The sequence below is a fragment of the Citrobacter freundii complex sp. 2024EL-00216 genome (assembly GCF_043945515.1).
Lineage (GTDB): Bacteria > Pseudomonadota > Gammaproteobacteria > Enterobacterales > Enterobacteriaceae > Citrobacter > Citrobacter portucalensis.
Genome location: NZ_JBIMRA010000017.1, coordinates 1 through 85,401, shown reverse-complemented (window position 1 = coordinate 85,401; position 85,401 = coordinate 1). Strand labels below are relative to the sequence as shown.

Sequence of the window (85,401 nt, the reverse complement as noted above, 5' to 3'; positions counted from 1 at the left end):
GTGATTGAATGCGATCATGGCAAACTGAAACGGATAATCGGCGCCACGCTGGGATTTAAATCCATGAAGACGGCTTACGCCACCATCAAAGGTATTGAGGTGATGCGTGCACTACGCAAAGGCCAGGCCTCAGCATTTTATTATGGTGATCCCCTGGGCGAAATGCGCCTGGTAAGCAGAGTTTTTGAAATGTAAGGCCTTTGAATAAGACAAAAGGCTGCCTCATCGCTAACTTTGCAACAGTGCCAAATGCCGGACGCCGGAAGGAATATGATTCATATCGGTGAGGAAGGTGCCCAGAAAACGGACACATCCAATTTGCAGGGCAATGCCCAGACGGTTGTGATCACCTCTGCTTTTTCCGATAAATTCCTTGTCTGCTTCATCAAGGTGAAAATATCGTGCCAGCTGAAGCTCATCCGGTTCACCGGTGAATCTGCCATAGCTTTCAGTCTGCTCAGTGGTCAGAAAGTCAACGGGCATATCGGCCTCCCTGCCTGACGGGCATTTAGTAACATTTTTCCAACCGTACGAAATGTTATAAATTATCGGACATCGTAAAACTGTTACATTAATATGTCTATTAAATCGTAAATTTGTAATAATAGACATGAGTTGTCCGATATTCGATTTAAGGTACATTTTTATGCGACTTTTTGGTTACGCTCGGGTCTCAACCAGTCAGCAGTCTCTTGATCTTCAGGTCAGAGCACTCAAAGACGCAGGTGTGAAAGCAAACCGTATATTTACCGATAAGGCATCCGGCAGTTCAACAGACCGGGAAGGGCTGGATTTGCTGAGGATGAAGGTGGAGGAAGGTGATGTCATTCTGGTTAAGAAGCTCGACCGTCTTGGCCGCGACACTGCCGATATGATCCAACTGATAAAGGAATTTGACGCTCAGGGCGTGGCAGTCCGGTTCATTGATGACGGGATCAGTACCGACGGTGATATGGGGCAAATGGTGGTCACCATCCTGTCGGCTGTGGCACAGGCTGAACGCCGGAGGATCCTAGAACGCACGAATGAGGGCCGACAGGAAGCAAAGCTGAAAGGAATCAAATTTGGCCGCAGGCGTACCGTGGACAGGAACGTCGTGCTGACGCTTCATCAGAAGGGCACTGGTGCAACGGAAATTGCTCATCAGCTCAGTATTGCCCGCTCCACGGTTTATAAAATTCTTGAAGACGAAAGGGCCTCGTGATACGCCTATTTTTATAGGTTAATGTCATGATAATAATGGTTTCTTAGACGTCAGGTGGCACTTTTCGGGGAAATGTGCGCGGAACCCCTATTTGTTTATTTTTCTAAATACATTCAAATATGTATCCGCTCATGAGACAATAACCCTGGTAAATGCTTCAATAATATTGAAAAAGGAAGAGTATGAGTATTCAACATTTTCGTGTCGCCCTTATTCCCTTTTTTGCGGCATTTTGCCTTCCTGTTTTTGCTCACCCAGAAACGCTGGTGAAAGTAAAAGATGCTGAAGATCAGTTGGGTGCACGAGTGGGTTACATCGAACTGGATCTCAACAGCGGTAAGATCCTTGAGAGTTTTCGCCCCGAAGAACGTTTTCCAATGATGAGCACTTTTAAAGTTCTGCTATGTGGTGCGGTATTATCCCGTGTTGACGCCGGGCAAGAGCAACTCGGTCGCCGCATACACTATTCTCAGAATGACTTGGTTGAGTACTCACCAGTCACAGAAAAGCATCTTACGGATGGCATGACAGTAAGAGAATTATGCAGTGCTGCCATAACCATGAGTGATAACACTGCTGCCAACTTACTTCTGACAACGATCGGAGGACCGAAGGAGCTAACCGCTTTTTTGCACAACATGGGGGATCATGTAACTCGCCTTGATCGTTGGGAACCGGAGCTGAATGAAGCCATACCAAACGACGAGCGTGACACCACGATGCCTGCAGCAATGGCAACAACGTTGCGCAAACTATTAACTGGCGAACTACTTACTCTAGCTTCCCGGCAACAATTAATAGACTGGATGGAGGCGGATAAAGTTGCAGGACCACTTCTGCGCTCGGCCCTTCCGGCTGGCTGGTTTATTGCTGATAAATCTGGAGCCGGTGAGCGTGGGTCTCGCGGTATCATTGCAGCACTGGGGCCAGATGGTAAGCCCTCCCGTATCGTAGTTATCTACACGACGGGGAGTCAGGCAACTATGGATGAACGAAATAGACAGATCGCTGAGATAGGTGCCTCACTGATTAAGCATTGGTAACTGTCAGACCAAGTTTACTCATATATACTTTAGATTGATTTAAAACTTCATTTTTAATTTAAAAGGATCTAGGTGAAGATCCTTTTTGATAATCTCATGACCAAAATCCCTTAACGTGAGTTTTCGTTCCACTGAGCGTCAGACCCCTGTACCTGGCCCGTCGCGACGTGAGCTTCTGCAGCAATGCGTCGAACAGTCATGGCGGAAAATCCTTCTTCAAGTGCGACACGCATTGCTGCTTGCAGAATCACTTCCCGACGTTCATCCCGATTTAGATAGCTCATCATTCCTCCTGTACCCGTATAGATCGCAGTCTAACAAAAAGTTGGACATATGTTCAATTTTCCGTAGGATCGCTAAAGCTGGACATGTGTCCAGTTTTGGTTTCGTTAGGGAGTTTTATGTTTCGTCAGTGGTTAACGTTAGTCATTATTGTGCTGGTCTACATCCCTGTTGCGATTGATGCAACGGTGCTGCACGTTGCCGCGCCCACGCTGAGTATGACGCTGGGTGCCAGTGGTAACGAGCTGCTGTGGATCATTGATATTTATTCCCTGGTAATGGCCGGAATGGTATTGCCAATGGGTGCGTTGGGGGATCGCATCGGCTTTAAACGTCTGCTGCTGTTAGGCGGTGGATTATTTGGTCTCGCATCGCTGGCGGCCGCTTTTGCTCATAGCGCAAGCTGGCTGATTGCCACCCGGGCGGTATTGGCGATTGGCGCGGCGATGATTGTTCCGGCAACGCTGGCGGGTATTCGCGCCACGTTCTCTGAGCAACGGCATCGAAATATGGCTCTCGGCGTCTGGGCGGCGGTCGGTTCCGGCGGTGCGGCGTTTGGCCCACTGGTTGGCGGGATGCTGCTGGAGCACTTCTACTGGGGGTCCGTATTCTTAATTAATGTGCCGATTGTCCTGGTGGTAATGGCTTTAACCGCACGCTTAGTGCCGCGCCAGGCTGGACGTCGCGATCAATCGTTAAATTTTGGTCATGCGATCATGCTGATTGTTGCCATTCTGCTGTTGGTTTACAGCGCTAAAACCGCGCTGAAAGGGCATACGGCGACCGTTGCCATCGCCCTTACGCTGTTAACCGGCGCTTTGCTGTTGTGGCAGTTTGTCCGCATCCAGCTTGCGGCAGCCCGCCCGATGATTGATATGCGGTTGTTCACGCATCGCATCATTTTAAGCGGCGTAGTGATGGCCATGACCGCGATGATAACGCTGGTGGGTTTTGAGTTGCTGATGGCGCAGGAGCTACAGTTTGTCCACGGCTTAACACCGTATCAGGCAGGGTTGTTCATGCTGCCTGTGATGCTGGCCAGTGGTTTCAGCGGACCGATTGCCGGTATGTTGGTTTCACGTCTGGGATTACGTTGTGTGGCAACGGCGGGCATGGCGCTGAGCGCTGTTAGCTTTTACGGCCTGGCGATGACGGATTTCAGTAGCCAACAGGTACAAGCCTGGATTTTGATGGCTTTGCTCGGCTTCAGCGCCGCCAGTGCGCTTCTGGCTTCAACGGCGGCTATCATGGCAGCAGCGCCGGCGGAAAAAGCCGCCGCCGCGGGTGCCATCGAGACAATGGCTTATGAACTGGGGGCAGGACTTGGGATCGCTATCTTTGGTTTACTGTTGAGCCGCAGCTTTTCTGCATCGATTCTGCCGCCAGCCGGACTGAATCCGCAGGAAGTAGAACGAGCCACATCGTCAATGGGGGAGGCGGTACAACTGGCGCACTCGCTCCCGTCGTCACTGAGTGAGGCATTGCTGACGGCTGCCAGAGAAGCGTTCACCTGGTCACATAGCGTGGCCTTAAGCAGCGCCGGCAGCATGCTTATCATATTAGCGAGAGGAATGTGGTTCAGTCTGGCAAAGGTACAACGTTAATAACTAGTGAGCTAAATGACAGGGGTAATCCATCTCTTCGACTTCTTTCCCACTCAGTCGAGCGTATTGCCCCGTCAATCTCCAGAACGCAGGCTGTGTTTCCGTATAGATTTCTGCCGCTAATATCAGGCGGCGGCGATCTACCTCATTAAGTTCCAGAAGTGTCCACGGAATAAAGTAGCGATCGCTGTCCGTCAACGTAAACCACAGTGGGCATCCGCAGCCGGAACAGAAGAACCGTTCACCACGATTTGAAGAAGGAAAGTGCGAAGGTTCTGCCGATTCTGGCGACATCAGCGGGTGAGTGCTGGCTTCCAGATACATGGCGATGCCGCCTGACCATTTCTGACACAGCGTACAGTGGCAGGCATAGACATCCAGCATTTCGACGTCAACGGTAAAATGACTCTGTCCGCAAAGACAACGACCAGTGAATGTCTGCACGGCATACTCCTTATGACCGAGTCTACATTAAGAGAAAAAGCCAGCCCTTGAAGGACTGGCTTTGTATTCAGACTACAACAAAATTAGAACTGGTAGTTCAGACCAACAGCCACGATGTTGTCAGTGCTGATCTGCGCAACATTTTTAGTGAAGTTAGTGTCATCCAGCAGGTTGATTTTGTAATCAACGAAGGTGGACATGTTTTTGTTGAAGTAGTAGGTAGCACCCAAGTCTACGTATTCAACCAGATCCTGGTCGCCGTATGCACCCAGATCTTTACCTTTGGATTTCAGGTAAGCGATGGACGGACGCAGGCCGAAGTCGAACTGGTACTGTGCAACAGCTTCAAAGTTCTGAGTTTTGTTAGCAATACCGTCGATTTTACCGAATGTGGTCATATTGCGGGTTTCGGAGTAGGTGGTCGCCAGGTAGATGTTGTTCGCATCATACTTCAAACCAGCAGCCCACACTTCCGCATTCTGACCTGAAGCGTAAAGACCGTTGGTGCCGTTGCGCACTTGACGATCGGTACGGTCAGATTTCGCATAGGTAGCACCAACGCCGAAACCTTCGTATTCATAGGTAGTAGACAGACCGAAACCATCACCGTTCGCTTCAACTTCATCGGTACGATCGTTTTTGCCCTGGTACTGAGCGGCAAAGTTCAGACCTTCAACCAGACCGAAGAAATCGGTGTTGCGGTAGGTAGCAACGCCGGTAGCACGCTGGGTCATGAATACGTCGGTCTGGGTCCAGGTATCACCACCGAACTCAGGCAGGACGTCGGTCCATGCGCCGATGTCGTAAGCTACGCCGTAGTTACGACCGTAGTCGAAAGAACCGTATTCAGCGAATTTCAGGCCAGCGAATGCCAGACGGGTTTTGTCTGCTTCGGAACCCTGGCTTTCGGAACGGTTGCCTTTGAATTCGTATTCCCACTGACCAAAACCAACCAGCTGGTCATTGATCTGAGTTTCGCCTTTGAAGCCCAGACGCGCGTAGGTTTTGTCGCCATCGCTGCTGGTGTCGTCAGAGAAGTAATGCTGAGCGTGAACTTTACCGTAGATATCCAGTTTGTTTGCGTCTTTGTTATATACCTCAGCTGCGTTTACCGCACCTGCCGCCAACAGGCTAGTCACTGCCACTGCAACTAATTTAAGTTTCATTCTAAATAATCCTTATAATTTTTTCTTGGTGTGTTTCCTAAACCATTGCTAAACGAAGGGGTTCGTCAATGGCAAACTATTTTTAAATGACGCAGTGGTATAAGTTCAATAATAAGTTTCATAATATTGCGAAATATTTGAAGTTGTGTGATCCAGATCTACATAATATAGCTGATTGTATTAATCTTTATATGTGACAAATCTGAATGGGTATATTTACGTAGGGGACTATTGTGCCGTCTATGGTTTAAATGGCGTTAGTCACGCAGGTATAATATATACATACTGAGGAATATAGATAAGAATGCAATATTTTCGGGAGTTGATTAACCACCAATTATTTAACATTAAATTAAACAAAAATAAACATAAACCACAAATGGAATGAACATTTATTATTCATTAATTTGATTACAGTGTAGCCGGGTTTTAGATTTGCGCGATAAAACCCGGATTTTTTTCAGGCGCGGCGTGTTGCCAACCAGCAAAGTAGCGAACCCGCACAAACCATCAATGCACCCTGCCAGAAAGATAGCGACAACGGGGCGCTGAGTAACACAGCAGCCAGGGCGGAGGAGAGCACTGGGGTAAAATAGGAACCTATGGCCATGATGGTCACGTTGCCATGCAAAATGCCAATATTCCACGCCGCATAGGCAAATCCTAACGTTAATGCCGCTGAGAACATTTTAATAGTCACCGAAGTGCTGAAATTCATTTCTGGTTGCGGAGTCATAAAATAGTAAACCCACAAACTTGCAGCCGTTAGTAACACGAATACGGTAATACCGTTAAAGCCTTTTGCGTATTTATTGGTCACCGTGCAATACGTTGCCCAGATAAATGCGCCAAGAAAGGCGAGGAAATAGCTCAGCGGGCTGCTGGCAACGTTGTTTATAATTTCACCAGGATTAAGGCCATTTTCGCCACCCAATACCCAACAAACCCCGGTCAATGCGATAATTAATCCTGGGATTACCAGCCAGGTTGTTTTTTGACCATTAAATAAAATAGCAAACAATATCGTCAGACTCGGCCAGAGATAATTAACCATACCGACTTCAATAGCCTGGTGACGAGTAGCCGCATAACCGAGAGCCAGCGCTAAACATATTTCATAAGTAACAAAAAGCACGCTACCCGCGATTAAATAACGCACAGGAATTTTTCTGATATTCGGAAAGCCGACGGTAAAAATCAGCAACAGGCCACTTAACGAAAAAATCATTGCTGCGCCACCTGCAGGACCCAGTCCTTCACTTACCCCACGCATTAGCCCGACCATCGTGCTCCAGAGCACGATGGCAATGAGCCCAATTAACGTCGCTTTATGTTTTGTCATTCTGATTATCTGTCCATGGTGCTGGTAAAAATTTAAGCTGAAATTTATAGCACTTTTACACCGTAGCGCGCTAACTAATTACCTTTTATCTACCCCCTTATAGGTACAAAAGTTAAACAAAGTGCACTATTTAGTAGCGGAACCGTTTCGTTATTGATTTGACGCAAAAAAAATATGGATATAGCTGATAGTTTCGTCGCGAAGTTGTACATGTCATCTTTCAATTATGCCGCGCTGGCGCGATCTGAGAGATGTCCTGTACGAATCCCTGCAAAAAAGAGGAAAGCAATGGACGTCAGCCGCAGACAATTTTTTAAAATCTGCGCGGGCGGTATGGCGGGAACAACAGTAGCTGCTCTGGGTTTTGCACCCAAAATGGCACTGGCTCAGGCGCGAAACTATAAACTGTTACGCGCCAAAGAGATCCGAAACACCTGCACATACTGTTCCGTAGGTTGCGGGCTATTAATGTATAGCCTGGGAGATGGAGCAAAAAACGCCAAAGAGTCGATTTACCATATTGAAGGGGATCCGGATCATCCGGTGAGCCGTGGGGCATTATGCCCTAAGGGCGCAGGATTACTGGATTACGTGCACAGTGAAAACCGTCTGCGTTACCCGGAATACCGTGCACCAGGTTCCGACAAATGGCAGCGTATCAGCTGGGATGAAGCATTCACCCGTATCGCGAAGCTGATGAAAACTGACCGTGACGCCAACTTTATTGAGAAGAATGAGCAGGGCGTAACGGTAAACCGCTGGCTTTCAACCGGGATGCTGTGTGCATCTGCGGCAAGTAATGAAACCGGCATGCTGACGCAAAAATTTGTGCGCTCACTCGGCATGCTGGCAGTAGACAACCAGGCGCGCGTCTGACACGGACCAACGGTAGCAAGTCTTGCTCCAACATTTGGTCGCGGTGCGATGACCAACCACTGGGTTGATATTAAAAACGCTAACGTCGTGATGGTGATGGGCGGTAACGCCGCTGAAGCACATCCAGTGGGATTCCGCTGGGCGATGGAAGCCAAAAACAACAATGATGCCACGCTGATTGTTGTTGACCCTCGTTTTACACGTACAGCTTCGGTGGCGGATATCTATGCGCCAATTCGTTCCGGCACGGACATTACGTTCCTGTCCGGCGTCTTGCTGTACCTGATTGAAAACAACAAAATTAACGCTGAATACGTTAAGCATTACACCAACGCCAGCCTGCTGGTGCGGGATGACTATGCTTTTGAAGACGGTCTGTTCAGCGGGTATGACGCGAAAAAACGCCAATACGATAAATCGTCCTGGAACTACCAGTTCGATGAAAACGGCTACGCGAAACGCGATGAAACGTTAAGCCATCCTCGCTGTGTCTGGAACCTGCTAAAACAGCACGTTTCCCGCTACACGCCGGATGTGGTGGAAAACATTTGCGGTACGCCGAAAGAAGACTTCCTGAAAGTCTGCGAAGTGCTGGCTTCCACCAGCGCAGCCGATCGCACCACCACGTTCCTGTACGCGCTGGGTTGGACTCAACATACCGTCGGGGCACAGAACATCCGCACCATGGCGATGATCCAGTTGCTGCTCGGCAACATGGGGATGGCAGGTGGCGGTGTCAACGCCTTGCGCGGCCACTCCAACATTCAAGGGTTAACCGACTTAGGTCTGCTCTCTACCAGCCTGCCGGGCTACCTGACGCTGCCGTCAGAGAAACAGACAGACCTGCAAACCTATCTGGCCGCAAACACGCCAAAAGCGACATTGGCAGATCAGGTTAACTACTGGGGCAACTATCCGAAGTTCTTCGTCAGCCTGATGAAATCTTTCTACGGCAATGCAGCGCAGAAAGAAAATGACTGGGGCTTTGAGTGGCTGCCGAAGTGGGATCAGTCCTACGACGTCATTAAATACTTCAACATGATGGATAGCGGGAAAGTCACCGGCTACATCTGTCAGGGCTTTAACCCTGTTGCGTCCTTCCCGGACAAAAACAAAGTGGTGCAGAGCCTCAGCAAACTGAAGTATCTGGTGGTTATCGATCCGCTGGTGACCGAAACCTCAACGTTCTGGCAGAACCACGGTGAATCAAACGACGTTGATCCGGCGTCGATTCAGACCGAAGTCTTCCGTTTGCCTTCTACCTGCTTTGCGGAAGAGGACGGCTCCATCGCCAACTCCGGCCGCTGGCTGCAGTGGCACTGGAAAGGTCAGGACGCACCGGGTGAAGCCCGCAACGACGGCGAGATCCTTGCCGGTATTTACCACCGCCTGCGCGACATGTATCGCACTGAAGGCGGTAAAGCTGTAGAACCCGTTCTGAAAATGAGCTGGAACTATAAGCAGCCGGACGAACCGCACTCCGAAGAAGTGGCGAAAGAGAACAACGGCTATGCGCTGGAAGATCTCTATGATGCCAACGGCGTGCTGGTTGCGAAAAAAGGTCAGTTGCTCAACAGCTTTGCGCTGCTGCGCGATGATGGTTCTACGTCATCATCCTGCTGGATTTATACCGGCAGCTGGACCGAGCAGGGCAACCAGATGGCCAATCGCGATAACGCCGACCCGTCAGGCCTCGGTAATACGTTGGGCTGGGCCTGGGCATGGCCGCTGAACCGTCGCGTGCTGTATAACCGCGCTTCGGCGGATCCGCAGGGTAAACCGTGGGATCCAAAACGCATGCTTATCCAGTGGAACGGTACGAAGTGGACGGGGAACGATATCCCTGACTTCAATACCGCAGCACCGGGCAGTGGCACCAATCCGTTTATCATGCAGCCGGAAGGGCTGGGGCGTCTGTTTGCTATCGATAAGATGGCGGAAGGTCCGTTCCCGGAACACTACGAGCCGATGGAAACGCCGCTTGGCACTAACCCGCTGCACCCGAATGTGATCTCCAACCCGGCAGCGCGTCTGTACGAGGCGGATAAACTCCGTATGGGCACGAAACAGGACTTCCCGTACGTCGGGACGACCTATCGTCTGACCGAACATTTCCATACCTGGACCAAGCACGCATTGTTGAATGCGATTGCCCAGCCGGAGCAGTTTGTGGAAATCAGCGAAACGCTGGCGGCAGCGAAGGGGATCAACAACGGCGATCACGTGAAAGTCAGCAGCAAACGTGGATTTATTCGCGCAGTTGCCGTGGTCACTCGTCGTCTGCGTACCCTGAACGTCAACGGTCAGCAGGTAGAAACGGTTGGGATCCCAATCCACTGGGGCTTTGAAGGAGTCGCGCGTAAAGGCTTTATCGCCAACACCCTGACGCCGAATGTCGGTGATGCAAACTCGCAAACGCCGGAATACAAAGCGTTTTTAGTTAACATCGAGAAGGCGTAAGGGAGGCGAACATATGTCTATGGAAACGCAGGACATCATCAAACGGTCCGCAACAAACTCCATCACGCCGCCACCTCAGGCTCGTGATTACAAAGCAGAGGTCGCGAAGCTGATCGACGTTTCCACCTGCATAGGCTGTAAGGCCTGTCAGGTGGCATGTTCAGAGTGGAACGATATCCGCGATGAAGTAGGCCACTGCGTCGGGGTTTATGACAACCCCGCCGATCTCAGCGCCAAGTCCTGGACGGTGATGCGATTTACCGAAACCGAACAGAACGGCAAGCTGGAGTGGTTGATTCGTAAAGACGGCTGTATGCACTGTGAAGATCCGGGCTGCCTGAAGGCGTGCCCGTCTGCCGGGGCCATCATCCAGTACGCCAACGGGATTGTCGATTTCCAGTCAGAGCACTGCATTGGCTGCGGCTACTGTATTGCCGGGTGTCCATTTAATATTCCGCGCCTCAATAAAGAGGATAACCGCGTGTATAAATGTACGCTGTGTGTGGACCGTGTCAGCGTCGGGCAGGAACCTGCCTGCGTGAAAACGTGTCCTACCGGGGCAATACATTTCGGCACCAAGCAGGAAATGCTGGAAATGGGTGAACAGCGTGTGGCCAAACTGAAGGCACGCGGTTTTGAACATGCCGGTCTTTACAACCCGGAAGGTGTGGGCGGCACGCACGTCATGTACGTTCTGCATCATGCCAACCAGCCTGAACTGTATCACGGCCTGCCAAAAGACCCGCAGATAGATACCTCTATCAATCTGTGGAAAGGGGCGCTGAAGCCGCTGGCCGCTGCCGGATTTATCGCCACCTTCGCCGGACTGATTTACCACTACATTGGTATTGGTCCGAATAAGGAAGTGGACGACGACGAGGAGGATCATCATGAGTAAATCGAAAATGATTGTGCGCACGAAATTTATCGACCGCGCCTGTCACTGGACGGTGGTGATCTGCTTCTTCCTGGTGGCTCTGTCGGGGATTTCATTTTTCTTCCCGACTCTGCAATGGCTGACGCAAACCTTCGGTACGCCGCAAATGGGCCGCATTTTGCACCCGTTCTTCGGCATACTGATCTTCGTGGCGCTGATGTTCATGTTTGTACGCTTTGTGCACCACAATATCCCGGATAAGAAAGATATTCCGTGGCTGAAAAACATTGTGGAAGTACTGAAAGGCAATGAACACAAAGTGGCGGATGTGGGCAAATACAACGCCGGGCAGAAAATGATGTTCTGGTCGATTATGAGCATGATTTTCGTGTTGCTGATTACCGGTATCATTATCTGGCGTCCGTACTTCGCGCAGTTCTTCCCGATGCAGGTCGTGCGCTATAGCCTGCTGATCCATGCGGCGGCGGGGATTATCCTGATGCACGCCATCCTCATCCATATGTATATGGCATTCTGGGTGAAAGGATCGATTAAAGGCATGGTTGAAGGGAAAGTGAGCCGTCGCTGGGCGAAGAAACATCACCCACGTTGGTATCGCGAAGTTGAAAGACAAGAAGCGAAAAAAGAGAGCGAGGAGGGGGTTAACTAATCCCTGATGTTCCCTCTACGCAATGGCGCTACATCGGTAGCGCCATTTTTTTGCCAAAAAAACGTCATGTTTATGTCATCTGCTGAACGTAAGGTGTTGTCTTTCCGATAATAGAAGAGTTAAAAGACAATGCATCTGGTGAAAAAATTACTCGCAGTCAGCGTGTTTCTTTGTGCTTCAGCTCAGGCGCAAAACATCCTCGAATTTCCTCAGCCGGAGAACAACCCGGAAGAGTTTTATGCCGTAACCGAAATTCCGGCAGGTGGAATGATTAAATATGAAACCGACGCCAAAACCGGTTTTATCGTTGCCGATCGCTTCCAGTCAATGCCGGTTGCCTATCCCGCCAACTACGGTTCACTCACCCAGTCTTTAGCCGGTGACGGTGACCCGCTGGACGTCATTTTTTATACCCGTGCGCCGCTTGCTCCGGGAACGTTGATTAAGCTGCGCGCTATTGGCGTCCTGAAGATGATCGACGGCGGTGAAAAGGACGACAAAATTGTCGCCGTTCCGGCCAGTAAAATTGACCCCACTTATGACGACATCAAAGAGTTGAGCGATCTGCCCAAGATTGAAGTTCAACGTCTGGAATCTTTCTTCCGCGTGTACAAAGATCTGCCGGAAGGGCGCAAGAAGGTCGAATTAAACGGTTTCAATGACGCCGCTACGGCAAAGCAAGAGATCAAACAGGCCTGGGATGCCTGGAAAGAGAGAAAACCGCAGCAATAAATGGTATGCCGGATGACAAAAGTATATCCGGCATTTATATCACTGTACCGCCAGCTTACGCAGACGTGAAATATCCACGCTTTTTTGGGCCTCTGCCAGACTCCAGGTATTTTGCAGGTTTAACCACATTTCGGGTGAACTGCCAATCACTACGGAGAGTTTAATCGCCATCTCAGGCGTCAGAGCCGCTTTCCCGGTTAATAGTCGACTTGCCGTTGACGGTGCAATCTCCATAGCTCTGGCAAACTCGCGCAGGCTGACATTGAGTTCTTCCAGCGCTTCCTGAATGATATCCCCAGGACGGGGATGATTTGCCATCTTCATCAATGATAGTCCTCGTAATCCAGTATGTACGCGTCGCCATTGACGAATTCAAACGTAATACGCCAGTTACCTGAAACAGAAATTGCCCATATGCCGTCGCGTTCACCCACCAGAGGATGTAGCTTATAACCGGGCATATTGATATCTGTAACCTTGCTTGCCGCATCAATAACGGCAAGTCTGTGTCGTAATCGTCGGACATGTTTCGCAATAACGCCTGATGTTCGTCCATGAAGAAACAAATCGCGCAATCCCTTGTGCCTGAAGTTCATGATCATCCGTATCATCCTTGTTCCTTCAAGAGGAACACTACCATCAATGTTCCGTTAAACGCAACACCAAGATTGCGATATTTAAAATTGTGCGGCGAATGTGCAAAAAGAAAAAGGGAGAAGGGGAATAACTGGAAAGCGTCACGCAAGAATTGCCGGATGCCTGGCCTACACGCGCATTTTGCTGATGTAGGCCGGATAAGCTTGCGCCATCCGGCAATAAAGATTACTCCAGTTGTGCGTTCAGACGTTCAATCTCTTTACGCCATTGCGCCTGTAACAACGGTTTTTGATGTTTCGGCTTGCGGGCGAGATCGTCGGCCAGACGCTGCTCAAGATCGAGAAGTTGTTCCAGCAATCTATCGCTGTCACCGCTTATTTCAGTTTTCGCTTCAGCCACCGTTTTGGGAACGGTTATCTCCGCGGACGTTTCCCGAATACGCGCATTGACCGCATCCAGATCGTGCCATTCACTGAGTTCGCCATTGTCGATTAACCAGAACCGGTTGCAGCTTTGGCTGATAAGCTGCCGGTCGTGACTGACCAGCAACACGCCGCCGTTATAGCTTTGTAGCGTTTCTGCCAGCGCCTCTTTGCCTTCCATATCCAGATGGTTGGTCGGTTCATCGAGCATCAGCAGACTGTAGCGCGCAAGCGTCAACCCAACAAACAGTAACCGGGAGCGCTCACCGCCGCTTAACGTGCTGACTCGCTGCGCATGGCGAACCCACGGAAATCCCGCGCTAATCAACGCCATCTTGCGAATCTCTGGCTGCGGGGCAAACGCTTCCAGCGCGTCAAACAATGAATCGTTATCGGCAAGCTGATGCAGCGTCTGGTCGTAATAACCCAGGGTAACGCGCGGGTGTAACACCAGTGAAGGTGATGCCAGCTGTGACTGAAACTGTTGCCAGATAAGCCTTAACAGCGATGATTTCCCGCAACCGTTACGCCCGACAATCGCCACGCGATCGCCGCTTTTTAACCGGATACCGGCAATGGAAAACAGTGTATCTGCACCGGGAGCAGGGGCTACAGACAGATTGGTCATCTCCAGCAAACGATCTGCACGCAGGGCATCACCCTGCAATGTTAGTGTCCACTGACTTCCTGACGTTACTTCTGTTTGCACCTCTTTCAGGCGCTGTACCTGTTTTTCCATCTGCTTTGCCTTGCGGGAGAGATCTTCGTTGTCGTAGACCCGCCCCCAGGTTGCCAGCCGTTTGGCGCTGGCAGTCACCCGGTCTATCTCTTTTTGCTCAGCCTTGTGGCGCAGAGCATCGCTGACATCTCTTTCTGCCAGAGCCTGACGCGCCGCGCTACAGGGTAGATCAAACGCATGGAGAGTGCGATCGCGCAAGATCCAGGTTCCATGAGTCACCGCGTCCAGCAGTTGCGGGTCGTGGGAGACCACCACAAAACTGCCAGACCAGTTCTGTAAGAACTGCTCAAGCCACAGTAATGTAGGCAAATCCAGGTGGTTACCCGGTTCATCCAGCAGCAGCAAGTCAGGATTACGCATCAGTGCCCGCGCTAATAGCAAGCGCGTGTGCTGGCCACCGCTCAATGTTTGCGCAGTCAGAGATAAATTCTCTGGTGTAAAACCCATTTCGGCAAGCAGTGCTTCAACCCGCCACTGCTGAGCTGCGCGTTCATGCTCGGGAAGTTGAGCGAGAACGGCTTCCTGCAGCGTAAGCGGCAGTATATCGTCAGGTAGATGTTGTTCTACACGCGCGAGATGGCAGTGATTCGCCTGCGCGATTGCCCCACTGGTGGGCGAGATCGTGCCATCGAGCAGTTTTAACAGTGTGCTTTTACCGCAGCCGTTGTAACCGATAAGCCCGATGCGGTCGCCTTTTTTCAGGGTAAAGGAAAGATCGTCGAATAGCGTGCCGAATGCCGTATCAACGTGTAAGGATTGTGCGGTTAGTAATGTGCTCATTGTTGCTTACTCAAGAGTTACAGGCGTGAAAACGCCTCGTCAAACATCGCTGACGATAACCCGGTAAGCCCGAGAGAAGGGGATTTAGAAGTTAGCTTCGCTCAAGCAGAAGTTATCGCAGCACGATACCGATAACGCTTGAGCACTGGCGATCGCCAAAAGCATGTGAAACGATAAAACGTTCACAGTACAGCATAAGTATCCTCCTTTTGTTTTTCAGAATGTTAATCGGTGGTGAAAGTGTAATCGTAAGTTACGCAAAAGCGCAAGTGTTGAACGCCCGGCAGCAGTGTGCCGCCGGGCAAACCGTCAAATAGAAGTACGACGGTAGTCGCGATATTCTGCCTGCCAGAAATTATCGTCAATCGCCTGTTGCAGCGCTTCGGCGGAGGTTTTCACTGCCACACCTTGCTGCTGAGCCATTTTACCGACGGCAAAGGCAATGGCGCGAGAAACGGTCTGAATATCTTTCAGTTCCGGTAGCACCAGACCTTCACCGTTGAGCACCAGCGGTGAATACTGCGCCAGCGTTTCACTCGCCGACATCAGCATTTCATCAGTGATGCGCGACGCGCCAGAAGCAATAACCCCCAGACCAATACCCGGGAAGATATAGGCGTTGTTACACTGGGCGATCGGATAAATTTTCTCTTTCCACAGTACCGGTGCGAACGGGCTACCGGTCGCAACCAGCGCGTTCCCTTCGGTCCAGGCAATAATATCCTGTGGTGTAGCTTCAACACGGGAAGTGGGGTTAGACAACGGCATGACGATCGGACGCGGACAATGCTTGTGCATTTCGCGGATGATCTCTTCGGTAAACAGGCCGGTTTGTCCGGAAACGCCGATTAGGATATCCGGCTTAACGTTGCGGACCACATCGAGCAACGACAGCACATCTTCTTGGGTATCCCAATGCTGGAGATTTTCGCGTTTTTGCACCAGTTTGGTCTGGAAGGAGAGCAGGTTCGGCATTTTGTCTGTTAACAGGCCGAAGCGATCGACCATGAATACGCGTTGACGCGCCGCTTCTTCACTTAAACCTTCACGCTGGATCTGCGCAATGATCTGCTCGGCGATCCCGCAACCGGCGGAACCTGCGCCGAGGAAGACGATGTTCTGTTCACTCAACTGGCTACCGGCCGCGCGGCTAGCCGCAATCAGCGTACCGACAGTAACCGCCGCGGTGCCCTGAATATCGTCGTTAAACGAGCAAATTTCATCACGATAACGGGTCAGCAGTGGCATAGCGTTTTTCTGGGCGAAATCTTCAAACTGCAACAGCACATCCGGCCAGCGATGCTTCACGGCCTGGATGAATTCATCAACGAATTCGTAGTATTCATCATCAGTGATACGCGGATTGCGCCAGCCCATATACAGCGGATCGTTCAGCAGTTGCTGATTGTTGGTCCCCACGTCCAGTACCACCGGAAGAGTATAGGCCGGGCTAATTCCGCCACATGCGGTATACAGCGACAGTTTACCGATTGGAATACCCATCCCGCCGATCCCCTGATCGCCAAGACCTAAAATACGTTCGCCATCGGTGACAACGATGACCTTGATATTGTGGTTAGGGACGTTTTGCAGGATATCGTCCATATTGTGGCGGTTCTGATATGAGATAAACACGCCGCGTGCGCGACGATAAATCTCAGAGAAACGCTCACAGGCCGCGCCGACCGTTGGGGTATAGATAACTGGCATCATCTCATCCAGGTGATTATGCACCAGTCGGTAAAACAGGGTTTCGTTGGTGTCCTGGATGTTGCGCAGGTAAATATGTTTGTCGATTTCGGTTTTGAATCCCTGATATTGGATCCAGGCGCGTTCAGCCTGTTCCTCAATCGTCTCGACCACTTCCGGCAGTAACCCCAGCAGGTTGAAGTTACGGCGTTCTTCCACACTGAAGGCGCTCCCTTTATTCAGTAAAGGGAATTCCAGCAGTACCGGGCCAGCGTAGGGGATGTAAAGGGAACGCAATTTTTTGGTTTCGTTTTCCATGTCACTCACTCTTTTTTGAATAACCGTCCCTGGCGCTCTTTATGATCGTATGTAGCCTGTCCGCCAGGGAAACGGGCGAAGTATAAAGCATTGTGAATGGGTTAAGGGGTTTTATAAGCAAAAACACCACTGCGGTTGCAATGGTGTTTATCTCGTTACTCAGTCAGACGTGCGAAAGGCTACTTGCCGTCAGTGCGGCGCTTTCTTCCAGTAGGATTATTGACCACGTTGGTTTTGTCACCTTCGGTCACGATTTTACGTTGATTTGAGATTTTGTGGTCCAGTCCGAGAATATGACGGGCCTGACGGTTCGATTTCATTCTAACTCCTTAATCCTGTTACTGGTTTCAAGGGCGAGCCCGTATGAGAACGGACGAAATACAACCTGATATAAAGCCGATGTTCAACATAACGGCTTTCTGGATGGTCGGTCATTTTATCTGAAAGGTCAATGCTTAAGCGGCAAATGAGAACTATCCCGTATGTAACATGCTTTTTCTCAGCCGTCCTATACTAGTAACTCCGACGACAACACAGGAGAGCGGTAATGACTATCCATAAGAAAGGTCAGGCACACTGGGAAGGCGACATTAAGCGCGGCAAAGGCACTGTGTCGACCGAAAGTGGCGTGTTGAATCAGCAACCGTATGGGTTTAATACACGATTTGAAGGTGAGAAAGGCACCAATCCTGAAGAGTTGATTGGCGCGGCCCATGCAGCCTGCTTCTCGATGGCACTTTCGCTGATGCTGGGTGAAGCGGGGTTTACCCCAGATGCCATTGATACCACTGCCGATGTTTCTCTGGATAAAGTAGATGCCGGGTTTGCGATCACTAAAGTCGCGTTGCATAGCCAGGTGAGCGTGCCGGGGATAGACGCCGCCACGTTTGACGGCATCATCCAGAAAGCAAAAGCCGGATGCCCGGTATCGCAGGTACTGAACGCGGAAATTACGCTGGATTATCAGCTGAAGTCTTAATCGTGGCGTGCCGGATGCGACTGCGTCTTATCCGGCCTACGACTGTGCCGGATGTAAGTCAGTCTTATCCGGCACCTGATGATGTTATTGCGCTACCCAACCGCCATCCATATTCCACGCCACGCCGCGCACCTGCGCCGCACCGTCTGAACACAGAAATAGTGCCAGCTCACCTAACTGTTCCGGCGTGACGAATTCGCGCGACGGCTGCTTTTCCGCCAGCAGGGCGTCACGCGCAGCCTCAGGCTCTGCGCCTTCGGCAATACGCTTATCGATCTGCTGCTGAACCAACGGCGTGAGCACCCAACCGGGACATAGCGCATTGCAGGTGACACCCGTCTGCGCGGTTTCCAGTGCGATGGTCTTGGTGAATCCCACCACGCCGTGCTTCGCCGCTACGTAGGCAGATTTCTCTTTTGAGGCCACCAGGCCGTGAACAGAAGCGATATTAATGATGCGCCCCCAGTTTCGCGCGCGCATACCAGGAAGTGCCAGACGCGTGGTGTGAAAAACGGAAGAGAGATTAATAGCGATAATCGCGTTCCATTTATCAACCGGGAAGGTTTCCACCGGGGATACATGCTGGATCCCCGCATTGTTGACCAGAATATCAACGCCACCGAATTCGCTCTCGGCATAGCGCATCATGTCGGCAATTTGCGCTTCGTCGCTCAGATCTGCGCCATGATAGCCTGGAGTTTTGCCATATTGGGCAACAGCGTCTTTGGCGGCATCCACATCACCAAACCCGTTGAGGATCAGGGTGGCGCCCGCTTGCGCCAGCACCTGTGCGATACCTAATCCGATACCGCTGGTCGAGCCGGTAACCAGGGCGGTTTTTCCCGTTAAGTTCATGATGATTCTCCTTAAACAATTCCGGTGGTGTAGAAGACGCCGATGACAAACAGTACGGCCAGACTTTTAATGACGGTAATAGCAAAAATTCCGCCATACGCCTGACGGTGGCTGAGACCGGTGATAGCTAATAAGGTAATGACTGCGCCGTTATGCGGCAGGGTGTCCATACCGCCGCTGGCCATAGACGCCACGCGGTGAAAGACTTCAAGTGGGATATTGGCAGCGTGAGCGGCCGCGATAAAGGTGTCAGACATGGCGGCAAGGGCAATACTCATCCCGCCAGACGCCGAACCGGTGATCCCGGCGAGCGTAGTGATACTGATAGCTTCATTGAGCAGCGGGTCAGGAATAGCCGCCAGTGCTTTTGACAGTACAAGGAAACCTGGCAGGGCGGCGATCACTGCGCCAAAACCGTACTCTGACGCGGTGTTCATCGCCGCGAGGATCGCGCCGCCAACCGCCGTTCTGCTGCCTTCCGCCAGGCGACCTTTAATGTTGCGATAGCCGAAGAGCACCACCAGCAGGATCCCAGAAATCAGCGCCGCTTCCACTGCCCAGATAGCGGTGATTTTACCGACTTCGGTGGTAATCGGCTTGGCGAGACCCGGAAGCTCCAGTTGATGCGTGGCGCCATACCATTGCGGGATCCAGCGGGTAAACAGCAGGTTAAATACCCCAACCAGGATCAGCGGAGAGATCGCGATGATCGGGTTCGGCAGATTAATGTTATCCGGCGTTTCCGGCTCGTTTAACAGTTCAGTCCCATAGCCTTCATTCTTTGCCTGCGCTTTACGACGCTGACGTTCGAGATAAACCAGACCAACAACGATGATAAACACGGAACCTATCAGACCCAGCCACGGCGCGGCCCAGGCGTTGGTACCGAAGAAACTGGTCGGAATAATGTTCTGGATCTGCGGTGTGCCTGGCAGGGCATCCATGGTGAAGGAGAACGCGCCCAGCGCAACGGTTGCCGGGATCAGGCGTTTAGGAATATTGCTCTGACGGAACAGTTCAGCCGCGAACGGATACACCGCAAAGGCCACGACGAACAGCGATACGCCGCCGTAGGTCAACAGCGCACATACCAGCACAATAACCGGAATGGCATGGCGACGGCCGAGAATGTTGATAGCGGCGGCAACAATGGAACGTGAAAACCCAGATAACTCGATTAACTTGCCAAACACTGCCCCCAGCAAGAACACCGGGAAGTAAAGCTTCACAAAACCGACCATTTTTTCCATAAACAGGCCGGTGAAAGCAGGGCCGACGGCGCTGGGTTCGGTAAGCAATACAGCACCTAATGCTGCGATGGGGGCAAACAGAATGACGCTGTATCCGCGATAGGCTGCCAGCATCAGCAGGCCCAGCGCTGCCAGGGCGATTAATACACTCATCATGACTCCTTATTATTATATTGGGGTACAGAAAGAGACGTTATGGCTTCAGGGCAAATCGCAGCTGATGCTCCCTGCGTTGCTGGATGTATTCCTTGCGCGAATCATCCCAGCGATAAAATCCCTGGCCGCTGCGCAACCCGGTATCACCGTTGGCAACCTTGTCAGCGACCAGCGACATCATGTCGCTGCCGGTTGCCAGTTCCGGAAGCAGATGCCGACAAATGTCCTGCACCGTAGAAAGTCCGGTCATATCAGCAGCCTCCAGCGGACCGACCATTGCATAGCGACGTCCGAGCGAGGCGCGCATCACCTGATCAACCACTTCTGCGCTGGCGATGCCGCTTTTAACGATATGTAGCGCTTCACGCAGCAGAGCAAACTGCAGTCGATTGCCAACAAACCCTGGGGCGGCGCGGTCGAGCACCACGGCCTCAAGTTGCATCGCGATCAGTTGTTGTTGCAATTCATGGAGATATTCCGGCTTCGTTGCGGTGCCAGGTACAATTTCGACCAGCGGAATAAAATGTGGCGGGTGCCAGAAATGGGCGATCAGCAACCGTTCGGGATGGGCGAGTTTTTCTGCCAGCGCATCCGGCGGCAGGCCGCTGGTATTACTGGCAATAACGGCCTCCGGCGCGATCAGCTCTTCCAGTTGCGCATACAGTGCGTGTTTGAGTTCGAGCCGCTCCGGGATCGCTTCAATCAGTAACCGGCATGCGGCAATATCCTGTAGCGAGGTTGTGCCGTGCAGGCGAGCCACGACCGTCGCTTTTTCACCAATTGCAAATTGATCAGTGACAATCAGCTCATCCAGGATACCGCCAGCAACTCCGCTTATTTCTGCAATTCGGCTGCTATCGGTATCGTATAACCAGACATCGTAACCAAAACGGGCGAAGTGGGTAGCAATGCCGACACCCATTAACCCCGCGCCCAGAATGCAGATAGGCTTACTTTGCATGAGCTACCCCCTGCGGACGTTCTACCGCCAGCGCCACACCTTGACCGCCACCTACGCACAGCGTAGCCAGCCCTTTAGCTGCATTGCTGCGAGCCATTTCGTGCAGCAGTGTTACCAAAATTCGGCAACCTGATGCGCCAATCGGGTGCCCCAGCGCAATCGCACCGCCGTTCACGTTTACCCGGTTGCTGTCCCAGTTCAGGGATTCGCCAACCGCCAGCGCTTGCGCAGCAAAGGCTTCGTTGGCTTCGATAAGATCCACGTCATTTAGCGTCCAGCCAGCACGCTTCAGGCACTGGAGTGACGCTTCTACCGGCCCAATGCCCATAATGGCGGGATCGACGCCAGAAACCGCGTAGCCCGCCACCTGGGCAAGCACTGGCAGATTGAGTTCCGCCGCTTTGGCGGCGCTCATCAACATCACCGCGGCGGCACCATCATTGATGGATGATGCATTTCCGGCGGTCACCGTGCCGTTACCCGGACGAAACGCCGGTTTAAGTTGCGCCAGCTTGTCGGCCTGAGTATCCGGGCGAGGTTGTTCGTCACGGTCCACCACACGTGGCGGCTTTTTGCCCTGTGGGACGCTGACCGGCGTGATTTCCGCGTTAAAACGACCCGCTTCAATGGCGGCGGCAGCTTTTTGCTGGGAGTGCAGGGCAAAAGCGTCCTGCTGCTCACGACTGATTACGAACTTATCCGCCAGATTTTCGGCAGTAATACCCATGTGATAGTCGTTGAACGCATCCCACAGGCCGTCATGCACCACGCTGTCTTTCATACTGGCATGACCCAACCGCAGACCGGCCCGCGCGCCGTCGAGATAATAGGGCGCATTGCTCATGCTCTCCTGGCCCCCGGCAATCACGATTTGCGCATCGCCACAGCGAATCGCCTGTACCGCCTGATGCACCGCCTTCAGACCCGAACCACACACCAAGTTGATGGTTAACGCGGGCGTGGTGACCGGCAGTCCTGCCCGTAACGCCGTTTGTCTGGCCGGATTCTGACCGCAGCCCGCAGTCAGAACCTGACCTAAAATCACCTCATCAATTTGCTCAGGCACCACAGCCGTTTTTTCCAGCAGCGAACGGATCACCACTGAACCAAGCTCAACCGCGGAAAGTGGTGCCAGCGCGCCATGAAAACTGCCAATCGGGGTGCGCGTTGCCGCGACAATGACAACATCCTGCATGGTCAGCTCCTCAGCTAAAGTGCATTTCGGGGACAGTTTCGGGAACGATCAGCTTGCCTGCTGTTCTGGCGACAATCTCATCCACGCTAATGCCCGGTGCGCGTTCACGCAGAATGAACGCACCGTCGGCAATTTCCAGCAGAGCCAGGTCGGTAAGCACACGTTTGATGCAGGCCACGCCGGTCAGCGGCAGGGTGCAGGCGGGAAGCAGTTTGGACTCACCGCTTTTGGAAGCATGGGTCATTACCACAATGATATTGTCGGCTCCGGCAACCAGATCCATCGCGCCGCCCATGCCTTTCACCATTTTTCCGGGGATCATCCATGAGGCGATATTGCCGTTAACATCGACTTCAAACGCACCGAGCACCGTCAGATCAACGTGGCCGCCGCGGATCATGGCGAAGGATTGCGCCGAGTCGAAAATCGCCGCGCCTTTGCGCGCCGTCACAGTCTGTTTCCCGGCGTTGATCATGTCGGCATCAATTTCGTCTTCTGTGGGAAACGGGCCCATACCCAGCAAACCGTTTTCTGATTGCAGCATCACATCCATGCCATCAGGGATGTAATTTGCCACCAGCGTGGGAATGCCGATCCCAAGGTTGACGTAATAACCGTCGCGCAGCTCGCGGGCGACGCGCATCGCCATTTGTTCACGCGTTAACATGTCAGGCTCCTTTCTGGCGCAGGGTGCGTTGTTCAATACGTTTTTCAAACTGCCCCTGAATAATGCGGTTAACGAAAATTCCGGGAGTGTGAATCGCAGCAGGGTCCAGTTCTCCGGGAGGGACAATTTCTTCGACTTCCACGACGGTAATGCGCCCGGCGGCGGCCATCAGCGGATTAAAATTCTGTGCGGTGTGGCGATAGATGACGTTGCCGTACCAGTCGGCTTTCCAGCCTTTAACCAACGCAAAATCACCGGTTATCGCCTGCTCAAGGATGTAAGGGCGTCCGGCAAACTCGCGAACCTCTTTCCCTTCCGCCACGGGGGTTCCATATCCGGTCGCGGTAAAAAATGCCGGGATCCCCGCGCCGCCCGCGCGCAACTGCTCTGCCAGCGTACCCTGTGGCGTCAGGATGGCTTCCAGTTCTCCGCTAAGCACCTGTTTCTCAAACAGGGCGTTTTCCCCCACATAGGACGCGACCACTTTGCGCACCTGACGCGTTTCCAGCAGCACGCCAAGGCCAAAGCCATCCACGCCACAGTTGTTTGATACAACGGTAAGTCCCTGAACCTCACGACGGCGTACTTCGGTAATCAGGTTTTCAGGGATCCCACATAAACCAAAACCGCCAGCCAGCAGCGTCATGTTGTCGGTCAGTCCTTCCAGCGCCTCTTGATAAGTGGCAACACGTTTATCCAGTCCAGCCATACACTTGCCTCCCCAGTTGTCCTTGCCGACATCATTGGGGGTGAAAAATGATTTGTTAATTTTAAATTTGTGACTCACTCATTGGGTTTTTTTATCAATTTAATGTTAATTAAAGGTATTCAACAAGTTAAAGGAATGCGAAATGGGAATGAGCATCAAACAGTTACGCGCGTTTTTAGCGGTAGCTCACACTCTGAATTTTGCTCATGCCAGCGAAAGACTGAATATGTCGCAACCCGCGTTAAGCCTGGCGATTAAAGGACTGGAAGATTCGCTGGGCGGGGCGTTACTGTTAAGAACAACTCGCAAAGTGACCCTGACGCAGGAGGGAGAAACGCTGCTGAATATGGGGCGACAGCTGCTGGCGGACTGGGAGAATACGGAAGAAGCCATGCGCCAGCGCTTTACGCTGCAGCGCGGTAAAATATCGATCGCCGCCATGCCCTCATTTGCCGCTAACGTCCTGCCATCGGTACTGAAAACATTTCGTGATTCTTATTCCGGTATCAACGTAACGGTTCACGATGTAATTAATGAACACGTGATTGAAATGGTCAGTGAAGGGCGGGTCGAGATGGGCATAGCCTTCGAGCCGGACTATTCGGGACATCTACATTTCACGCCGCTCGGCGTGGATCGTTTTATCGCGATTGTGCCGCCAACCTGTCGACTGGCAGACAGGGATCGTATTGCGTGGCGCGAACTGCTGACGCTGGATTTTATCACCCTGCAACGCCCGTCCGCCGTGAGGCTGATGCTGGAAGAACAACTGGTGCAAAGCGGACATACGCTGGAAGTAGCGCTGGAGAGCCATCAGCTGGTAACCGTTGGCCGTCTGGTGGCTAACGGTCTGGGCGGTAGCGCCGTACCTGCACTATGCCGCACGCAAATGACAGAGTTAGGCGCAACCTGTATCGATCTGGATACGCCGGTGATCCAGCGTCGGATCGGGGTTTTGCGTTCGGCGCATCATAAATTATCTACCGCTTCCGAGGTGCTGGTGGATTCACTGAAAAAGGCGTATCGCACCTGACTTTTCTCAACGGCTCAGGTCATGTAACCGCCCGCCAGCAGCGAACGTCACATCCGGTATCACTCTTCAGCAATGCCTGTTTCTTCTCACAACCTTGGGTTGCCAATGGACATCTGTCACGGAAAAAGCAGCCCTGGGGCAACGTTCGGTTTCCCGGTAGCTCGGTTTTACGTAACACCAAATCTTCCGCCAGCGGTACGCCCGTTTTAGGGACCGAGTCCAGTAATAATCGTGTGTACGGATGGGCGGGGTGAGTGAGAACCTGTTGGGCATCGCCCAGCTCAACAATTTGCCCGAGGTACATCACCGCCACACGGTCGCTCATATGGCGGACCACCGACACGTTATGCGATATCAATACGTAGGTCAGGTTTCTGCGCGCCTGTAGCGACACCAGCAGGTTGAGAATTTGCGCCTGCACGGAGATATCCAGCGCTGAAGTGGGCTCATCGAGGACGATAACATCCGGCTCTGACGATAGCGCCCGGGCAATAGCAATACGTTGGCGCTGTCCACCGGAAAACGCGTGCGGCAAGCGGTCGAGATATTCAGGACGAATCCCCACCTGTCGTGCCAAATCCTCGGCAAGCATGCGTCGTTCACGCTCCGGGCTCCGTTTTTGGATCCACACCGGTTCGGTAATTATCCGCCACACCGGTAAGCGCGGATCCAGTGATGAAAGCGGGTCCTGAAAGACCATTTGCATACCGTTATGCTGCTTATCACCACGGCGAGAATAGCTTCCCTGACTGGGTTTCAACATGCCCATCAACAGTTGCGCCAGCGTACTTTTTCCACAGCCGGATTCGCCAACAATCCCCAGCGTTTCACCCTGGCGAATCTGTAAATCCAGACCGTTGAGCGCATGCACCCGTTCCGTAACCTTGCCAAGCCAGTTTTTACGCGCAGGAAAGTTGACATGAACATCCTGCAGCGCCAGTAAAAAATCAGACATGTGTTGTCTCCAGTTGCGGATACCAGCAGGCAGATTGTTGATCTGCACCTCCCTGACTACTTAACACCGGCGTTTCTTCACAACGAGGACCAGCTGCAAAGCAGCGCTCGCGAAACGCGCATCCGGCAGGTAAGCAGGTTAGGTTCGGCACGGTGCCGGGAATGGCGGGCAGCAATGCGCGCGGTTCGCCGTGTTCCGGTGCACATTTCAGCAAGCCGATGGAATAGGGGTGAGTCGGGCGTTGAATAACGGTTTGCGTCGGGCCACTCTCAATCACACTCCCGGCATACATGACATACAACCGGTCACATAACTGTGAAACCACCGCCATATCATGGCTGATAAATAACACGGCTGTTCCGCTGGCGCGTGCTTTTAACTTCAGCAAACGCAGCACCTGCAGTTGCACCGTGACGTCCAGTGCAGTGGTCGGTTCATCGGCAATGATAAGCTCCGGCTCGCACGAAAAGGCTAGCGCAATCATCACGCGTTGGCGCATACCGCCGGAAAGCTCAAACGGAAAACGTTTCATGACCTCCGGCGCGTCCGGGATTTGCATCTCTTCGAGTAGAGCGACGGCTTTCTGGCGGGCATCCGTGCGGATTAACGCCTGATGATGGCGGATCACCTCCACCATTTGCTGGCCGATACGGCGGGTCGGATTCAGTGCTGTCATGGGCTCCTGAAAGATCATCGCGACACGTGCACCGCGCCATTGGCGCATTTGTTTCTCACTGGCGTTGAGCACATCTTCACCCAGCAGCGAAACGCGTCCCTGGTGAATACGATAGCTTCCCTCCGGTAGCAGACGCATGGTGAGCATGGCGGTCACGGACTTACCGGAACCGGATTCACCCACCACACCAACGATTTCTCCGCGGTTGATGTGCAGTGATACATGGTTCAGCGCATGCACGTCAGCTTTATAGCCGGGGAAACTCAGATGCAAATCTTCGATTTCCAGTACGGGTTGTGTCATGACTGTTTTCCTCCGGCTTTCGGATCCAGCAGATCGCGAATACCATCGCCAAAGAGATTAAAGCCCACGGCGGTAATCAGAATGGCGGCGCCGGGAAAAGCACAATACCACCACTGATCAAGCACGTAATTGCGGCCAATTGCGACCATCGCACCCCATTCAGCGCTGGGTTGCTGGGCGCCCAGACCGATAAACCCGAGCGTGGCGGCCATCAGGATCGCACTGCCGATATCCAGTGATGCCTGCACAATGAGCGGCGGCAGAGAATTGCGTAAAATGTGCCAGCTAATCAGATGCCAGCGTGAAGCGCCGTAGGTCCGGGCAGCCTGTACATAAGTAAACTGGCGTACCACTAACGTCTGACCGCGGGCGAGGCGTACATAGAAAGGGATACGGACGATTGCAATCGCCAGCATGGCGTTAAACAGGCTGGGGCCCAGCGCGGCGGCCAACGCCATCGTCAGCACCAGCGAAGGAATGGACAGCATAATGTCCATCATCCGCATAATTATCGCGTCGGCACGCCCACCCATGACACCCGACAAGCAACCCAGCAGTGAGCCCAATCCCCCGGCGATGCCCACTACCACCAGACCCGCAACGACAGATTGCTGACTTCCTACCAGAACGCGGCTGAACAGATCGCGACCGACTTCATCGGTTCCAAACCAGTGAGCGGCTGACGGGGGCAGCAGGCGCGCACTCAAATTGATGGCATTCGGATCGTGGGGTGTTATCCACGGCGACAGCACCATCAGCAGCAGTATCAATACGATGATGACCCCGCCAACCAGAGTCAGCGGGCTACTTTTCATCATCCAGAACAGTTTGGCCCAGTCCGTGCGGCGGCGTGCAGTCTGAGGGGCGGTCGGTGTTTCTTGTGTGAGCATCATTCAGCACCTCCACGTCCAATTCGAGGGTCTACCCACAGATAGAGTAAATCCACCACCAGGTTGACCAGCACATAGGCGAACGAGACCACCACCGCAAATCCCATTACCGCCGGGAAGTCGAGAGCCTGAATTGAGGTCACCACCCAGGCGCCCATGCCAGGCCAGGCAAAGACCGTTTCGGTCAATACCGCACCGTAGAGCAGATCGCCCAGCGCCAGGCCGAGGACGGTGATTGATGGGATAAGAGCGTTAGGCAATGCATAGCACAGCACGATGTACCAGCCCGGGAGCCCGCTGGCGCGGGCGGTACGTATGTAATCTTCACTCAGTTGCTCCAGCATAGCGGAACGAATCTGACGGGCAACGATCCCAAGATGTACAAAAGCCAATGTCAGCGATGGCAAAATCAGGTGCTGAAGCGCATTGAAAAAGACTTCGCCGTTGCCTTCCAGCAGTGCATCAATCAGGTAGAAACCGGTAACGTGAGCAGGTGGATCCAGCCAGTCGTCTAAACGCCCACCGCCGGGTAAAATTTGCAGATGACCGTAAAACAGCACGATAACCCCCAGCCCCAGCCAGAATGCAGGCGTGGAGATACCGGTAATTGCCATTAGCCGAACAAGGTGATCAAGCCAGCGGTTACGCCAGACCGCAGATAAAATACCCAGCGGGATACCTATCACCAGCGCCAACAACAAAGAGCAGAAAGCCAATTCAAGGGTCGCGGGGAAGAAAATGCGCAGCTCATCCAGTACCGGACGTCCGGTGCGAATGGATATGCCTAAATCGCCGTGAAAAATATCGCTGACATAGCGAAAAAACTGGACATACAGCGGTTGATTCAGCCCCAGCTGTTGGCGAATATTTTCGACGATTTCATCGCTGGCGCGATCGCCCGCCAGCAGCCGCGCGGGGTCGCCAGGTATCAGGTGTGAAATAATAAAGGTGATTACGCAAACACCGATAACCACCAGAATAAGTCCCCAGCATCGCTGGCGTAAAATACTCCAGAACGTCATTAGCTTCCCCTTGCGGAGCCAGAGCGGCTCCGCATAAACGTGGCTTATTTACTCATGGTGGAGATATTGAAGACCTGTTCCAGCATGGGGTTGAATACAAATCCTTTGACGTCTTTGTTCATCGCCAGCTGATAGTTTTTCTGGAATAAATAGACGTAGGCCGCTTCATCAATCACGATGGTTTGCGCCTGCTGGTAGTCATTGGTTCTGGCCACCTGATCGGTCGTGGCCAGCGCGCTGCGCAGCAGTTTATCGACCTCACCGTTTTCATAGAACGAACGGTTACCCGGCAAGCCTTTCTTATCTGACTCAAACCAGTAGTTCATAAACATGTACGGGTCGGCAAAATCCGGACTCCAGTTGCCAATGGCAATGTCGTAATCGCCTTTGCCCACGCGGTCGCGCATGGTGGCGTTTGCCAGTTTTTCCAGTTTCACCTTAATGCCCAGTTTGCCAAGGCTTGCCTGGGTGGCGAGCGCGATAGGTTCCCAGTTAGGGTCATTATCGGAGTACAGGAAGCTCAGGCTTTCAGGTTTGGTGGCAACTTTGTCCCACGCTGCTTTGGCTTTGGCTTCATCAAAGCTGTACTGCATGGCCTTGTCGTCAAAACCCCACATGCCTTCAGGGATCGGGCCACGCATTTGCTTCCCGTTGCCGCTCAGGATCCCGTTGACCATGCCTTTATAATCGGTGGCCCACGAGATGGCGCGGCGTAAATCCACCTGATTGAGCGGCGCTTTACTGTTGTTGAGATACAGATAGGTCACGCGCAATGAGGGATAATCCGCCACGTTCACTTTGCCTTCCTGTTTTAAAGCGGCAAGCTGGTCAACAGGAAGCGCATCGGCAATGTCGATATCACCACGTGACAGTTGCAGGCGACGGGAGGCGCTTTCACCAATTATTTTGACTGAGACACGCTTAAATGTCGGTTTCGCCCCGGCATAATGCGGGTTCGGCACCAGCACCAGTTGTTGTCCCTTTTGCCAGCTCTTCAGCATGAAGGGACCAGATCCTGCCGTGTTCTGCGCGAGGAATCCGCGGGCATCGTCTGCGGCATGCTCTTTTAAGATGGCCGGGTTAATGATTGAGGCACCGTCATTTGCCAGCGTATACAGAAACGGGGCAAACGGCTGGCTGAGGGTAAATTTCACCGTGTTGTTATCAATGACGTCGACCTTCAGATCTTTTGGGAAAGCTTCCGCAGGTCCCTGACCAATTTTGAGCAAACGTTCAAAGGATTGCTTTACCGCATCTGCCGTTACCGGCGTTCCGTCGGCGAATTTGGCATCGTTTTTCAGGGTAAACGTCCACTCTTTCTGATCGTCAGAGGCTTTCCAGCCGCTGGCTAAATCACCTTCAACTTCCGTGGATCCTTTACCTCCGTCGGTTTTGTATTGAACCAACCGCTGGTAAGAGGGATAGGTAACCGTCCAGTCATTGTTATCGATGGTCACGGCGGGGTCGAGCGTCTGCGGATCGGCGGCTTTACCAATCACCAACATATCTTTGGGAACGGCAGCCTGTGCGGCGGGCAGGGCAAATGCTAACGCAACGGCTATCAGAGCGGGGCGGAAAAACGCGTTTAACGCAGGTGTAGTCTTCATAACCAGGCTCCAGAATTAAAGGGGATGTTGTGTTGTTATAGGCGTGACAGTGTAACAATCTATTTGATCGTCAAGCAGCGGATAGCGAGCGGCATCAGGTAATTCAAAATGCCACCATTCACTGTTAATACCGACAAAACCACCGCCAAACATAATGGCATTGAGCAGCAGGCGGTTACGCTGCGCTGCCGGAGGTACAGACGGGTGCCAGGCATGGGAACGGTCGTGCATTTCATCAAAACCGGCCCCCATATCAAGGAGATGGCTGCGATCGTCCATCAACGTAACGTCAATGGCCGTTCCGCGACTGTGATTGGAACCAATTGCGACATCGACAACATACTGCGGGTCGGGACAGGCATTCCACAGTATCGCCTGCGCCTGCTGGGGGCGATACGCGTCGTACACCACAAGCTGCAGGCCGGCCAGTTGCGCAATGCTGATGCTTTTAGCCAGCGCGGTTACCGCCTCAGTGTGCAACAGACAACGCGCTTCCCGGTAGATAGGTGCGCCGGTAATGTTGTCGGCAGTAGCGTATTTAAGATCGATATGCAGCGACGGAAATATCACCGACAGATCGACCAGTTCTGGGAGTTCTGACATAGCACGTTTCCTGTTTATTGTTCGAATTGACCAAATTGTTGTTGTAACTGGCGATTGGTTTGCAGGCGTCCTGCGAGGGCGTCACCCAGTTGCGCCACCACCGCAGAAAGTAATAAGTTGAACAGACAGCTCACCGGTGCCAGTGAGTCCCAGAAATGCCCGGTGTCAGTTTTTACCTGAAGTAAATCAATGGAATAATCCCTGGCCCATGGGCACCACACATCGGTAATGAGCGCCAGCGGAATACAGCGTTCTGTGGCGACGCGGCAATATTGTCGCGAAATAGCGGAGTAGGCGCGCATATCGGTAATAACCACGTAAGGCTGGCTGAATCCCGAGTTCAGCGACTCTACCCAACTGCCGGACAGGCCTTCGGAGTAGCTGACTTTAGGTCGCAGGTATTCCAGGTGACTAAAAAAGGCGTTGGCGATCCCGCGGGTGGACTGGATCCCGAGGATGTATACGGCTTCCGCATGCGCCAGCTGCTGTGCAATGCGTTGAAACGTCTCACCCTGGGCAAGTTGATAGACGTGGGTAATGGCGTCGATCTCCAGTAACAGCGACTGCTGTGCCCGATCCGGCAGGCTTTGTTGCTGGTGCCAGGAGTCCAGTCGTTCATTCATTCCCCAGGGCTGATACGGAACAACGGGAAGCTCACGCAGACTGGCTTTTGCATCCTCCAGGTTACGAAAGCCCAGTTTACGCAGATAACGTCCGACGGTAATGCCGCTGGTTCCGGTTGCTTTGGCGATGCCATCTGCGGTTTCAAATGGGATCTGCACAGCATGGGCTAACAGCCACCCGGCCACGCGCTTTTCGCTGGGCGTCAGCTGGCTAAAGGTTTGCTCTATGCGGGTAAATAACTCTGGTTTGGCTGTCATTACCTTCTCGCTGTTAGTTGCCTGTCAGATACCGTATTTCTGTTAGCGAATTAACAATGCAGGACGCGTGCCATGTGCGTAACAGCGGCACGCCGGCTGTTTTTGTTAAAAACCAACCGATATTCATTAACCAATGATCAACATTTGTGCAGCGTAGTTCAGTTTTGGTGCAACGGTAGAGGAAGAGGGGTATGAATCTGCTGATTTCGTCGGAACGATCACATTGTGGGCAACATTTATCCCTCAGACATAAGAATCAGTAATGGGAAATATAAATTTCAGCCATATCAATAACAGCAATCTTTATTCTTATGACGGTAAGGGTATTATTTTTCGCGAGCTACATTAACGGTGTTAAGCGCAAGTGTAGATATTATTTATATTATAAATGGAGTACTACAATGAATAAATTCTCCCTTTCTACAGCAGGTATTCTGGTCGCAGCGCTGTTAACCAGTGTCAGCGTCAATGCAGCAACAGATAACGCTAAAACTGAAGTGACTCCGAAAGGCATGAACTGCCAGGAGTTTATTGATTTAAACCCACAAACTATGGCTCCGGTGGCCTTCTGGGTGCTCAATGAAGACGAAGACTTCAAAGGTGGTGACTACGTCGACTATAACGAAACCGTTACGACTGCAGTTCCTCTGACCGTTGAACTTTGTAAGAAACATCCGCAGAGTGAATTAAGTAAAATAAAAGACGAAATCAAAAAAGAATTATCTAAATAAGATTAAACCGTTATTAAAACCCAGCCAAAGTGCTGGGTTTTGTTATTTGTGACGCTGTCACTAATTTGTTTCGTGATACTTAAGAAAACTTTATAAAGATATAAACGCCTGTGCCGATACTGGATAAAAGTTAGCCTTTTGCAGAAGGAGTTTGTATGGCCTGGTATCCTACTCGTATTTCAACGCGTTTAACCATCGGCGGCATTCTGCTGCTTGCAGTAACGACCCTTGTTATCGTGGTGATTATGCTCTGGCGCGGTCAGCCGCGCGTCGTTGAAATCAACACCGCCCTGATCGAAGAAACAGGGCAAGGTTTAACCCGTCAGTTGAGTACCGTATTGTCCCGAATTGAAGGTGAGACCGTCAGCTTGTCGCGACTGGCTGAAGTGTTGCCTAACGATGAATCTCTGTACCAAAGCGTTGTTCCGCATCTTATTGGTGAAGGTAAAGACTCGATTATTACCGGCGGCGGCATCTGGCCAGAACCAGACGCCTTCACCGCAGGTGTGGAGAAAAGAAGCTTTTTCTGGGCGCGTAATGCTGAAGGAAAGCTGGTGTATTCCAATGATTATAACGTCGAAGGATCGAGTGGATACCACAATGAAAGCTGGTATCAACTGGCCAAAGGCCATTCACAAAACAGCTGTTTATGGTCTGACGTTTACCAGGATGCCAGTTCAGGCGTCAACATGGTGACATGCAGCGTGCCTTATCAACAGGCGGGCAAGTTTGCCGGTGTCGCTACCACCGATATCCGTCTGGATAACGTCGCTTCCTTCATGCAGCAGCAGGGAAACAGCACCGGTGGTTACGCATTTGTGGTAGACAAGCAGGGACAAATTCTCTATTTCCCGCAGGCCGACCTGGCAAAATATAAAACCATTAACGATTTGGCGCAAAGCGCGCAGTGGCTTATCCCGGTGCAAAACGGTCTGAAATCTTTGCGCCCGACAGATGGGGTGAAAACTATCACGCTGGCAAACGACAACGTCCTGAATACCGCGTCACAGGTAATGCTGTTCCCGATGCCAGATACCGGCTGGGTCGTAGGACTTGCAACCCCTGAATCTCGTATTGTCGGTCTTGCCAAAGTGATGATGCAGGACGTTCTGGAAGTATTGATCCCTATCATGACGCTGTTGCTGGTGGGATCATGGCTGGTGGTTCGTCGACTGATTTCGCGTCTCGATGATACCCGTCAGGCACTTGATGACATCGCGCAGGGAGAAGGCGATCTTACCCGTCGTCTGGATGTTCGTGGCAAAGACGAGATTTCGGCTATCGCCGAGGCGTTTAACCTGTTCGTCGATAAAATCTCAGCCATCCTGATCACCGTCAGAAGCAGTAGCACAGTGGTAGCGAATAACGCCGTTAGCCTGGCTGACAGTAATATGGAGCTTTCATCTCGCGTAACGCAGCAGGCCGCTGCGCTGGAAGAGAGTTCGGCGGCCATGGAGCAGTTAAATGCGACCGTTCATCAAAACGCCAGTAATACACAACTGGCGGATGAGCTATCCGATAGCACCGCGCAAACAGCCAACCGCTGCGGCGATGTGATGCAGGGCGTGATCTCAACAATGGATAACGTCAGCGCCTCATCCGGCAGAATGGTGGAAATTGTCGCGGTCATCGACAGCATTGCGTTCCAGACCAATATTCTCGCCCTGAATGCCGCGGTTGAAGCCGCCAGAGCGGGCGATGCTGGCAGAGGGTTTGCCGTCGTGGCCTCCGAAGTGCGCACGCTGGCTCAGCGCAGTGCCACCGCCGCCCAGGAAATTAAAACGTTGATTGATGAATCCGTTTCTCATGTTGGTAGCGGAAGTCAGCAAATTCACAATGCAGGTGAGCGTCTGGGAGAACTGGTCAACAATGTGCGTCAGGTGCGCCAGTTGATGGGGGAAATACGCGTTGCGGGTGAAGAACAACGTAAGGGCGTTTCCGAAGTTACGCTGGCCGTTACCGAAATGGACAGCACCGTTCAGCAAAACGCCTCATTAATTGATGATGCCGCAGCCCGGACGCAGGCGCTGAAAGAGGAGGCGGAACAACTGGCATTGCTGGTCTCATCCTTCAGATTACCTGAACCTTCCGTTGCCTGATAACAACACCATATCCGGGTACAGACAATGCGCCCGGATAACTCCAGTATAATGGCCCTTAAGCAAGATTTTCCGGTTTAACTCCTTTTTATTGTGCCTTATAAGGTTTTGAATCATTCCCCACTTAACTCTATAATATTGGGTGTAAAGTCGTTTTTATCCCAATAAGAGCCAATATTATGGATTTAACGCTAAATACTGCAGCCGATATCGTCAAACTACTTTGCGACAGATTACGTAAAGAACGACTCGCCCGGCAAATGACGCAAGCTGATGTTGCCGCGCGTTCAGGTGTCGGTGTGAATACCGTTTCAAATCTGGAAACCGGTAAGAATGTAGGATTTGAGAATCTGGTCAAAGTCGCGATGGTGTTAGGCTATGGCGATGCGCTGGAGGGGTTATTCAAACCCAGGATTGATAGTCTCGATGATATTTTGCGTTACGAAAAGAGCGCGGCACGTCAGCGAATCAAAAGGAAAAATTCTGATGCCTGAGCAAGTTGATGTCTTCTATGAAGGCTGGGGTGAGAAATGGCTGTGGGGCAAACTGGTGTCTTCCACAGCCCTGACCGGACGTCCGTTGATCGCCTTTGAATACAGTGAAGAGGCCTTACGTAAGGGGCTGGAACTGTCCCGACTGATGTTACCGCTGAACGGTCCCCGTTTACGCAGGGATTTCCCGGCTCATCAGCTGGGATTACCTGGGCCAGTCTATGATTCGCTACCTGACGGCTGGGGTATGCTGTTGATGGACCGACTATTTAAACGCCGCGGGCTCAACGCAGCACGCATTGGTCCATTGGAGCGCTTAACCTGGGTCGGCAACAACGCGATGGGCGCCATGACATTCCAGCCCGTTCAGTCAGATGCCGAGACGCTGTCAAAAGAGGATGTTCCTCTCGCACAACTGGCCGCTGAGGTTCAGGAAGTCCTGAGCGGCGAAGGCGGGGAATTCTTGCAAAAACTACTCCAGATGGGCGGTTCGCCACAGGGAGCAAGGCCTAAGGCGTTACTTTATCGTGACACTGTCACGTCTAAATTCACCACGGCGCCGCTACCCGGGAGCGAAAGCTGGCTGATAAAATTTCCCGCCAGGCATGAGCATGCTGAGGTATGTGCCATCGAAGCGGTTTATGCTGAATGCTTGCGCCAATGTGGGATCACCACGCCCGATACTGCGTATTTCAATCTGCCCGGCGGACAGGCGGCATTTGCCACTCGCCGTTTCGACCGTGACCAGTCGATACGTATTCCTATGCAGAGCCTGGCGGCACTTACCGGGGCAAATTACCAGATACCCGGCGCTTTAGACTACCGGGATTTTCTGCGCGCCACGCAGATTTGTACCAATGATGTCAGAGAAAAGGCAAAAGCGTTCGAACGCGTGGTTTTCAACGTGGCATTTAACAACCGCGACGATCATCCGAAGAATTTTGCCTATTTAATGTCAGCCGATGGAGACTGGACTCTGGCTCCGGCTTACGATGTCACCTGGTGCGAAGGGCCTGGCGGGTATCACCAAATGGACGTGCTGGGAGAGGCGCTGGATATCGAAAGAAAGCACCTTCAGTCGCTTGGCGTTCAGGAAGCTGAGTTATCTGCTGACCATGTGAACGGCATAATCGAAAAAGTCTGTCACTTTGCCACGGCATTGAGCGCCATCGCCAGGGACAAATACCCCGATCAGATAACGCAATCCACGCTGAAGACGATTCAGAAACAAATTGATGATAATGTCCGTCGGTTAATGTCCCGGTAACGCAGATATAGCCGCTACACTTAGCGAAGAATTAAATCTGAGCGGGGCAATGTTATGGCTGAATTTGTCTTGGGTATGCTGGAACACACGCCAGTTTGGGTGTATCTGCTGTTTGCCTTTCTACTTTACAGAGGGATTAAAGCCAGAACACCCGCCACCGTCACGCTGGAAAAGCTGGCGCTGATCCCGGCTATTTTTCTGTTCTGGGATATCTACGATTTAATAACTTACCGCGACCCGACCCTCATTACCTATATCCAGTGGACGATAGGTATTATCAGCGGCGCGATAATTGGCTACATATTAATTAACCCAGACCGTTTGAGCCGCAGTAGCGCACCGCGGAGTATTCATCGTCCGGCAGATTATTCCGCATTGCCATTTATGCTGCTGGCATTTGGCGTTAAGTACGTTCTTGGCGTACTTAACGCCACTGCTCCCGACGTTTTACGTCAACCCGCAATGAGCGCTCTGGCTATCATTACAGGCGGCATGTTCGCCGGCGTTTTTGTGGGGAAATTTACCCGCTACGTGAGCGTCTGGCTCAGACTTCCCACTCAGGACAACTATTAACGTCCCCAACGATTACGAATATAGGTCACGGCTTCCTGCGTTTGAGGTTGATTAAGATAATCTTCGCGAAACAGGATCGTGCCGTTGATGTACGGTTCGGATTCGTTTAAATCGAGCTGCTTTTTCAGTTCCGGCACACCGCCTTTTACCGTCCAGTCTGGCTCTTTTCTCGATGGTTCACCAACTTTATACAGCGCTACACCAATGTAGAGGTGGGTGTTGGTTGATTTCACGACATCTGCCCACCATTTTGCCAGTACATCGTAACGCGCTGCGTCACGGGCAAAAGGCCAGTAGAGTTGCGGTGCAATGTAATCCAGTAAACCTAGTTGCACCCAACGGCGGGTGTCTGCATACGACTCATCATACGCTGCCGCGCCGCGCGTGTCGGAGCCCGCTGGATCGTGCGAACGGTTGCGCCACACGCCCGCAGGACTGACGCCGAATTCAACCTCAGGCTTAAGTTTCTTGATGGTCCGCGAAACCTGGGCGATCAGCCGTTGCGTGTTATCGCGACGCCAGTCAGCCTTGGAAGCGAATCCCTGGCCGTATCTTCTGAAGGTCTGGCTGTCGTTGAGCGCAGAGCCGGGAGATTCGGTATAGAAGTAATCATCAAACTGCACGCCATCAACCGGGTAATTCTCAACCACTTCAGCCACGATGCTGGTGATCCAGTCGCGCACGTCGGGAATACCGGGGTCTAACACAAAACGCTCGCCCGCAGTGCGGATCCAGTCCCGATGCAGGACGTATACGCTGGACGGCGTCTGTGACAGCGTGCTGTTTAATTCAGTGACCGTCGAAGGTTTGGTGTTCACGGAAACACGGTAGGGGTTAAGCCAGGCATGAACTTTCATTCCGCGTTTATGCGCTTCATCGAGCATAAACTGCAGCGGATCGTAACCCGGATCCTGGCCAATCGTACCGGTCAGGGTATCTGACCACGGTAGAATCTTTGACTTCCACAATGCGGTCCCATCGGGCTTAACCTGGAAAAAAACGGTGTTAATACCAAGCCGTTTCAGGTTGTCCAGCTTATCCGTCAGCGCTTTTTGCTGCAGGCTGATGCGTACGGCAGGCGAACTGATGTTCACGGATGAGATAGGCGGCCAGTCAAGACGAGAAACCGTGGCCAGCCAGATTCCGCGCACTGGCTCCTTGCTCTGCTGTGGTTTGCTCACCGGAGGTAGCGGAGTGGTTTTGGGGCCGGGCGGTTGTGAAGAACAGCTGCCAAGTAACAACATACTGCCCACAAGTACAGCAAACCATTTCATGTTGGTCAGCGGTAGTCTGGCACGAGAACGGGCGAGAATCTTCGCCAGTTTTTTCTGATAATTTCCTGAAAAGAAACCGGATGCTGCCATCTGATTTTGCTCTTATTTCTTTTTATTGCGGCTGTTAGCCCAGGGATCGAAGGCCGGTTCGGGGGTGTTGTTTGAGGCCAGGTCATGCAGCGAATCAAGGTACAGCGCTTCAACTTCTGCCCGCGCCCACGGCGTACGGCGCAGAAACTTCAGACTGGATTTAACGCTCGGTTCATTTTTAAAGCAGTTGATATTAATGCGTTGCTCCAGTTCAGCCCAACCATAACGTTCAACCAGGGCATTGACCTGCATTTCAAGCGTTACGCCATGTAAAGGGTCTTTAGAAATATGAGCATTCATATGAAGTCCAGTTCAGTGGTTCCAGATTTTGTCAGTAGTGTGACGGGAAGAAGGTTACAAGAAAGCAAAGCTGCCAGCAACGGCAGAAAGCGGTATGGCGCGACAAGCCGTACGCCATACCGGCAATGGATGGCTCAATACTCTTTAAATGCCAGTTCCAGACGGGCAATCAACGGTTTAAACAGGTAACTCATCAGGGTTCGTTCACCGGTCTTGATCGTCACGCTGGCGGGCATTCCCGCTTTAATTTTGTAATCGCCCAGCAAACGCGCGCCCTCTGCTGAAACCTGTACTTCCGCAAGGTAGTAAGGCTGCTGAGTGGCTTCATCAATTAAGCGGTCCGCCGAGATAGTCAGAACCCGGGCCGGAACCGACGGCAACAGGGCATGGTTAAGGGCAGGGAAAAGCACATCAACGGTTAAGCCGGGGACCAGTTTATCAATGGCATGCACGGGTATTTTGGCATCAATTTGCATGGGTTGTCCGGCGGCGACAATATCCATAAGATGTTCGCCGGGTTGAATGACGCCGCCCACGGTACTGACTTTTACATCCAGCACGATACCGTTAATCGGTGAGCGGATCTCGGTGTTATCCAGCTCGTGACGGGTGGACACCAGTTCATCCTCCAGCATCGCCACTTCTTTTTGGTTTTCCGTCAGTTCAGACTCAACTTCACGTAAATATTGATGACGCACCTGGTAGGCTTTAATTTTTAATTCGTTTTGCTGCGATTTCAGTTTAGCAATATTAAGAATATCTTCTGAAACGCTGCCAGATATTTCAGCCGCTTCGCGCTCCAGCACCAGTAATTGCGCTTTGGGGTAATAGTTCTTTTCGCTCAGCGCGCGAATAGCCCCCAACTCCCGGTTAATCAGAGAAAACTGGTGGTCGCGATAGCCTTTTATTTTATTGAGATTATCCGTTTGCCCAACCAGACCATCGAGCGTCTCCTCAATCATCGACAGTTCGTCCTGAATCGTTTTGCGACGCGTATCGAAAAGCTTGGCCTGCAGATTTCTGACTTCTGTCAGCCGTTTATTGCCAGAAAATTGCTGCGTCAGCGTCGTATTAAAGCGGATCGCTTCCAGGCCATCGCGTTCTGCCAACAGGCGATCTTCGATACTTTTTGCAGAAATATACTGGGCATTTAACGCGCTGAAACGCATTTCGAGCTGCATTTTATCCAACCGGACGAGAACCTGATTTTTCTTCACGAAGTCGCCTTCTTTGATAAAGATATCCGTTACCCGACCGCCGCTCAGATGCTGAATGGTTTTGCGGTTACTCGATACGGTTACCGTACCATCAGCGACCACGCCCGCATCTAATGGAGCTTGCACTGCCCAGAGGATAAAACTACCGACCCCAAGCACAATGACGATCACGCCCCGGATAATCGGCGACCAGATATTGGTATCTACGCCAGCAGATGCCGTGTTGTGGGGATTCTTTTTCATCATCAGGCCTCACGTTGCTGTTCAGTCGTGGATGGAGAAGGCGTAGCCACCGGTTTCAGTACGTTGGCCTGACGCAAATGGGCAAAAACCTGATCGCGAGTACCAAACTCCTGTATGGCGCCATCGTTAAGCAGCAAAACCTTATTGACCACGCCGAGCAGCGTCGGGCGGTGTGAGATAATGACGGTAGTTTGTCCCTGTGTACGCAGGGTATTGATGGCTTTAACGAGTGCAAATTCACCCGCGTCGTCAAGATTAGCATTCGGTTCATCAAGCACGATGAACGCAGGATTGTTATACACGGCGCGTGCCAGCCCGATACGCTGCCGCTGCCCGCCGGAGAGCTGGTATCCGCCTGCGCCCAACAGCGTGTCATAACCTTGCGGCAAGCGCAGGATCATCTCATGAACGCCTGCCAGTAATGCGGCGGCGACGATAAGCTCACTGTCATTCTGCGCGAAGCGGGCAATATTTTGCGCGATGGTACCGTCAAACAGTTCCACATCCTGCGGCAGATAGCCAATAGACGGGCCCAGCAGCGCTTTATCCCACTGACAAATATCTGCGCCATCTAATCTGACTTTCCCTGATATCGGTTTCCAGACGCCAACCAGAACCTTTGCCAGCGAGGTTTTCCCTGAGGCTGAGGGGCCGATAATCCCCAGAACTTCACCTTGCTCCAGCTGGAATGAGATATTACGCAATAGCGGGGAAGGCTGGCCGGGGGCAGCGGCGAAGACGCTTTCGACGCTGATGTTGCCGTTCGGACGCTGCAGGGTCAGTACCTCTTTAGGTGCCGGATACTCCTTCAGCAAGGTTGAGAGCTGATGCCACGCGCTACGAAACTGCACGAACTGCTTCCAGCTGCCAATAACTTGTTCTACCGGGTTGAGGACGCGGCCAAGAATGATCGAGGCGGCGATCATCAAGCCCGGAGTAATATGGCCGCCGATCACCAGTAAAGCCCCTGCGCCCAGCGCAATAGATTGCAGCAACACCCGCACAAAGCGGCTGAGGCTGCTTAACCCGGCCGTTTTGTCGGCAATCTGCGTTTGTAGTGCCAGCACTTTGTTATGTTGCTCCTGCCAGTTGGACTTCAGGGTCGAAAGCATCCCCATCGCCTCAATGGCATCGGCGTTTTGCAGCTGTTTATTCAGTTTGCTGGCATTGTTAATGGTTAAGGCGTGCGCTTGCTGAATCGGGCGCTTGGTAGAGATTTCAGATACCAGCGTCAGAATGAATAATAACGTTATTCCGCCGAGAGAAAGGTATCCCAGCAGGGGATGGACCAAAAAGGCGATGAACAGATATATCGGCGTCCAGGGAATATCCAGTAAGGCGAATAGACTATTCCCGGAAAGAAACTGACGAACCTGATCCAGCTCGGCTAAAGATTGCGCCGGGTTGTTATCGCCGGTAACCATCTTTCTTTTAAAGGCTGCGTTAAAAACCAACTGGCTTAGCTTTATATCAAGCCGGTTGCCAAGTCTGACCATAACCTGCGCGCGGGCAGATTCAATCATGGCAATAACGATGTACAAGCCGACAATCAATAAGGTCAACATTAACAGCGTGGTGGTATTTTTACTGACCAGCACACGGTCGTAAACCTGTAGCATATAAATTGCCGGCGCCAGCATAAGCATATTAATCACACAACTAAAAAACAACAGCATCAGAAAAGTGGGCTTCGTTCCCTTTAATGCATCATTCAGTTCTGTTGGCGTATGCTGGCGCGACATAGTCTTCTCCTTATACGATCAATGAACTATTGCCATTGTTGCTGGCAAGGGTAGTGGGCATTTCCAGATAAAAGTCACCAATATTCACGGTGGTTGAGTTGACGCCCACCAATGTGATGGTATCTGTACCGATAGTCACAATGGTGTTGCCATTGTTTCCGGTGATAGACACGCTGCTGGCAAAATTACCCGCGTTGATACCTAACAAGACGAGATCAAGGAAGTCCTGCCCGCCGTTGGGGTTACTGTCAAAACCGGTAATTCGGTCCTGCCCAAAGTTGGCGCCAAAGGCAAAGATATCGCTCCCGGCACCACCGTCCAGAATGTCGTTACCTTCCTGACCATTGAGAATATCGTCCCCGCTACCGCCTGAAAGGGTATCCGCGCCCGCACCGCCAATCATGACGTCGTTACCAACTCCACCTTGCAGATTATCAGCGCCATCTCCGCCATCGAGGAAGTCATTCCCGATACCACCAAACAACTGGTCGTTACCGCCCATGCCGAACAGATAGTCGTTACCTGTCCCTCCCGTAATGGTGTTCGCAATGGAATTACCAGTACCGATAAAACTACCGCTGCCGGTAAATACCAGTTCTTCCACGTTATCGGTGAGGTCGTAGCTGCTGAGGTTGGTTCGGACAACGTCCGTGCCACCATTCACACCTTCGATAACTACATCACCGAAATCATCAACAATGTAGGTATCATCGCCCGTGCCGCCGGTCATACTGTCGGCACCAAGCCCGCCATCAAGCGTGTCATTACCGGCATCACCTTGCAGAATATCTTGCCCCGCCTGACCAGAGAGGTTGTCGTTTCCCGCACCGCCAATGAGCAGATCGTCACCTGCACCGCCGAGTAAGGTGTCATTACCGCCTTCACCGCGTAGGATATCGCTCCAGGCAGTACCGACGAGGGTGTTAGCCCCGTTGGTACCCACAACCAGATCGCCCACGGGCTGGGTGGTGGTCGACGTCAGGACAACAGGGGGGTTGCCTTCATCGTCGACGACGGTAACGACCACCTGCAATGTTCTGCCGACCATAGCCTGACCCGGCGTATAGGTGGCGGAAGTCGCACCGTTAATGTTGACGAATCCGGTTGGCGAACTCATTCTCCATTGATAAGTGAAATTACCGCCGCTCAGACCATCGGCGTCAGCAATGCCTGAAACCACTGCGGTCAGCGTCAGGCTTTCAGTTGGGGTGAGGTCGTTAATTACCGGCACACCGGTCGTGGCCTGATTTCGCGGTAGGATCGCCTGAGTTTGTGCCGACACCAGGGTTTCAGCGTCACCCATGCGGTCGTTAAAGCTGGCTACCACACGCAGCGGTGCGCCCTGAATAGTGCCAGGCACTCTGAACTCAACGCCGGTTGCCTGATCTCGCCATTGGCCGTTGACGAATGCCTGCCAGGTCATGGTGATGGCCACATCCGCCGCCAGCCCGTTACCATCCAGCAAGTTCGCCACGTTGACGCGCAGCAGGTCGCCCACCGAAGGGTTAGGGTTACTGATGGTAAGATCGCCCGTCGCTTGTTGCCCCGTCACCCACAGCTGCTTCCCATCGCCAAACTCGAGCTTTTCGATGTTCAACAGGCGATCGATGCCATCATTCAGGTTCAGCGCGGCATCCGGCGTGGCGTGATCGACGCGCAGGCTACCGTCCGCCATACGGGTAAAGACATAGTTGCTGCTGACATCACGGTACACCGCGACGTCAGTTTCCGTGCCGTTACCTTCATGCAGGATTTCTCGCACAATCGACAGCTGATTCGGTTTCAGCGTGCCGGCCAGCATGTACGATTTCAGCTCAGCCATACCTTCGGCGCTGGTGAGTCCTGCCATACCCGTAACGGCAATACGCACGTTGAGCCATGCATCACCATCAATGATATCGTTACCGGCTTTACCCATAATGCGGTCGCTACCGCCACCGCCGAGTAAAATATCGCTACCATCATCAGGATTCAGGAGCACCGCGTCCGGATTTGTAGAACGCTCTACGCCGAGAATAGCCTGTAAACCGGTGATCCGATCCGCACCTTCCTGGGTCAGGTTGTTAGAGAGGGGAACGCCCTGAACAGGCGCAGTACCTATCGGCTGTTCTGTCCCGGTCAGGATATCGTCGTATTTCCAGCCCGACAGCCCTTCAACAAGATCAAAACGGTCGCGTAGAATAAACTCCTGCTGGTTGACGAAAATAGGGATCCCAAGGTCAGAGTTAGCGCCATTTGGGTCGCCTTTATGGATTGCCCAGTCGAAACCGGCCATGCCATTATTGCGCTGGATCCCCGCGCCCTGAACCATGATGTCGTCACCGGCTTCGCCATCGTAGTCGGTGTCGTTACCCTGACCGTTGAGGACATCGTGACCGATAATGGTACTGTTGAAGAACAACTCAGAGTTGTCACCCGCCAGCGTGTCAAACCCGTCGCCGCCTTCCAGCCAGTCATCGCCTTCGTTGCCCATCAGGAAATCACCACCTGAGCCGCCAAGCGCAAAGTCGTTATCCTGACCCGAGAAGACCTCCTGCGCATCTTCGCCGACCACCACGAAGTCGCTACCGCTGCCACCAAAGACCAGATCGTTTCCGTTACCGGAGAAGATAACGTCATGTCCGGCATCACCGTGCAGGAAGTCCGCATCACCAACGGGCGTACCGGTATCGGTAATAATGTCATCACCGTCACCGCCATGGACCACGTCTGCTTCGTCGCCGCCGTCCAGTCGGTCATCTCCGCCATCACCCCACAGACTGTCGATCCCTTTACCGCCGATTAACGTATCATTGCCTGCCGTCCCTCCAAGCACCACATGCCCATCGCCGGTATATTTCAGATACCCGCCATCGGCAAAACTATCGCCGTCAACATCCACACCTGGGTCGCGACGCACCAACAACGGCGAGAGCAGATCCTTCAGCGGATTACCCCATTTCGGGTCGATTTCCGTTTGCAGCACGCGGTTCACTTCAAAAATATGGTCCGGTGTCTGGAACAGATTTGCGGGCAGGTGGGAGGACCCCTCATCACCAAGATCGCTGTTACGCATTACTAGTGCGGAAAACGAGTTGGCCTCCAGTTCATTGAGCAAGTTCAATCCCTGAACGCGGCTCAGATAGTAGAAACGATCGCCGTCCTGAAGCATTTCCATTTGTGTTTCAAAGACGAAGTTGAAGGTTGAGCCGAGCATACCGCCAAATTCATTTTTGCGCTCTGCCAGCCCGCCAATCCAGAAATCGACCATATTCAGGCCGGTCTCTTTGGTTGCCCACGCTCCGGTACTGTTAAAGAAATCCATCGCATCCGCAGGCTGGGCATTGTTAGCATCACCAAACAACAGGAAGTTTACCGCTGCACGCTTACCTTCAAGGCTGGTGGCATTGAGGATCAGCTCATGCTGACCATAGGCGGCCATAAAGTTAATGATTGAAGCGGGATTTTTCAGGTAGGTAGTGAAGTCAGCCCAACTGGTATAAGGCTTCAGTTGACTATCACCGCTTAATGCAAAAAACTGCTCGCGGGCCTGGTTCAGCGTCGGCATTGCGGTGTCACGGCCACGGGCTATATTAAGTGCGCCTAAATCGAGGGGCAGGCCGATGAGATTATTACGCAGAGCATCGGTAATAAATTCATCAATTTCGTTACCCACCTGACGCGTCATACCACGCACAATTGCGCCAATAGCCTGCTCGTCCGTGACGGTGGCCCCGTTGATTTGATTAAATGCTACCGGATTCAGGAATGCTGAAATCAGGTCAATATCACCGCTTTGCATATCAATGTCGGTGCGCGCTACGGTTTCTGTCAGCATTGAATGCCCGAAACGGTAAACCACATGCGCAAACTCGGCAAAGATCATCGGGTTTATATCCGCCGTGTTGGAGAAGACAAACGGATCGACGGCGGGTTGTACGGTACGGGCAAACTCCTCGAAGACGAGGTGCTGATATTGCATTTCCGTGGAGAAACGACCTGCCTGGAATAGGTACTCACCGTTCCATACCAGCGTACTGGTATCGGCAGGTAATTCCGTGATTTGATGATTGGGCATCAACCACTGATTAATGAGGTCGATATCACCGGTTTCCAGCAGTGTTGTTTTATATTGCTCAACCAGACGGTTATGCTCGCTGTGAAAAACGGCGTGCACCGCGGTTAAACCTATATTTTCGTTCCCACGCCCGTCACCGGTAATAAAGTGACGATCGAGCAGTTCGTTATCATAGGTTCCTGCCGGTTGCGCTCCTTCGCCCCCAATCGCAGTGTCATCATCTGCCAGCAGACCCGCTTTTGGCGCGGCAGTATGCGCAATATCATCAAGAAACGCATGGCCGGTGCGGAATGTTCCCTCAGGCAACAGACCGCCGTTGGCTTCAACCAGTCCCCCGGTGGTAACAATCTGTACCTTTCCATTTTCACTTAAAATCAAATTACCATAGCGATCCGTAGCCAGCAGGGGAACATTAAACACATCCTGATCGGTGAGTTTAATGCCAAGCAGGGTTTCAGCCTGGTTTTTAACGTCGGCCCAGGTCGCCAGTCCACCGTTCGCACCGCCTAATAAATTCCCGGTAGGCTCAGGTTTCCCATCAATAATGACGTATTCGCGGATGAAAATCTGATGTGAAGGATGGGAGGTGTAGGTTTGGTTTTGGTCGATGAAGGGGGTCGTCAGGTTTACTGTCTCTCGATTTTCATCCACCGTTGCCCGGGTTAGTAGCATAAAGTTTGTTGACGACCCTTCCACATATAAAGGGTCATCCGGCTGTAGCGGAATGAAAACGATACCGTTGCCTCCTTTGGGAATCAAATCCAGACCGTGGTCAAAAAACTGGCCAAAGAAGGTCATCCAGCCGTTAAAAGCAGGGGAGAGACCGATATCGGGAGACTGGTTAGGAATGGATAACGTTTCTCCGTCTCCTGTAATAGTCCCCCCGCCGGGAGCATCTTTTAACGCGTTAAATACCTCCAGTGCGGCTGGGTTAGATGCCGTTTGATCGGAAATTAAGTTACTAATAATACGTGGGTCGGCATCAATAACGGTGCCACCAATTTGGATATAACTGGTCATTTGGTCCGCATCTTGCCAGTTTAACGCGGTTAATCTCGGCATTGTCTGGTCGGCAGAGCCATATAACTCCTGACCCGGTAGAAGATTATTCCATGAACCATCTACTGTGCGAAGTCCATAAGGTAATAGCGGACTGGAAACTAATTCTCTAAGCAATTCAGCATTAACGCTGCCATCCGGGTTAGTTGCCGCTTCGGATATTTTGATCTGCTTAAGAATAAAAGCAAGATCGTGCAGAGTGACAGTAAAGTCATATTGTGAGGCCATAAGTCATTACCCCTATCTTTACCTGTATTAGCTATCATCACTCTTTTCTTCCGCTTACAAAAAATGACAGAAGAATGAGTCGTATCAGATACCTGATTGTTATTACATGATTAAAAGTCCATATTTTAAAAATGATGTATCCATGACCAGATTAGCGTTATTCTCCTGAAGATTAGTTAGCACAATAAGATATTCACCTCACTTATATATTAGGTTTTAGAGGTTAATAATCATCGTGTCCCTTTGAAATCAAAGACATATTTGAGACACGAGGTTTTGAGAAGACAAGGTATCCTCAAGGCTGTAAAGGTTTTACTTTTTAAAACGCATATTACAGTTATGTGATGATCATAACTATGGTTTTTCCGTTGGCGACTTCACTCATACTTTTTTATGAAAAGATTAAATTTTCATTTCTTTACATTAGAATTTATGTCAAATCACTTATTAAGAAGAGTTCTCATTAAGTCGCCTTTTAAGATGTCGTTGTGTTGAATTATAAAATTTAATATTGGATAAAATTTAACACGACATCATTCCTGATGCCTGATTATGCTATTAGCATAAATCAATACCGTGTGATAGCTGACCCTACGTTTAGTAAAGAACGACCTCTCCAAACAGGTAATACAATGAAAAAAAATATAATTTTTCTCTCCGGGATGATCTTTTCGTCGGTCGGTCACGCCAGTGCGCTCTATTTCTATGAAATCGGAACGGAGGATACCGCACTGGCTGGTGCAGGGCAGGCCGCTCGTGCTCAGGATGCCTCTACGCTGTTAACGAACCCTGCGGGGATGACTCGTTTACCTGACCATATGGTCACCGGAGGATTACAGGCGATGGGCGGAGATATTCCCTATACGCTGAATAATACGACAGATGGCAGACAAAGCCCCGGTAATGTAATGACGCTTTTCCCCAATGCCAGCATGTTTTATACGCAACGGCTGAGTGATACCGTTTCTGCCGGTTTGGGTTTGTACGGCAACTATGGGTTAGGTATCGACTTCGGCAACTGGGCAGGGGCTCGGTTAATTAAACAAAGTACCATGGTTGCGATGACGCTGAGTCCCGCCGTTGCATGGAAACTAAGTGATAAGGTGTCGGTTGGCGCAGCTGCAGGGTTAAACTATGGTTTTCTGTCGCTAAGCAGAGATGTCGATGGCCACGATGAGAAACAAAGCGATCATGACTGGGCGATGAATTACCACCTTGGGTTATTAATGGACATAACTGACAATACTCGGGCGGGTGTAACCTGGACCAGCAAGACTGATTATCATTTTAATATAGACGGGACAGCGCGTTTTCCCAATATACCTAATATTGGATATGATCTGCCGATCTCCGCACAGGTCCGTGCTCCGCAGCAGGTGATGTTTAGTCTGGTTCACGATATCAACAGGCAGTGGTCAGTGATGGGCGATCTTGGCTGGCAGGACTGGAGTCAGTTTGGCAGCCCGCAGATTACAATGAATGGTCAGCAAAGCGATCGTGATAATCGTCTGAAAGATACATGGCATACAGCGCTGGGCGTGCAATATCATCCCGATGAGCAGTGGCGCATTAATGCCGGTATTGCATATGACAGTTCACCGTACAAATCGCAAAGTGATGTAGCGCTTTCGATGCCAACAGGCGATGAATGGCGACTTGCCACCGGTGCACAGTACCAGATTACGCCAGCCAGCAATATTGGCGTTGCCGTTGAGTATTTGCACATGCAGTCGTCCAACGTCAAATCTGATATCTTTGCAGGCCAGTATAAGAACCCGTGGCTATGGTTTGCCAGTGTCAACTACAGCTATCAATTCTAGCGCCGTTATTCCCGATTAAATATCTCACGCATTGTTAATAGTCACCATAGCGGATTATCTATCCGGCGGTGTCTGGTGACCATCTGCTGGTGGTCTTATCACTCACGCTCGTTTAAATAAAAATAAATTTGTACTTTTATTATTGAGCAATTTATGGTTTTAATATGAATCTGTACTACCTTCATGGAATATAGGTAAAAGCATATTGTTTTCTCGATCAAAATAATACAGGTTTGATTATGCAAATTTCACCTCCGGTACGCCCAGAACAAAGCATACAACGCTTAATGCAAGCACTTGAACCGATTGCAGAAAAGATGAAGGTTGTGCCGCGGCGTCGTATCATGTGGAAATACAAGAATAAGCCTCAACTCTACCTTTTTTTGCAAGGGGAGCTGTCCATTTTACGTTCTTCTGATGGTCTGTTAATCGTGACCGTCTATGAACCCCATCTGTTCGGTATTGCCGAAATGATCCAACCGGTACACGGCCATTTATTGCGCGCTGAAGCTGAATCAACCTTATTACGCGTTGATGCCGATAAAGCACGAGAACTCTTTCATCAACAAGGCTTGTGGGAAGATGCGGCGGCAGTGCTTTCATATCATACGGGTTATCTCTTTTATCGTGATGATTTAGTCGTACAGCAGCGTACTTATTCAGTGATACGTAACCACCTCGAAGAGATGATTTTGTTGCCGGAAGAGACGCGCAAGCGAGTTTCTATTTTGGATTATATTCAGGATCGGACCCACTTATCGCGCAGCAGTGTTTTAAATGTTGTATCTGCGTTAAAAAAAGGAGGGTATATTGATTTTGAACGCGGAGGGTATCTTACTTCCATCAATAAATTACCTGAGCGCTTTTAAATAAACCCACAAACAAGTTACAAATCGATTTTCTAAATTTAATATTCTATTGTAGTGGCATGCTATATATCAATCGCAAAAAATCCTCCTCATCATTCTCTGAGGAGGATTTCTTGTTATTCAATAAGAGAGTTCACGGACTGATTAATGCTTAACAGTCCTGTTTGATTATGCTCCTTATAATAAAAATTGTTCATTTGCTGCATTTGTTCGAGCTTGGTTAAAGAAGCATAAACCTGGTATGCCTGGCTATGAACGTCAAACATCTCTCTTGGCTTAACCTCATGAAGATATTCATTTTTTAACGAACTCACGACGTTTTCAATTTGCTGTTTATTATCCTGGTATAAGGACAGGGATGCCGAGTCACTACTTGATTTTGACTCGGGTTGTGCCTGAACAACAGGGATCACCATTTTATTGATTTTAACAACTTTCTCTGGGGGAGAAGTATTACAGCCAGAAAGTATCCCAGTGATGAGAAGTAGATAGAGAGTGCGCATATATAGTGTTCTAAAGACAATGGATGCCAGCCATTATCTTTTTATACAGTCAGGTGTCTACAGCTATTTTGTTTAAATAAAAACAAAATGAAATTTAAAATTAAATGTCATTGCATTATATTGTTTCATAAGATCATGTTAGCCTACGAGCATTAGATCATAGAAACCTGATAAACACAGTATTACGGAAGCTTCTCAACAATCGGAGCAGCAGGGTTTCTAATATATTATTAGTGAGGATTTATGAAACTTAATAAACTAGTGAGTTATCTGGCATTAGCTGGCGTGTGTTCAACATCATTAATATCACTACCTGTATTGGCACAGGAAGGGGCAAAAGATGCGACTGCTCAGACCAAAAGTGCGAATGACGCCTTATATGGTCAATTGCCATTCAGTGATAAAACCGATTTTATGAACGCTCATAAAGGTTTTATTGCTCCGCTTCCCAGTGAATTGATTAAAGGTAAGCAGGGAAATGTTGTTTGGGACCCTCAGCAATATGCCTTTATCAAAGAGGGCGAAAAAGCCCCCGACACGGTTAATCCAAGCCTGTGGCGTCAGTCGCAGTTGATCAATATTGGCGGCTTGTTCCAGGTCACTGATGGCGTGTATCAAATCCGTAATCTTGATCTCTCGAATATGACAATTATGGAAGGGAAAGAGGGCATTACGGTCATTGATCCGCTTGTCTCGGCAGAAACCGCGAAAGTAGGAATGGACCTTTATTATAAGAATCGCGGTAAAAGACCCGTTGTTGCCGTCATTTATACGCACAGCCATGTTGACCACTACGGTGGCGTCCGCGGCGTGATTGATGAAGCGGATGTGAAGTCCGGTAAAGTGAAGGTATATGCACCGGCTGGTTTTATGAAGGAAGCTGTATCTGAAAATATTATGGCAGGTAACGCCATGAGTCGCCGAGCCAGTTATATGTACGGCAATCTGCTTAAACCGGATGCAAAAGGTCAGGTCGGTGCGGGTCTGGGGACGACAACCTCCGCCGGTACGGTGACGCTGATTGAACCCACTAACTATATTACCCACACCGGGCAGAAAGAAGTTATCGACGGTCTAACCTATGACTTCATGATGGCGCCGGGATCGGAAGCACCTTCTGAAATGCTGTGGTATGTAGAAGAGAAGGGAATGATCGAAGCTGCAGAGGATGTCACCCATACGCTGCATAACACTTATTCATTACGTGGCGCGAAGATCCGCGATCCGCTGGCATGGTCAAAATATATCAATGACGTTATTGGCCGCTGGGGTGGAAAGGCAAACATTATTATTGCTCAGCACCACTGGCCGACCTGGGGTAATGAAAATGTGGTGAAGTTAATGAAAAGTCAGCGTGATATGTACCGTTACATCAACGATCAGACGCTGCGCATGGCTAACCAGGGGCTGACCCGTGACGAAATCGCCGCTAACTTCAAACTGCCGTCTGGCCTGGAAAAATCATGGGCCAGCCGTGGATACTATGGTTCTGTCAGCCATGATGTGAAAGCAACGTATGTCTTTTACCTCGGCTGGTTCAATGGTAATCCGGCAACACTGAATGAATTACCGCCCGTTGATGCCGCGAAGAAATATGTCGATTATATGGGCGGCGCCGATGCAATCATGCAAAAAGCGAAAACGGATTACGCCCAGGGCAATTACCGTTGGGTGGCGCAAGTCACTAACAATATCGTTTTTGCTGATCCGAGCAATAAAGAAGCCCGTAATCTGGAAGCCGATGCCCTTGAACAAATGGGTTACCAGGCTGAGTCCGGTCCATGGCGTAATTTTTATCTGACGGGTGCACAAGAATTACGCAACGGTGTGGTAAAAGGCGCGACACCAAATACCGCCAGCCCGGATACCGTTAAAGCCATGTCACCAGAGATGTTCTTTGATTATCTCGCGGTACATATTAACGGAGAAAAAGCGGCAAATGCGCAGGCAGTCTTCAACGTCGATTTAGGTGCTGACGGCGGTAAATACAAACTGGAACTGGAAAACGGTGTTCTTAACCATAGCGCTGATGCACAGGCCAGCAACGCTGATGCCTCCATTACGCTTAACCGTGCAACGTTGAACAAAATTATTCTCAAGGAAGAATCGCTGAAACAGGCAGAAGAGAAGGGTGATGTACAAATTTCCGGCAATCATGCCAAGCTTGATGAGTTCCTCGGGTATTTAGATAGCTTTGATTTCTGGTTTAACATGGTAACTCCTTAACTGTAGAGACAAACCATGCCATAACCCGCCAGCACTGGCGGGTTTTTTATTGTTGCTTATCAGAGTATTGAGTTGTACGAGACTGTATAGCAGTTGCTATACATAAGCCTTATCGTTTTTATCTTCACCACGGATTCAAAGCATCTCAACTGCAGGAACGAACTCTGTTTCTCAGGCTTTCATGATTGTAATGAGCAGAGGAGGTCAATGGCCAAACGTGGGCCACATGGGGACTTAACTGAGTACGTATCAAATTGCATTTAACATAATATACATTATGCGCACTAACGTAGATAAAGGCTGAATCTGATGCTTTATGGTCATCCTTGTGCTGCTCAATAATGACGCCTCAAAACCCTTTCAAGCACAGTTTCCTCAACAGCGCTAACAGTTCTGGATGATGGCTCTCGACTACAGCTGGTTATGCAAATAGCTGTTTATGTCTTCTACAATTCCACCGCGACTCTCACTTCACTGAACATTAAAACTGATAACTGTAGTTCACACTGGCAAACCACAGATACGGATTATCGTAACTCCCCTGATAAATTGATGGTGACTGTACGTGGGACGACTGCATATGCAGATACGACACGGCAGCACCGATATTGCTTTGTGGTGTAATTTGATATTGCGCTCCGGTAGCAAATCGCCATTCATCACCGGTCGGCAACGTCAGCGCCACATCGCTTTGCGAATTATAGACAGTACTATCAAAAGCTACGCCCGCATTCAAACGCCATTGTTCCGTAGGTCGAAATTGCACACCTAAAGCCGTATGCCACGAATCCTTAAGACGACTGGACTTATCAACTTCTTGCCCGACCACCGTTATTTGCGGCGCGCCGAACTGACTCCAGTCCTGCCAGCCAAGATCGCCCATCACTGACCACTGTTTATTAATGTCATGGACCAGACTTAACATAATCTGCTGTGGAGCACGTACCTGTGCAGAAATAGGCAAATCGTATTCCACGTTCGGTAAGTTCGGGAAACGCGCTTTGCCGTCAATATCAAAATCGTACTCAGTTTTGCTGGTCCAGGCGATACCGGCGCGGGTTTGATCGGTCAGTTCCATCAATAATCCCAGACGATAGCTCATCGCCCAGTCATGATCCTTTTCTTTTTCATCGTTGCCATCAACATTTCGAGTGAGTGACAGAAAACCGTAATTGACGTTAACAGAGCCACCAACGGAAACCCTGTCACTAAGCTTATAAGCCAGCGATGGACTGAGCGTCATCGCAACCATGGTGCTTTTCTTAATCAGCCGGTCGCCGGACCAATTGCCAAAATCGATCCCCAGACCGTAATTTCCGTATAGCCCAATACCAGCATAAAGATCGTCATTCACCTTCTGAGCATAGAATGCGCTGGCATTTGGAAAGAAGCGCATGATGTCACCGGGACTTTTACGCCCCGTCTCGTCTTCAAGGGTGTAGGACACATCACCATCCATTGCCTGTAATCCACCGGTGAACATATGATCCGGAAGTCGCGTCATTCCTGCGGGGTTAGTCACGATGGTGGAGGCATCCTGCGCACGCGCTGCCTGCCCCGCCCCTGCCAAAGCCGTATCTTCGGTGCCTATTTCATAAAAATAGAGTGCGCTAGCTTGTGCTAACGGCGAACAAAAAAGACTAAGATAAATCAAGGTCAATTTTTTCATATGCCACCTGCAGAATTTCTTCATTATTGAAGTAGTTAGCGTCTGTAAAAGCGTAGCTCGCAGCATTTAAATTGTCAGGCAAAAGCACCGGATTAAAAGCGTGACTTGTGCATACGTTCGAGCTGAATTTTGTCTGCTTCACTCGCTGTGTCAGCCAGGGACTGAAAACTATCTGGTGCGTAATAAGTTTTCGGTCGCGGAAGCGATTGCATGGAAGTGCCCGGGTAAATTTGTAACTCGCCCAGGCGCGCAAGCCGATATCCTTCGATCACGGCGGGAAAAGTCAGTTGCAGTGGTGTGGCGTTCTCGTACGAAACTGGGGTTGGTAACCGGTTATGCTCAAGATTATAGTTACGCTTTAACACCAGGAATTTATCTGGAACCCTACGTTTACTGTTCCACCAGTCACCGTCCAATTCGCGAAACTTACGCTCAGTTTCAGTCCGGGTTGCGACGCCAAGTTGCAGTAAAACCCGCTGCAGTTCGCGATCCACCGCCGCGTTGTAGGCCGCAATGGATTCCACCCTGCCCTGTAAAATCACGTTGATGGCGATACGAGCACCCAGTAGATTTGAATAGAGATCTTCCGGGGAAAATGCAGAAATCTGCTCAGAAAAACCGGGAACAGACTCGAATCCATACCACTGTGCAATTTCGTGCCATTGAGCCAGTTCAAAGGCCAGATTCCCCGCCAACCAGGCGGCCAATGTGTAACGCTGCGCCATTGCTGCAGGAGGTGTGAAACCGTGTAGCTGTATCCGTCTGACGCCCAATTCTTCGCTGTAAAAAAAACGCCACTGTTGACCAAGTTTTGGATAAATACGAGAAAAGAGGTAAAAGGTGTTATCCGCCGTATCGCGAACGTGCGCTATGTCGATAAAACCCCCACGGTGGGTATAAAGCAGTCCGTCTTTTTCCTCACTCAGTCCAACGATATTTTTCACGGCCCCCAACGCACTATCGTTATAGTGATGACGCCCCAGTGAATCTAACGTTAATACATTGCCAATCTGGTAGACAGGGATCGGCACACCTATCGCCCTGACATGAAGATCATAGCCAAACGCGCAGCATGGGCGTAGTGACTCCGGCGGTGCTAAATGGCCGACAACGGGATATGCCTTATGCGCTTGTTTAAGAGTGAGGCCAGGAACTTCCGCGCAGGCAAATCCGGCTACGAGCAGTAAAAACAGAAATCCTTTAGCCATTCAGAATGCCTCCGCAATTTGAAAATAGAATCCTGCACTCTCTCTCCCAAAACCTAAATCCAGGCGGATATTCATGGCGGGCTTCACTTCAAAGCGATAACCGACACCCGCATTAGGTAAGATCGGATGATGTCTCATATCGTCAATGTTTCTGCCTAAAGCTCCTGCGCCCAACCACAACACGTAACCATGTCGCCAGTTGAGTTTTTTTCGATATTCCACCTGCCCACTTACCACATCCTTATCCCGATAACGCCCCTGGTAATACCCCCGCAGACGGCGGTCATCTCCGGCCATTGATAAACGATCCCACGGCACGTCTCCACGAGTGAAACGTCCCCATAAATCGAACGCCAGCACAGTCCTGTCATCAAGTAAAAGGTAACGATCGTATTGAACCTGTGCTGCCGTAAAATGAGTATCTGAACCAAAAGACGGATCAAACCAGGTGTACTCCAGCTTAAAATAGTGTCCATGCTGTGGACGCGTGACAACGTCACGCGTGTCGTAACTCAGACTTACACTGGGTCCAGACGATAACGGCGATGTCTGCGCATTATTTAGGCTGAACACGTCCCCCTGATGCGGATCGTCAACGTCCGCCTGCATAGAAGAAAAATCCCAACCCGCGCCGAGATAAACGCGTTCAGCGATTTCTCGCATCAATACAGGATGCAAACTCACGGAGTTGTTGGTGTAATCCTGTTCATTACCCTGGGCTGCGTCGTAGCCAATGCCCCAAAAACCCGTTGGCACTTTGTTCACTGAGCCGTCCACAAACAATCGCCAACGGTCGTCGGTAAAAAAGGTATAACTGCTGATCCCCATTCCCAACGCCCCGCTGGCGCTGACATAACCCGTCAAGGAAACAGAAGAGTTCTGAGTTGTTTTATCTGCCGCATCCACCCGGTAGATCCCCGCCACCGCCATGCCAAGACCCAGCTTCAGCTCTGGAGTGTAAAATGGCCCCGGCAACACGCTCCAGTTCACCCCTTTTGCCGGATCGTACTGGTTATCCGCACCCAGCTTCCCGAGGAAAGCGTCAATTGAGGGTTGATCCAATGTTAACGCCTCCGCAGACCAGGTCGTCAGAGCCAATAGCGATGTCAACATGACGCGATAACCGTTCATCAGAAGCGATATTCACCGGCAATAAAGAAGCTATTGCGTTCGTTAAATCCAAACTCCGTCAGGACGTTAAATTGTGGTGTCATTTCAAACTGAGTCCCCAGCAGCATGTTCCACGGAGAGGTCAGATTCTGTTTAACATCAAATCGCCCGTTGCCATCCTGGTTTACGGCCTGGATCAGTGGCTGAAGCTCAGCGGGCATATGCAGATCGGAGAGGCTACCCCTGAACTCCTGCTGCACATTCTGGTACATACTCCCCACCCAGACGCTCAGATGCGATTCGCCCACCGGCCCCTGAAATTTAAAGCGATACCCAACACGGGGAGACACAGTAAGGGCTGAAATTTTGCCATCCAGAATGTCAAAATCAGTACGGGTATAGTTGGTATCCACCAGGGCAAACCAGTTTTCGTATCCTCCTGCCAAAGTAATACCAGTTCCCCAGGTTGTGCCTTTAAAATCTAGAACAAAATCAATATCCTGTAGCTCACCGCTCTGATAAAGCTGATGCACAGATGATGCGATAATGCGGTCAACACCGGTGTAGCGCGAAGGGTCTGCATCTACTGAAACATTCGAGACCGACGATCCGCGTGTGTGCCCTACCAGCCCGTAAATGTTCAAAAACGGGAAGACCCACATGTCCAGACGCAGGTTTTCAGTTTTGCTCTGTTCACGCGTATGGCCTGCATCAATATTGAACATATCGACAGGAATCGGGTGATTGCCAAGCGCCAGTCCGGAAAAACTGATGCTATCGACATCAATATTTTGCCGCATGTTCATATAGCTCAGGTTGATGCCAAACGGTAGCGGAATGGCATATCCCCGCGCCCTGGCCTCCTCGCCCCAAATCGGAAACGTGCTGGCATCAGTTTCAGCTGCGCTGGCCACGCCGGAAACCCACAACAACGGAACAACCGCGTGGAACCATTTCATTATTTGTCCTCATTCATTCCGCTCATCCCTACAGGCCAGAGCCAACATTAAAATAAACTGCTTGTTCGTTATCGCTAAAAGCGACATCTACACCGGTACGCAGTCCGTATTCGCGCGCAATCAAATATCGAATACCGCTGCCCCAGGCCACTTCTGCGCTACGGTAAAGCTCTGATGTACTGTCTGCCGCACTTCCAGCACCGACAAAGCCCAAAACAATCCAACGCGACGACATTTGCCAGGCTAACTGCGTCTGAACGGTACTCACGTCATCCCCCTGGTAGCGATAGCGAGAGATACCACGAAGTTCGATATAAGGGCGCGCCATTGGTGGCAGATGTTTATCCTGCTGCGACAGCGTTTGATAGTCCCCTGCAAGTGAAAGCGTCCAGTCGGCGTTCAGTGGCAGGAAAAACTTGCCTTCGAGCGTCAGCAGGTCGTAGCGATAGTCGCCCCCAAGATAGTGGCCGTAGAATTGATACTCGCCGCTAAGAGAAAGCCCGCGTCCGGGCCAAAAGAAGTTATCAGTTGTGTCGTATTCCGCTACCAGCCCCAATGCAGAGGTGATGCTGCTTTCACCCAATAGCTGCCGCCATACCTGGTTGACGAGCGGATTATTGCGGGCGGAGATATTCATCTTTGCCCAGAACTGTGATGCTCCCAGAAAAACGGGAGAATCCCCTGCGCGAAAGAGAAGCTTTTGCATACCGCCATAACCGCGAGTTTCGGTTTCCACGGCCCGGTTATTGCCAAAGCCCAATACGTCACCGGAATATATATCCAGATTGACATCGGCATAGCCTCCTGCAACCAGATAGCGAATGTGGTCATCCTGCCAGGTGTGGCGATGCCCCCCACCTACAAACCAGGTACCGTTTTGCGTTCCGCCACCGCCAAACGCGCTCATGGCCGGAGGAATAAACTGCCCATCAACCTGTCGTCCCTTGCCATGCAGAAACAGACCGAACAGGCCGCCGCCATAACCAACGGCCGGTTCGGTAATAACCAGCGGAATCGGTAGAAAACCGTACGGGTTTTCTTGTAAATAACGGCTCATGTCCACCATGCCGTCTTCAGGATCAATAAGCCCTGTCGCCATAGCGCGCCAGCACAGCAGAGGAATTAGCAGAAAAAGCCAACGCATTATTTCCCGCCTTCTGGCGGTGTTGCGGGTGCGGTATACCAATTCTCTTTGGCCACCATCACGCTGTTTTCTGGCTGTAGCACAAAATTCGGAGACATAATCTGCACGTTAAATTCGTTGAAGACGTCCTGAATATTGCTATGCAGTTCATTACGGGCATCGGCCAGAGATACATCCGGCAGCAGGCGCACCTGCAATTCATAGGAAATATACCAGTCCATCAGACTCAGCTGACGCACCAACGGCGGCTGTGAAAGATCGATTCCTTTGGCCCGCTTGGCTGCCAACTCCAGCATTGCGTGGACCTGGCGCCAGGGCGTATCGTAGCCAATGGTAACGCCGACCGTCAGGTTGACGCCGCCGTTGGTGCTTTGCGCGCTAAGGTTAGTAATTTTTCCACTAACCACTACCGCATTTGGCACTGTGACCACGTAATTTTCACGAGTGATAATTTTGGTCGCGAGCATGCCAATTTCGCTTACCAATCCCTCGTTGTCCGCTACCCGAATCATGTCGCCTTTGCGCAGCGCGCGCGAATAGATCAAAACCAGTCCGCTCATTGCATGGTTCATCACCCCGGCCGACCCCAGCGTGAGCATCAGGCCAAAGAAAACGCTGATACTTTTAAACGCCAGTGAATTGGCACCGGGCAAAAAGGGATAGGCTGCAGATAGCGCAAAGAGCCACACCACCACAGAGATTAACTTCCGGGTTGCGCCCACGGTTTCTGGATGAATTCCAGGCAACTGCAAGCGCCCTGCCTCCACCTGGTTGAGAACTACCTTAAGCAACTTCAGGATGAACGCCGTGATGAGAAAAATGATCAGGACGATCATCAAGCCAGGTAACGCTGAGACAATCGACAATGCAATATCACGCACTACGCGTACAGACCAGTCACCAAGGGACTCTCCCCAGACGCGCGTCCAGGGAAACAGGCTAAAGACCCAACTCAGCCAAACGTAAAGTGCAACGATACCCAGCAGGATCATCAACAGTGCGTACAGGCGTGTCTCGATAGCGCCGATAAAACGCCGCCAACTCTGGGGGATCCAGCTTTTGTTCTCAAAAATGCGACGACGATAAACGCGTCTGACCCAACGCCAGGAACGGTATGCACCGAACCAAAACAGCACCAGTCCCACCAGACCAGCCACCGTTTTCACCGCCGACAGCGCCAGCCAGCCGCTGTTATACTGATCGCTCAATGCAGACCGCTGCGCCTCCATGCGCGTCAGTACGCGCTGCGCAGCCTGGTCGAGCGTAAGATCGTCTCCTTCGTCAAGATCGCCTTGTGTCAGCAACATCACCGGTTTACCGTTCATCACGATAAGCCTTCCCGGCTGGTTATAACGCGTGACCGACACAACTTGTAGCGGTTCGCGAACATCGGCTTCAGTGAAATTTCGTAGCGTATTGCGGATGCGCAGCACCCGCTCCTCTGGCGTGGTAAGGCCGAATTTCGCCTGGAGCATGACAATCGGTTGATGAAAAATATAAACCGTTCGCGCGCGTTCCTTTTCGGTGGGCTCCTGACGAGGTTCCGCCGCATATGTGTTAACAACCAAAGAGGAAAGAAAGCACATTAAAAAAGCGATCACAATCCTGTTCATATTCGCCACCGAAAACACGAGAATTATCGTTATTATTCAAAAAGCCAACGCAAATTTGATTGCTTTTTTTAGCATAGACCAGCCTTTCACTTACGCAATGTTAGTCAGAATGAGATCTTCATTTGATGTGAACTCTGGGAAGGCTCTTATCTTTATCGTCGCTAATTTGAAACGCATACCTCTGACCAAAAGTACATAGTCTCAATTATTACGTCATGAGATTCTGGCTTTGGTAGCTTTCATTTAAAAATATAAAGCCGCACATCTTTGATTTTTAAGCAATGGTATGTAATCGTTCGTTATATACTGAACCAGGTGACTTCACTTACTTTCAGAAATACGATAATAAAATTGAGTACATATCGGACAATGCGAAACAAAAAAAGCAAAACCATCCTACGCTTCATGCTCTTGCTACTATTTACCTCTACGCTGTCGAGCTGCACATTAACCCGTGTTTCCGACAGCACACATGCCAAAGAGGTCGATGAGCTGAATGTTATTGGTCTGAGCCTGGAGGGAGCAAGGCAAAGAGCAACTGAAAAAGGTTTTGTGTGCAGCGAATACGGAAACGTGAACACGGTTGTAACCGAACAGGGTGAGCATCGATGGCTACAAACTGAATGCAGCAAGAAAAGTGCAGAGCTGTTCTGCCCGCAAATGCGTTTTGTCGTTCTTAATGTCGATCCCAACACGAATAGAGTCGTTGATGTTGGCAATTATGTTAATCAACACACCTGTTTTTAAAGACAACACCTGCATCTTGCGCTAATTATCGTATCGACTAAAGGACGTTATCTTGCTCATCAGAATCATCATCGCAATGGTCGCATTTGCCGGCAACTCCGTACTTTGCCGACTCGCGTTGAAGGGGATGCATGCTGATGCTATTTCATTCAGCAGCCTCCGGTTGATAAGTGGCGCAATTGCCCTTTTCTTTTTTATTGCGATAACATCTGACAGCAGAAAATTTGAATTCAAGTGGTTAAATGCCCTGCTACTTTGCATCTATGTTTTTTCATTCTCCATTGCCTATGTTTCTCTCAGCACCGGTGCTGGTGCCCTGCTGCTCTTTGGTACCGTTCAGTTCGTCATGACAGTTTGGGGGATAGCTCAGGGAGAAAAGCTCGTAATTTTAAAAATAACAGGAATACTCGGGGCATTGGCTGGAATAGCCATATTGCTGCTTCCTGGTGCAGAACGCCCTTCCTTGTATGCTGCAATAATGATGGTTATTGCTGGGTTAGCCTGGGCTTTCTACAGTATCACAGGGAAAAAAATCACGGATGCTGCTGCCTCAACCGGGGGGAATTTCATCCTGGCAATCCCGGTCGCATTGATTATCCCTCTGTTCTTCCGCTCTCATCTTCATATTGATATATATGGATTAGTTCTGGGCGTGCTTTCTGGTGCAATTACATCGGGAGGTGCATATCTGCTCTGGTATTCATTGATCCCCTTACTCAGGTCCACAACGGCCAGTACTATTCAACTCAGCGTACCTTGTCTGGCCACTCTCGGTGGGATCCTATTTTTGGGCGAAACGCTCACCGTCAGAATCCTTCTCGCAAGCGTCATTATTTTGGCTGGAATTGGCTTAGTTATTTTCTCTGATATGAGAAAAGGAGCAAAATAGACTGATTAATTATCGGCAAAGACGATACAGAACATGTTGTGCCAATCGATGATCTGGCGGCAACGCGGGATGCGTGAACTCTTCTGTTTTATTCATACCAAGTCGTATCATCAGATTCTCTGACGGTTTATTCAGCACAGAAGTAAATGAAACGACTTCATTTAGCGCCAGTACGTCAAAAGCAAATGCAAGACTCGCTTGCGCGGCTTCTAACGCCAGACCCTGGTGCCAGTATGCTTTAGCAAGGCGCCAGCCAATTTCGGTACAGGGTGAAAAATGAAATTTATCAGGTTGTGGATGCAACCCCACACAGCCCACAAACTGGTGTGTTTCTTTTAGCTCTACGGCCCAAAATCCCCAGCCGCGTTCTGCAATACCTTCACTAAATCTATCGGCCAGGTTATCGCTTTCAGCTTTCTGTAGCGGCGCGGGGAAAAAACGCATCACGTCAGAATCGGCATTGAGTGCAGCAAAAGGGGCTCGGTCTTTAGCCTCCCACTGTCGTAATATCAACCTTGATGTTTCCAGCATATTCCTGCCCTTATCATTCATTTTCATATAATCTTCTAAAATAAGTGGCTCATCGGCAAGGTCTTATACCGTCCTTTTCCGACTTTTCCTCTCATACTGGAGATTTATACATGGCCGACTGGAACCCTTCGCTTTATCTGCAATATGCAACTGAACGTTCAAGACCCGCAGCAGAATTACTCAGCCGTGTGGCGTTAGAAAATGTCCGCTCAGTTGTTGATCTTGGTTGTGGTCCGGGAAACAGTACGGCATTGCTGCATCAGCGCTGGCCCACGGCAAAGACAACAGGTGTCGATTCTTCACCTGCTATGCTGAATGAAGCGCGCAACGCATTACCTGACTGCCATTTTATCGAAGCGGATATTAGCCAGTTTCAGCCCGAGCATCCCGTGGATCTGCTTTATGCAAATGCGTCGTTACAGTGGGTGCCCGATCACTATGAATTATTCCCACATTTGGTCTCACAACTGAGTCACAACGGTGTTCTGGCCGTGCAAATGCCGTATAACTGGCTGGAGCCCACGCATGTACTGATGCGCGAAGTGGCTTATGAACAAGATTACCCCGACCGGGGGCGTGCTCCGCTTCCTGGCGTTCACGCCTACTATGATATTTTGACCGAAGCGGGTTGTGATGTGGATATCTGGCGTACAACGTATTATCACATTATGGATTCGCATCAGGCGATTATCGACTGGGTAAGCTCAACGGGACTACGCCCCTGGTTGCAGGATTTGAGCGAAAGCGAGCAGCGTCATTACCTGGCTCGCTACCATGAACTGCTTCAGGATCAATATCCGTTGCAGGAAAACGGCAATATTTTGCTGGCATTTCCGCGGTTGTTTATTGTTGCCAGACGCAATAGTTAAGCGTTTATCATCAGACAGATCACAGGACTGGGCTACCGAGTATGCGCGCCCTCGCCTTTTTATCATAAGGATCTAGTGGCTATGTCTGGCATCTGCTAGTGTCTTGCCACATGTTTCTGACGGGAGTTGTTATGTCTAAAGTCTACATTGGTGGGTGTCTGTGTGGCTCGATCCGCTTCACTGCCAGCAGTCCTAATAATTCCCATACCTGCTCATGCGATATATGCCGGAAACATACGGGGGCCCCAACCGTCGTCTGGATTGAGTTTGATGCAGAAAATGTAGAATGGACGGGAAAAGCCGGAAAACCGACAACCTGGCGCTCATCTGAAACCACCAGTCGGGCTTTTTGCCCTCAGTGCGGTAGTTCCGTGGGCGCTATCGATGACGCTCCGGTCATTGCGCTTTTAGCCGGCGCTTTTGACGATCCTAATGATGAAGATCTGGCGCCGGAGTTTCATTCGTTTTCTGATATGCGGCCAGCATGGTGGGAAACAGAACGAAACTAAGTTAGTTGGTAATGTTTATCCGGCATATGTTTTGCTGGCACATTAGTTTCATCGTTCATTTGCAGTAAATCGATTTCGATTGCATTGCAAATCGCATCCAGCGGCAGATCATTGTTCTCAGTACCAAACGGATCTTCAAGCTCTTCCGCAAGCGCATCGAGCGAGATAAAAGTATAGGAAATAAGCACTGAAATAAACGGCGTCATGTAGTGAAGATCCACCACCAACGCGAATGGCAGCATGATACAAAACAGATAAACAGTGCGATGAAGGATCAAAGTATAAGCAAACGGAACTGGTGTATTCGCGATTCGCTCACAACCTGCCAGTACTGCCGACATATCATTTAATCTGTTGTTTAAACTATGAAATAATATATCGGACAGCTGTCCATCACGTCTGCGTATGGCCAACCACTCCCCCATCAGCAACAAAATGCGGTTTGCTGGCGATTGTGCGGCAAATACCGTCTGCAGATCTTTCTCGCTGAGATATTTCGCCAACGGCTCTGCCTGTGGGTTTCGACGTAATGTCATGCGTAAACAGTGGGCAAATGCGATTTGCAGACGAACAAACTGCCCCAGTTCAGCGTCATCCGGTAAGGTGGTTTTCACCTCGCGAAGTAGCGATCGGGAAGCAATCATCAACTGTCCCCACAGGTGTCTGGCTTCGACATAACGTGAATAGCAGGCGTTATTGCGAAAACCTAAAAAGATAGCAATCGCCACGCCCAGAATACTGAACGGTGCCAGGGTAAATTTAATACCCAACATCGTATACCAGGGCAACATGATGATAACGGCGATGGAGAGCAGGAAGTTCAGCAGCAACCGTGAGAATATTTTAGATAATACTGAACCATGCCAGACGAATATCAGGCGCAGCCAGTGTTGTTGGGGACGAACGATCATGGTTATCTTCGGGAAAATGTGAAATCCGTCACATTAGACGCGATAGCGATCAATGTTGCAAGTTAATCGCAACATTAACCCAACAACTTTTGCCCTGCTTAAAATGAAGCCGCACCTAAGTCACAGACCGGGTTTATGATATAAACACACAGTATGTTGTAACTAATGTATATCCAGAAAAAACCCGGCCTGAGCCGGGTTGTCGGTAGTCGTCTTAGCAAAGTGGCTTAACGGCTTCACGCATACCTTTTGCCAGAATGGTATCCAGATCGGCAGAGACCTGTTCCACCAGTCCAGAAACCTGCGTCAGATCTTGTTCCCAGTGTTCTTTGACACCCAGTACAGATTTGACCAACGCTTCGGTACTTATCTGGCGATCGCGATGCTGGGACCACAGCTGTTGAAAACGTTCTATCCAGTGCGCATCATCCTGAACCGGATAAGACTCACCGTTGCGCTCTCCACGATAAAAAGCAATTAACGCGGCAAGCGCAAACGTCAAACGCGCCGGCAGCTTACCGCTGGCCTGTTGCCCTGCCAGCAGTTGCGGCAATATACGGGTGCGGAATTTGGTCATGCCATTCAGGGCAATCGACAGCAGCTGATGTTTTATATACGGGTTGCAGAATCGACCGGTTACCGCGCTGGCGAAAGAAGCTAACTCATCACGTGGCAAATCCAGTACCGGAATGATCTCTTCATAGATCGCTTTCTCCACGAAAGCACAAATCTCAGCGTCATTCATCGCCTCACCCACGGTGTCCAACCCTGCCTGCCAGGCAACAGGGACCAGCGCGGTGTGAGCACCGTTGAGAATCGCCACTTTGCGCTCTTTGTACGGTTTGATGTCATCCACGATCAGGACATTCAGCGGATACTTATCCAGACGTAGTTCTGCGGCTAATGACTTCGGCCCCTGAATGACAAACAGATAGAAATGTTCTGCGGTATCGAGGAAAGCATCATGATAGCCCAGTTCAGCTTCGAGCTTAGCTACCTCATCACGCGGATAGCCGGTAACAATACGGTCCACCAGCGTGGAGCAAAATGCATTGGCCTGATCCAGCCACTGAATAAACGCTTCCGGCAGCGCCCATTCCTGAGCGTAGCGCAGAACCAGTTCACGCAGCGCATCACCGTTATAATCAATCAGTTCGCAAGGGATGATAATCCAGCCTTTATCCAATGCGCCGTTAAAATAGCTGAAGCGTTCGAACAGCAGACGCGTCAGTTTAGCCGGATAACTAACCGCTGGCGCGTCGTCAAACTTATCGCCCGCGTGGTAACTGATACCTGCTTCCGTGGTGTTAGAGAACACAAAACGCATATCAGGATTATGCGCCAGCTTCAGGAACTCATCGTATTCGCTATAGACGCTGATTTCACGGTTAACTGAACGAATTAGACGGGCATCACTGACGGCCTCGCCCTTCTCATTCAAACCACGAATGATAGTGGTATAGAGGCCATCCTGCGTACTCAGCGATGGCGGGAAGGAACTTTCGATAGGACGAACAATGACCACACCAGCGTTCAGATCGGTATGCTCGTTCAGCAGATCTACCTGCCAGTCTACAAAGGCGCGCAGGAAGTTTCCTTCACCAAACTGAATAATGCGTTCAGGATACTGAGCACCGGGGAAATCGCGACGATTTAGTGTTTGCACAATGGGTTCCCTTTATGATTAGTCATACAACCTGATTGAATTGGTCTAATAGGTTAGCAAACTTTAATACATTGAAACCCTGTTTTGATCAATCCCCGGCGACAAATTAGAGCGTTTTATAGAAAAGTGTGGTTCCGGTCAGCATCCCATCGGGCATTTGGGCATAGTCAGGTATCACCCCTACCTTTTTCCACCCACAATTGTGGTAGAACAACTCCGCACCACTGCCCGTCGCCGTATCAAGCACCAGCAGCGTTTTACCTTGTTGACGCGCGCAACTTTCCAATTCGTTCATCAATTCACGGGCCAGGCCACCGCGTCGCGCTGAGGGGTGAACCAGCAGTTTGGCGACATCAGCACGATGAGGTTGATTTTCGGGTTGATCGATAATGAGTTGGACGGTACCGACAAGCCCCCCCTGCGCATTCTGCATACCAAGAACGATCCGTTCTCCGCGAGAAACACTTTGCGCGACCTTCATCCAGAAAGGCTCTGATTTTTCGCGATTAAAGGGCAGCATAAAACTGATGGAGGCGCCGTCATTGACGCACTGTTCAAGAACATCGCTGAGCTCGTCGATTCTCGACAGAATCTGTGCCGCGCTCAGCACAAAGCAGGGTTTGCCGGAAGCCATGGTTTCTCCTTAGATTGACCCCTTCATACTGCTTTTAACAATTACACAACTCAAGGGGGCATATCATAGGATAATGTTATCTATGGCTTGTTCATTTGGAGCACTAACCAGTGGTAAATAACCGTGACAACGTAACGTTGCTGTTCATCGTTTAGCGCTACACCCTGAGGTATATCATGCCATTTCGCCAGACACCCTCGACAGCACGTCGCCGTAGCATGTTGAGCAATAAATACCGGGTGACCACGCATAGGAGTCTGTTTTCCATCATTGGCGGGAAACGCAGGTGCCAGTCGTTTAGCTATAAAATCCGCAGCATGTTGCTCGATAACTGGCGCCCCTTTATCCAGACAATACTGCCTTTCTTTCTGACCAAGACGAAACCGCGAGCGAAACGTTGATTTCGCCAGCCGGACAAAAAGAGGATCGAGCGTTTTCATCAGTAAACCGAGCGCCCCAGCTGTTGTGTTAATTGCTCCAGCACGGCGATACCGGCCAGTGAATTTCCCGCCGGATCCAGTTCCGGACTCCAGACAGCAATCGCCATCTCGTGTGGCACGATCGCCACGATGCCGCCACCCACACCTGATTTCGCCGGAAGCCCGACCCGCCAGGCAAATTCCCCTGCGTTCTGATACATGCCGCTGGTCGCCATCAGCGCATTGATCTGCCGGGCCTGCATCGGAGTGACCACTGGCTCAGCAAGATGAAAGGCATGCCCTTGATTTGCCAAAAAGACAAAAGTCCGCGCCAGTTCCACACAGCTCATTTTCAGCGCGCAGTAGTGAAAATAGTTCTGCAAAACGGTGGGCACGTCATGGTGAAAATTGCCGAAGGATTTCATCAGCCAGGCAATAGCGGCGTTACGCGCCGAGTGCTCAAACTCCGATCGCGCGACCGTCGCATCATAGGCGATATCCGACACGCCGCTTAATGCCCGCACCACTTCCAGCATCCGTTGACGCGGTGCGCTTAGACGCCCTTGCAGCATATCGCAAACCACCAGCGCCCCGGCATTAATAAAGGGATTGCGAGGGATACCCTGCTCCATTTCCAGCTGCACCAGGGAGTTAAAAGGATGACCGGAAGGATCTTTGCCGACGCGCTGCCAGATCTCCTCTTCCTGATAGTGACGCATCGCCACGACCAGACTGAGCACCTTTGAAATCGACTGAATAGAAAAACGTTCTTGCGCATCTCCCGCCTGATAGTGCTGTCCATCAACGGTACAGATAGCAATACCCAGTTTTGAACCGTCGACGGAGGCTAATGCCGGAATGTAGTCAGCGACTTTACCCTGACCAATCAGCGGACGAACCTGCTGCACAATGGTCTCTAAAATTGAATTGTCCATGGCCCTGGCCACAACATGCTCCTTGCTCGCAGGTATGAAAGGCCTGCGAGTATAACAGAGCTGAATACGCAGCGTCAGGCCGGAAGGCGGAATCTGGCCACGGCCTGCATAAGCTGGTTAGATTCATGGTGAAGCTGTAAGGAAGAATCAGATGCAGCATTCACCAGATCACTGGTTTGTCGGGCTTCGCCGTTCAGGACATGGAGCTGACGGGTTAACTGGTGAATACTGTTCCCCTGATTTAACGTTGCAGTCGAAATGTCGTTCAGTAACGCGCCGAGGTTTTCCACCAGTGCGATAACCTGCTGCAAATTCTTATCCAGTCCGTTAACCGCGTGAAAGCCCTCTTCAATGCCCTGTAACGAGTGTTTAATCAGTGTCTGAATGTTTTGCGTAGACTGACCGCTTTTCCGCGCCAGCAGCCCAACTTCTTTCGCAACCACGGCAAACCCGCGCCCTTGCTCTCCGGCATGTGCTGCCTCGATTGCCGCGTTAAGAGCCAGGATATTTGTCTGAAATGCAATGTTGTCGATAAGCGTTGTAATCCCTCGCATTTCAGCCGAGCGAGTCACAATCGCCTGCATTGACGCATTTACCGTCGCCATCATTCGGTCTCCACCTGCCGCAATATCACGCGCCTGCACTGCGCGTTGATTCGCCAGTTCAGCAAAGCCACTGTTATCCTCAACATGCGTTTCCAGAACCGAAATATGCGATGTCACAGTGCTCAACTCTTCACTTTGTTTTGCCGACTGCTGGTATAGCTGTTTATTGTTCTGCGCAAGTTCGTTGATATTTCCTACCATTGCGGTGGTGGCATCATTCACCTGCCGCACCAGCGCGCAGAGCCCCAGCTGCATTGCAGCAATACGCGAACTTAATTGCGTCACTTCCCGATTAAACTGACTCACCTGCGGGGCTGGCCGAGAAAGATCACCCGCCGCTAAAATATCGATATGATCGATCAGCCGTCGCAGCGGCATAATCACCCAACGGAACATACTACGCCAGACCAGAAAGGCGATAACCACCAGCACCAGAGGAATAAACAAAAATAGATTCTGTAAACGCTCAAGACTGGTCAACAGCTGCTGACGCCCAGCTTCCGCATGTCGCCCACTGTCCTGCTGAAAGCGCGCGTAATTAGCGTTAAAGTCTGTCTGAAAGGCCTGCACGGGTACGGCAAAAAACGCATCAATGGAACCTGACTGCATCAGCCCATCCGCCTGCTCCTGAATACCGCTATAAAAACGCTGATAGCTCTCAGTTAGATCCGGATCCGACTGCGGCTTCATATCCCGCCAGGCATCCCATGCACTTTTTGACTGCGCCAGCGCCCGATACGCCTCTTCCATTAACGGACGCCAACTCCCGTCCGAACCGGTGGCGGCATCCTGCATAAAATAAATTCCCGCACGGTTAAGTAAATCGCTGGCAGATAATAACGCCACCCGCGCTTCATCGACCTTTGCCTGCTGCAAAAGCGCGAGTTGATTACGCCCTTCATTATGCTGTGCGTCGCTGACTGAGGCCGAGAGCATCAAGGAGGACACGACCTGCAAAACAGAGAACAGCGCAATAATGCAAAAAATGCCGGTTAACAGACCGAACTGACGGGGTATTAGACGATGGAAAATTTGCGTTATGTTCATATTACTCTTCTGTATCAAAGCGTTAGCTGCGAGTGTACGGAGAGTAAATGACAGAAAAATTGCAGAAATAAGACAGGTGCCCCCAGCGGAGGCACCCACACCATCAAAGGCGGTTTTTCCAGACGGTCTGCACGTTACAAAACTCATGCAGGCCAAAGTGAGAAAGTTCGCGGCCAAAGCCACTTTTCTTCACACCACCAAACGCAACGCGAGCATCGCTGGCGCTGTAACCATTGATAAATACGCCACCACACTCCAGGCGTGACGCCATCTTCTGCGCCAGCGCTTCATCTGCAGTAAACACCGTGGCGGATAAGCCGAAATCACTGTCATTCGCCAGCGCTAAGGCATGTTCAGCATTCTTCGCCACGGTAATTGCCGCAACCGGACCAAACAGCTCCTGGCGGAACGCCGTCATCTCTGGAGTGACATCGCCCAGTACCGTCACGGCATAGTAATTGCCCTGACCCGCAATTTTTTCCCCGCCGAGAAGTAACCGTGCCCCTTCGGAAAGGGTGGCTTCTACCTGCTGGTGCAGCTCATCACGCAGATCAAATCGCGCCATCGGCCCCAGATCGTTTTCTTCGTTCAGCGGATCACCCATTTTGAGCTCGCTCGCAGCGGCCACAAAGCGTGAAGTAAATTCTGCCGCAATCCCTTCTTCGATAATAAAGCGCTTGGCTGCCGCACAAACCTGCCCGGTGTTCTGATAACGCCCAGCGACCGCTGCCTTAACGGCCAGATCGAGGTCAGCATCATTGAGGACAATAAACGGATCGGAGCCGCCCAGTTCAAGCACACATTTTTTCAGCGCGGCACCCGCCTGGGCGCCAATCGCCGCACCGGCACGTACACTGCCTGTCACCGTTACCGCCGTAATACGCGGGTCATTGATCATCTGACTGACCCCGGCGTTATCGGCATTCACCCAACCGTAAACCCCCGCAGGTACACCCGCATCAGCGAAAACCTGCGCAATAATTGCAGCACAGCCGGTTACGTTAGGCGCATGCTTTAACAGGTAACCATTTCCGGCCAACAGAATCGGGACGGCACCTCGCATTACCTGCCAGAGCGGGAAGTTCCACGGCATGATCGCCAGAATGGTTCCTACCGGACGATATTCAATCACCGCCTGATTATTCTCCACCAGCGTAGGTTCCGGATTGAGCATCGCCGGTCCATGCTCGGCGTACCAGTCACACAATGCAGCTGACTTGGCGACTTCAGCACGCGCCTGCTTAATGGGTTTACCCATTTCACGTGAGATACACCGCGCCATCTCTTCCGCACGATGGCGCAGAGCTTGCCCGATCTGGCGCAGCGTTTGCGCACGGTGCTCAACGGAAGTATGTTTCCATTCGCTATAGCCATTCGCGGCAAGGTTCAGCGCATGATCAATCTCTTCCGCGCTGGCCCACGGCATCGCCGTCAGCCTTTCACCGCTGGCAGGGTCAATGGAAATCGCATGTGTTGCTGCTGTGATAGTCATAAGTGCCTCTTTTTATCGCAGGGTATGGTTATATCATGAGCATATTTACTCTTTCTGAAAAATGAATAATATTAACCATACCATTCACGAATAGAGAAGATTATGGATCTGACGCAGCTGGAAATGTTCAATGCCGTCGCGGAGACTGGCAGTATTACACAGGCCGCCGCGAAAGTGCATCGCGTGCCATCCAATCTCACCACCCGTATACGTCAGCTTGAAGCCGACCTGGGCGTTGATCTGTTTATTCGTGAAAACCAGCGCCTGCGGCTTTCCCCATCCGGGCACAACTTTTTGCGCTACAGCCAGCGGATCCTGGCACTGGTTGAGGAAGCCAGGATGGTCGTCGCCGGGGATGAGCCACAAGGACTCTTCTCTCTCGGCTCGCTTGAAAGTACAGCAGCAGTACGCATCCCCGCCACGCTGGCTGAATATAACCAGCGTTACCCCAAAATTCAGTTCGCGCTGGCGACAGGTCCTTCAGGCACAATGCTGGACGGCGTACTCGACGGTACATTGAACGCGGCCTTTGTCGATGGCCCGATTACCCATCCGGGACTTGAAGGAATGCCGGTCTACCGTGAAGAGATGATGATCGTGACGCCGCACGGCCATCCCCCCATTCAGCGGGCCAGCGACGTCAACGGTTGCAGTATTTACGCCTTTCGCGCCAACTGTTCCTATCGCCGCCATTTTGAAAGCTGGTTTCATGCCGATCGCGCCATGCCCGGCACCATTCATGAAATGGAGTCATATCATGGCATGCTGGCCTGCGTCATTGCCGGCGCGGGTATCGCACTAATCCCGCGATCGATGCTGGAGAGTATGCCAGGGCATCATCAGGTCAACGCCTGGCCGCTAAGCGAGAACTGGCGCTGGCTGAATACATGGCTGGTCTGGCGCAGAGGTGCAATGACACGTCAGCTGGAAGCGTTTATTGAGGTGTTGAACCCTCAGTTATCACAGAGCCCGGAGTAACTGGCAATCCTCAAAGAACATGAATACCTGTAAATCCGGGTGAAGTCATACGCCCGGAATTTCATTATTATTGAAATACTTAAAAATCCGAGGAATGTTCGGCAGCACATTGTGGCGCCCTGCCAATGAAATGAGATCCATATCACAAAATGATTGTATTTTCGCCAGCAAACGTTTTAAGATCGTGGCCTTACCTTTTCGCAGCTAATCCTCTTATTTGATATGACAACAGACACTGTTTCCCGCAAGGTCGCGTGGCTACGGGTAGTTACGCTTGCCATTGCCGGTTTTATTTTCAATACCACCGAGTTTGTCCCTGTCGGCTTGCTGTCCGACATCGCACAAAGCTTCAATATGCAGACCGCTCAGGTCGGGATCATGCTGACGATCTACGCCTGGGTTGTCGCCCTGATGTCGCTCCCTTTTATGTTACTTACCAGTCAGGTGGAGCGCCGAAAACTGCTGATCTGTCTGTTTGTTGTGTTTATCGCCAGCCATGTGCTCTCTTTCCTGGCATGGAATTTTACCGTGCTGGTAATTAGCCGTATTGGTATTGCTTTTGCGCACGCTATTTTCTGGTCGATTACCGCATCGCTGGCGATCCGCCTGGCCCCTGCCGGTAAACGTGCACAGGCTCTCAGCCTGATTGCCACTGGCACCGCACTGGCGATGGTGTTGGGGCTGCCAATCGGGCGTATCGTCGGTCAGTATTTTGGCTGGCGCACAACCTTCTTCGCCATCGGTATGGGGGCGTTAGTTACCTTGCTTTGCCTGATAAAGCTCCTGCCCAAACTACCCAGTGAGCACTCCGGCTCTTTAAAAAGCCTGCCGGTGTTATTCCATCGTCCGGCATTGATGAGTCTGTATCTACTGACGGTGATTGTGGTCACCGCACATTACACGGCCTACAGCTATATCGAGCCGTTTGTGCAGACCGTCGCGGGTCTGAGCGCAAACTTTGCTACCGTGCTGTTGCTGGTTCTGGGTGGCGCGGGAATTGTCGGTAGCGTCATTTTCGGTAAGCTGGGGAATCTGCATGCGTCAGTGCTGATTAGCAGTGCCATTGCCCTGTTGACGGTATGTTTGGTGCTGTTACTTCCCGCTGCTGACAGCGAAATGCACCTTGCTGTCCTGAGTATTTTCTGGGGCGTCGCCATCATGCTGATAGGTCTGGGAATGCAGGTGAAAGTGCTGGCGCTTGCTCCGGATGCGACTGACGTCGCAATGGCACTATTCTCAGGTATCTTTAATATCGGTATTGGCGCTGGTGCGCTGGTAGGCAATCAGGTGAGTTTACACTGGTCGATGTCTACAATTGGTTACGTCGGAGCAGTGCCTGCCGTTGCCGCGTTGATATGGTCGGTGATTATCTTTCGTAAATGGCCGGTATCGTTGGAAGAACAGCCTCAGCATTCGTGAAAAATGTGCCCGGTAGACATTAACGATTACCGGGCACAGCGTTCTAAGCGTAGGTTTTAATAATTTCCAGCACGCCGTTAATAATAAACTGCACGCCCATACACACCAGTAAGAAGCCCATCAAACGAGAAATCGCTTCGATACCACCTTTGCCGACGAGGCGCATGATCCCCCCGGAACTGCGCAAACAGCCCCACAGGATAATCCCAACAACCGCAAAAATAATCGGCGGTGCAACCATGATCACCCAGTCCGGAAATTCGGAACCATGACGCACGGTTGACGCGGAACTGATGATCATCGCAATCGTTCCCGGACCGGCAGTGCTTGGCATAGCCAGCGGTACAAAGGCGATATTGGCAGTCGGCTCGTCTTCCAGCTCTTCTGACTTGCTTCTCGCTTCCGGAGAATCATGCGCCTTCAGCTGCGGAAACAGCATCCGGAAGCCGATAAACGCAACGATTAACCCACCCGCAATACGTAGTCCGGGAATCGAAATCCCGAAGGTATTCATCACAAGTTGCCCGGCATAGTACGCCACCATCATGATGGCAAACACGTAAACGGACGCCATGAGTGACTGACGGTTACGCTCTGCGCTGTTCATATTGCCGGCAAGGCCAAGGAACAACGCTACGGTGGTTAACGGGTTTGCCAACGGTAACAGGACTACCAGCCCAAGTCCTATCGCTTTAAACAAGTCCATCATAATGTCATCTTTCCTGTGCGTTAATCGTCAACGGCAAGTATACGGTGAAATCCGCGAGATAAGCCATTTTCGCGATGTAAGGATTCATTTTTCATCCACGCGTATAAACCATAATTATCAGATCGTTAAAATTTCACTCATCGGATGTTGAGTCCGATGATTTAACAAAACGTGGCATTTGCTGACTCATTCATTTGACTTATATTTGCCTAAGCAATAATATCAGCCGTGACTAACTACTTGCCAGGGCAACCATTGTGAAAAACACCAGTGATCTGTTTAACGAAATCATCCCACTGGGTCGTTTGATCTATATGGTTAATCAGAAAAAAGATCGTTTGCTAAACGACTATCTGTCACCGCTGGATATCACGGCATCGCAGTTCAAGGTGCTCTGCTCCATCCGTTGCGCGGTGTGCATCACCCCTGTCGAATTGAAAAAAGTGCTGTCTGTCGACCTTGGCGCCCTGACGCGGATGCTGGACAGACTGGCCTGTAAAGGCTGGATCGAAAGGCTTCCGAATCCACATGACAAGCGTGGCGTGCTGGTGAAACTCACTGAGCATGGCGCAGCAATTTGCGAGCAGTGTCATCAATTAGTAGGGCAAGACCTGCACCAGGAACTAACAAAAAACTTAACGGCGGATGAAGTAGCCACACTTGAGCACTTGCTTAAGAGAATCCTGCCGTAAACAGAAAGAGGTATGACGATGTCCAGACGCAATACTGACACAATCACTATTCATAGCATTTTGGACTGGATCGAAAATAACCTTGAATCGCCGCTCTCGCTGGAAAAAGTGTCTGAGCGTTCAGGTTACTCCAAATGGCACCTGCAACGGATGTTTAAAAAAGAAACCGGTCATTCACTGGGTCAATACATTCGCAGCCGTAAAATGACTGAAATAGCGCAAAAATTAAAAGAGAGTAACGAGCCCATTCTTTATCTGGCAGAGCGTTACGGTTTTGAGTCTCAGCAGACGCTGACCCGGACATTCAAAAACTATTTTGATGTTCCGCCGCATAAGTACCGTATGACGAATATGCACGGCGAATCACGCTATTTGCTTCCACTCAATCAATGTAATTGCTAATCGCCAGTTAACGACGTAACCGAGGAAATCATGAAACTTCTGTCTTATGCAATGCTGGCCCTGATGTTTGTTATTTCGGGCCAGAGCATGGCGGAACAGACCGCGCAACCTGCCACCCAGAACAGTCGCGACGCGATGATTATGCCCCCTGCGCACGATCAGTCCCCGTTCGATTTTAATCATATGGGTGCAGGCAGCGACAAGTCCGACGAATTAGGTGTGCCTTATTACAATATGCGCAACCTGTAATTATATTGCCCCGCCACTGCGGGGCTTTTTTTAGCCCCTCACCGACGCAACCTTACGCAACCGAAAGCCAAACACATTGATATACAACCCTGCCATGATCAGTAGCGCACCGAGCAGTTGCAATCCGGTCAGCGTTTCATCCAGCAGCACGGCCGCACTCGCCAGTCCAACGACCGGCACCAACAGCGACAACGGCGCGACACGCCAGGTTTCATAGCGTCCGAGTAACGAACCCCAGATACCGTAACCCACAATGGTCGCCACAAACGCCAGATAAACCAGTGAAAGAATGGTGGTCATATCTATCTCCACCAGACTGTGGATCATTTGCGTTGGACCATCGAGAATTAATGAAGCAAGGAAGAACGGAGCAATAGGGATTAACGCGCTCCATACCACCAACGACATAACGGCTGGGCGCGAGGTATGCTGCATGATTTTTTTGTTAAAGATATTGCCGCAGGCCCAGCTTAGCGCCGCCGCTAGCGTCAGCATAAAACCGAGCATGCCAACATGCTGACCGTTCAGACTGGCCTCAATCAGTACCAGCACGCCAAATACCGCCAGCGCAATCCCTACCAATTGTTTACCCTGCAGGCGCTCACCGAAAGCAAATGCGCCCAGAACAATGGTAAAAAACGCCTGAGCCTGCAATACCAGAGAAGCTAACCCTGCAGGCATACCGAATTTGATAGCGCTAAAGAGAAATGCGAACTGCCCAAAACTGATGGTCAGGCCATAGCCGAGCAATAACGAAAGTGGGATTTTCGGCCTGGCAACAAAGAGTATTGCCGGAAACGCCACCAGTAAAAAACGTAATCCCGCCAACATTAGCGGTGGCATATTGTGCAGACCCACTTTAATAACGACAAAGTTCAGTCCCCAAACCACGACAACCAGTAACGCTAACAACCCGTCTTTACGCGACATACCACCGCCCCTGCAAATATTAAATTTTTGTAAACAAGTTAAAGTAACGGAAATCGTTGTGCCGTAACAGATCATTATTTCAGGTAGGCCACGCAAGGCATTTTCGGACAACTTATTGAGTGTACATCACAGTTTTGACATGCTATTTGTTTCTTATATCTAAAAAAAACATAACAACATGCATTGTCGGGCAGGCAAATGAATATCTCCTTGAGAAGGTCCACTCTCGCGTTACTCGCGTCATCTTTGTTATTAACAATTGGCCGTGGCGCCACTCTGCCATTTATGACGATTTACCTCAGTCGGCAGTATCATCTGAGCGTTGACCTGATCGGCTATGCGATGACGGTCGCGCTGACCATTGGCGTGGTGTTCAGCCTTGGCTTTGGTATTCTGGCCGACAAGTTCGATAAAAAACGCTATATGCTGCTAGCAATTTGTGGCTTTGCTTCTGGCTTTATTGCAATCCCGCTGGTGCATAACGTGGCGGTAGTGGTTTTACTCTTTGCCCTGATCAACTGTGCCTACTCCGTCTTCGCCACGGTGCTGAAGGCCTGGTTTGCCGATAATCTGTCTGCCACCAACAAGACTAAAATTTTCTCGCTTAACTATACCGTGCTGAATATTGGCTGGACCGTTGGTCCACCGCTGGGCACTCTACTGGTGATGCAAAGCATTAACCTGCCATTCTGGCTGGCTGCCGCCTGTTCAGCATTGCCACTGGTGTTTATCCAGACCTGGGTAAAACGTTCGACAGCACCATCAGAAGGTTTAAACGCCGCGGTGTGGTCCCCTTCGGTACTCCTGCGCGACCGGGCATTATTTTGGTTTACGTTATCGGCCTTTCTGGCATCGTTTGTTGGCGGTGCTTTTGCGTCCTGTATTTCGCAATACGTTATGGTGGTAGCGGATGGCGATTTTGCCGAGAAAGTGGTAGCAGTCGTCCTGCCCGTTAACGCCGCCATCGTAGTATCACTGCAATACGCACTTGGCCGCAGGCTCACCGCCACGAATATCCGCCCGTTGATGACAGTGGGTACAGTCTTCTTTGTCGTTGGCCTGGTCGGTTTCGCTTTCTCCGGCAACAGTCTGTTGTTATGGGGAATTTCTGCTGCCTTTTTCACTATCGGCGAAGTCATTTACGCGCCGGGTGAATACATGCTTATCGACAACATCGCGCCAGCAGGCATGAAAGCCAGCTATTTTTCCGCCCAGTCGTTGGGCTGGCTTGGCGCAGCGGTTAACCCATTAGTCAGCGGCGTCATTTTAACCACATTGCCGCCATGGTCGCTGTTTGTCGCGCTGATAGTGGCGATCGTTCTTGCCTGGGCGCTCATGATAAAAGGCATGCGCGCCAAGCCCTGGGGGCAGACGGTGGTCTGCTGATGAGTATAGCGACAGAGCCGAAGCCGCTCTGTCGCATACCTCAGATTGCAACCAGTCCCCGAACGCCCTCGGCCTCCATATTTTTACCATCGCCGCTTTGAATAATGCTGCCCCGCGACATGAGCAGGTATTTGTCGGCCAGCTGCTGCGCAAAATCGTAGAATTGCTCCACCAGCAATATAGCCATATCCCCCCGGTGCGCCAGTTGAGAAATCACCTGACCAATCTCTTTAATCACCGACGGCTGGATCCCTTCCGTTGGCTCATCAAGAATCAACAACTGTGGGCGACTTGCCAGCGCTCGTCCAATGGCCAGTTGCTGCTGTTGCCCGCCGGACAAGTCTCCGCCACGCCGATGCTTCATCTCCTGTAAAACAGGAAAGAGCGCGTAAATATCATCAGGCACATGCCGGGCCTCCGGTGCTGAAAAACGGGAAAGACCGAGCAGCAGATTCTCTTCGACCGTCAAACGCGGAAAAATATCACGCCCCTGTGGGACATACGCCACACCGGACCTGACCCGCTGATGCGGCTTCCAGTGAGTGACATTTTTATCCTGCCAGAGCACGCTTCCGCTACGGGCCGGAATAAGCCCCATCAGACACTTTAGTAGTGTTGTTTTCCCCACGCCGTTACGCCCCAGCAAGCATGTCACCTCACCGATACGCGCTTCAAAGCTCACCCCGCGCAGAATATGGCTGCCACCATAATATTGATTCAGTTCTTTCACCTGCAGCATGTAAACTCCTTAACGCCCGAGATAAACTTCAATAACCTGCTCGTTGGCCTGCACATCGCGAAGACTCCCCTGAGCGAGGACACGTCCCTGATGTAATACTGTGACGCGATCGGCAATGGTTTCAACAAATCCCATATCGTGCTCAACAACCATCAGAGAGTGCTTACCGGCAAGCTGGCGAAACAGCTCCGCCGTGTATTCCGTTTCCGCATCCGTCATCCCCGCCGCGGGTTCATCCAGTAGCAGTAAATGCGGCTCCTGCACCAGCAGCATGCCAATTTCGAGAAACTGTTTTTGCCCATGCGAAAGCAGACCGGCGCGGCGGGCCCGCTCATTACCCAGCCGCAACAGCGCCAGTACTTCATCAATACGATCCCGTTGTTCGCCTGAGAGTCGTGCCCGTAGAGCCCCCCAGACAGATTTATCATTTTTCAGCGCCAGCTCCAGGTTCTCTTCCACCGTTAATGCTTCAAATACCGTGGGCTTTTGAAATTTCCGTCCAATCCCCTGACGCGCGATGGCAATGGGATCGAGCGTTGTTAAATCGGTCGACTGATCGTATATCGCACAACCACTTTGCGGTCTGGTTTTACCGGTTATGACATCCATTAACGTCGTCTTCCCGGCGCCGTTGGGGCCAATAATACAGCGCAGCTCCCCGACGCCAATATTGAGCGAGAGATCCGTTAACGCCTGGAATCCGTCGAAATTAACGTTAATTTTTTCCAGTTGGAGTACCGGGTCCGTTTGTTCGCGAAACCGATCGCCAGGCATCTGGCGAGTAAAAAGTCCTTCATCCGGCTGCATTATTTGTCTCCTTTGCGAAACAGGCCAATCACACCACGGGGTAAAAAAAGCGTAACGCCAATAAAGATCAGGCCAAGAAACAACTGCCAGTATTCCGGCATAATGACGGTAAACAGGCTTTTAGCACCGTTCACCAGTACAGCGCCAAATACCGGGCCGATCAGGGTTCCACGTCCGCCGAGAGCAACCCAAATCGCCGCTTCAATCGAGTTGGTCGGCGACATTTCGCTGGGGTTGATAATCCCTACCTGCGGGACATAAAGCGCCCCGGCCAGGCCGCACAGCACAGCGGAAAGCGTCCACACCAGTAACTTGAAACCTTTCGGATCGTAACCACAGAACATCAAACGGTTCTCGGCGTCGCGCACGGCGGTCAGAATACGACCAAACTTACTGCGGGCCAGCGCAAGTCCCAGCCATATTGCCAGCACCAGTAGCATAACCGTCGCCAGAAACAGCGCGATCCTGGTGGACGTCGCGGTCACCGGAAACCCCAGAATGGTGGTAAAACCGGTAAAACCGTTATTTCCACCAAAGCCGGTTTCATTGCGGAAAAACAGCAGCATTCCGGCGAAAGTCAGGGCCTGGGTCATGATGGAGAAATAGACACCTTTGATTTTTGAACGGAAGGCAAACCAACCAAATACCAGGGCCAGCAGGCCCGGCACCAGAACAACCAGCAGCATCGCCCAGAGAAAATGTTGCGTCCCCCACCAAAACCAGGGCAGCTCGCTCCACGACAGGAACGACATAAAGGCCGGTAATCCTTCGCCGGAAGCCTGGCGCATCAGGTACATTCCCATCGCATAGCCCCCCAGCGCGAAGAAGATACCGTGTCCCAGAGAGAGCATTCCGGCATAACCCCACACCAGATCCAGCGCAACGGCCACAATGGCATAGCAGAGAATTTTCCCGGCCAGCGTCAACGTCCACACCGATATGGCCAGCGGATGCTCCGCAGGTAACAGCGCAAGAAACGGCAGAATAATCAACGCCAGCAGTAAGCCCAGACCCAGCACGCGTGTTGTACGCGGCGCTTTACGCGCCAGCGTTATTGTCATTGGCATCGTCATCAGTCAATAACCCTCCCTTTCAGCGCGAACAGTCCCTGAGGTCGTTTCTGAATAAACAGAATGATCAACACCAGGATCATGATTTTGCCAAGAACCGCCCCCACCTGAGGCTCCAGAATTTTATTGAAGATCCCCAGCCCAAAGGCTGCAGCCACGCTCCCGGCAAGCTGTCCAACGCCGCCCAGTACCACCACCAAAAACGAATCGATAATGTAGCTTTGCCCCAGCTCCGGTCCTACGTTACCTAGTTGCGAGAGCGCCACACCTCCCAGTCCGGCAATTCCTGAACCAAGGCCAAAGGCCAGCATATCGACTCGTCCGGTAGGTACGCCGCAGCAGGCCGCCATATTGCGATTTTGCGTCACGGCACGCACGCGCAGCCCGAGGCGCGTTTTATTCAACAGCAGCCAGGTGAAGAACAGCACCAGCATGGCAAAGCCAAGCACCACTATTCGGTTCCACGGCAATATCAGATTGGCATAAACCTGAATGCCGCCGGAAAGCCATGCCGGATTGGCGACTTCCAGGTTTTGCGCGCCGAAAGTCATACGCACCAACTGGATGAGCATCAGGCTGATACCCCAGGTCGCCAGTAGCGTTTCAAGCGGACGGCCATATAAATGGCGTATCACCCCACGCTCGAGCAGCATTCCTACTGCCGCAGTCAGCAAAAAGGCGACCGGAAGTGCAATAACCGGATACCAGGCTAACCCGTGCGGGAAAAACTGCCCCATCAGCTGTTGCACCATCCAGGTACAGTACGCCCCGAGCATTAACATCTCGCCATGCGCCATATTGATGACGCCGAGTAATCCATAGGTTATCGCCAGACCCAATGCCGCAAGCAGCAAAATAGAACCCAGTGACAGTCCCATGAAAGCCTGCCCAAGAAGATCCCCAACCTTCATGCGATGCGAGATGGAATTCAGACTTTCGTCAGCGGCAGCACGCACTCGGGCATTGGGTTCATGTTCAGCCCTGGTGAATGGCTGCAGGCGCGCCTGAGTTTCAGGATCATTTGACTCCCCTAATAGTTCGATTGCCTGAAGCCTGACTTCCGGCGAGGTGCTACCCAATTGCAGATTTGCCAGTACAATAGCGAGTGCGGATTTCACATCACCATCTGACTCCTGAGCCAGTCGTTGTTGTAAAAACGGCAGCATGTCCGGCTGCGCCTCACGCTGTAATGTACGAGCTGCCTCCCCCCTTACCGTGACACTGTCACTTAAAAGCTGATGGACAGCCAACGCTCCGGCTACCAGATTACGCAGGCGGTTAGTCAGGCGAATTTTTTTTAGCTCGCCGTTTGGGGCTATCGCTGTTCCTAACGGCTGTACGTGCGAGCCGTTCATGATGAAGGCATTTTTCGTGTTATCGGTCAGCAGGTTCTCATCTCGCAGTGCGCTGAGCAGAGGGATGCGCTGAACGTCAGGATTCACCGCCCATTGTTCAAGCAAGGCGGCCTGCTGAGCACGGTTGGCGGCGGTAAAGGTATCAGCATCTGCGGCCTGGGCTATCCACGGCAAAAACCACATCAGCAACAACACACCACGAATAAAGCGCATAGCTTTCATGAGCGTTCTCCAAAGCATTACCCTCCCGCAGGAGGGCGTTAGATCAGTTGCTGGCGGTTTTCACAGGCTGTTCAGATTTTTTATCATTACCAGCGATGTACGGACTCCACGGCTGGGCGCGGACCGGCTCATCGGTTTGCCACACCACGTTAAACTGGCCGTTGCCTTCAATCTCGCCAATCATGACGGGTTTATGCAGGTGATGGTTGGTCGCATCCATGGTCAGGGTAAAACCTGATGGCGCAGCGAAGGATTGCCCCGCCATAGCAGCACGAACTTTATCCACATCGGTAGTTCCGGCTTTTTCTACCGCCTGCGCCCACATATGCAGGCCAACATATGTGGCTTCCATTGGGTCGTTCGTCACCACCGAATCAGCATTCGGTAATTTGTGCGCTTTGGCATACGCCCGGTAATCAGCGACAAACTTTTTGTTGGCCGCATTATCGACGGACTCAAAGTAGTTCCAGGCGGCAAGGTTGCCCACCAGCGGTTTGGTATCAATACCGCGTAGCTCCTCCTCACCCACGGAAAAAGCCACCACCGGCACATCGGTGGCTTTCAGCCCCTGATTCGCTAACTCTTTATAGAACGGTACGTTAGAATCCCCATTGATGGTTGATACCACCGCCGTTTTTCCCCCTGCGGCGAATTTTTTAATACTGGCGACAATGGTCTGGTAATCGCTGTGTCCGAATGGAGTGTACACCTCTTCGATGTCTTTATCGGCGACCCCTTTTGAGTGCAAAAAGGCGCGTAAAATTTTGTTGGTCGTGCGCGGATAAACATAATCCGTGCCAAGCAGGAAGAAGCGTTTCGCGCTACCGCCGTCCTCACTCATCAGATACTCAACCGCAGGGATCGCCTGCTGATTGGGGGCTGCGCCGGTATAGAAGACGTTAGGCGACATCTCCTCACCTTCGTATTGCACCGGGTAAAACAGCAGACCGTTTAACTCTTCAAATACCGGTAGAACCGATTTACGCGACACCGATGTCCAGCAGCCGAAAACTGCCGCCACCTTGTCCTGACTCAGCAGTTGTCTTGCTTTTTCAGCAAATAACGGCCAGTTCGAGGCCGGGTCAACCACCACCGGTTCCAGCTTTTTACCCAACACACCGCCCTGAGCATTTATTTCATCGATGGTCATCAACGCCACATCTTTTAGCGGCGTTTCGGATATGGCCATCGTGCCGGATAACGAATGCATGATGCCAACCTTAATGGTGTCGGCTGCCTGAACGCTAAAACTCACGCCCATTGCGACAACAGAGGCAGAAAGTGCAAAAGCTTTTAAAAATGTACGACGCTGCATAGTTTCACTCCTGAAATTAGACTTGCTGAAAGCTCCGGTGCAGCCGGGCAGACAAAACGGTGCAAATTAAGGGTGTTCAGAAGTGATAAGGCAAAAACGATGCCAGATATTAAAACCTCATATAAAATCAACAAATTAGCATCTCGCGCACATAGATCAGTATTACATTTTCCCGCCAAAAGGATTAATCACACGAAAAATTGAACCACCATGAGACAACTCTGCATTATAAACGTGCAACAATCTGTATCAGCAGCACACCGTCATAACAGCGTCTCAGGGTTTAAAAACAGGGTTATTTGTACGCAGATAAATGTGTCTCGTCACTATTATTTATTTTATTCGACGTGATCATGTCAAAAATTTACTTTTCAGTCGAAATAATCACACAGTTCAGCCTTTGTTTAAGATTGAATTGCTACTATAGTCATAAGCGAGGTGAACTTAAGGTAAGAGAGGAAACTCACAGATAAAGGAGCATTTACTATGCTGGGTAATATGAATATTTTTATGGCTGTTCTGGGAATTATTTTATTTTCCGGTTTCCTGGCCGCGTATTTTAGCCACAGATGGGATGATTGATGAACGGAGATAGTCCTGCACCGACCCGGCCCCTTGTAGCGTAGCTGCACAAGGGGCCATTTTTTTACCTGAATCGCACTCGCTGTGCCTTTTTCCTGATTTACAGATAAAAAAAACCGCCGGATAAACCAGCGGTAAATGCTTGCATGGATAGATTTGTGTTTTGCTTTTATACGCTATCTGGCAATTCCCTGCGAAGATAACGGATAGTCAGCTAACCTATCACCGACAACCCCAATGAAAGTTAAACGAAACGCAACTACCTCAAAGCATTTTTCGAAAACTCACGCACTGAGGGGATACGAGGTTCCGTCATTGGTGTCCACCAACGCAATTTGCTCATTTTCATCTATAAACATGCAGCGATTCCTGCCGGTCTGTTTCCCCTGATACATCGCCCTGTCGGCCCGACCAAGCGCGGTATCCAGCGTTTCACCCTGTTGAACCCGGGTTATGCCTGCCGTCACCGTGATACCGATCTCTCCCTCAGTGTAGGGAATTTTTTTCTGACCAATCAGACGACAAAGTCGCAAACCCGCCTTGCATGCCTGCTCGTCCGTTTTTGTTCTGATGATGATAATGAACTCTTCTCCACCGTAGCGGTACGCCGCCTCATCATATCGCGTCCATGACAATAAATTTGATGCCAGAGCCCGCAATACCACGTCACCAACCAAATGGCCGTAGGGGTAATGACTCCAACTTATTGATAGTGTTTTATGTTCAGATAATGCCCGATGACTTTGTCATGCAGCTCCACCGATTTTGAGAACGACAGCGACTTCCGTCCCAGCCGTGCCAGGTGCTGCCTCA

General features: G+C 51.1%; 77 protein-coding genes and 4 pseudogenes. 29 read left to right on the top strand and 52 right to left on the bottom strand.

Features of this window, described 5'->3' with window-relative positions; genetic code table 11:
* On the top strand, window positions 1-195 hold a 195-nt coding region (locus tag ACHHZ7_RS19280), incomplete at its 5' end, for a DDE-type integrase/transposase/recombinase (RefSeq protein WP_000321898.1).
* A gap of 39 nt (window positions 196-234) precedes the next feature.
* On the opposite strand, the pseudogene ACHHZ7_RS19275 reads toward ACHHZ7_RS19280, so the two are convergent.
* A pseudogene (locus ACHHZ7_RS19275) lies at window positions 235-483 on the bottom strand (DUF4158 domain-containing protein); the annotation flags it as partial.
* Window positions 484-646: 163 nt separating this feature from the next.
* On the opposite strand from ACHHZ7_RS19275, the gene ACHHZ7_RS19270 reads away from it, so the two are divergent.
* A complete protein-coding gene (locus tag ACHHZ7_RS19270; protein ID WP_001235713.1) occupies window positions 647-1,204 on the top strand; it encodes a recombinase family protein in 558 nt (185 codons plus the stop codon).
* Between the two features lie 182 nt (window positions 1,205-1,386).
* The gene (locus ACHHZ7_RS19265) at window positions 1,387-2,247 is read left to right on the top strand and encodes a broad-spectrum class A beta-lactamase TEM-1 (RefSeq protein ID WP_000027057.1); all 861 of its coding nucleotides are present in this window, start codon (window positions 1,387-1,389) and stop codon (window positions 2,245-2,247) included.
* 149 nt (window positions 2,248-2,396) lie between these two features.
* On the opposite strand, the pseudogene ACHHZ7_RS19260 reads toward ACHHZ7_RS19265, so the two are convergent.
* Window positions 2,397-2,531: pseudogene (locus tag ACHHZ7_RS19260) on the bottom strand (TetR family transcriptional regulator); the annotation flags it as partial.
* Window positions 2,532-2,648: 117 nt separating this feature from the next.
* Between ACHHZ7_RS19260 and ACHHZ7_RS19255 the strand changes: the two are divergent.
* Entirely contained in the window at window positions 2,649-4,133 is a 1,485-nt protein-coding gene (locus ACHHZ7_RS19255) for an MFS transporter (protein WP_395149143.1), read from the top strand.
* 3 nt (window positions 4,134-4,136) lie between these two features.
* Here ACHHZ7_RS19255 and ACHHZ7_RS19250 read toward each other — a convergent pair whose 3' ends face one another.
* From ACHHZ7_RS19250 to yddG, 3 genes are all read right to left on the bottom strand, one after another.
* The gene (locus ACHHZ7_RS19250) at window positions 4,137-4,517 is read right to left on the bottom strand and encodes a GFA family protein (RefSeq protein WP_100247241.1); all 381 of its coding nucleotides are present in this window, start codon (window positions 4,515-4,517) and stop codon (window positions 4,137-4,139) included.
* A gap of 143 nt (window positions 4,518-4,660) precedes the next feature.
* Window positions 4,661-5,743 carry a porin OmpD gene (gene ompD, locus ACHHZ7_RS19245; RefSeq protein ID WP_008784801.1) on the bottom strand — a complete coding sequence of 361 codons (1,083 nt, stop codon included), beginning with the start codon at window positions 5,741-5,743 and terminating at the stop codon, window positions 4,661-4,663.
* A 460-nt stretch (window positions 5,744-6,203) separates the two neighbouring features.
* Window positions 6,204-7,085, bottom strand: coding sequence for an aromatic amino acid efflux DMT transporter YddG (gene yddG, locus ACHHZ7_RS19240; protein ID WP_060682193.1), 882 nt, complete (start codon window positions 7,083-7,085; stop codon window positions 6,204-6,206).
* Between the two features lie 288 nt (window positions 7,086-7,373).
* Here yddG and fdnG point away from each other — a divergent pair, with 288 nt between their 5' ends.
* The 4 genes and pseudogenes from fdnG to ACHHZ7_RS19220 all read left to right on the top strand — a co-directional run.
* Window positions 7,374-10,421, top strand: coding sequence for a formate dehydrogenase-N subunit alpha (fdnG, locus tag ACHHZ7_RS19235; protein WP_095533095.1), 3,048 nt, complete (start codon window positions 7,374-7,376; stop codon window positions 10,419-10,421).
* Between the two features lie 13 nt (window positions 10,422-10,434).
* Complete coding sequence (gene fdnH, locus ACHHZ7_RS19230; RefSeq protein ID WP_003833024.1) at window positions 10,435-11,319, top strand: formate dehydrogenase N subunit beta; 885 nt, start codon at window positions 10,435-10,437, stop codon at window positions 11,317-11,319.
* Entirely contained in the window at window positions 11,312-11,968 is a 657-nt protein-coding gene (gene fdnI / locus ACHHZ7_RS19225; RefSeq protein WP_003020054.1) for a formate dehydrogenase-N subunit gamma, read from the top strand. The genes fdnH and fdnI overlap by 8 nt, the downstream gene beginning before the upstream one ends.
* A gap of 129 nt (window positions 11,969-12,097) precedes the next feature.
* A pseudogene (locus tag ACHHZ7_RS19220) lies at window positions 12,098-12,698 on the top strand (inorganic diphosphatase); the annotation flags it as partial.
* Between the two features lie 41 nt (window positions 12,699-12,739).
* Here the strand turns inward: ACHHZ7_RS19220 and ACHHZ7_RS19215 are convergent.
* The 5 genes from ACHHZ7_RS19215 to sra all read right to left on the bottom strand — a co-directional run bounded on the left by ACHHZ7_RS19215 (window position 12,740) and on the right by sra (window position 17,565).
* Window positions 12,740-13,024 (bottom strand): HigA family addiction module antitoxin, encoded by a 285-nt coding sequence (locus ACHHZ7_RS19215; protein WP_003833018.1) that lies wholly within the window; start codon window positions 13,022-13,024, stop codon window positions 12,740-12,742.
* Complete coding sequence (locus ACHHZ7_RS19210; protein ID WP_060683726.1) at window positions 13,024-13,302, bottom strand: type II toxin-antitoxin system RelE/ParE family toxin; 279 nt, start codon at window positions 13,300-13,302, stop codon at window positions 13,024-13,026. Before ACHHZ7_RS19210 ends, ACHHZ7_RS19215 begins: the two co-directional genes overlap by 1 nt.
* 220 nt (window positions 13,303-13,522) lie before the next feature.
* Entirely contained in the window at window positions 13,523-15,238 is a 1,716-nt protein-coding gene (locus ACHHZ7_RS19205) for an ABC-F family ATP-binding cassette domain-containing protein (RefSeq protein ID WP_060682195.1), read from the bottom strand.
* Window positions 15,239-15,547: 309 nt separating this feature from the next.
* Window positions 15,548-17,245, bottom strand: a complete 1,698-nt coding sequence (gene maeA / locus ACHHZ7_RS19200; RefSeq protein WP_043016305.1) for a malate dehydrogenase — start codon at window positions 17,243-17,245, stop codon at window positions 15,548-15,550.
* A gap of 179 nt (window positions 17,246-17,424) precedes the next feature.
* Complete coding sequence (sra, locus tag ACHHZ7_RS19195) at window positions 17,425-17,565, bottom strand: stationary-phase-induced ribosome-associated protein (protein WP_003833009.1); 141 nt, start codon at window positions 17,563-17,565, stop codon at window positions 17,425-17,427.
* 227 nt (window positions 17,566-17,792) lie between these two features.
* Between sra and osmC the strand changes: the two genes are divergently transcribed.
* A complete protein-coding gene (gene osmC, locus ACHHZ7_RS19190) occupies window positions 17,793-18,224 on the top strand; it encodes a peroxiredoxin OsmC (protein ID WP_003833007.1) in 432 nt (143 codons plus the stop codon).
* An 84-nt stretch (window positions 18,225-18,308) separates the two neighbouring features.
* Here the strand turns inward: osmC and ACHHZ7_RS19185 are convergent, their stop codons facing one another.
* From ACHHZ7_RS19185 to ACHHZ7_RS19160, 6 genes are read right to left on the bottom strand one after another with little or no spacing between them, the layout of a single operon-like run.
* Window positions 18,309-19,079, bottom strand: coding sequence for a 3-hydroxybutyrate dehydrogenase (locus tag ACHHZ7_RS19185; RefSeq protein ID WP_048235358.1), 771 nt, complete (start codon window positions 19,077-19,079; stop codon window positions 18,309-18,311).
* A gap of 11 nt (window positions 19,080-19,090) precedes the next feature.
* Window positions 19,091-20,485 carry a GntP family permease gene (locus tag ACHHZ7_RS19180; protein ID WP_196776256.1) on the bottom strand — a complete coding sequence of 465 codons (1,395 nt, stop codon included), beginning with the start codon at window positions 20,483-20,485 and terminating at the stop codon, window positions 19,091-19,093.
* A gap of 37 nt (window positions 20,486-20,522) precedes the next feature.
* Entirely contained in the window at window positions 20,523-21,446 is a 924-nt protein-coding gene (locus tag ACHHZ7_RS19175) for a 3-hydroxyacyl-CoA dehydrogenase family protein (protein ID WP_048214185.1), read from the bottom strand.
* Window positions 21,436-22,641 (bottom strand): acetyl-CoA C-acetyltransferase, encoded by a 1,206-nt coding sequence (locus ACHHZ7_RS19170; protein ID WP_060682196.1) that lies wholly within the window; start codon window positions 22,639-22,641, stop codon window positions 21,436-21,438. The genes ACHHZ7_RS19175 and ACHHZ7_RS19170 overlap by 11 nt, the downstream gene beginning before the upstream one ends.
* Before the next feature lie 10 nt (window positions 22,642-22,651).
* Entirely contained in the window at window positions 22,652-23,308 is a 657-nt protein-coding gene (locus ACHHZ7_RS19165) for a CoA transferase subunit B (protein ID WP_032943469.1), read from the bottom strand.
* A gap of 1 nt (window position 23,309) precedes the next feature.
* Entirely contained in the window at window positions 23,310-24,017 is a 708-nt protein-coding gene (locus ACHHZ7_RS19160; RefSeq protein WP_003020020.1) for a CoA transferase subunit A, read from the bottom strand.
* A 142-nt stretch (window positions 24,018-24,159) separates the two neighbouring features.
* On the opposite strand from ACHHZ7_RS19160, the gene ACHHZ7_RS19155 reads away from it, so the two are divergent.
* Window positions 24,160-25,050: a LysR family transcriptional regulator gene (locus ACHHZ7_RS19155; protein ID WP_003020016.1), complete on the top strand. Its 891-nt coding sequence runs from the start codon at window positions 24,160-24,162 to the stop codon at window positions 25,048-25,050.
* Window positions 25,051-25,069: 19 nt separating this feature from the next.
* Here ACHHZ7_RS19155 and ACHHZ7_RS19150 read toward each other — a convergent pair whose 3' ends face one another.
* The 7 genes from ACHHZ7_RS19150 to ACHHZ7_RS19120 are packed head-to-tail and all read right to left on the bottom strand — an operon-like array spanning window position 25,070 to window position 31,987.
* Window positions 25,070-26,005 (bottom strand): ABC transporter ATP-binding protein, encoded by a 936-nt coding sequence (locus ACHHZ7_RS19150; protein ID WP_060682197.1) that lies wholly within the window; start codon window positions 26,003-26,005, stop codon window positions 25,070-25,072.
* Entirely contained in the window at window positions 25,998-26,984 is a 987-nt protein-coding gene (locus tag ACHHZ7_RS19145; protein WP_060682198.1) for an ABC transporter ATP-binding protein, read from the bottom strand. The genes ACHHZ7_RS19150 and ACHHZ7_RS19145 overlap by 8 nt, the downstream gene beginning before the upstream one ends.
* Entirely contained in the window at window positions 26,981-27,877 is an 897-nt protein-coding gene (gene ddpC / locus ACHHZ7_RS19140) for a D,D-dipeptide ABC transporter permease (RefSeq protein ID WP_003832993.1), read from the bottom strand. Before ddpC ends, ACHHZ7_RS19145 begins: the two co-directional genes overlap by 4 nt.
* On the bottom strand, window positions 27,874-28,896 hold the full coding sequence (locus ACHHZ7_RS19135) for an ABC transporter permease (protein ID WP_008784784.1): 1,023 nt from the start codon (window positions 28,894-28,896) through the stop codon (window positions 27,874-27,876). The genes ddpC and ACHHZ7_RS19135 overlap by 4 nt, the downstream gene beginning before the upstream one ends.
* Before the next feature lie 44 nt (window positions 28,897-28,940).
* Window positions 28,941-30,503 carry an ABC transporter substrate-binding protein gene (locus ACHHZ7_RS19130; RefSeq protein ID WP_003832992.1) on the bottom strand — a complete coding sequence of 521 codons (1,563 nt, stop codon included), beginning with the start codon at window positions 30,501-30,503 and terminating at the stop codon, window positions 28,941-28,943.
* A gap of 15 nt (window positions 30,504-30,518) precedes the next feature.
* Window positions 30,519-31,106, bottom strand: coding sequence for a D-alanyl-D-alanine dipeptidase (gene ddpX / locus ACHHZ7_RS19125; RefSeq protein WP_060682199.1), 588 nt, complete (start codon window positions 31,104-31,106; stop codon window positions 30,519-30,521).
* A gap of 14 nt (window positions 31,107-31,120) precedes the next feature.
* The gene (locus tag ACHHZ7_RS19120) at window positions 31,121-31,987 is read right to left on the bottom strand and encodes a MurR/RpiR family transcriptional regulator (protein WP_003832990.1); all 867 of its coding nucleotides are present in this window, start codon (window positions 31,985-31,987) and stop codon (window positions 31,121-31,123) included.
* Between the two features lie 401 nt (window positions 31,988-32,388).
* On the opposite strand from ACHHZ7_RS19120, the gene hdeB reads away from it, so the two are divergent.
* The 5 genes from hdeB (at window position 32,389) to ACHHZ7_RS19095 (ending at window position 37,148) form a co-directional block, all read left to right on the top strand.
* Window positions 32,389-32,718 carry an acid-activated periplasmic chaperone HdeB gene (gene hdeB / locus ACHHZ7_RS19115; protein WP_003019999.1) on the top strand — a complete coding sequence of 110 codons (330 nt, stop codon included), beginning with the start codon at window positions 32,389-32,391 and terminating at the stop codon, window positions 32,716-32,718.
* Window positions 32,719-32,873: 155 nt separating this feature from the next.
* Window positions 32,874-34,817, top strand: a complete 1,944-nt coding sequence (locus tag ACHHZ7_RS19110; RefSeq protein WP_060682201.1) for a methyl-accepting chemotaxis protein — start codon at window positions 32,874-32,876, stop codon at window positions 34,815-34,817.
* Window positions 34,818-34,996: 179 nt separating this feature from the next.
* Window positions 34,997-35,311 (top strand): helix-turn-helix domain-containing protein, encoded by a 315-nt coding sequence (locus ACHHZ7_RS19105; protein ID WP_048226497.1) that lies wholly within the window; start codon window positions 34,997-34,999, stop codon window positions 35,309-35,311.
* Window positions 35,304-36,575: a type II toxin-antitoxin system HipA family toxin gene (locus ACHHZ7_RS19100; protein WP_060682202.1), complete on the top strand. Its 1,272-nt coding sequence runs from the start codon at window positions 35,304-35,306 to the stop codon at window positions 36,573-36,575. The genes ACHHZ7_RS19105 and ACHHZ7_RS19100 overlap by 8 nt, the downstream gene beginning before the upstream one ends.
* Window positions 36,576-36,629: 54 nt before the next feature.
* Entirely contained in the window at window positions 36,630-37,148 is a 519-nt protein-coding gene (locus ACHHZ7_RS19095; RefSeq protein WP_008784779.1) for a hypothetical protein, read from the top strand.
* Here ACHHZ7_RS19095 and ACHHZ7_RS19090 read toward each other — a convergent pair.
* From ACHHZ7_RS19090 to ACHHZ7_RS19070, 5 genes are all read right to left on the bottom strand, one after another.
* Entirely contained in the window at window positions 37,145-38,512 is a 1,368-nt protein-coding gene (locus ACHHZ7_RS19090; RefSeq protein WP_060682203.1) for a glycoside hydrolase family 10 protein, read from the bottom strand. The genes ACHHZ7_RS19095 and ACHHZ7_RS19090 overlap by 4 nt on opposite strands.
* A gap of 12 nt (window positions 38,513-38,524) precedes the next feature.
* The gene (locus tag ACHHZ7_RS19085) at window positions 38,525-38,812 is read right to left on the bottom strand and encodes a VF530 family DNA-binding protein (RefSeq protein WP_060682204.1); all 288 of its coding nucleotides are present in this window, start codon (window positions 38,810-38,812) and stop codon (window positions 38,525-38,527) included.
* Window positions 38,813-38,946: 134 nt separating this feature from the next.
* The gene (locus ACHHZ7_RS19080) at window positions 38,947-40,275 is read right to left on the bottom strand and encodes an HlyD family type I secretion periplasmic adaptor subunit (protein WP_171845945.1); all 1,329 of its coding nucleotides are present in this window, start codon (window positions 40,273-40,275) and stop codon (window positions 38,947-38,949) included.
* Entirely contained in the window at window positions 40,275-42,014 is a 1,740-nt protein-coding gene (locus ACHHZ7_RS19075; RefSeq protein WP_060682205.1) for a type I secretion system permease/ATPase, read from the bottom strand. The genes ACHHZ7_RS19080 and ACHHZ7_RS19075 overlap by 1 nt, the downstream gene beginning before the upstream one ends.
* 10 nt (window positions 42,015-42,024) lie before the next feature.
* Window positions 42,025-47,358: a peroxidase family protein gene (locus ACHHZ7_RS19070; protein WP_313858348.1), complete on the bottom strand. Its 5,334-nt coding sequence runs from the start codon at window positions 47,356-47,358 to the stop codon at window positions 42,025-42,027.
* Between the two features lie 632 nt (window positions 47,359-47,990).
* Here ACHHZ7_RS19070 and ACHHZ7_RS19065 point away from each other — a divergent pair.
* Window positions 47,991-49,178, top strand: coding sequence for an OmpP1/FadL family transporter (locus ACHHZ7_RS19065; RefSeq protein WP_060682206.1), 1,188 nt, complete (start codon window positions 47,991-47,993; stop codon window positions 49,176-49,178).
* Between the two features lie 239 nt (window positions 49,179-49,417).
* The gene (locus ACHHZ7_RS19060) at window positions 49,418-50,047 is read left to right on the top strand and encodes a winged helix-turn-helix transcriptional regulator (protein ID WP_008784772.1); all 630 of its coding nucleotides are present in this window, start codon (window positions 49,418-49,420) and stop codon (window positions 50,045-50,047) included.
* A gap of 116 nt (window positions 50,048-50,163) precedes the next feature.
* Here the strand turns inward: ACHHZ7_RS19060 and ACHHZ7_RS19055 are convergent, their stop codons facing one another.
* Complete coding sequence (locus ACHHZ7_RS19055) at window positions 50,164-50,550, bottom strand: hypothetical protein (protein ID WP_008784771.1); 387 nt, start codon at window positions 50,548-50,550, stop codon at window positions 50,164-50,166.
* 243 nt (window positions 50,551-50,793) lie between these two features.
* Between ACHHZ7_RS19055 and ACHHZ7_RS19050 the strand changes: the two genes are divergently transcribed.
* A complete protein-coding gene (locus ACHHZ7_RS19050; protein WP_192464122.1) occupies window positions 50,794-52,776 on the top strand; it encodes an alkyl/aryl-sulfatase in 1,983 nt (660 codons plus the stop codon).
* Window positions 52,777-53,257: 481 nt separating this feature from the next.
* Here ACHHZ7_RS19050 and ACHHZ7_RS19045 read toward each other — a convergent pair whose 3' ends face one another.
* The 6 genes from ACHHZ7_RS19045 to ACHHZ7_RS19020 form a co-directional block, all read right to left on the bottom strand.
* Window positions 53,258-54,445: an OmpP1/FadL family transporter gene (locus ACHHZ7_RS19045; RefSeq protein WP_060682211.1), complete on the bottom strand. Its 1,188-nt coding sequence runs from the start codon at window positions 54,443-54,445 to the stop codon at window positions 53,258-53,260.
* Window positions 54,446-54,537: 92 nt separating this feature from the next.
* Complete coding sequence (locus ACHHZ7_RS19040; protein WP_060682212.1) at window positions 54,538-55,653, bottom strand: DUF4056 domain-containing protein; 1,116 nt, start codon at window positions 55,651-55,653, stop codon at window positions 54,538-54,540.
* Window positions 55,654-56,784 carry a BamA/TamA family outer membrane protein gene (locus ACHHZ7_RS19035; protein ID WP_060682213.1) on the bottom strand — a complete coding sequence of 377 codons (1,131 nt, stop codon included), beginning with the start codon at window positions 56,782-56,784 and terminating at the stop codon, window positions 55,654-55,656.
* Window positions 56,784-57,722 (bottom strand): hypothetical protein, encoded by a 939-nt coding sequence (locus tag ACHHZ7_RS19030; protein WP_008784763.1) that lies wholly within the window; start codon window positions 57,720-57,722, stop codon window positions 56,784-56,786. The genes ACHHZ7_RS19035 and ACHHZ7_RS19030 overlap by 1 nt, the downstream gene beginning before the upstream one ends.
* Window positions 57,723-57,750: 28 nt before the next feature.
* Window positions 57,751-58,866 (bottom strand): BamA/TamA family outer membrane protein, encoded by a 1,116-nt coding sequence (locus tag ACHHZ7_RS19025; RefSeq protein ID WP_060682214.1) that lies wholly within the window; start codon window positions 58,864-58,866, stop codon window positions 57,751-57,753.
* A complete protein-coding gene (locus ACHHZ7_RS19020; protein ID WP_060682215.1) occupies window positions 58,866-60,479 on the bottom strand; it encodes a mechanosensitive ion channel family protein in 1,614 nt (537 codons plus the stop codon). The genes ACHHZ7_RS19025 and ACHHZ7_RS19020 overlap by 1 nt, the downstream gene beginning before the upstream one ends.
* A 369-nt stretch (window positions 60,480-60,848) precedes the next feature.
* Here ACHHZ7_RS19020 and ACHHZ7_RS19015 point away from each other — a divergent pair, with 369 nt between their 5' ends.
* Window positions 60,849-61,226 (top strand): hypothetical protein, encoded by a 378-nt coding sequence (locus ACHHZ7_RS19015; RefSeq protein WP_060682216.1) that lies wholly within the window; start codon window positions 60,849-60,851, stop codon window positions 61,224-61,226.
* A 52-nt stretch (window positions 61,227-61,278) separates the two neighbouring features.
* Window positions 61,279-62,115 (top strand): DMT family transporter, encoded by an 837-nt coding sequence (locus ACHHZ7_RS19010; RefSeq protein WP_081003594.1) that lies wholly within the window; start codon window positions 61,279-61,281, stop codon window positions 62,113-62,115.
* Between the two features lie 9 nt (window positions 62,116-62,124).
* Here the strand turns inward: ACHHZ7_RS19010 and ACHHZ7_RS19005 are convergent, their stop codons facing one another.
* Window positions 62,125-62,646, bottom strand: a complete 522-nt coding sequence (locus tag ACHHZ7_RS19005; protein WP_048226507.1) for a GNAT family N-acetyltransferase — start codon at window positions 62,644-62,646, stop codon at window positions 62,125-62,127.
* Window positions 62,647-62,756: 110 nt separating this feature from the next.
* Between ACHHZ7_RS19005 and tam the strand changes: the two genes are divergently transcribed.
* Together tam and ACHHZ7_RS18995 are read left to right on the top strand one after the other, a co-directional pair.
* A complete protein-coding gene (gene tam, locus ACHHZ7_RS19000; protein WP_060682217.1) occupies window positions 62,757-63,515 on the top strand; it encodes a trans-aconitate 2-methyltransferase in 759 nt (252 codons plus the stop codon).
* 131 nt (window positions 63,516-63,646) lie between these two features.
* Window positions 63,647-64,024 (top strand): GFA family protein, encoded by a 378-nt coding sequence (locus tag ACHHZ7_RS18995; RefSeq protein ID WP_003832953.1) that lies wholly within the window; start codon window positions 63,647-63,649, stop codon window positions 64,022-64,024.
* Here ACHHZ7_RS18995 and ACHHZ7_RS18990 read toward each other — a convergent pair.
* The 7 genes from ACHHZ7_RS18990 to sad form a co-directional block, all read right to left on the bottom strand.
* The gene (locus ACHHZ7_RS18990) at window positions 64,021-64,935 is read right to left on the bottom strand and encodes a bestrophin family protein (RefSeq protein WP_048235395.1); all 915 of its coding nucleotides are present in this window, start codon (window positions 64,933-64,935) and stop codon (window positions 64,021-64,023) included. The two genes, ACHHZ7_RS18995 and ACHHZ7_RS18990, sit on opposite strands and share 4 nt — an antisense overlap.
* Before the next feature lie 214 nt (window positions 64,936-65,149).
* Entirely contained in the window at window positions 65,150-66,601 is a 1,452-nt protein-coding gene (locus ACHHZ7_RS18985; RefSeq protein WP_008784755.1) for a tagaturonate reductase, read from the bottom strand.
* Between the two features lie 106 nt (window positions 66,602-66,707).
* Window positions 66,708-67,235 carry an N-acetyltransferase gene (locus ACHHZ7_RS18980; RefSeq protein WP_060682218.1) on the bottom strand — a complete coding sequence of 176 codons (528 nt, stop codon included), beginning with the start codon at window positions 67,233-67,235 and terminating at the stop codon, window positions 66,708-66,710.
* An 80-nt stretch (window positions 67,236-67,315) separates the two neighbouring features.
* Complete coding sequence (locus ACHHZ7_RS18975) at window positions 67,316-67,675, bottom strand: DUF4186 domain-containing protein (RefSeq protein ID WP_060682219.1); 360 nt, start codon at window positions 67,673-67,675, stop codon at window positions 67,316-67,318.
* Complete coding sequence (gene glsB / locus ACHHZ7_RS18970) at window positions 67,675-68,601, bottom strand: glutaminase B (protein WP_003832944.1); 927 nt, start codon at window positions 68,599-68,601, stop codon at window positions 67,675-67,677. The genes ACHHZ7_RS18975 and glsB overlap by 1 nt, the downstream gene beginning before the upstream one ends.
* Before the next feature lie 62 nt (window positions 68,602-68,663).
* A complete protein-coding gene (locus ACHHZ7_RS18965; RefSeq protein WP_060682220.1) occupies window positions 68,664-70,241 on the bottom strand; it encodes a methyl-accepting chemotaxis protein in 1,578 nt (525 codons plus the stop codon).
* A gap of 103 nt (window positions 70,242-70,344) precedes the next feature.
* A complete protein-coding gene (sad, locus tag ACHHZ7_RS18960; protein ID WP_060682221.1) occupies window positions 70,345-71,733 on the bottom strand; it encodes a succinate-semialdehyde dehydrogenase in 1,389 nt (462 codons plus the stop codon).
* A gap of 102 nt (window positions 71,734-71,835) precedes the next feature.
* On the opposite strand from sad, the gene ACHHZ7_RS18955 reads away from it, so the two are divergent.
* Window positions 71,836-72,711: a LysR family transcriptional regulator gene (locus ACHHZ7_RS18955; protein WP_048214206.1), complete on the top strand. Its 876-nt coding sequence runs from the start codon at window positions 71,836-71,838 to the stop codon at window positions 72,709-72,711.
* A gap of 222 nt (window positions 72,712-72,933) precedes the next feature.
* A complete protein-coding gene (locus tag ACHHZ7_RS18950) occupies window positions 72,934-74,130 on the top strand; it encodes a sugar transporter (RefSeq protein ID WP_032943422.1) in 1,197 nt (398 codons plus the stop codon).
* Between the two features lie 43 nt (window positions 74,131-74,173).
* Here ACHHZ7_RS18950 and ACHHZ7_RS18945 read toward each other — a convergent pair whose 3' ends face one another.
* On the bottom strand, window positions 74,174-74,839 hold the full coding sequence (locus ACHHZ7_RS18945; RefSeq protein ID WP_060682222.1) for a MarC family NAAT transporter: 666 nt from the start codon (window positions 74,837-74,839) through the stop codon (window positions 74,174-74,176).
* Window positions 74,840-75,096: 257 nt separating this feature from the next.
* Here ACHHZ7_RS18945 and marR point away from each other — a divergent pair, with 257 nt between their 5' ends.
* The 3 genes from marR to marB are packed head-to-tail and all read left to right on the top strand — an operon-like array spanning window position 75,097 to window position 76,182.
* Window positions 75,097-75,531, top strand: coding sequence for a multiple antibiotic resistance transcriptional regulator MarR (gene marR / locus ACHHZ7_RS18940; RefSeq protein ID WP_003832935.1), 435 nt, complete (start codon window positions 75,097-75,099; stop codon window positions 75,529-75,531).
* 18 nt (window positions 75,532-75,549) lie between these two features.
* Window positions 75,550-75,933, top strand: coding sequence for an MDR efflux pump AcrAB transcriptional activator MarA (gene marA, locus ACHHZ7_RS18935; RefSeq protein ID WP_003032424.1), 384 nt, complete (start codon window positions 75,550-75,552; stop codon window positions 75,931-75,933).
* A gap of 30 nt (window positions 75,934-75,963) precedes the next feature.
* Window positions 75,964-76,182 carry a multiple antibiotic resistance protein MarB gene (gene marB, locus ACHHZ7_RS18930; protein WP_008784747.1) on the top strand — a complete coding sequence of 73 codons (219 nt, stop codon included), beginning with the start codon at window positions 75,964-75,966 and terminating at the stop codon, window positions 76,180-76,182.
* A gap of 30 nt (window positions 76,183-76,212) precedes the next feature.
* On the opposite strand, the gene eamA is transcribed toward marB, so the two are convergent.
* Window positions 76,213-77,112 carry an O-acetylserine/cysteine exporter gene (eamA, locus tag ACHHZ7_RS18925; RefSeq protein WP_032943417.1) on the bottom strand — a complete coding sequence of 300 codons (900 nt, stop codon included), beginning with the start codon at window positions 77,110-77,112 and terminating at the stop codon, window positions 76,213-76,215.
* A gap of 198 nt (window positions 77,113-77,310) precedes the next feature.
* On the opposite strand from eamA, the gene ydeE reads away from it, so the two are divergent.
* Window positions 77,311-78,498, top strand: coding sequence for an efflux MFS transporter YdeE (gene ydeE / locus ACHHZ7_RS18920; protein ID WP_060682224.1), 1,188 nt, complete (start codon window positions 77,311-77,313; stop codon window positions 78,496-78,498).
* Window positions 78,499-78,538: 40 nt separating this feature from the next.
* On the opposite strand, the gene urtE is transcribed toward ydeE, so the two are convergent.
* Genes urtE through urtA form a run of 5 tightly spaced genes read right to left on the bottom strand, consistent with a single transcriptional unit; the run spans window position 78,539 to window position 84,006 of the window.
* Complete coding sequence (urtE, locus tag ACHHZ7_RS18915; protein ID WP_060682225.1) at window positions 78,539-79,237, bottom strand: urea ABC transporter ATP-binding subunit UrtE; 699 nt, start codon at window positions 79,235-79,237, stop codon at window positions 78,539-78,541.
* A 9-nt stretch (window positions 79,238-79,246) separates the two neighbouring features.
* Window positions 79,247-80,044 (bottom strand): urea ABC transporter ATP-binding protein UrtD, encoded by a 798-nt coding sequence (gene urtD / locus ACHHZ7_RS18910; RefSeq protein ID WP_060682226.1) that lies wholly within the window; start codon window positions 80,042-80,044, stop codon window positions 79,247-79,249.
* Window positions 80,044-81,117, bottom strand: coding sequence for an urea ABC transporter permease subunit UrtC (gene urtC, locus ACHHZ7_RS18905; RefSeq protein WP_008784742.1), 1,074 nt, complete (start codon window positions 81,115-81,117; stop codon window positions 80,044-80,046). Before urtC ends, urtD begins: the two co-directional genes overlap by 1 nt.
* A complete protein-coding gene (gene urtB, locus ACHHZ7_RS18900) occupies window positions 81,117-82,691 on the bottom strand; it encodes an urea ABC transporter permease subunit UrtB (protein WP_060682227.1) in 1,575 nt (524 codons plus the stop codon). Before urtB ends, urtC begins: the two co-directional genes overlap by 1 nt.
* Window positions 82,692-82,734: 43 nt before the next feature.
* Window positions 82,735-84,006, bottom strand: a complete 1,272-nt coding sequence (gene urtA, locus ACHHZ7_RS18895; RefSeq protein ID WP_003832925.1) for an urea ABC transporter substrate-binding protein — start codon at window positions 84,004-84,006, stop codon at window positions 82,735-82,737.
* A gap of 486 nt (window positions 84,007-84,492) precedes the next feature.
* Between urtA and mgtS the strand changes: the two genes are divergently transcribed.
* Complete coding sequence (gene mgtS / locus ACHHZ7_RS18890) at window positions 84,493-84,588, top strand: protein MgtS (RefSeq protein WP_003032406.1); 96 nt, start codon at window positions 84,493-84,495, stop codon at window positions 84,586-84,588.
* A 284-nt stretch (window positions 84,589-84,872) separates the two neighbouring features.
* Here the strand turns inward: mgtS and ACHHZ7_RS18885 are convergent.
* Together ACHHZ7_RS18885 and ACHHZ7_RS18880 are read right to left on the bottom strand one after the other, a co-directional pair.
* Window positions 84,873-85,274 (bottom strand): annotated as a pseudogene (locus ACHHZ7_RS18885) (diguanylate cyclase domain-containing protein); the annotation flags it as partial.
* Between the two features lie 17 nt (window positions 85,275-85,291).
* A partial coding sequence (locus ACHHZ7_RS18880) for an IS1 family transposase (protein ID WP_019725171.1) occupies window positions 85,292-85,401 on the bottom strand: 110 nt, incomplete at its 5' end.

What these genes read in the sequence shown, in the direction of transcription:
- ACHHZ7_RS19270 (WP_001235713.1), top strand. Translation starts at nt 647, where the DNA reads ATGCGACTTTTTGGTTACGCTCGGGTCTCAACCAGTCAGCAGTCTCTT.
- ACHHZ7_RS19265 (WP_000027057.1), top strand. Translation starts at nt 1,387, where the DNA reads ATGAGTATTCAACATTTTCGTGTCGCCCTTATTCCCTTTTTTGCGGCA.
- ACHHZ7_RS19255 (WP_395149143.1), top strand. Translation starts at nt 2,649, where the DNA reads ATGTTTCGTCAGTGGTTAACGTTAGTCATTATTGTGCTGGTCTACATC.
- ACHHZ7_RS19250 (WP_100247241.1), bottom strand. Translation starts at nt 4,517, where the DNA reads ATGCTGGATGTCTATGCCTGCCACTGTACGCTGTGTCAGAAATGGTCA.
- ompD (WP_008784801.1), bottom strand. Translation starts at nt 5,743, where the DNA reads ATGAAACTTAAATTAGTTGCAGTGGCAGTGACTAGCCTGTTGGCGGCA.
- yddG (WP_060682193.1), bottom strand. Translation starts at nt 7,085, where the DNA reads ATGACAAAACATAAAGCGACGTTAATTGGGCTCATTGCCATCGTGCTC.
- fdnH (WP_003833024.1), top strand. Translation starts at nt 10,435, where the DNA reads ATGTCTATGGAAACGCAGGACATCATCAAACGGTCCGCAACAAACTCC.
- fdnI (WP_003020054.1), top strand. Translation starts at nt 11,312, where the DNA reads ATGAGTAAATCGAAAATGATTGTGCGCACGAAATTTATCGACCGCGCC.
- ACHHZ7_RS19215 (WP_003833018.1), bottom strand. Translation starts at nt 13,024, where the DNA reads ATGAAGATGGCAAATCATCCCCGTCCTGGGGATATCATTCAGGAAGCG.
- ACHHZ7_RS19210 (WP_060683726.1), bottom strand. Translation starts at nt 13,302, where the DNA reads ATGATCATGAACTTCAGGCACAAGGGATTGCGCGATTTGTTTCTTCAT.
- ACHHZ7_RS19205 (WP_060682195.1), bottom strand. Translation starts at nt 15,238, where the DNA reads ATGAGCACATTACTAACCGCACAATCCTTACACGTTGATACGGCATTC.
- maeA (WP_043016305.1), bottom strand. Translation starts at nt 17,245, where the DNA reads ATGGAAAACGAAACCAAAAAATTGCGTTCCCTTTACATCCCCTACGCT.
- sra (WP_003833009.1), bottom strand. Translation starts at nt 17,565, where the DNA reads ATGAAATCGAACCGTCAGGCCCGTCATATTCTCGGACTGGACCACAAA.
- osmC (WP_003833007.1), top strand. Translation starts at nt 17,793, where the DNA reads ATGACTATCCATAAGAAAGGTCAGGCACACTGGGAAGGCGACATTAAG.
- ACHHZ7_RS19185 (WP_048235358.1), bottom strand. Translation starts at nt 19,079, where the DNA reads ATGAACTTAACGGGAAAAACCGCCCTGGTTACCGGCTCGACCAGCGGT.
- ACHHZ7_RS19180 (WP_196776256.1), bottom strand. Translation starts at nt 20,485, where the DNA reads ATGATGAGTGTATTAATCGCCCTGGCAGCGCTGGGCCTGCTGATGCTG.
- ACHHZ7_RS19175 (WP_048214185.1), bottom strand. Translation starts at nt 21,446, where the DNA reads ATGCAAAGTAAGCCTATCTGCATTCTGGGCGCGGGGTTAATGGGTGTC.
- ACHHZ7_RS19170 (WP_060682196.1), bottom strand. Translation starts at nt 22,641, where the DNA reads ATGCAGGATGTTGTCATTGTCGCGGCAACGCGCACCCCGATTGGCAGT.
- ACHHZ7_RS19165 (WP_032943469.1), bottom strand. Translation starts at nt 23,308, where the DNA reads ATGTTAACGCGTGAACAAATGGCGATGCGCGTCGCCCGCGAGCTGCGC.
- ACHHZ7_RS19160 (WP_003020020.1), bottom strand. Translation starts at nt 24,017, where the DNA reads ATGGCTGGACTGGATAAACGTGTTGCCACTTATCAAGAGGCGCTGGAA.
- ACHHZ7_RS19155 (WP_003020016.1), top strand. Translation starts at nt 24,160, where the DNA reads ATGGGAATGAGCATCAAACAGTTACGCGCGTTTTTAGCGGTAGCTCAC.
- ACHHZ7_RS19150 (WP_060682197.1), bottom strand. Translation starts at nt 26,005, where the DNA reads ATGTCTGATTTTTTACTGGCGCTGCAGGATGTTCATGTCAACTTTCCT.
- ACHHZ7_RS19145 (WP_060682198.1), bottom strand. Translation starts at nt 26,984, where the DNA reads ATGACACAACCCGTACTGGAAATCGAAGATTTGCATCTGAGTTTCCCC.
- ddpC (WP_003832993.1), bottom strand. Translation starts at nt 27,877, where the DNA reads ATGATGCTCACACAAGAAACACCGACCGCCCCTCAGACTGCACGCCGC.
- ACHHZ7_RS19135 (WP_008784784.1), bottom strand. Translation starts at nt 28,896, where the DNA reads ATGACGTTCTGGAGTATTTTACGCCAGCGATGCTGGGGACTTATTCTG.
- ACHHZ7_RS19130 (WP_003832992.1), bottom strand. Translation starts at nt 30,503, where the DNA reads ATGAAGACTACACCTGCGTTAAACGCGTTTTTCCGCCCCGCTCTGATA.
- ddpX (WP_060682199.1), bottom strand. Translation starts at nt 31,106, where the DNA reads ATGTCAGAACTCCCAGAACTGGTCGATCTGTCGGTGATATTTCCGTCG.
- ACHHZ7_RS19120 (WP_003832990.1), bottom strand. Translation starts at nt 31,987, where the DNA reads ATGACAGCCAAACCAGAGTTATTTACCCGCATAGAGCAAACCTTTAGC.
- hdeB (WP_003019999.1), top strand. Translation starts at nt 32,389, where the DNA reads ATGAATAAATTCTCCCTTTCTACAGCAGGTATTCTGGTCGCAGCGCTG.
- ACHHZ7_RS19110 (WP_060682201.1), top strand. Translation starts at nt 32,874, where the DNA reads ATGGCCTGGTATCCTACTCGTATTTCAACGCGTTTAACCATCGGCGGC.
- ACHHZ7_RS19105 (WP_048226497.1), top strand. Translation starts at nt 34,997, where the DNA reads ATGGATTTAACGCTAAATACTGCAGCCGATATCGTCAAACTACTTTGC.
- ACHHZ7_RS19100 (WP_060682202.1), top strand. Translation starts at nt 35,304, where the DNA reads ATGCCTGAGCAAGTTGATGTCTTCTATGAAGGCTGGGGTGAGAAATGG.
- ACHHZ7_RS19095 (WP_008784779.1), top strand. Translation starts at nt 36,630, where the DNA reads ATGGCTGAATTTGTCTTGGGTATGCTGGAACACACGCCAGTTTGGGTG.
- ACHHZ7_RS19090 (WP_060682203.1), bottom strand. Translation starts at nt 38,512, where the DNA reads ATGGCAGCATCCGGTTTCTTTTCAGGAAATTATCAGAAAAAACTGGCG.
- ACHHZ7_RS19085 (WP_060682204.1), bottom strand. Translation starts at nt 38,812, where the DNA reads ATGAATGCTCATATTTCTAAAGACCCTTTACATGGCGTAACGCTTGAA.
- ACHHZ7_RS19080 (WP_171845945.1), bottom strand. Translation starts at nt 40,275, where the DNA reads ATGATGAAAAAGAATCCCCACAACACGGCATCTGCTGGCGTAGATACC.
- ACHHZ7_RS19075 (WP_060682205.1), bottom strand. Translation starts at nt 42,014, where the DNA reads ATGTCGCGCCAGCATACGCCAACAGAACTGAATGATGCATTAAAGGGA.
- ACHHZ7_RS19070 (WP_313858348.1), bottom strand. Translation starts at nt 47,358, where the DNA reads ATGGCCTCACAATATGACTTTACTGTCACTCTGCACGATCTTGCTTTT.
- ACHHZ7_RS19065 (WP_060682206.1), top strand. Translation starts at nt 47,991, where the DNA reads ATGAAAAAAAATATAATTTTTCTCTCCGGGATGATCTTTTCGTCGGTC.
- ACHHZ7_RS19060 (WP_008784772.1), top strand. Translation starts at nt 49,418, where the DNA reads ATGCAAATTTCACCTCCGGTACGCCCAGAACAAAGCATACAACGCTTA.
- ACHHZ7_RS19055 (WP_008784771.1), bottom strand. Translation starts at nt 50,550, where the DNA reads ATGCGCACTCTCTATCTACTTCTCATCACTGGGATACTTTCTGGCTGT.
- ACHHZ7_RS19050 (WP_192464122.1), top strand. Translation starts at nt 50,794, where the DNA reads ATGAAACTTAATAAACTAGTGAGTTATCTGGCATTAGCTGGCGTGTGT.
- ACHHZ7_RS19045 (WP_060682211.1), bottom strand. Translation starts at nt 54,445, where the DNA reads ATGAAAAAATTGACCTTGATTTATCTTAGTCTTTTTTGTTCGCCGTTA.
- ACHHZ7_RS19040 (WP_060682212.1), bottom strand. Translation starts at nt 55,653, where the DNA reads ATGGCTAAAGGATTTCTGTTTTTACTGCTCGTAGCCGGATTTGCCTGC.
- ACHHZ7_RS19035 (WP_060682213.1), bottom strand. Translation starts at nt 56,784, where the DNA reads ATGAACGGTTATCGCGTCATGTTGACATCGCTATTGGCTCTGACGACC.
- ACHHZ7_RS19030 (WP_008784763.1), bottom strand. Translation starts at nt 57,722, where the DNA reads ATGAAATGGTTCCACGCGGTTGTTCCGTTGTTGTGGGTTTCCGGCGTG.
- ACHHZ7_RS19025 (WP_060682214.1), bottom strand. Translation starts at nt 58,866, where the DNA reads ATGCGTTGGCTTTTTCTGCTAATTCCTCTGCTGTGCTGGCGCGCTATG.
- ACHHZ7_RS19020 (WP_060682215.1), bottom strand. Translation starts at nt 60,479, where the DNA reads ATGAACAGGATTGTGATCGCTTTTTTAATGTGCTTTCTTTCCTCTTTG.
- ACHHZ7_RS19015 (WP_060682216.1), top strand. Translation starts at nt 60,849, where the DNA reads ATGCGAAACAAAAAAAGCAAAACCATCCTACGCTTCATGCTCTTGCTA.
- ACHHZ7_RS19005 (WP_048226507.1), bottom strand. Translation starts at nt 62,646, where the DNA reads ATGCTGGAAACATCAAGGTTGATATTACGACAGTGGGAGGCTAAAGAC.
- tam (WP_060682217.1), top strand. Translation starts at nt 62,757, where the DNA reads ATGGCCGACTGGAACCCTTCGCTTTATCTGCAATATGCAACTGAACGT.
- ACHHZ7_RS18995 (WP_003832953.1), top strand. Translation starts at nt 63,647, where the DNA reads ATGTCTAAAGTCTACATTGGTGGGTGTCTGTGTGGCTCGATCCGCTTC.
- ACHHZ7_RS18990 (WP_048235395.1), bottom strand. Translation starts at nt 64,935, where the DNA reads ATGATCGTTCGTCCCCAACAACACTGGCTGCGCCTGATATTCGTCTGG.
- ACHHZ7_RS18980 (WP_060682218.1), bottom strand. Translation starts at nt 67,235, where the DNA reads ATGGCTTCCGGCAAACCCTGCTTTGTGCTGAGCGCGGCACAGATTCTG.
- ACHHZ7_RS18975 (WP_060682219.1), bottom strand. Translation starts at nt 67,675, where the DNA reads ATGAAAACGCTCGATCCTCTTTTTGTCCGGCTGGCGAAATCAACGTTT.
- ACHHZ7_RS18965 (WP_060682220.1), bottom strand. Translation starts at nt 70,241, where the DNA reads ATGAACATAACGCAAATTTTCCATCGTCTAATACCCCGTCAGTTCGGT.
- sad (WP_060682221.1), bottom strand. Translation starts at nt 71,733, where the DNA reads ATGACTATCACAGCAGCAACACATGCGATTTCCATTGACCCTGCCAGC.
- ACHHZ7_RS18955 (WP_048214206.1), top strand. Translation starts at nt 71,836, where the DNA reads ATGGATCTGACGCAGCTGGAAATGTTCAATGCCGTCGCGGAGACTGGC.
- ACHHZ7_RS18950 (WP_032943422.1), top strand. Translation starts at nt 72,934, where the DNA reads ATGACAACAGACACTGTTTCCCGCAAGGTCGCGTGGCTACGGGTAGTT.
- ACHHZ7_RS18945 (WP_060682222.1), bottom strand. Translation starts at nt 74,839, where the DNA reads ATGATGGACTTGTTTAAAGCGATAGGACTTGGGCTGGTAGTCCTGTTA.
- marA (WP_003032424.1), top strand. Translation starts at nt 75,550, where the DNA reads ATGTCCAGACGCAATACTGACACAATCACTATTCATAGCATTTTGGAC.
- marB (WP_008784747.1), top strand. Translation starts at nt 75,964, where the DNA reads ATGAAACTTCTGTCTTATGCAATGCTGGCCCTGATGTTTGTTATTTCG.
- eamA (WP_032943417.1), bottom strand. Translation starts at nt 77,112, where the DNA reads ATGTCGCGTAAAGACGGGTTGTTAGCGTTACTGGTTGTCGTGGTTTGG.
- ydeE (WP_060682224.1), top strand. Translation starts at nt 77,311, where the DNA reads ATGAATATCTCCTTGAGAAGGTCCACTCTCGCGTTACTCGCGTCATCT.
- urtE (WP_060682225.1), bottom strand. Translation starts at nt 79,237, where the DNA reads ATGCTGCAGGTGAAAGAACTGAATCAATATTATGGTGGCAGCCATATT.
- urtD (WP_060682226.1), bottom strand. Translation starts at nt 80,044, where the DNA reads ATGCAGCCGGATGAAGGACTTTTTACTCGCCAGATGCCTGGCGATCGG.
- urtC (WP_008784742.1), bottom strand. Translation starts at nt 81,117, where the DNA reads ATGACGATGCCAATGACAATAACGCTGGCGCGTAAAGCGCCGCGTACA.
- urtB (WP_060682227.1), bottom strand. Translation starts at nt 82,691, where the DNA reads ATGAAAGCTATGCGCTTTATTCGTGGTGTGTTGTTGCTGATGTGGTTT.
- urtA (WP_003832925.1), bottom strand. Translation starts at nt 84,006, where the DNA reads ATGCAGCGTCGTACATTTTTAAAAGCTTTTGCACTTTCTGCCTCTGTT.
- mgtS (WP_003032406.1), top strand. Translation starts at nt 84,493, where the DNA reads ATGCTGGGTAATATGAATATTTTTATGGCTGTTCTGGGAATTATTTTA.